The following is a 115,343-nucleotide window of genomic DNA, read 5'->3' as shown; positions in this document are numbered from 1 at the left end:
TATCCTGGCGCAACGCCGGACGAAGTATCAGATAAGGTGACCGACCCAATTGAGAAGTCTATTCAAAACCTCAACGGAGTCAATGTGGTCACATCCAATTCATTTGAAAATGCCTCATCTATTCAAGTCGAGTACGACTATAACAAAGACATGGATGAAGCAAAGAAGGAAATTGAAGATGCGATTAGCAATATCAATTTTCCGGAAAATGCAGAAAAACCAAAAATTGCACGCTTTAGCATCAACGCGATTCCAATCTTAGCACTCAGCGTCTCTGGTGATAAAGAATCACTAGAAGACCTTACACAGAAAGTAGAAAACGACCTTGTTCCTTCTCTTGAAGGATTAAACGGTGTCTCTTCTGTCGAAGCTTCAGGACAGCAAATCAAAGAAGTAGAATTTTCTTTTAAACAAAAGAAATTGAAAGAATACGGTTTAGATGAAGAAACCGTCCAAAACATGATCAAAGGCTCTGATGTCAACGTACCATTAGGTCTATACACATTTGGCAACAAACAAAAATCAGTTGTCGTGGACGGCAATATTTTAAGCGTCAAAGATTTGAAAAACATGCGAATCCCTGTCACACCAAGTGCAAGCGGCGGTGCTGGAAGCGCTGGAGCTGGGGCACCATCCAGCGGCACTGAAAACCCAGGTGCGCAAGGTGCAGAGCAGCAGGCTGGAAATGCTAGTCAGCAGCAAGCAGCAGCTCAGCAGCAAACTGGTGGAGGAGCAGCAAGCGGTCAATCTGTAGAGCTGCCGACGATCAAGCTTTCTGAAATTGCGGATATTAAAGTAGTAAAAGATGCAGAATCGATCTCTAGAACGAATGGAAAAGACAGCATCGGTCTGCAAATTGTCAAAGGCTCTGATGCCAATACCGTGAGTGTGGCAGAAGAAGTGACAAAAGAGCTTGAGAAATTCAAAAAAGACAACAAAGGAATCAAAGTAAGCACGACATATGATCAAGCAGAGCCGATTAAAGAGTCTGTCAGCACAATGCTAAACAAGGCAATCATCGGAGCAATCTTTGCGATCATTATCATTATGTTGTTCCTTCGAGATATCAAATCAACATTAATCTCGGTCATCTCCATTCCGTTATCTCTGTTGATTGCTGTTTTATTATTAAATCAGCTTGATATTACATTAAATATCATGACACTTGGTGCCATGACCGTCGCCATTGGACGTGTGGTCGATGACTCGATTGTGGTCATAGAAAATATCTATCGACGAATGGCGTTAAAGGATGAACCGTTAAAAGGCAAAGCACTCGTCAGAGAAGCCACAAAAGAAATGTTTATCCCGATCATGTCTTCGACAATTGTGACCATTGCGGTATTCTTACCGTTAGCATTAGTAGGTGGAATGATTGGTGAACTATTCATCCCATTTGCCCTAACGATTGTGTTTGCTTTACTTGCTTCACTGCTTGTCGCCATTACGATTGTTCCAATGATGGCACACAGTCTATTTAAAAAGAACCTGTACGGCACAGCGAAAAAGGTAAAAGAGCATAAACCAAGCAAGCTTGCTGGCGGTTATAGACGTGTACTCAATTGGACACTGAACCATAAATGGATCACATCAGGAATTGCCATTCTTATGCTTGTTGGAAGCTTATTCTTAGCACCACTTGTCGGTGTCAGCTTCTTACCACAGCAAGCAGATAAGACGGCGATGGTGACATATACACCTGAACCTGGACAAACGAGAGAACAAGCAATCGATGAAACGAAAAAAGCAGAAGAATACTTGATCAAACGTGACCATGTCAATACTGTTCAATATTCACTAGGTTCTTCAAATGCGCTTACAGCAAGTGTAGGCGGTAACTCGAACGGTGCGTTATTCTTCGTACAATATGATGAAGACACGCCAAACTTTGATAAAGAAAAAGATAAAGTGGTCAAAGCCCTGCAAGACAAAACGTCTAAAGGGGAATGGAAATCACAAGACTTCTCATCTGCTGGCGCAAGCAATACAGTAACGTACTATGTCTACGGTGACAAAGTAAGCGATATTGAAGGCACAGTAAAAGATGTCGAGAACATCTTAAAAGATGAGAAAAACTTAAAAAATGTCAGCACAAGCTTATCTGAGAAATACGATGAATATACGTTTAATGCAGATCAAGAAAAACTGGCGAAGCTGGGTCTAACTGCTTCACAAATCGCTCAAGCGATTGCTCCTCAAAATAGTGAAACAACACTGACGAAAGTCACAGAGGACGGCAAAGAACTTGATGTGAAGCTTCAAACCGAAAAAGACGAATATAAGAGCAAAAAAGATTTAGAAAATAAAAAGATCACAACACCAACAGGACAAGAAGTCCGGATTGGTGATGTCGTAAAAGTAAAAGATGGTACGACAGCAAATACGGTGACAAAACGTGATGGAAAAATCTACGCAGAAGTGTCTGGTGACATGACAACAGACAACGTCTCAAGTGTGACACAGGATGTTCAGAAGAAAGTCGACAAGCTTGATGTGAAGTCTGGCGTAACGATTGACACAGGCGGCGTAAGTGCGGATATTGAGGAATCCTTTACACAGCTTGGACTTGCAATGCTTGCAGCGATTGCCATTGTGTACCTCGTTCTCGTCATCACATTTGGCGGAGGTCTTGCACCATTTGCGATTCTGTTCTCCCTTCCATTTACGATTATTGGCGCACTCGTTGGATTGTTTTTAGCAAAAGAAACCATCAGCTTAAACGCCATGATTGGATTGCTCATGCTGATCGGGATCGTTGTGACAAATGCCATTGTGCTGATTGACCGCGTCATTCATAAAGAAAAAGAAGGTCTTTCAACAAGAGAAGCTTTACTTGAAGCAGGTACAATAAGATTACGTCCAATCTTAATGACTGCACTTGCGACGATCGGTGCACTGCTGCCACTCGCATTAGGATTTGAAGGCGGAAGCCAGATCGTATCAAAAGGACTTGGCGTGACCGTGATCGGCGGTTTAACAAGTTCTACACTTCTCACATTGGTCATCGTCCCAATCGTGTATGAAATTTTAAGCAAGTTCAGACGTAAGAAAAAGTACGCTGAAGAAGAATAAGAGGGAGCCCCGCTCATTGGCGGGGCTTTCAGCGTCTAGACAAACCCTCATTCCTTGTCAGTCCTGTGCTCCGGTGCTCACGAATGTTCAATTCGCTCCGCTCCGGTGCTCGTCCTTCCTAGACTTCAAAGGTTTTCTATCACGCTGAAAAAAGACAAAGGACTAAAATAAAGATCATTTTAGCCCTTTGTCAATAATCTGGAATCCCCGCTCATTAGCGGGGATTTTTTATGTTGAAATCTGACAAACAGCTTTTCTCATGAGCTCTTCAAATGCTTGGAAAAAGGCATCACGATCGACATGGTCAATCACTTGTATTGACTTTCCATCTGGATGTTCTTCTGTACGTCCTTGCTTTGGCGTCTCGGTATAAACGATCGCGCCCACTTCCTTTGAACGGGTAAATGATGAAGAAGCAAGTGTCATCGTTGTCAGCACGTCCCATAGGTAATAGGTCGAATTCGTTTCATGATGAATGAGCGGTGGACAAAAGGCGTAGCACTGACCAATAAAATCAATTCCAATGTGAGAACGAAGGGAAGCCCAGCGCTGACGCACATCAAGTGTAAGCGGAACTTGATTCGTGCTTTCAAGTGCGACCATTTCAATAGGAAAGCGTTCCTTGAAGACAGTGCTAACAGCATAAGGATCCCAAAATGCATTCCATTCTGCTGTCCCATCATGCTCGGGTTCCTCAACATTGCCTTTTTCAAGAAACGTACCGCCCATCCACACCAATTTTTCAATTTTATTAGAGATTGAAGGATCTTCTTCTAAGGCGCGAGCAAGGTCTGTGAGCGGACCTGTAAAGAGGAGCGTGACAGGTTCTGCTGCCTTTTTAACGGTTTCGATTAAATGAAGGTGTGCTGGAAGCTTGGACACTTTTGTATCTACAATGCCTTTCTCGTTTAGAATAGGTAAGGCATCTACATAAAAAGCATGCATGCGCCACTCTTTTGGAAAAGGATTGACGCCTCTAGAATTTGAAGCAGCGATTTCAATTTCATAGGGGCTAAATCGATCAATGATTTTTTGAGACGCACTGAGAGCAGGCTCTAAATAACAATCAGCAGGAATCACAGACGTCCCGATCACTTTCAGATGTTCCATTTGAAGGAGAAGAAATAACGAGACGAGGTCATCAACACCGCCATCATGATTAAAATAGACAGGCTTTTTCATCGCATACCATCCTTTAGAGCGTTTTCTTTTATCTTATCAGAATGCTTTCTTGTTGAGTGAAATGTGACAGGAGATTTCTCATATTAGCTGGTTGTTCTGTTGCCATTTTCAAATCTCATAGTATAATTAAAGGTTGTTAGTGGTGAAAATAGATTGCATAATGAATATAGGATGATGATGAATGAAACGTGCTCGAATTATATACAATCCGACATCTGGGCGTGAACTCTTCAAGAAGAATTTGCCGCAGGTTTTGCAAAAATTTGAACAAGCTGGCTATGAAACATCTTGTCATGCAACTACATGTGCAGGAGATGCGACACAAGCAGCTGAAAAAGCTGCACAGAGAGACTTTGATTTAATTGTAGCAGCAGGTGGAGACGGCACGATCAATGAAGTCGTCAACGGACTAGCACCGCTTGAAAAAAGACCAAAACTAGGAATCATTCCTGTTGGAACAACAAATGACTTCGCAAGAGCACTTGGCATTCCACGAGAAGGTGTTTTAAAAGCGACAGATGCCATTATTGATGGTGTAGCGAAGCCGCTTGATATCGGTAAAGTCAACGGCCATTATTTTATTAATATTGCAGGCGGCGGCCGGTTAACAGAGCTCACTTATGAAGTGCCTAGTAAGCTGAAGACAATGCTTGGACAGCTTGCTTATTATTTAAAAGGCATGGAGATGCTTCCTTCTATCCGCCCGACAGAAGTCGAAATTGAATATGACGGCAAATTGTTTCATGGAGAAATCATGCTGTTTCTTGTTTCACTCACAAATTCAGTAGGCGGCTTTGAAAAGCTAGCGCCAGATTCCATTTTAGATGATGGAATGTTTGACCTGATTATTTTAAAGAAGGTCAATTTAGCAGAAGCCATTCGAGTAGTCAGCCTTGCACTGCGAGGCGAGCATATTCATGATAACAATGTCATCTACGCAAAAGCGAATCGCGTGAAGGTAGATGTAAAAGATAAAATGCAATTAAATTTAGATGGCGAATTCGGCGGCATGCTGCCAGGTGAATTTGAAAACCTGTATCGTCATATAGAATTTATAGTGCCAAAAGCAACAGCTGAAAAAATAGGGTAGAGATTGAACTTGGTTCCTTATGGCGCCAAGTTTTTCTTTGCAAATGAGGTGATAAAATTGGTGAAAATGAAACCGCCTGTTGAAAAGAATGAATACTACAATGTAACCTTCGAAGACTTAACGCACGAAGGTGCAGGTGTAGCGAAAATTGAAGGGTTCCCTGTCTTTGTACCGAATGCCCTTCCTGACGAACAAGGGAAAATCAAAGTCACACGTGTCAAAAAAGGATTTGCTTTTGGACGACTCATGGAGCTGACAAAGGAAAGTCAGCACAGGCAAGATGCGCCATGTCCTATCTACAAGCAGTGCGGAGGCTGTCAAATTCAGCATATGAGCTATGAAGGCCAGCTGCTATTTAAACAGAAACAAGTAAAGGACGTTTTAGAGCGGATCGGCAAGCTTGATATGAGCCGTGTAAAAGTTCATTCTGTACTAGGCATGGAAGACCCTTGGAATTACCGAAACAAAGCACAAGTTCCAGTTGGCGAACGGGAAGGCGGACTTGTTGCAGGATTTTATCAGCAGCGTACCCATGAAATCATCGATATGAAAAAATGTTTGATCCAGCAATCAGAAAATGACGAAGTGGTACAGGCGGTAAAAGACATATGCAATGCGTTTGGCATTAAAGCATATAACGAAGAGCGGCACAAAGGCTGGCTGCGTCATGTCATGGTTCGCTACGGTATTGCAACAGGTGAAATGATGGTTGTGTTTGTCACTAGAACGGCTGACTTTCCGCAAAAGCAGCAGGTGATTGAGCAGATTATAGCACGCGTCCCACATGTTCGGTCAATTGTGCAAAACGTGAATTCAAAGAAAACAAATGTCATTTTCGGAGATGAAACGACCGTTTTGTGGGGTGAAGAATACATTTATGACACGATTGGCGACATCAAATTTGCCATTTCAGCCCGCTCGTTTTATCAAGTGAACCCAGCTCAAACAAAAGTGCTTTACGACAAAGCGCTTGAATATGCAGAGCTGCAAGGTGAAGAAACCGTGATTGATGCGTATTGCGGAATCGGTACGATTTCCTTATTTCTCGCCCAAAAAGCAGGCAGAGTATATGGCGTAGAAATTGTGCCAGAAGCAATTGAAGACGCAAAACGCAACGCTGCCTTAAATGAGATCAACAACGTCGAATTCGCAGTCGGCGAAGCAGAAACCGTCATCCCAAATTGGTATAAAGAAGGCATCAAAGCAGACACCCTCGTCGTCGATCCGCCAAGAAAAGGCTGTGACGAAGCACTGCTTGACACCATTTTAAAGATGAAACCAAACCGAGTTGTGTATGTTTCCTGTAACCCCGGGACGCTTGCTCGTGATTTGCGTATTCTTGAAGAAGGCGGGTATGTGACAGAGGAAGTGCAGCCTGTGGATATGTTTCCGCATACGAGTCATGTGGAGTGTGTGGCAAGTCTTGTGATTAATCATTAATGTATTGAAAGACATCCCGATTTCGAGAAAAACATCGATATCAGGATGATGCATAGGCTTTCTGCTGATAGCATCTATGGTCCAAAGATTAAAGCAGCAGTGTTAGAAAAGCGGTATAAAATAATATCTATGAGTAAATAGCCCCCTGTCCTTTATTGGATGGGGGGCTATTCTTCTATGTTCTTTTGATTTTTTTGATCAATCGCAGAGGATATAATATCAAGTCCGATGTATAAGAAACTAACAAAGAAAGATAAAATCAATACACCATTTCCCCATATAGAAACTTCAATTTTCTCCAAATTTAGTACATATTTAATCGAGAAGTAAATAAGAGCCCACGAAGCAAAAAATTCTAAAATATAAATCATCCATATTGGGACCTTCAACAAAAAAATGATTCCTTTCCCTATAAATAAAACGATAAATGACCAAAAAATCACAATGATGCTAACTAACAACGAGAAGGTAATCAAAGAGAAAAATGAATCATAAGTGATGTATTCACCGAAAAGAAAATTCACTCCCAATGAGACTAGATAAAGCATAACAGTTGGAAGGGCAATAACGAAACTTAGGGAAAAAAATATTAGTAAAATAAGAAGAACGGCAGCAATAGCGCCAGGGGCTTCATCTACAACGTTTTTCTTTCTGAAAAAAGTATAGAGTATGATAGACACTAAAAGGAGTATTAAAAAAGTCAATGAAATCACGTAAGAAAAAGACATGAATACCTCCATAAAAAAGCGCTATTAGAAACTAATAGCACTTATTGTTTATTTAAACAAGATTAATAATGAATTTTGCCAAAGTTTTAGTAACATCTCTAGGAGAGCCTATTTAAGCATTAGTGAACTGTTTTTCTGTCCACTTTTCCCCTTTATCCATTACTTTTGCGATTTGGCAGAATTCTTTCTGATCTAAGCAGCAACTTTTAAGAAAAACCAGTGAAATATTTCTAAAATTCGTATAGGTCTTTTAAGAAAATCACTCTTATTATGCAATACACAAAAATTGTAACAAAAACCATATTAAGAATGAATTGTATCTTAGTACTGTATTTTATATAACGTGATATATTTTGAATAGAGAATATCTAAAGTTGAAAAAGTTAAGTATCAGTTTAACAATTTTTTCTGTGTTATTCGCTGCCGGTTGGTCGCTTGATAAAATCATTACTTCTAATACTTATCATGTAACAGAAAAGGCAATTACAATTTAAAAAGCCCCTGCATAGGGCTTTTTTATTTGAATATCTTTTTTATTAGTTTGCCAGATGCATTACCTGCTGCCCGTCGCATGACACGTTTTCCAGTAGTACCTTTTTGAACGGCGTTTACGTCTTCTCAAATTTTTGATATTTTATAAAGTGCTGATAGCATTTTGTTAATGTTCATTTTATGCTCCTTTTGCATTGAATCCTTACTAAAGTATATAATGATAAAAATTGCTGAAAGATTTTATAGAAGAAACATGCCCTTTAAGGCGCTATGTCATGAGAGGAATTGGATGAAAGATGAGTAAAAATTTCTGGCGTGATTTACCACGGCCATTTTTTATATTAGCACCAATGGAAGAAGTGACAGATGTTGTGTTTCGTCATGTTGTGAGTGAGGCGGCGAGACCTGATGTGTTTTTTACAGAGTTCACGAACAGCGAGAGCTATTGCCATCCGGATGGTATTCAAAGTGTGAAGGGGCGTTTAACCTTTACAGAGGATGAACAGCCGATTGTTGCTCATATTTGGGGAGACAAGCCTGAGAACTTTAGACAAATGAGCATTGGAATGGCGGAGTTAGGATTTCAGGGGCTTGATATTAATATGGGCTGTCCTGTCCCGAATGTCACTCAAAATGGGAAGGGCAGTGGATTGATTCTACGCCCAGATGTTGCGGCAGAGCTGATTCAAGCGGCAAAAGCTGGGGGACTGCCTGTCAGTGTGAAAACAAGACTTGGTTTTACAGAAATCGATGAATGGCGCGATTGGCTTAGACACATTTTGGAGCAAGACATTGTGAACTTATCGATCCATCTTCGTACTAGAAAGGAAATGAGCCAGGTGGATGCGCATTGGGAGCTTATTCCTGAGATTATAAAACTGCGTGATGAAGTAGCACCTGATACTCTTTTGACCATCAATGGTGATATTCCTGATCGTCAAACGGGCTTAAAGCTCGCTGAGCAGTATGGAGTGGACGGAGTGATGATTGGGCGCGGGATTTTCCATAATCCATTTGCCTTTGAAAAAGAACAGAAGGAGCATACGAGTGATGAGCTGCTAGGCCTTTTAAGGTTGCATCTTGATCTACATGATCAATATTCATCACTAGGCTTGCGTCCATTCAAGGCACTGCACCGTTTCTTTAAGATTTATGTGAAAGGATTCAGAGGAGCGAGTTTCCTAAGAAATCAATTAATGAACACATCATCAACAGATGAAGTGCGTGCAATGCTGGATGAATTTGAAGCGAGAAATAAAGAACAATAACGATTGAAAAGAGGAGGAGAAGCCCTTCTCTTTTTTCTATGAATAGGACTATTAAACTAGTCGTCTCAAATGGTAAGATAAGATAGAAATAACAATTGGAGGTATTTTATTTGAAATCATTTTGGGATAAAGACAGAGAAAGTGAAGAGACATTTAAGAAAATCAATGAGAAAGGAATTGCAAAAGCGGAAAAGAAGCTAGGCGTCATCCTGCCTGATACATATAAGAAACTTATTCTTGAACAAAATGGCGGTTATACCTTGCATAATGCTTTTCCAACGGACCAGCCGAATGGATGGGCAGAGGATCATGTGTCATTTGATCATTTAAGAGGAATTGCTAAAAATGAAGGCATTATGGATAGTGATTATTTAATAGAAGAATGGGAATTGCCTGAGGGACTTGTGCTGCTTTGTGGGGATGGTCATACGTGGATTGCATTGGATTACAGAGTAACAAAGGAGCATCCGCCAATTCATTACTTTGATCTAGAATATGAGACGGATTTCAAATTAGCGGATTCGTTTGATGAATTGCTTGCTGGGCATTATACTGCTGAATAACATTGAGCAGTCATCACTTATTTCAGAAAAATATTTTGGTGTTTTTTGAGAGAGACAAAAGTGTCTCTCTTTTTTATGAAGCAAAATGAATTATTTCACCACTTCACCCCAAAACTGTACCTGTTATTTTTAAGTCCTATTATTCAATTGGTTCCTTTTCCACTCACTAAATTTTCTGACGATAATATCTACCACAATGTAAAATGGCAGAAAGCTGGAGTTGTCCACTTTGTTATACAAAGGAAACGGGGTGCTGCTTACATAGATGTTAAACATGGCATTTTGCGCAAGGAGGTTATTCCTCAATGTGGTCATGCTGATAAATTTGATATGTCTCGTTTTCACCAATTGAATGATTTGATCTAAATTCTTCGATTCGCCTGATAAAGAAATGATAAATAAAAGGTCATCCTCACCAAATTCAACGATTCCATCTGTTAAGTCTCGCTTACTTCGTAAAACTTGAGATTTCTTATGCAGTGACCATAACTGTCGTTGTACATCATTGGCCAAATCGAGCTGAGCTGTTCCTGTACCATAAATATAAATATACGGTGCGCGATCAATCAGTTGATTTAATTGATGAAAGTCCAGCTGTTCCATATATTTCCTTGTCTGCTGGATATCTTGATCGAGCAGCTTCATTAAATCTTGTGTTGTTTCTTCAGTATGATTATTCAATTTCACATAAGACTTTAAGTCACTGTAGCCGTCGAAGCCTATTTTCTTGGCAAGCCGATGGATGGATGAGATGGAAGTATGAGCATAATGAGCAAGATCCTGAATTTTCATTGTCTTCATTTCTTCAAGGTGATCGTGAATCGTTTTAATAATGTGCAGATCATTCTTATTTAAATCTTCGAAGTATTCATTTACCAACTTGTCCAATATCATGCGATGTGCCCTCCAACATGAAAATATTTTCTTCCTGTGAAAATATAATCTAATGTTACAACTTGATTTCTAAATACGTCAAACCTATTGGTTTTTGAAAGCGCTCCCTTTACAGTGGTCTTATGGATCAAACAAAGGGGTTATGCTTATGAATGCAATCAAGCGATTTGGTAGTGCTATGGTAGTTCCTGTACTTTTATTCGCGTTTTTTGGTATTGTTGTAGGCCTTGCGACTTTATGTAAGAATCCAGCGATTATGGGGGAAATGGCTGCAGAAGATACGATGTGGTATAAGGTTTGGGCACTGATTGAAAGCGGGGGATGGACGATTTTCAATCATATGGAGCTGGCATTTGTGATTGGCTTGCCCATCTCTCTTGCAAAAAAAGCGCAAGCACGTGCTACGCTCGCAGCTTTGATGATTTATCTTGTGTTTAACAATTATATTCATGCTATTTTGACACTTTGGCCGTCCACTTTTGGTGTTGATTTATCGCAAGGTGTCGAGAATGTAGCGGGTGTAAAAGAAATTGCGGGTATACCTACGCTCGATACAAGTATCATTGGTGCGGTTATGATATCTGGAATCGTGATTTGGATCCATAATCGTTTTTATGATCAAAAGCTGCCTGAAATGCTCGGGATTTTCCAGGGGCTTGTATTTGTTGTCATCATCGGATTCTTTGTGATGATTCCTATTGCTTTTATCGTTGCTTTTGTATGGCCCTATGTTCAGCAAGGGATTCAATCTCTCCAAGGGTTCATGTCACAGTCCGGTTATATTGGTGTATGGCTGTTTCATTTCTTGGAAAGGGTGTTAATTCCAACAGGACTTCACCATTTTATTTATACACCTTTTGAGTTTGGTCCAGCTGCTGTAAATGGGGGGTTAAAACCATATTGGATTGCTCACTTAAATGAATTTGCGACCTCAACTTCCGATTTGAAAGATCTTTATCCATACGGATTTTTACTGCATGGAAATATTAAGATGTTCGGCTGTTTAGGGATAGCTCTAGCGATGTATTTTTCTACCCCGAATGAAAATAGAAAAAAGGTTTTGGCATTGGTGTTACCCGCCACATTAACAGCAATATTTGCCGGAATTACAGAACCACTTGAATTTACATTTCTATTTCTCGCGCCTTATTTATTTGTCATACATGCACTTCTTGGAGCCACCATGGTGACAATCATGAATATGTTTGGTGTTGTCGGAATGATGGGTTCCGGGCTTATTGAGATAGCTGCATTGAACTGGATTCCGCTCTCTTCAAATCATGGAGGGATTTATCTGATCCAAGCCATGATTGGATGTCTATTTACAGCATTGTATTTTGTCATATTTAGATGGATGATTGTGAAATTTGATATTCCATTACCAGGACGAAAACATGAGGAGGAGACGAGGCTATTTACAAAACAAGATTATGAGAGTCATAAAAAAGCTCATGATAAAAAAGAAGCGCCCGTTTATGAGTCTGAGTATGAAGAGAAAGCCGTTTATTTCTTAGAAGGCCTTGGCGGTAAAGAAAACATTAAAGATGTGACAAACTGTGCCACGCGTCTGCGTATTACAGTGTTTGACCCTAGCTTGGTGAAAGATAGGGAATACTTTACAAAAAATAAACGGGCACACGGAATGGCTAAGAGTGGTCAAAGCATTCAAATCATTGTTGGCTTAAGTGTACCGCAAGTGAGAGAGTCGTTTGAGACAAAACTTTCATTAGATTGAAAAAGGAGCTGGATATCATGAAAAAAACATTTAATATTACCATTGCTGGAGGCGGAAGTACATTTACACCAGGGATCATTTTGATGCTGTTAGACTATCTAGAGGAGTTCCCAATTCATACAATTAAACTCTATGATAATGATGAAGCTAGACAAAAAACGATTGCAGATGCATGTGAGATTATGTTAAAAGAACGAGCACCAGAAGTGCGATTACTGGCAAGCACGGACCCAGAAGAAGCCTTTACTCAAGTCGATTTTGTGATGGCACATATCCGTGTCGGCAAATATGCAATGCGTGAATTAGATGAGAAAATTCCATTGAAGCATGGAGTCGTCGGACAGGAAACATGCGGTCCAGGCGGAATAGCTTATGGAATGCGGTCCATTCCAGGTGTATTAGAACTTGTCGATTATATGGAAAAATACTCACCTGAAGCTTGGATGTTAAACTATTCTAACCCTGCAGCGATAGTAGCAGAGGCAACACGTAAGCTAAGACCGAATGCCAAGATTTTAAATATATGTGATATGCCAATTGGAATCGAAGAATTGATTGCAAAGAATTTAGGCTTAACTTCACGTAAAGAACTAGAAGTAGATTACTATGGTTTGAATCATTTTGGCTGGTGGACAGATATTAGAGATAAAGCAGGAAATAGCTTAATGCCTGAGGTGATTAAGCATGTAAGCCAGCATGGTTATGCAACAGATGGAACATCTGAACTAGAACAGCAGAAGAGCTGGAACAGCACGTTAAAAAAGGCTAAAGATATTCAAGCACTTGATCCAAAAACGGTACCGAATACGTATTTGAAATACTATCTATTTCCAGATGAAGAAGTGGTACATTCAAATATAGACTTCACGCGTGCCAATGAAGTGATGGAGGGGCGAGAAGCTTTTGTTTTTAGTGAATGTCAGGCCATCATTGATAAAGGGAGTGCGAAGGAAACAAAGCTAACCATCGATGAACACGCTTCCTATATCGTTGATTTAGCAAGAGCCATTGCTTTTAATAAAAAAGAACGGATGCTGATGATTGTAGAGAACAATGGCGCCATCATGAACTTTGACCCAACAGCCATGGTCGAAATTCCTTGTATCGTTGGCAGCAGCGGTCCAGAAAAATTAGTGGTTGGAGAAATTCCTAGATTTCAAAAAAGTCTCATGGAGCAGCAAGTTGGCGTAGAAAAATTAGTAGTAGAAGCATTTGAAGAAGGTTCCTATCAAAAACTATGGCAGGCCATCACATTATCGAAAACGGTGCCGAGTGCTAAAGTAGCAAAAGATATATTAGACGACTTAATTTTGGCAAATAAAGCTTTTTGGCCAGAGTTAACATAACATGAGAATAAGCAATATGGGCGTTACATCGCTCATATGCTTATTTGTTTTTTCAACCATGTATTCCGCTTTTTTTGTGATGGCGACAAAGCGGTTTTCACTGGGTACTAAAAGACCCCCTCGTCAAAAAGGGGGTCATCATTTCCTTACTCTGCACTCTCCTCAACCTCACGGCTATCCTCTGTTTCACCAATATAAATTGGACCGTTTGCGTGGTCGAGTCGGATTGGCCATTCGTATGGAATTTGAAGTCGTTTAGCAATACCTCTCCAGAATTTTGTAGAATCATATTCGAATTCTTGGAAGTCTTTTAATAAGTCTTTGTAAGACGAGCCATCAAATTGAATGAACATATCTTGAAGGCGCATGAACGCGACATGTCTCACTTCTAATGCTGCCGCAGCTTCCATTTCTTCTTCTGTTGCTTCACCAATGATTGTTCCTGCGGGCGGAAGCATTTCGTATACATTGAATTCCTCTTCTTCTTCGTGTGCTGCATTGTGCTGTTGATCTGACATTTTCTTCACTCCTTCTAGTTTTCATCAAAATTTTATTCGTGCTTACCTTTATTATCGGAAGAAAATGCGGAATGTGGAATGAAAAAAGAAGCAGATCCACAACACTTGCTTTTTCTTCTTGAATCTTTTATGATCAATTACAGATATAAAAGGTCTATAATAGATAGAAAGGAATGTTCCTATGAAATATTCTAAAGCGACCAACTATGCACTTCATACGATGGTGTTTTTAACTCTTGCGCCGAAGGGGAAAGCAATTGGCGTTGAGCCTCTTGCTAAAATGCAAGATCTTTCACCCACCTATTTATCTAAAATTTTAACAAAGCTTGTAAAGGCAGGATTGATTGAATCAACACCTGGTGCAAAAGGTGGTTACGCCATTATGAAACAGAAGGAAGACATTTCGTTTTTAGACGTCATTCAGGCTGTAGAAGGGCAAACGAATTTGTTTCGCTGTTCTTTAGAGCATGATTCTTTCATGCCTCATGATGACTGTTTGATTGAACAGGTCATGCAGGATGTTGAAACAAAAATGCAGGAAACGCTAAGTCAAAAGCGGTTAGTTGATATCGCTAGCCAAATTGAGCAGACAGAAAAAAATCCATTTTTCAACATGTGATTTTTTTGAATAAATTATAGATATTAAGAATCTTTAAAGTCTTGAATAAAAAGGAGAGATTTATATGCTATTAGATTGTGCCATTATTGGAGGCGGGCCAGCCGGATTAAGTGCAGCACTTGTTGTGGGGCGGGGCAGAAAACAGGTCATTGTATTCGATGACGAGATGCCAAGAAATCGAGTGACCCAGGAATCACATGGATTTATTACAAACGATGGAATGACACCGTTTGAGATCAGACAAGCGGGAGAGGCAGATATTCAAAACTACCCTCATATCCAAATAAAGCGAAGCAGAATTGTTGAGATACAAAACAATGAGGACAACTTTACGTTACTGACACAAGAGGGAGAAAGATTCGAAGCGAAGAAAATCATATTGGCAACAGGACTTCAGGATATACTGCCAGAGATTAAGGGAATTCATGACGTGTATGGAAAGACGTTGTTTAGCTGTCCTTTCTGCGATGGCTGGGAGCTAAAGGACAAGCCGCTTGCCCTAATTGCTGAGAATCCACGCGCCTTGCATATGGCTAAACTTCTTTCCAATTGGACAAAGGATTTGATCGTGTTTACGAATGGGCAGCAAGTGTTTGCTGAAGAGGATAAGGCACTGCTATCAGCACATTCTATTCAAGTCATTGATGTAACGATTATGTCAATTCATCATGAGAATGGACAAATGCTCTCTCTACACCTTACGAATGGAGAAACGGTGAAAAGAGAAGGCGGATTTGTCGCAAGTGAATTCAAGCAGTCAGCTCCATTTGCTGAAAAACTAGGCTGTCAAATGACGAAAAATGCCGGCATTGAAACAGATATTCTTGGACGTACAACCGTCAGCGGTGTCTTTGCATGCGGTGACAATTTAGGCGGCCCTGCTCAGCTTGTACTTGCAGCAGCTGCGGGAAGCCAGGCAGGAATGGGCGTCATCCATGAACTTGTGCAAGAGGAATTTCAACAAAAAACATCTCTATGAAAAGAGATGTTCAGCGATGAGCGGTTTTCCGTTTTGCTAAGACGTGAGCTGCCCATTCAAAAAGTGCGTAGATGACAAAGAAGATAAGGATCCAGCTGCTGGCATCGACCCATACATTGGTGATATGAATGATGTTCGCCTAATCAAGTCCAGTCTGTACCCACATGGTGATCAATGCTGTGAGGAACACTTGTAGAAACCATTTTGATTTTTTCAATTGGTCACACCTCCATCTCTTTCCATCATATAAGAAATGACAGTTTATTTCCAATTGTTTTTCCATATGCTCAAGATTAAAATAAGAAATAAAACCAATGGAAGGACATGAGATGAGCGATAAAACCAATAGCTTTTTAAAAAGTCATTTTCCTGATCTTGTCCTCATACCGTCCCTTTTTTATCAATGGCCTTTTGGGCTTCGCTTTGAAGTGGCAGATTGGTCATTAGGAGAAGAATCAGTTGTATTAGAAAAAGCAGGGGATCGTGCTTTGAAAATTGTCAGATATGCTTTTGATCCAGAAGACGATATTCTGTTTGTCACGGATGTCTATACGCAGCATGAACATGAATTAACGAAGACAAAGCTCCTAGTTTATCAGAAATATGTCCGCCAGCAAGTACGCAATCGATTGCGTCACGAGCTTTTGACCTATGTTAGACCAGAACTAGATGAGCCACTGACATTGGAGAGATTTACCTTGACTTGTCGGCTGCAAGATATTCGATTTCGTCCACTTCTACAAGCCATGTGCCGAGAGGATTTCTATGCACCGAATCAAATCATGAACGGGAAGCTTGATTATGAAATTTATCTCATCAATCTCTCGAAACAGATGATTTTCCACTTATATGATGATCGAGGCTGTGATCTCATAGCGTCAGATGCTGAGCGTCTTCGGCCAGTCTATGAGGGCTTACAGCAATGGCTATTAGACTATGATCGTGCTCAGATGGACCGGCTGTTTGCAGCGAAATAAGAAAACCGCACTTTTGACAAGTGCGGTTTTGTTTTATGCTTCTACTTTATTGAAGAACTGTGGTAAATATTCTTTGTGTGCTTCTAGCATCTCATCTAGGATGCTTTTTGCAATCGCATCAGATGGGACGAGCGGGTTGATCGTCATTGCGACAAGTGCTGTGTTGTAATCGCCTGTCACGGCTGCTTCAGCGGCAACACGTTCAAAAGATTTAATTTGAGAAATAAGTCCTTTGACTGCGACAGGCATCTCGCCAACAGCGATTGGTTTAGGACCGTCTTTTGTGATGACGCAGTTGAGTTCAACGGCAGAATCATTTGGAATGTCACTGATGGCACCATTGTTGATGGTGTTCACCGGCTGAATGTCGTGCTTGTCGTTATAAATGGATGCAATCAAGTTACAAGCCGCATCACTGTAGTAAGCACCGCCTCGTTTTTCAAGCTGTGGCGGTTTGATATCAAGATCAGGATCTTTGTAAAGCTCGAACAGGTCATTTTCTAGTGCACGAACGACTTCTGCACGAGTTCCTTCATTCTCTGCTGCTTTCTTTTCTTCAGCCAGCATATCACTTGTTTTGTAGTAGTAGCGGTGATATGGACATGGAATGACGCCAAGCCCTTTTAAGAAATCTGCATTCCACGGAATGGCTTGAATGTTGTTCATCGACATGCTGGAGTTTGGATCTGCCATGTCTTCGATGACTTGATCCATGATGCTTTTGCCATCTAAGAATACATTGAGTCCAAAGACCATATGGTTTAATCCAGCAAAGCTGACTTCGACTCTGCTTGCGTCGACATCAAGTCCTTTGGCGATTCCCATGCGAATACCGATTGGCACGTTGCATAAGCCAACGACTTTGCGATGGTTTGAATAGCGAAGAACGGCTTCTGTGACCATACCAGCTGGGTTGGTGAAATTCACAAGCCATGCGTCTGGGCACAGTTCTTCAATATCTTTGACAATATCAAGAATGACTGGAATGGTGCGAAGTCCTTTGAATAGACCTCCTGGACCATTCGTTTCTTGACCAATGACATCATATTTTAAAGGAATGCGTTCATCCTTCATACGTGCTTCAAGAAGTCCGACACGGAATTGTGTTGTAACGAAATCAGCGCCCGCAAGCGCTTTCCGGCGATCTAATGTTAAATGAACCTCGATTGGAAGTCCTGCTTTTTTCACCATTCGTTTTGCAAGATTTCCGACGATTTCAAGCTTTTCTTTTCCTGCTTCAATATCGACAAGCCAAAGCTCGCTAATCGGAAATTCATCGTATCGTTTAATAAATCCTTCTACAAGCTCTGGTGTATAGCTTGATCCTCCGCCAATTGTGACAACCTTTAATCCTTTTGCCATGTGCTGCACCTCCGAATAATGTAACGCGCAATGTTATAATAGAGAAAAGCCAATTCTTTTGTCTGTACATCTATAGCTTATCGTGAGAGCATCTAGTGCGTAAATGACTTCAGCGTCTTTAGGCAAGGGTGTCTCATTTAGAGATTTGTTACATAAAAGAAACACATTGTGACATGCTGTTGGAGAAAGGGGAAGTCAGATGTTTTCAAGTGAGGTCATTTCCAGCTTTAATGAACTAGAAAGCGCTTTATACCGATACATCATGGAAAACAGTGAAAAGGTCGTGTATATGAGAATTCGGGATTTAGCAGATGCTGCCCATATTTCCACCTCGTCTGTCCTTCGCTTTTGCCGAAAAGTGAATTGTGAAGGCTTTTCAGAGTTTAAAGTGAAACTCAAAATGTATTTAGAATCAGAGCAAACTCCTACTTTAAAAAGCACACAGCACTTTCTATATGAATTTATTGAACGCACACTGAAAGGGGACTTTGAAGGGAAAATTAAGGAGGCAGCAAGGCTCATTGCCGATGCAAAAAATGTGCTGTTTATCGGAACTGGCAGCTCTGGTATTTTGGCACAGTATGGGGCGAGGTATTTTTCGAGTCTTGAGAAATTTTCATTTTACATCAATGATCCGTTTTTCCCGATGAATATGCAGTATTTAGACAATAGTGTCACCATTGTGCTGTCTGTATCAGGGGAGAACCGTATTACGATTGATCATATTTCGAAGTTAAAAAGAGAAGGAAGCAAAATCATTAGTATTACAAACAATCAGCACTGTACGATTTCGCGCATTTCCGATTTAAATATTGCTTATTACGTGACAGACGAACGGGTTCACAGAGCCAATATTACGACACAGACGCCAGTTGTGTATATTTTAGAAGCGATGGCTCGTGACATGTTCGCGATGTTAAAGAAAAAGTAAAAGAGCCGCTGCATGAATCAGCCGCTCTTTTTTTTCTGTCTCATAAAAGCGAGGATGGCAATCCCCGAACAGATGAGCACAAACAAACCGCCTAGCAAATACACAGTCCTCGCTCCGAATGCATCTGCAATCAATCCAACAAAGAAAATAGATAAACCGACAGATACAGAAGAAAGGACGTAATGAGCCGAGTACACCTTTGATAAATCTCGGACGGGCGTTTCCGTTTGAAGAATGGTTTGCTGCGAAACATCTCGAATTTGATAAGCAGGCCCCATCAAAATGCAAAGCAGCAAAGCAAGCCACGGCAGGCTATTCAGTGAAAAGACAATAGTCAGCACTGCATAAATGAATGAACCAGCTGCCATAAAGAGAAGAAGCTGCTTTTGAATCAACCGGCTTATCCACGCAGCCAAGAGCCCGCCTAGAATGGCGCCTGTATAATAAGCGGCGTTGATAAAACCCCACCATTCCTCACTTTCGTTTAAATCATGGGTGACAAAGGCAAGGGTAATCGCCCCGATCCACACAGCGCCCGCCATATTTTCACAAACATCCATAAAGGTCAGAGTGCGAATCGTTTTATTTGTCCAAATAATCGCCCAGCCATCCTTGAAACTGTTCATCTTATTTGCTTTTCGAACCGTGTCTTCTTGCTTGAGAAGAGGAAAAACAGGGATGAAAAACAAATAAGACAACACAATCATGAAACAAGTAATCCACATTAAATAAAAAGGACCAATCAACAGGACGAGCATTCCAGTAAACGAATAACCGGCGATTTGCACCGTTTGATGAAAAATGGAGGCTGTACTGTTCGCTTTCACAAGCTGATTTGCTGGCACAAGCATCGGCATGATGGCCTGTAATAAAGGACTAATGACTCCACCTGTGATGGAAATGAGAATAAGCGCACCAAACAGCCAGACCATATGCTGCTGAAAGAAATGAAATTGGGATGTAAACACGATGAGCATCACAAGACGTAAAAGCGGGACCCATTTCAACAGCCGGCCCGCTTGAAAGTGATCTGCCAAAACAGGAGAGATGAGCCCAGCTAATAGCTGGCATAATGTTCTTATTAGCGGAAATAAAGCCGCATACGCAACAGATTGTGTATCTTGATAGATCACAAACGTGATCGTCATCACAAATAGAATATCACTTAGCATGAGAAGGCTTTTACTGCCTGTATAATACCAAAACTTGTTTCCCATATCCAACCGGCTCCTTTTCAAAAACAAGTTCAGTATAGCATGGTGATGAAGGACCTAGAGGCTTTTCATTGAAAAATACATCTTAAGGATGAGAGGATTGTGATAAGCTAAATGAAAGACATCGCAAGGAAAGGGGTTCAAATCAATGAAAGTACTACCGGCACATGAATTCTTGAATCAGCACAGCATCCCATATGAGATCAAAGCATTTTCTTCCGAAACAGAGAAGGGAGCAGCAAATGTAGCAGCAGCCCTTGGTTTTCGTGAAAGACAAATGATCAAAACATTGATTTTTGAAACAGGGGAAGGGGAGCAGCTGCTTGTGATGGTTGGCGCAGACCAGCATATTAAGTCAGGGAAACTAAAGAAAGCGGCCGGCTCTCGTAATATTAAAATGGCATCACCAGAGAAGGTTCTGGAAGTGACGGGCTACCGAATTGGCTCGATACCGCCATTTTGCTGGCAGCCAGAAGGCTTCCGCACCATCATCGAAGCTTCGTTATTAGAGGAAGAGGTATTAGGCGTTGGAGCAGGCGAATGGGGAAATGAAATCCTCATCACACCAGAACAATTAGTGAAAGCCTCAAAGGCTGTACCGTATGACATTGTTCAACCAGCCGAATAGAAAAAAAGTGCCTGTTTCTTATGCAGGCACTTTTTTAATTTGCAGCAGGCGCCTTAAATGGACCGATATCTTTCATTTGCAGAAAGGCATCCACTGTTCTATTTTCTTCAAGATCATTCGCCCGTTTGCAGATAACAACGGGTCTGACGATTTCTATGCCTTCGATATATACGCGCCCAATCTCTTTCCGCTTGAGACTGCCTTGAACCGCATCACGGGGAACAAGTGTGATCCCATAGCCAGCTTTGATCATTTGAATCGCTTCATGAACACCGCTGAATTGTAAATCAACAGTCGGTTTTTTAATTCCTTTCGAGGTGAAAAGGGAAAAGAGCTTATCTCTTGTGGAGCTGCCTTCTTCACGCATTAAAAAAGGCTCCAGGCTCAGGCGCTCTAGCGGGACGGTTTTTCCGTTTAACGGATGGTCTGCTGGCACAATAAAATCATAGCTTAAATTCGTCAAATGGGAGGTAACGATCTCCTCATGATCCAAATCTTCAATTACAGCGATGGCCACATCTGATTCATATTGAAGCAGGCTGTCTATCACTTGAGCGGAGTTTCCACTTTTTAATTCAATTTCTGTCTGTGGTGAAGACGATTTAAAAGCAGCGAGCCAATCAGGCAGTAAAAAGTTGAGTGGTACGTAGGTAGAAGCGATGCGGAGGCGTCCCTTTTTCCCGTTTTGTAATAGTGTGATCTGATATTCTACTTCCTTTTCAGCCTCGAACACTTGCCGGGCATAAGGATACAGCATCTTTCCCATTTCTGTGAGCGCAATTCCTCGGCCGTTTCGTTTAAAAAGGCGAAAACCGATCTCTCGTTCAATGCTTCTAAGCTGAGCCGTCACAGCTGGCTGTGTCAAAGATAGTGCGTCTGCTGTTTGTGTGACGCTTTTAGTCTCTGCGACCTTTGCAAAAATCCGAAGGGCATGTAAATTCAACTTTGCACCACCTATCAATTATTTTAATGGTTTAATCAAAAACATTCATTAGATTTATTATAAAGCATCCCTTATCGTAAAGATAGCGAAGGGGGAAGGGAAAATGGATCATCGTCAAAAGCAAGTTGTGTCAATATCGCTCATCACAGCATTTGCACTTATTGGGGATTCAATGCTCTATATTGTTCTTCCAGTCTATTGGAAAGAGATTGGTTTATCATCTATTTGGGAGGTCGGGTTACTGCTGTCCATCAACCGATTCATTCGCATTCCGCTAGCGCCTGTCGTTTGGTGGCTCTATCGCTATATCCCAATGAAGACCGGTGTATTAATGGCGATTTTGATCGCGTCAGTGACCACGGCATTATATGGGATGAGTGGTTTTTGGCTGCTGCTGATCTGCCGCTGCGCATGGGGGCTTGCTTGGACGTTACTCCGTATGAGCGGTATGAGGGTTTTGGCTGAAATGGACGAAGGCTCACAAGGACATTTGACGGGTCTTTATAATGGGCTTTACCGGCTTGGCAGTTTATTTGGTATGTTATTTGGCGGGATTTTCGCCAGCTTGTTCGGCTTCCAGTCCATGACGCTTGTCTTTGGTTTACTCACATTGATAGGGTGCGTTTTTTATGTATCTTTGGATGAAATTGAAAAGAGAGAAGGCACGCAGATGTATCATGGCATCAAACAGAAGTGGTTTGCACGAGATGTTGTAAAAGTACTGATAACAGGCATGCTGGTCGCACTTATTATACAAGGTTTATTCGCATCCACGCTGAGTCATGTCATTGAAGCAAAGATCGATCAGGATGAATTTGCTCTATTTGGCTTTGTCATCGGAGCTTCGGCTTTAAGCGGTGTCATTCAAGCAATCAGGTGGGGGTGGGAACCATTTGTCGCACCGAGAACAGGCAAATGGTTTGATCGGCTTGTGATGAAGGAACGAATGCTAAGCTGGATGTTTCTTTCATTTGGAGGGCTCAGTTTTCTTGGGGTCATGCTGAAGGTAAGCGGCTGGTTCCTATTGATGCTGCTTTTGATTCAGCTGCTGGCAACGATTGTAACAACGTTCACCGATACACTTGCCTTTCAAAAAGCCTCTGCTCAAACAGATAAGAACCGCTTTCTCGCAAGCTATTCTTTTGTTCAAGATATGGGTGCTGCTTTAGGGCCTTTGTGCGGATATACGTTGATTCAGTTTTTCGGAACAAACAGTGTCTTTTGGCTGATGCTCATCATAAGCTTAATGCTTGTCAGCATGTGGGCAAGAGGCGGGCAGCTGCATGTTTCTTCTCGTGCAGTGTAAAAAATGAAGCGTTATATAAAAAAACTGCCTCATGCAGCTGATCGCAGAGGCAGTCATATTCTCTTATTCTATGACTGAATCGTAGGCTTTTTGCGTCAGGTGGCTGACAACCTCTTTTAATCCATTTGGTTTATGGAATTCAACAGGTGTGCTTCCTTTTTCGAAGACGATTTGGTCTGCTTCAACGAGCACGACATATCGATTGTTGACCTTCGCAATATGGATCGAGTGGCCAAAGTCCGCGAGAAGTCCTTTGATTTCTGTTTCACCTAGACGCATTTTCATTGTGATATCAGGGGTTTGTTCCACAATGTGAGAAGCTGCTAGTGTGACCTGTTCTGTATCGAGTGTTTCTCTAATTTCTCGTTTTTCACTCGCTTCCCATATTTCAAGATCCTCTTCGAACTGCTTTAATTCTTCACTTTCATCCTGTAATGTTTCAAATACTTGTTCCTGCACCATATTCATGACCTGTGATTTCATGATTTCGGGCATAGATTCCCCGTATTCGACGAATTTCAGAAAGTCCTCAAAATAACGCGCATGTGAGGATTGGTGAATTTTCACTTCAGCTTCCTCTGTCATGCCCTCTTCTGGCATAAACGGATATTGAATCGATTTCATATTTTTTGTTGTAATGGCCATTTCGACTTTTTTGATCAAGGTAGATGTATCAGCGATAGAAGCCACTTTCTGTTCAAAATCGCATTTCATAATAAAGACAAAGGAGTCATCGAAGTACTTTTTAGGGACGGCAGACGCAACTAAAAAAACGCCGCCTCTGACAGCACTTGTATCTAAATACGTGCGAACAAACTGTTCGCTGCATTCATTAAATACTTCTTTTGTATTGGCAAATCTCGTCTGATGAAATAAATTGTAGTTTGGATTTGAATCGAGTTCATGACCGGGTTCGACAATGAATCGGCCAATTTTGGTCGGTACTTGTTCTGATTTAGGGTGTCTGTCCACTTTTCGTTTGACGATTTTTTTTAGCTCACCATCTAAAAAGTCCTTCAGCTCACTTTGTTCAAATTCCTCTTGATCTAATGTTTGATAATGCTTGAACCGTTTATTTGCTTGTTCATCTTTGCCTTCGATTTCTACGACAAAGAATGATAGAAAACGTATCGTAAAATCCATTGATTGGTCACCACTTTTTCTTCTTCGGATATGTTGAGTATAGAAAAAGGAGTGAAAATCGTCAACGAATGGAGAAATATCGTGTCATTATTTCCCGAGAAATGTTTAGTGAAAAACACTTGATAATAATTATCATTCTTGATAGAATGATAAAAGAAAAGAAGGAACCTGCCAGTTCCTTCATCTCAGAAAAACAACTTATTTTGTTTCAAATGTTTCGCAATCAGTTTCAGCATTGCGAGTCACATCAGTCATTGTGTTTTTACCAATTTTAATGGTAGAAGCTGTACAGCTGTTATCAGCCCAAAAACGGCAAGAGTTCACTTCACAAAGTACGTTTTGTGCCATGGGAATTCACCTCCGTGATTCATATTGAGAATGAAGCAAGCTGCCACTTGAATTCATTCCATCTAGTAGTCTCTTTATAAAAAGAGGCTGTTTGTGCTGATGATGCACATGTTTATCATACCATCTACCCTGATAATATACAATTTAAACTTTGAAAGAGCGAGAATACAAATCTCGCTCTTTTTTTATTTGTAAAAATAGTTAAATGCTAGGTGGCACTATCTCTCATTTCGACATATGAATAGAGTAGATTCAAAACCTGATGTCGGACAAAGTCTGAGGGTACATGTACTGATTTTCCGCATAAAGATAAGGTTTTCAATCAAAAATTTTCATAGAGAGATGAGGGGAGAAGATGAAAGCAGTCATTCTCTGCGGAGGAAAGGGAACGAGAATGAGTGAGGTCACACAAGCGCTTCCTAAACCACTTGCTATGATCGGAGATCGGCCTATTCTATGGCATATTATGAAAATCTATCAGTATTACGGAGTAGATGAGTTTATCTTATTGCTTGGATATAAAGGAGAGAAGATCAAAGAATATTTTCTGAACTACGACTGGCGGCATCACAGCATGCAGCTGGATATGGCAACAGGAGAAATGAAGCTTTTAGGAAAGTTAGAGAACTGGAAAATTACCTTTTTAGATACGGGTGAGGAGACGATGACAGGCGGACGGTTAAAGCAGGCACAGGACTACATTGGGGATGAGACATTCATGATGACGTATGGTGATGGACTTGCCAATATCAATATGTTTCATCTGCTGAAGCGTCATCAGGATCTTAGGGCTGCTGCGACTGTCACAGGAATTGAAAAGAAGTCACAGTACGGGACGTTGAAGGTATATAACGGGATGGCACAATCCTTCTCTGAGAAGACAGACAGTATCGGGATGATCAATGGAGGATTTTTTGTGTTGTCTCCAAAGGTATTTGACTATTTGACAGACGATGATCAATGCGTGTTTGAAGCGGAGCCTCTTCAAAATCTGGCGAATGATGGAGAGCTTGCGGTTTATGAGCACCACGGATTTTGGACAGCGATCGATACGTATAAGAACCTGAAGGAAATCAATGGCATGTGGACAAATGGAAAACAACCATGGAAGGTTTGGTGACGGCATGAGCGGATTTTGGAATGGAAAAAACGTATTTGTGACTGGATGTACAGGACTATTGGGAAGCTATCTCGTCAAGGAATTGATTGATCAAGGTGCAAACGTAACTGGACTTGTGCGTGATCAGGTGCCTCGATCGAATTTATATCAAGGCAGTCAATTCGAAAAGATGAATGTGGTGCAAGGTGCATTGGAGGATATGCAAACGATTGAACGTGCGTTAGGAGAATACGAAATTGATACTGTCTTCCATTTGGCGGCGCAGGCCATTGTTGGGGTCGCAAATAGACACCCTGTTTCTACATTTGAAGCCAATATTTTAGGGACATGGAATGTACTGGAGGCTTGTAGAAGACAGCCGCTGATTAAACGAGTCATCGTGGCATCAAGTGACAAAGCATACGGCGATCAAGAGCAGCTTCCATACGATGAAGACATGCCGCTAAATGGGAAACATCCGTATGATGTATCGAAGAGCTGTGCAGATTTAATTTCTCACACGTATTACAACACATATGGTCTTCCGGTTTGTATTACACGCTGCGGCAATTTATACGGGGGCGGGGATTTAAATTTCAACAGAATCATTCCGCAAACCATCCAGCTTGTGTTAGAAGGAGAGGCACCGGAAATTAGAAGTGACGGGACATTTATTCGTGATTACTTCTACATTGAAGATGCGGTCAAGGCTTATTTGCTGCTAGCTGAGAAGATGGAGGAAAAAGGGCTCGCTGGAGAAGCATTTAACTTTAGTAATGAAATTCAGCTGACGGTGCTTGAGCTCGTGGATAAGATTTTAAAGGCAATGGGCAGTGAACTGAAGCCGCGTATTTTAAACCAAGGAACGCATGAGATTAAGCATCAATATTTGTCGGCAGAAAAGGCGAGAAAGCTGCTTGATTGGAAGCCTGACTATTCCATTGATGAAGGTTTAGAGAAGACGATTGAATGGTACCGCGAATTCTTTCAAAAATAGAGGTGTAAGTAGATGAACAGCATATATTGTACGGTTCTATCAAGTGGAAGACTTTATCAAGCCATTGCGTTTTTCTTATCATTGAAGCAAGTAGAAGATGATGCTGTCATCAAGACGTTATGTATGGATGATGCTGCATTTGATCTGCTTCATCAAATGAATTTTCCTCATGTCGATCTTGTTCATGTACGGGAGCTCGAAACGCCGGAGCTGCTGGAGAAAAAAGAGGAACGGGATGCCTCGGAATATTGCTGGACATTAAAGCCGATTTGGATTGAGTGGTTATTTGAACAGGAGCAGGCAGAGGGCGTAACCTATCTTGATGCGGATTTATTTTTTTATGAGAGCCCGAAAGCGATTTTTCAACATCAGCCGGATGCCTCTGTTTTACTCTCGAGAGGGGATATTGTGATTCCGAGCTTCGATCCTGAGGAAGTGAAGATGCTTCAGAAGCTTTTAGGACGATATAACTCAGGCTTCCTGTATTTTAAAGGAGATGAAGCCGGCCGGAAATGCCTCAGCTGGTGGAAAGAAGAATGCTTGAAGGAATGCAAAAATGCGCCGGGAGAAGGCAAGTTTGGCGATCAAGGATATCTGGATCATATGCCGAAGCTGTTTGAAAAAGTGGAAGATATTCAAACAAAAGGCGTGAATATTGGTCATTGGAACTATGGGCAGCATTCTTATCGGGAAGAGAATGGACGTATTTTGCTGGACGATGGGCATCCGCTCATTTGCTATCATTTCAGCGGCTTTCGCATCGTGAGCAAGGATGAGATGCAGCAAATTCATGAAAAAGGGAGAAATGATCTGCCGTTTTTCCAAGAAGCCTATCGAAACGTGCTGCGCCATGTGATTGAATCTGTTGAGAAGGTCGATCCGCTGTTTAACGGCTATGCCAAATTGGAGGGGGATGACGCATGAATGAGAAGCCAAAGGTAAGCGTCATTATTCCAAGCTATAATGCCAAAGAGCGTTTAGAAGGGAGTCTTTTTTCCTTAACGCTTCAGGATACGGATATTCCATTTGAGGTGATTGTCGCTGATAATGGGTCAACGGACGGCACGATGGAAATGCTTGAGAACATTGAGGTGAATTTCCCGTTTAAAAAGGTACGTATTCCTGTCAATCAAGGGATTGCCAAGGGTCGCAATCATGCCATTCGCGAGGCGGAGGGAGACCTGCTGATATTCCATGACAGCGATATGCTGGCAGAGCCGCAATTTATTCAAAAGCATGCGGAGGCACATGCTGTTCATGAGGACCTTGTGATTTGTGGTGTATGCTGGAAGCGGATTTATCGTTATTTTTACGAAGCATTTGATCAGGATCATATCAATCGGTTGAAAAAGCAAGGCTTGTATAAGCGGAAAATGAAAGATAAAACGCCTCTTTTATCAATGAAGGAAGTTGAAAATGGTGGATTTCTAGAGAAAAGCTTCGATTTGCAGTCTGAGTTTATTGATATTCTCAAAGACATTTTGCGCACGTATAACTATGATTTAGGCTCTTATGAGCTGCCGTGGCGATTTTTTATTACGAATAACTCCTCTGTCAAACGTAAGCATGTCATGGCACTCGGGATGTTTGATGAAAATATCGTTCGGTACGGGTTTGAGGATTATGATTTAGGAATTCGTCTGCATCAGCTTGGTCTCTCGTTTGAATTGCGAGAGGATATCATGAGTGTGCATCAGGAGCATCCAAGTAATTTAACGTCATTTGATGACATCAAATATAACATTTTGTATATGTGCGAGAAGTACAACAATATTGATGCCATTGATGTCCATTTGGCTTTCTCTGGTCCATTTTCTCACACCGTCACAAATGACATTGTGAAAGAGGTCCGGCAGCTGCGTGAAAATCCGGCATTCGATGGTCTGCTTTCTTATTTTTTAGAGCTGCTTCATTTGATCACAGAGCGGAATGTAGGCATCAAACGCGATAAAAAAGATCAGCTGACAGCAAAGCATGTCCCTTTGAAAAAGCTGTCAGAAGCAGCGCAGCTTGCACGGCAGGAATATGGCTGCACAGTGCTTGTAGAAGCCATTCAAGGGCTGACGAAAGAGCTATTACGCGTTGATTTGTTTCAAGTGGATGTGTTATAGATGGCGTCTTATCATTTTACAACCATTGTGTCGAATACCCATATTTTTAAGCTTTTGGCGCTGATTCATTCGCTTGAACAAACCGCCCATTCATTCAAGTTGTCGGTTTTATGTGCGGACCCTTTGGCTTACAAGGTGTTAAGTGAATTCCCTCATCCGCACGTTCAATATGAACAGCTTGAAGACATTGAAGATGACACGCTGCGAAAGGCAAAAGATGATCGGACGTTCCATGAGTATTGCTGGACGTTAAAGCCTGCTTTTCTGCTCAAAATCCTTGAGTCCTCAGAAGCGGATTATCTCGCCCATTTGGATACGGATTTGTATTTTTATCATGATCCAGAGGCGGTATTTGCAGAGAATCCGCTCGCTCATTTATTTTTGACGGATCATATGAATTCCAAGCGGTTCTATCACTTTTATGAGTTGTCTGGCCGCTTTAATACTGGATTTGTCGGCTGCCGCAACACAGACGTTGCCAAACAGGCGGTCACACAATGGAAGGAAAACTGTCTTGCACACTGTACAGTAGAAATGGATACAGAAAATAAGACGTATGGAGATCAGCGGTATGTTGAAAGATGGATCGATGATTTTGAAGGGGTCCATGTGGTGACATCTAAAGGAGCCAATGCCGCCATTTGGAATATTGAAAACTACAAGTTTTCAGTTGTGAAAGGGGATATGTATCTCGACGAATGTCCACTCTTGTTCTATCATTTTTCTGCCTTTACGATCATTGATGAGAATACCTTTAATCTTAATTGGTATTACTATATGACAGAACAAAATCTAGTGGATCATCTATATATTCCGTATGCCGATTTGGTTCATCAAAAAATTAAACAGGTGCAAAAGGTCTTTCCAGAATTTCAGCAAGGGTTTATTGCAAAGAAGCACGTTCCTGACACGCATTTTTATGAGATATGAAAAAACCGCTCAATAACTGAGCGGTTTTCTCCTTTTTATGATTCATTCCATTTGGAGATGGTTTGATCGCTAGGTAGTAAGAAGGCCAGGATGCCTAATATCGGTAAAAAGGCGACTCCGATCATGGTAGGCGTTAAACCGAAGGCATCAATGAATGAGCCTAGAGCGACTGATCCAATTGCACCCATACCAAACGCAAGCCCAACCGTTAAACCAGACATTGTGCCAATTTTCCCGGGAAATAGTTCTTGAGCATAAACGACTGTGACAGAGAAGCTTGATGTCAGAATGACCCCAATTAGTCCAAGTAAAACATAAGCAAAAACAGGTCCGGCAAATGGCAGCAGCAGGGCAAGTGGAAAGGATGCCAATAAGGAAATTAAAATCACGGTTTTCTTGCCGAAGCGGTCTGCAAGCGGCCCGCCTAAAAATGTCCCTATTGCACCTAGAATGAGAAATAAGAAAATATAAGTCTGTGATTCTTTAATCGTCAATCCATATTGTTCAATCGCATAAAACGCATAGAAATTCGATATCGCATTCCCATACCAAGAGCGGGCAAAGATGAGAAAGACGATAATGCCAAGTGCTGTGAGTGCTGACTTACGATGAATATCAGATCTTGCAGCTTTTGCTGGAGCCTTTTTCGCTTGAGCTCGAATGGTTTGAAGTCTTCCTGCGTACCATCTTGAAATATAAAGAAGGAAACCGACAGCAATCATTCCAACAATCGTAAACCAAGCCACGCCTGGCTGACCGAGAGGGACGAGCATTAATGCAGCGATCAGCGGAGCAAAGGCTTGACCTGTATTTCCGCCTACTTGATAGATGGACTGTGCAAGTCCTCGTCTTGGACCAGCTGCCATGTTGGCAACACGAGAGCCCTCTGGATGGAAAATTGCAGAGCCGAGTCCGATAAAGACAACGCAAAGCAAAATGGTGGCAAAGGAAGGCGCAAACGCAAGCCCGAATATACCGACAGCACTAGAAAATAAAGCAATCGGGAGTGCATAAGGCATCGGCCGTTTATCTGTATACCACCCAATAGCGGGCTGCATGACGGAGGAGACCATATTTAATGTAAAGGCAATCAGCCCTAATTGTGTAAAGGTCAGCCCCATTGAGCGTTCTAAAATAGGGAACATCGCAGGAATAACGGCTTGCAATGTGTCGTTCAGCATATGGCAAATGCCAATAATCAATAAAATGGGGTAAACCGTTGATCCGGTGACAGAATTTTGAGGTTTATCCTTTGTACGAGCAGCAATAGCCAATGAGACTTCCTCCTTTCATTCAACTGTTTTCTATTTTGCATTCTTCTCATTTTATTCATAAGGTGAACTATAAAACAATAGCAAATTGTCATGATTTAGAAAAAAGAGACACAAGTGCTTGTGTCTCTAAAGGGTTATTGATAAAAAGATGCGATCACAGGCTTCATTTTTTGAATGACGAGTCCGCTTCCGCCGCGGTTTTTCACACCTTCAATCATGCCGACGAGGACGTAATCTTCTTTTTTAGGATTAAATGCAAGTAAAAATCCATTTTCAGAACCGTCTGTTGCCCCTTGTTTGCTCTTCAGCTCTGCCGTTCCTGTTTTAGCGGCAATATCAGCTCCTTCAATTTGTAAGGAGTGAGCTGTACCGTTTGGACTGGTCACGACCTGAGTCAGCGCGTCTTTCACTGTGTTTGCCGAGTCTTCTTTGATGATTTGTTTTGGTGATGCTGTTTTTTCATCTTGAACGACTCGAGGATAGACAAGCTTGCCTCCTGTTGCAAATGGAGAATAGGCATGTACTTGTTCAATCGGTGACATGAGTAATTCGCCTTGGCCATAGGCAGAGTCAGCAAGTAAGATGTCCGATTGAATGCCATCGTTCGATACTTGTGCTGGTTTCATTGTAAATGGCATGTGCAAATCTTCGCCAAACCCAAATGCTTTTACTTTTTTCTCGTAGGTGTCTTTGCCAATTTCCAGTGCTTCCTGTCCGAAGTAAATATTATCTGAGTACACGAGGGCATCAACCATATTTACGTTTTCTTTATCGTGAACCCGTGTAATTCGATAATTGCCCCATGATTGATCCTTTTGCCATTTCAGTCCATGAATGGTGCGTACTTTATTTGGCTTTGTGACACCTGTTTCCAACCCGATGGCTGCTGTAATGGTTTTGAATGTAGACCCTGGTGCATACCGGCTCGCATACCGGGCTTGGAATGGGAGGTCTGGGTTTTCGCTGTATGCCTGATATTGTTTAGGTGTGATCCCGTTTGTCATGAGATTGACATCGTAGGAAGGGGTGCTGACAAGCGCTAATAGATCCCCTGATGATGGATTCATGATGGTGACGGCTCCTTTTTCACCTTTCAGCTGTTCATAGGCTTTTTTCTGTAAAGATGCATCAATGGTCAGCTTCACTGTTTTTCCATCTTGTCGATCTGATTTTTGCAATGTTTCTTCAATGCCTGTTTCATCATGGACGATCAGAATGCTTCCGCCATCTTGTCCGCGCAAGTTTTTGTCAAACGTAAATTCAAGGCCGGTTTTGCCGATGATTTGATCTGCTTTTAATGCCGGATTTCTTTTGATATCATCTGCATTTGCTTTTCCGACATAGCCGGTGAGATGGGCGGCGGCTTCGTTATAAGGATAGTAACGCATTTCCTTCGATTGATAGGTGACGCCTTTTATATCCTTTGGAATCGGCTTCTGTTCTACCATTGATTTGAGCGGGACAAACGTGTCGTCTGTGACCCATACTTGTTTCAGCTGGTTGTCGATTAGTTCTTCATCTATATCAAATGCCTTGCTGATTTTTTTGATATTGCGTTCTTTTTCTTTCCCTGTCCCGAGTTTACCTGGGATGATGCCAAGTGCGTTTCCACCAGTTGTTTCTGCCAGCGTACGCCCTTTTCGGTCTACAATGTTTCCACGGACAGCAGGGTCTGATTTGACTTTGATAGTATCTCCCTTCTCCATTTGCGGGAAGATGAGATTTGGCTTCCAGTCCACTTTCCACTTGTCATCTTCTTCTGAGAGAACGCCCTTGTAAGAAAGCTTGTGCAGCTTGCCAAAAGACGTTTTCATTGTCACATCATAGGAAAATTGATACCCATTTCCTTTGTCCTGTTTTTCGACGTTGAGCTTTGATATGTTCAGATCATAAGCACCAATTCCGTTAAAGATATTGTCATATTTTTCGGCTAGTTGTTTTTTTGAGAAGTCATTGGCTTTCAAAGACGCACTCGTTACCTCATCCACCAGCTTCGTAAAGTCTTTCTTCTCCAATTGTTTCGTAAAGGATTCAGCCGCTTTTAAAGCCTCTTTTTCTTTTGAGAAAAGAGTATCTTTTAAGAAAAAGAGAGCAGCTGCTATCACGATGATGCTAAGAAGAGGAATAATGAATTTTTTCTGTTTCCAAAATGATTTTCTTTGATCCTTATACAATGAAAACACCTCAATTTTTGATTAGATCTTCTATATTTTACAGTGATTGCACATGATTTGTATAGTTTCTCCTATGAAAATAGACCAAGGCATCATGTCATGGTTTTGAAAATGGGAGTAAAATGACAGCTGTTTTTATGAAAGATATCTTCATTTTTTCTTATGATTTAAAGGATTTCTTAAGAGATCATCGAATGTGGAAAATTAGAAAAAATATGACAAGCGCTTTCAATAGGGGGGAATTGTTATCGTTTATAAAAAAGTGAATGTAATTGGACTTATTCTTGGACCGACACTCTTCTTGCTCGTTCTGTTTCTCATACCTGAAGATGAATTGACCTATGCTGCGAGGGTAGTCTTGGGCATTACGGCTTGGACGGCAACATGGTGGGTGACAGAAGCACTGCCCATACCTGCAACATCTTTATTGCCCATCATCCTACTGCCGACACTTGGCGGACTTTCTATGGAACAGACATCAAGGGCTTATGGAGATCCGATCGTTTTTATGTACATGGGAGGATTTATGATTGCTATTGCCATTGAAAAATGGAACTTACATAGAAGAATGGCCTTACACATTTTGAGGGTGATTGGCACAAGAAGTGATCGCATTGTATTAGGTGTCATGATCGCGACTGCTTTTTTATCTATGTGGATTTCGAATGCAGCGACAGCCCTGATGATGCTCCCAGTGGCACTTGCAGTGATTAAAGAGGTCAAGGCTAATGAAATCTTATCTGGTCCATCTCTTGATCGATTCAGTAAAAGCATCTTATTGTCGGTTGCGTATTCAGCGTCAATTGGTGGTCTAGCAACACTTGTCGGATCTGTGCCAAATGCGGTGTTTGCTGCGATGTCAAAAAAACTGCTAGATCGGGAAATTATGTTTTTTGAATGGTTTTTGTTTGGTTTTCCTGTTGCGATGATTCTGCTCATTCTCTTATTTCTGTATTTGACCAAGGTACAGTTCAAGGTAGAGCACACAGGTGAAATGAGTGTAGCGTTCATTCGAAAGGGATTAGAGAATTTAGGAAAAATGAAACAAGAGGAAAAATGGGTGTTTGTTGTTTTTCTCATGACGGCGTTTTTGTGGATTTTTAAGCTCTTTTTGTTTGGAGGGATCACCGTATCTGATACGTCTATCGCCATTTTCGGTGCCATGCTGTTATTTCTCATTCCAGCAACAAATGGAGAGAGAATATTAGAATGGCAGGATATGAAACAGCTGCCGTGGGGGCTTTTGCTTTTGTTTGGAGGTGGGCTTTCGCTCGCTACGGGCTTTGCAGAAACCAATCTAACGGGATGGATTGGCGAAAATCTACAGCATTTAAATGGGCTTTCGTATATCGTGCTGTTGATCATTTTAACGGGAGCGATTTTGTTTATGACTGAAATTATGTCGAATACAGCTGTTGCCAATATGATTATTCCGATTACGGTAGGGCTTGGGCTTGCGATTGGCATGGAGCCATATGGGTTAATGGCTGCGGCTGCTTTGGCTTCTTCATGTGCGTTTATGCTGCCGATCTCCACACCGCCAAACGCCGCTGTCTTTAGTGCGGACGTGCTGAAAATATCTGATATGGTCAGGGCAGGCTTTTGGTTAAATATCATCAGTATTGTGGCGATTGTCCTTGCGGTGTATTTCTGGCTCCCGATTGTGTTTAAAAGCTGAGCGGGTTAAGAAGATGGCTTTGATCGAATCGAGACCGTCGGTGTTTTTGTTTCTTTTGGCTTCGGTGCTGGTGTGGATTTTTTGATGTGAGTGTCCTTTGGCGTGTAATAAGCGTGTTAGATCCAGACATGGTGGACTCAAATTCAGCCAAAAACAGCGTGATTTAAGCAAAAAAAAGAGACCGGGAAACCCCGTGTCTCTTTTCTAATGTGTTTCATTAAGATGACTTTTTCGTCTTGCATAGGTGAAGTAAACAACGACACCAATGGCTACCCAGATAAGGAAGGCTCTCCAAGTCACCCATGAAAGGGTCGTCGCAAGTGTGATACAAATGACCGCACTGATAATCGGAAGAACAGGCACGAATGGTACTTTAAACGCTGCTTTGACATTCGGGTGCTTTTTCCGTAAAACAATGACGGCAATTGAAATCACCGTAAAGGCTGCAAGTGTACCGATACTCACTAAATTCGCAAGCGTCGATAAATTCACAAAACCTACGATACATGCTGCGACAGCACCTGTCAGCCAAGTGTTGGCAACGGGTGTTTGCGATTTTGGATGAACATTTGAGAAAACTTTTGGCATGAGTCCATCGCGGCTCATCGCAAAGGTTAAGCGAACCTGCGCATAGACCAAGGCAATTAAAACCGTTGTGATCCCAATAATGGCACCGGCTGATATGATACCTGCCACACTATGAAGGCCAACGACTTGAAGAGCAAATGCGACAGGGTCACTGACATTCAGTTTCGTATAGTGAACCATGCCGGTTAAGACAAAGGACACACCGATGTATAAAATGGTACAAACACCGAGCGCCCCGATAATGCCGATCGGCATCGCCTTTTGCGGATTTTTGACTTCTTCAGATGCATTGGCGATCGCATCAAATCCGAGATAAGCAAAAAAGACTGTTGCCGCGCCTGCGATCACTCCTTCAAAGCCCATCGGCATAAAGGGTGTCCAGTTTTCAGGTTTGACGTAAGCAAAGCCTGAAATGATAAAGAGAAGGACGATGGCAATTTTGATTAACACAATGATGTTATTCAGCTTCGTGCTTTCTTTGACGCCTCTTGAGACGATAAAGGTGATGAGTAAAATAATAAGTGCGCCTGGAAGGTTAAAGACGGCACCATCAGCGGCTCCAGGTGCAGCTGATAAAGCCTTCGGTATGTGCAGACCGAATCCACTGAGCAGTGATTGAAAATAGGACGACCATCCACTTGCTACAGCAGAGAGCGCAATGACATATTCAAGCATGAGATCCCAGCCCATTAAGAAGGCGAGAAATTCCCCAAGTGTGGCGTAGGAATACGTATAGACGCTTCCTGACACAGGAATGGACGAGGAGAATTCAGCGTAGCAAAAAGCAGCAAGGGCGCATGCGATCGCAGCCAAAATAAAAGATATAATAATCGCAGGTCCCGCATCCTTTGCTGCCGCAACCCCCGTAATCACAAAGATACCAGTCCCGACCACGCAGCCAATGCCAAGCAAGATTAAATCAAACGTATTTAACGATCGGCTAAGCCGCTTCGTTTGACTTTCAAGCATGAGCTGGTCGAGAGACTTTTTTCGAAATAAAGAACTCATGTTGACCTCCTAATGGATAAATCTTTTCGTAAGACGAATGTTAGTATATGCGTAATTGACAATTTAGTCAATTGGTTGAAAAACGCTTTAAATCACTAAAGTGTTAAACATCACAATCGAATTTGTGCATAAAAAGAGACATCCGCTGGCAGGTGGAAGGCGGATGTGGTGACGGGGGGATCTATGTCTGTTCAGCAAATATTTTTTCATTGAACAGCACACTTGGATGAGTGGGGTAATGGGCGGAGGAGGCAAGATGATGTGTCTTGGCTTTTTCCAAATCGCCGAGCTGATAATAACAATAGCAAAGCTGGAGATGTGGATACCACGTTTTATACTGTGTGAGTGTGAAGGCTGTTTCGTTTTCAGGAGCCTTCAGCGCCTGCTCATACCAAAAGATCGCTGCCTGATGTTTATTTTGTATTTTTAGATGATCCCCGATCCGGCAGCAAAATTCTGGACGGGGCTGATCGTATAAGAAAGAACGTAATAATGAGGATAAAGCCGCTTCCTCGAAGCCTACCGCATAATAGCAGTCGGCTAAATATTGGCATGTGCGAATTTCATCCTCAATCCAGCACTGTTTTGTCGCTAAAAATTCATGATAAAAACGAATCGCCCTGACATGCTGCCTGTTATCTCTTAATTCATTGGCAAAGTAAAAGAGATCACGTGGCGTCATGTCCTCTCCTTTTGCGAGCATGTCTTCATAAATTCGCAGGTTGCGCCCAGGCTCACCAGTGGTTGTTTTCTTGCGCTTTTGATGTGTGACGGCTATATCGGCTGGAAAGATGTTGCCATACACTTGAAGAAACTCATGTACGGCCCCGTACCACTGAAAGTTCAAGACACGTTTCACAAGGCGATTTCTTCTATATTTAAAATTCACCCGACCGTCTTGATCAAATCCCACATGATAAAACATTGAGACGGCATCCACCGAAGGATCAAGCGTCTCTTTGAGCTGAAGAAATTTTTGACGGTCTTCTTCTAGTAGAACATCGTCTGCATCAAGCCATAAAATATACTCTTTCGTTGCATGTGAGAAAGCGAAATTGCGGGCTTTTGCAAAGTGCTGAACCCATTCGAAATCAAGTACCTGTGCTGAAAAGGAGTGAGCAATCTCCTTCGTACGATCTGTTGACCCTGTATCAACGATGATCATCTCATCTACAATGTCTTGGACAGAGGAAAGGCAGTCCGCTAACACCTCCTCTTCATTTTTCACAATCATACATAAGCTAATGGTTACCATCTTTAGATCACCTCTTCATAGTGTATCGAGCAGCAAAAGGAAACATTCTTTTCAGCAGCGGGTTTTTTAAAACTAGTTTTCTGCTACCGGCTGATTTAAAATAAAGGGAGAATCTATGTAAGGGCTGATAAAAATGAGTTTATTGAATGTTGAAGGATTATATAAAACATATGGCGAGAAAACGCTGTTTGATCATATTTCTTTTCATATAGAACCAAGGGAACGCATCGGATTGATTGGACCAAACGGAACAGGAAAGTCAACGCTCCTAAAGGTCATTGCAGGACTTGAATCGTTTGAGGAGGGTGACATCACGAAGGCAGGGACACTTGATATCGAATTTCTTGAGCAAGACCCTGAAATGAGCGGGAATGAAACGATTCTTGATTACATTTTTTCTGGAACGGCACCCATGATTCAAACGATGAAGGCATATGAAAAGGCGCTAGCCGATTTAGAGCATGATCCGCAAAATGAAGCAAAACAAGAAGCGCTCATGCGCATGCAAAATCGAATGGATCAGGAAGACGCATGGGATGCGAACCTGTCAGCAAAAACGATTTTGACAAAGCTTGGTGTCAAAGATGTGAGCCGCTCTGTTCATGCATTATCAGGCGGACAGAAAAAGCGTGTCGCGATTGCTAAAAATTTAATTCAGCCCGCGGGATTGCTGATTTTAGACGAGCCAACCAACCATCTCGATAATGCAACGATTGAATGGCTCGAAGGATATTTGAGTCAATACAGCGGTGCTGTCATTCTGGTGACGCATGATCGTTATTTCCTAAACCGTGTGGCCAACCGAATTTATGAATTGAATCAAGGGCAGCTCTATACGTATAAAGGAAATTATGAAGTCTTTTTAGAAAAAAGAGCCGAACGAGAAGCAGAAGCTCAGGTGAAAGAAACGAAGCGTCAAAACTTACTCAGACGAGAACTTGCATGGCTGAGAAGAGGGGCAAAAGCAAGAACGACGAAGCAAAAAGCTCGCATTGGCAGAGCCGAAGAGCTGATGGATCAAAAAGGGCCTGATGCGAAAGGAGAGCTTGATTTCGCTATCGGCTCGCACCGCCTAGGAAAACAAGTCATAGAGGCAGAAGACTTATCAATTTCATTTGCTGGCCAGACCCTTGTGGAGCGGTTTACAGATTTAGTCGTGCCGGGCGACCGGATTGGATTTATCGGGCCGAATGGAGTCGGCAAAACGACTCTTCTTAACTGTCTAGCGGGTAAAATAGAACCGACTACAGGACAATTGACGATTGGACAAACCGTTCGCATTGGCTATTACACGCAGGATCACAAGGAAATGGATGAAGAACTGACCATCATTGAGTACATCAAGGAAACAGCTGAGATCGTCAAGACATCTGATGGCGCCATCGTGACAGCAGAGCAAATGCTAGAACGGTTCCTATTCCCAAGATCCATGCAGCGGACGTTTATTCGCAAGCTGTCAGGGGGAGAACGCCGCAGATTGTATTTATTGAAAGTCTTAATGGAAGAACCAAATGTTCTCTTTTTAGATGAGCCGACGAACGATCTTGATACGGAGACCCTCAGCATTTTAGAGGATTATTTAGAACAGTTTCCTGGCGTTGTTATGACCGTATCGCATGATCGTTATTTCTTAGACCGAGTGGTTCACCGTCTGCTTGTCTTTGAAGGTAATGGCCGCATTTCACACTTCCAAGGTGCTTACAGCGATTACATGGAGCAAGAAAAAGAGGCGAAGCGGACAGAGACAAAGCCTGCTGAGAAACAAGTAGAAGCGGCGCCTAAAAAGAGAAAAAAACTTTCTTATAAAGACCAGCTTGAATGGGACGGAATTGAAGACCGGATTCAGGCATTAGAGGAAAAACACCAGCAGCTTGAAGCAAGCATTGCGGAGGCAGGCAGTGATTTTGGAAAAATTCAAGAGCTGATGGACGAACAAAAAGCCGTTGCTGAAGAACTAGAACAAGCAATGGACCGCTGGACAGAACTATCGCTGATGATTGAGGAATTAGAGAGTCATGACTAAGAAATAAGAAACCTGTAGAGTTGATCTACAGGTTTTTTTGATAAGAGCATTTCGCATAGGCATCATGCTGATGAATGGATTCCTCATTACGACACTCGACTTGAAAGCCCCTGACCCATGGCTGCTCATATAATTCGATGGCCATTAACCTTGTGAGATCTTCTACAAAGCGTGGATTTTCATAAGCCTCTTCTGTCACTTTCTTTTCATCAGGTCTTTTAAGCACAGGATACAGCGGTGCACTCGCATTGGACTCAATGATATGTAAAAGAGCTGCTTTCATGTCGTTAGGGAATGATGCTTGTTCAAACAACTCTACCTGAATGGAAACAGAGCCGCGCTGATTATGTGCACCGTATTCACTAATTTCTTTAGAACAAGGACATAATGTGGTGACTTGTGCATCGCAGCCAATATGACAGGTCCATCCATCCTTTTCATGAAAATGAATGTCATATGTGATTGTCGCATGCATCAAACCCGATTTCCCGGTGACTGGGCTTTGCTTTTCCATGTACCAAGGGAAGGAAACTTGAACCGAGGCAGATGACTGATTCATCTGACGGGCAAGCGCTGCTGTCAATGCTTTTAAGCTATTCACATCAAGCGGCTTTCCGCTTTCGTAAAACGAGTGCAGCTGTTCAGTGAGACGGCTCATATGAATGCCTTTTTCGTGAGCTCTCAGGGAGGTACTCAGTGCAAAGTCAGCAGAAGTTATTTGGTCCTGCGGTGCCGTTTTAGACAAAATTCGTACAGGATAAGACACGCGGCAGATGCCGACTTGTTCAAGATGAAAATAAAAGTCCTGCTCCGTCTTTTGGGTGTCAGTCATGTTCTCTTTTTGAGAAGGCTTCGTTCCAAGGCTTGGCGGTACAGATCCGAATTGTTGGTGTCGTTCTTTTTTGGGTGGAAAAGAAAACATGAGATCCCTCCTTTAAATCGTAATAATTCCTATTTATTTTGCATCAAAACACGAGAAAAATCAAGAGTGAGAACATTTACGTTTACGTTAAGGTTATAAAGGTGTATAATAAATCATGAATTGATGAGCAGGAGGCACTGGCAATGGAATGGATGAAAATTGATCAAGTGGCGAAAAGAAGCGGACTGACCAAACGGACGATACGTTTCTATGAAGAGATTGGTTTATTATCAGCACCAAAGCGGACAGAGGGCGGTGTCAGACTTTACTCAGAGGACGACATGGAAGAACTAGAGAAAGTGATGCAGGCAAAAGAGGTACTTGGATTTTCTTTACAAGAGCTTCAATCGTTTATGGAAATAGGAAAGCAGCTTGAGCTGAATAAAGAAGGTTACTTGCTGTCGCTTGATCCGAAGGAACGATTAGAGAAGCTGTTAGATATTGAGGCGCAGCTGTCTGTACAGCATCAATTGATTACAAAAAAGCTTGAAACGATTCAATCTTTTAAAAAGGATCTTGAAGCGATGAAAGAAAGAGCGGCTCATGCAATTGAGCAATTACAAAAATAAACACCTCTGCGTGTTTATTTTATTTTGTCAACATTTGAAGGAAAGGTTCTGATGGAATGAAGGAAGAAGAAGTGTTGAAACAGCGTACAAGTCTGCTTAGGCAGCCGAAAGCCGTCTGGGCTGTTGCCTTTGCGTGTGTGATTTCATTTATGGGGATAGGACTTGTGGACCCGATCTTGCCAGCCATTGCATCACAATTAGATGCATCTCCAAGTCAGGTCTCTCTTTTATTTACGAGCTACTTACTTGTGACCGGCTTTGTCATGTTTTTTACCGGCTTTATCTCTAGTCGGATTGGTGCGAAATGGACGTTATTAATAGGACTTATTTTTATTATTGTCTTTTCTGCTTTAGGCGGTACCTCTTCAACGATTAATGAATTAATCGGCTTTAGAGGCGGATGGGGCATTGGGAATGCCTTATTTATTTCAACTGCCCTCTCTGTGATTGTCGGTGTGTCTGTTGGAGGAAGTGCGAAGGCCATTATTTTATACGAGGCTGCACTAGGTCTTGGGATTTCGGTTGGACCGCTGCTTGGCGGAGAGCTTGGGACGATCTCTTGGCGCGGGCCATTCTTTGGCGTTGCGGTGTTAATGCTTGTTGCTCTTTTAGCCATTACGTTTATGCTCCCGCCGATGCAAAAACCTCAGAAAAAGGTGAAATTATTCGAGGCTGTCGGGGCGTTAAAATATAAAGGGTTATTAACGATGGCATCTGCGGCTTTCTTATACAATTTTGGTTTCTTTGTGCTTTTAGCCTATTCGCCATTTGTGCTTCATCTGGATGAGCATGGTCTTGGTTATGTCTTTTTTGGATGGGGACTATTTTTGGCAGTGACATCCGTCTTCTCAGCGCCGGTCATTCATCGCAAACTTGGGACATTGACTTCCCTTGTGGTTCTGTTTGCTTCATTTGCTGTGATTTTATTCGGCATTGGGGTATGGACTTCACATGTTGTAGTCGTCATCTGCGGAATTGTTATTGCTGGGGGCATCCTTGGCATGATCAATACAGTGCTCACGACCGCTGTGATGGGATCGGCGCCGGTTGAACGTTCGATTGCTTCATCCTCTTACAGTGCTGTGCGGTTTATTGGGGGCGCGATTGCTCCTTGGATTGCCGGAGTACTTGCTGAATCTTACACAGCAAGCACCCCTTACTATGTAGGGGCGGCTGTCGTTCTGTTAGGCATGATCATCCTGCTTCTTGGCCGGAAGCATTTGGTCAATATTCAAGCAGGTCATTAAATAGAAAAAAGCCTTATATCTTCTGAACAGATATAAGGCTTTTTTGTCGTTATAATACTTTTGTCGTCCAAGATTCGCAATTCCAAGTTTCAGTGGCTACATCTTGATAAAATTCAGGTTCGTGAGAGATCAATAAGACGCTCCCTTTGTATTCTTTTAATGCACGTTTTAGTTCTTCTTTTGCATCGACATCCAAGTGATTGGTCGGCTCATCGAGAACAAGTAAGTTGGTTTCTTCGTTGATCAGCTTACAAAGACGGACCTTTGCTTTTTCTCCACCGCTTAAAACAGACACGCGGCTTTCAATATGCTTTGTCGTTAATCCGCATTTTGCAAGAGCGGCTCTGACTTCATATTGCGTGTAAGAAGGGAAGGTACTCCACACCTCTTCAATACAAGTGTTGCTGTTTTGCTCTTTTACTTCTTGCTCAAAGTAGCCAATATGCAGGAATTCTCCGCGTTCCACCTCACCAGAAATTGGCGTGATTTCTCCAAGAAGACTTCGCAGCAATGTCGTTTTTCCGATACCGTTAGCGCCGTATAACGCAATTTTTTGCCCGCGTTCCATTTTCAGATTCAATGGACGAGAGAGCGGTTCATCATAACCAATGACCAAATCTTTTGTTTCAAAAATCAATTTCCCGGAAGTTCGTGCCGGCTTAAAGTGGAATTCAGGCTTTGGCTTTTCTGCTGCGAGTTCAATCATATCCATTTTATCCAGTTTCTTTTGACGGGACATGGCCATATTTCTTGTGCTGACACGTGCTTTGTTTCTTGCAACAAAATCCTTTAATTCAGCGACTTCCTGCTGCTGCCTTTTATAAGCTGCTTCAAGCTGCTGCTTTTTGACTTCGTACACTTGTTTAAATTGATCATAATCACCAACATAGCGCGTGAGCTCTTGATTTTCAACATGATAAATCAAGTTAATGACGCTGTTTAAAAATGGAATATCATGTGAAATGAGGATAAACGCATTTTCATATTCCTGTAAATAGCGTTTCAGCCACTCAATATGCTGCTCATCCAAATAGTTGGTTGGCTCATCGAGAAGGAGAATTTCTGGCTTCTCTAACAGCAATTTCGCAAGCAATACTTTTGTACGCTGCCCGCCGCTCAGCTCCGTCACATCACGGTCCAGCCCAAGATCCGTTAACCCAAGACCTCTCGCAATTTCTTCGACCTTGGAATCAATGATATAAAAATCATTGTTTGTGAGCGCATCTTGAATGACGCCAACTTCCTCTAACAGCTTTTCCAGCTCATCAGGATCGGCTTCACCCATTTTGCCGTAAATGTCATTCATCGCTGCTTCCATGGAAAATAAATAGTGGAATGCATCCTGAAGCACTTCGCGGATCGTTCTTCCCTTTTCTAGTACAGTATGCTGATCAAGGTAGCCGACACGGACATTTTTTGCCCATTCGACTTTTCCTGCATCTGGCTCCAGCTTGCCAGTAATAATATTCATAAACGTTGACTTTCCTTCACCGTTGGCGCCAATTAAGCCGACATGCTCGCCTTTTAATAAACGGAAGGAGACTTCGTGAAAAATGGCTCTGTCGCCAAAGCCATGGTTTAAATCTTTAACAGATAATATCATTTTTTACACCTCAAATAGATTCAAAACGGCTAGTGCCTCTCATGATTATATCGAACTGTCCGGCTCGATAAAAGCATCAAAAGAAAAATTGCGTTTCAAAGCTGATTTTGAGATACTAAAGGATAGATTGAATGAGGATAAAGGAGATCGACATGATAGAAAATTGGGCATTTTTGAAAGAAGCAAAGCCATTTATTCAGGAAAACTTTCAAGCGGCTGGCTTCGAAAAACCAACAGCTATACAAGAAAAAACAGCAGAGTGGATTACGGAGAAGCGTGATGTGATCGCGGAATCGCCTACGGGAACGGGGAAGACACTGGCGTATGTGTTGCCGCTTTTAAATAAAATCGATGTGAATATCAAACACCCGCAAGTCTTAATCTTGGCACCTTCAAGAGAGCTTGTGATGCAAATTTTTGATGTCGTGCAAGAGTTCAAACAAGGATCAGACATCAAAGCGGTCTCCTTGATTGGTGGAGCGAACATCAAAAAGCAGCAGGAAAAACTAAAGAAACACCCGAACATCGTTGTCGCAACACCTGGCCGTGTACAGGAATTAATCAAAATCAAGAAACTGAAAATGCACGAAGTCAAAACGGTCGTGCTAGATGAAGCAGATCAGCTTCTTGTGCCAGAGCATATGAAAACGATCCAAGCGATCATTAAATCCACATTAAAAGAAAGACAAATCCTCTGTTTTTCTGCGACGTTAAAAGAGGAAACGGTTCAACTGATTAAACAAATGACGTCTGAACCAGAAGTATTGAAAATTGCCAGAAGTGAGGAAGAAGCGCAGAAAGTAGGACACTATTATCTGTTATGTGATCAGCGTGATAAAGTGAAATTACTGCAAAAGCTATCACGGCTTGAGGACATGCAGGCGCTCGTCTTTGTGCGTGATATTACGAATTTAAGCATTTATGCAGAGAAATTAGCGTATCACCATGTCGACCTTGGTGTGCTTCATAGTGAAGCGAAAAAAGCAGAGCGTGCTATCATCTTAAAGGAATTTGAACAGCGTGAATTCCCGCTTCTCCTTGCAACAGATATCGCAGCAAGAGGCATCGACATTGACGATCTGCCGTACGTGATCCATGCCGACCTGCCAAACGAAGAAGGCTATATCCACCGTTCAGGCAGAACCGGGCGCGCAGGAAAAGAAGGGGCTGTCATCAGTCTTGTCACACCTCAAGAGCATGCAATGCTCAAAAAAATGGCGAAAAAGCTGAATCTTACGCTTCTGGAAATTGTTTATAAGCAAGGCCAGCTGCATCTTGCGCCCAAGCAAGCATAAAAAAAGGACCCTTCCACATGGAGGGTCCTTTCTTTTTATGAAATTTTGACAAGCTGTTTTCCGACATTTTCCCCTTTAAATAGTCCAAGGAATGCATCAGGAATGTTGTCAAAGCCTTCAATGATTGTTTCTTTATAAGTCAGTTTGTCTTCTTTAACCCATTGTGCGAGATCTCTTGCAGCCTCTTCAAAACGATCTGAATAGTTGGCAACAATGAAGCCTTGCATCAATGCGCTTGTTTTAATGAGTTTTGTTTGCACACGCGGTCCGATGTCCTCGCTTGCGCTAATGTTATAAGACGAAATTGCGCCGCACACTGGAATACGTGCAAAGCGGTTCAAATGATTCATCACGGCATCAGAAATTTCGCCGCCAACATTGTCAAAATACACATCGACGCCGTTTGGACAGGCCTTTGCTATGGCATCATCTAAATCATTTGTTGTTTTATAATTAATCGTTTCATCAAAGCCTAGTTCTTTTAAATAAGCCAGCTTATCATCAGATCCCGCAATCCCAACGACGTGAGCGCCTTTGATCTTAGCAATTTGTCCCACAACGGAACCAACGGCACCTGCGGCTCCAGAAATGACAACGGTCTCGCCTTCTTTTGGCTGGCCAATCGCAAGAAGTCCGAAATAAGCGGTTTGCCCTGGCATGCCCAAAATTCCTAAATAATAGGACAATGGCGCAATGGATGGATCAATTTTAGTCAGAGATTCAGCTTTGGCTGTAGAATATTCTTGCCAGCCAAGGAATCCAAGAACAAAATCCCCTTTTTCAAATTGAGGCGATTTGGATTCAACGACTTCTCCGACAACACCGCCCTGAATCACTTCATTTAGCTTGAATGGAGGTGTATAGGATTTTGTATCCTGCATTCGTCCTCTCATATAAGGATCTACAGAAACATATTTCGTTTGAATCAAGACTTCGCCATCTTGCGGCACAGGTATATCGACTGTTTCAAAATGAAAAACATCTTTTGTAGGTAATCCTTTTGGACGTTTGGCTAATTGAATTTGCTTTTGTTGACTCATGTCAAATCCTCCCTTTCACTTGCAGCCTAGATTTACATTAACATGATGCTTCTTTTCATTCAAAACATACGGTCTTTTTCAAACACATACAAAAAAGCAGCCGCCATCTCATAGATGAGGACTACTTTTTTGGAAGTCAACAGAGAGGAGCGGCGGCAGACAGCCAAACAGCTGATACGCGTCCGCATCACGTTCTTTTAACAAATATTCGTTCGCATTTTGCATGGAGGCTTTCATCATATCGCGCGTCACAAAAGGAAAAAGGATATTCAAGTATGAGGACAACAGGTCTTGTGGATCTTGTTCAATCGACTCGATATCTCCAATGTTAATGATGATTGAAAAGAGATAATCAATGGAGATGCGAAAGTGCTGTTCAGCAAACAATGTAAGCGGCTTTGCTTTTGCTTCTTCAGGATTCCACTTCTGAAAAAGCTGTTTCACCAAATCACTGACAACCCAAGCATTAAACTGCTGCTCCGCTGAAAAGTAATACATCAGCTCTACCTCATTTCTAGCCTCCAGTATAAGAATTGTACAACAAAACAGCAGGGATGAATACAATATTTCAGAAAATTTAGTCATTTTTTCGGGCTTTTTGTCAAAAATAAGCCAATAGGCACGGTTAGTACACAATGTAAAATGGATGTGCTCAAGGAAGGTTTAATGACAAAAGTGACGGGTAAAAGATTCGTAAGACGCTAAAGGAGGAATATAAAATGAAACCTGTTGTAAGAGAGTATTCAAATGATGAGACACTTCAAAGAGATGTAGAGCAATTAAAAGCACTCGGTGTTGCAAGAGAGGACATTTATGTTCTGTCCCATGACGATGATCGTACAGAGCGTATTGCTGGAAATGCAGATGCTAATACGATAGGTCAAAGAGAAGTTGGACTTAAACATGCTGTTGGGAACATCTTTAGTAAAAAGGGCGATGAGCTCCGAAATAAAATCCATGAAATTGGTTTCTCTAAAGAAGAAGCTGAGAAATTTGAAGAACATTTAGATGAAGGAAAAGTCCTTCTCTTTGTGACAGACCATGAAAAAGTGAAAACTTGGGCATAAACGCCAACTGAAAAAAGCCTCTTACTTTCGTAAGGGGCTTTTTTTCATGCCGATATCTCTGAAGGAGAGAACACATCTTTTTTACTATAATAAGAAAAAACAGCAGATTGGAATAAACAGTAAATCATCTAATTGAAAATGCAGATATACCAAAGAAAATGATAGGAAATGAGAAAAGAATAGTAAAAATTTCACAAAAATCCATTCGGGAAATAATCATTGTATCTTTCGATTTTGTTTCAAAATGTAATAAAAATCTTGTGTAATTTAGTAGATAAATTTCTTAGTTCTATTGGTTTAAGTTGTATTTTTGTGTAGAAATAAGTGTTTTGAGGTCAAAAAACCACGAAAAATACCTGTATTTTCAATTAGAAAATTCATTTTAATGTTTAGGAAATAACTTGTTGACAAAATAATCTAAAAACAATATATTTGGCTTATTCCAGTCATTATGGAAGTAGTTGTTAAATTTCTGATGGGTTTATTCAAGGCACATTCTAGTGAGAGGTGGTGTCATAAAACCAAGGTACAAGCGCTTTTAAGAGAAAAAGCTTGCTTGGAATATTTCTACTAAAACATAAGAAAACGGTCTTTTACAATGGTAGCCGATCTAAACAGTAGATTGACCTTTCTACTATGATCACTTTGCAAGAGATATTCAAAAGGCGTTATGTTCTTGTCCAAGAGAGAAAGCGGTTTCAATAAGGGCTGTGAGTTGATCGAACGGTGAAGGAGGTGAACTCATATGAAAAAAAGAGACAATAAGCTGAGGCGCTGCAGCTCTCAAATGGCTGCATATGAGGATGCATGCTGAAAAAGAAGAGTGAACATGTGGGATGCTTCTCTCCTTTTTCAGAAAACAGATTTTCCTAAAAAATCCATCTTTCATTTTAACATAAGGTTTTTGGCTTGAAAATGACCTTTGCCCGAAAAGCCGATTTTGAATAGAAGGAGGTCCTGTGATGAAAAAAGCTTTATATCATGAAGACAGTGGGTTGTATCTAGAAAAAATGCGTATGGCATTTCAAGAACATTATGAAAAAAGAACAGATATGTGGTCTACTGATCCATCCTTAACAGATGCAGCCGTGATGTCATTAAAGGCATGGCATTCACGGGAAAAGAATGCACTTGCTTCTGTGCTCGATATCGGGTGCGGGAACGGCCGGGCACTTGAACATTTAAGGGGGCTTTCTGCATATGTCGGTATCGACCTGTATGGGCATGAGGAGTGGGAAGGATTACAGAAAAGAGAAACGGTTCCTGTCCATTTTGTTCATCAAGATTTTATGTCCTGGTCGATGGATCAGGGACGCGGGATGCAGTTTGATTTAATTTTAGATCATGGCTGCTTTCATCACCAGCATCCTGATGATCATGAGCGTTATTTAAAACAGGTTTCCTCTTTGCTTCATGAAGGCGGCGTCTTCTCACTTGTTGTATGGGGAGAAGAGTGGAGAACAGGATTAATCGGAGAAGATGGCCGTTTCCACTTTTCATTTTCAGACTCTCAGCTTGGAGAAAGAATTTGTTCATCAGGTCTGGAGCTTGTATCGATTACACCATTAAAAGCAAAGGCCGGCATTAGCCAGCATCATGTCATTGCCGTCAAAATCTAGTACAAAGGTGATCACTCAAAAGCTAGCAGAGGGGTTCATTCTAAGAAAGAGCATGTGCGCATCATGTAGGCGAAAGGCGTTATGAACCAAGATTTCTGCTCCTTTGTACTGGACAAGACCTAGATTGAAACATCGCTAGAAGAGCTGGGAACGAAGACATTCTTGCGAAAATCAGGGTCTGAACGATGAGAGGAATCGCACATCCATATTCTTTTTAGGCATGAGTGCCGCTTGAAATAGGAGCACATATGCTAAGGGAGTGCGGACACATATTCATCACTCCATCACTGCGCTATGAGAGTCGATTTGGGTGCAGCGATGAATAGGGGGGAGACAAATGAACAAGTTTGTAGATGAATTACAATCAATGATTCATCATTTTACCTTTCAAGAAAAAAACTATTTGCTCGTGGGGCCAGTGAACCTGCCGATCTCCATTCAACATGAAGAAGTGCCATTTAAATGGTATGCCTTCGCACCTGTTGAAGGGGAGACAAAACCAACGATCGAATCTATTGTCCAAATGAGTACCGCGCAGCAAACCTTTTCCTCTTGTCTCTTATTTGGCGACTTTGAAAATGAGGTGCCGCCGCTAGTGCGAATTCATAGTGTCTGCCAAACAGGGGATGTGTTTGGGTCACTGAAATGTGACTGCGGTCCACAGCTTGCGTTATCGCTGAAGAAAATCACCGATTACGGTAAAGGCATGCTCGTATATATGGCCAATCAAGAAGGGCGGTCAATTGGGCTGATGGCGAAAGCATTGACGTATAAATTACAGGAAATGAAGCTGGATACTTTTGAAGCCAACCGCCTGATTGGCTGCGGAGATGATGACCGGCATTACGAGGAGGCAGCGGCTGTTCTGCACTATTTAAACAAAGGGAAACCAATGCACCTCCTAACGAACAATCCAGATAAAGTCGATTCCATTGCTGCTTACGGTCTTCCTGTATTGCGATTTGATCATACGGTCGAAGCTTCTCTCTATAATGCAGCCTATTTGAAGGCAAAAGCAGCCTCAGGGCATATGGTCGATGAGAAAAAATTAATTAATCAGTAGATGAGTTTACTTTAAAGAAGGCGGGAGAAAAGCGTGAAACCTGAAATCAATTGGATTCAAATCCCAAGCGGCTATGCAACGATTGGAAGTAATGAAGAAGATATGAAAAAGGCATCAGAATTCTGGAAGGACAAGCTTCTCAATCCAACCTACGGCCGTGAGAAAAAATTTCAAAAATGGCTTTACAAAGAATTTCCATCCTATCAGCCGTATATCAATGAATTTTTTATTTCAGATACGGTCGTCACCAATGAATGGTATCAAAGCTACTGTGATGAAACAGGCCAGGCGTACCCGGAGAGCTTAACGAATCAAGAGCTTGGTGGCGGGAAAGATCATCCGGCTTGGGGCATGGATATCGAGGAAGCCTTCTCGTTCTGCCAGTGGCTGAGCGGGAAACTTGGGATAGACGTGTCGATTCCTACTGAAGAAGAATGGGAATATGCTGCCCGGGGAAATACGAGAAATCAATACCCGTGGGGAGATGAGTTTGATCCTTCTTTATGTAATACGTTCGAATCAAATATTGAAAAAACGACGCCTGTCCGTCAATACAAAAAGGGCAGATCCTTATTTGGTCTTTATGATATGGGGGGCAACGTCGAGGAATGGGTCAACACCAAATATCATGTATACGAAGGCGGCATCGAGGTCGTAGATGATTTAACGGAGACGCTTGGCAGTAATTACTACATTTTAAAAGGCGGCTCCTTTGCAAGAGGCGGAGATTTATGCAGAGTCGCCAGAAGACACGGGAAGCATCCAGATCCCGTTTTCCGATTTACTGGTTTTCGTATAGTGACTCGTCAAAAACAACATATAAAGGTGGGAGTGTAAAATCATGCATAGAGGACCGATTACATCTGTTTTATCAACTCAGCAGGACCAAATTGTTTACACTGGCGGCTATGACCGTTGTATTTATAAGTGGAACCGGGCAACAGGAGAAGGAACGTTTATTGGAAGTCACGAGCATATCATTAACTCTTTATCTCTTTCTGAAAACGGAAAGTATTTAGCGAGTGCATCGTCAGACTACACCATTCAATTGTATGATACAGACACTCATACTCGAATTCGCACCCTGTTTGGTCATGCAGATGATGTAGAAGCCGTCGCCTTTGCCAAACAGGATACCTTACTAGTATCGGTGTCTAGAGATAGAAGGTGCTTAGTGTGGGATATCGAAACAGGAGCTGTTTTAAGAGAATTCCATGGACATAGCAAAGATGTATTAGCTGTATGGATACATGGCGATAAAGCTTATACAACAGGTGATGATGGCTACGTTCTTGTATGGCTGTACGATACAGGAGAAATTGTAGGGGAAATTGGTCCGTTTGATTATGAGCTGGACACAATCAGCGGCAGCAATCAAAAAGAAGTGTTCGCACTTGGCAGAGACGATGGCACCGTCATTATTTATGATGCGGTTACTTTACAGGAGAAAAAAATCATTAAAGCCCATTTACAGGGCGTCAAGCGGGTGAACTTTTCTCCAAGCGGCAATTACTTGCTGACAGCAGGCTATGACCATTTAATTAAGCTGTGGAATTATGAAACAGGGGATTTAGTCGATACGTTGCTGCCTCATAAATATCAGTGGGAGCGTTCGCTTGTCTGGACGGAGGATGAGAAATCCATCCTAGGAGCCAGTTTTGGAAAAACGTATTGTGAATGGTCTATTGAAAAGGGAAAAGTTGTATCAGATGAGATTGAAATGGCGACACCATCTATTAATGATATTGCGCTGACTGATGCGGGAGATATCATCACAGCATCAGATGACGGAAAATTCAGAAAGAACGGGATTGAAATCGCTAAATCGACAGGCGTTTTAACAAATGGAGTGGCTGTCGCACGAGATGGAAGCTATTATGCGTGGGGAGATCATGCAAGTCAGGTGCATATTGTTCATGAATCATTACAGCAAATGGTTTCGTTTGATCTCAACACAGGGCCGGTCAACAGTGTGTATTTCCACGAGGAGGATCGGCAATTCTATATTGGAACTTACGGCGGTTATGTACATGTCATTTCGACAGAACATTTAAAGGAAATTGGCCGTTCCAAAGCACACGATTGTGCTGTTAAAGCATTAAAAGTAGAAGGAGATCATATCATCACAGCCGCGGTAGAAGGAACCATCTGTCTTTTAGATAAGAAGAGCTTGTCTTTAAAAGCGAAATATATCGGAGCGACAGAGCTGTTAAATGATGTATTCATTGATAGTAAAAGAGATCGTATTGCCATTGTCAGCCGTGACAAGAATGTGAGATTGTTTGATTTGCATACAGGAAGAATTTTAGACCAGCATAATGAACACCAGTATTCTATTAAATCTGTCTCTGTCACAGACTCTGGCTATATTGTGAGCGGAGATTATTGGGGCTATGTCGTTGTGTGGAATCCAGAGCTAGATGTCAATACCGGCCCAATTAGAATTGCCAAGAATGGGATTAGTGCCATCAGACAATTAGGCAATGATGTATACGCAAGCTCATATGACGGCGGGATTTATCATATTCGAGAAGATGGCACACATACTGAAGTACTGCGCTTATTTGAACAATTTCCGAAAGAAGTAATCTCTCATTAAGAAAAAGAATGTAAGCGGGGGATTCTCATGATAAGTGTTTGCAAGGAACATATGAAAAAAGGCCTGACTGTACTCAATTGTCCGCATGTGCTCCTCATTAATAAATATGAATTACGCAAATGCTGTTTTTGTAAACAACGAGCATCATATAAACTTTTTTATTCCTTGCCTTACTATGATCGATCTGAAAAGAAACGGATGGAAAAAATATAGCACATGAGAATAGAACTCCTTCATTTCCTGAAGGAGTTCTTTCCCTTGAAAGAGAAGAAAGGAGACTCACATGAAAGACGATGTTTTTTATATGAAGCTGGCGATTGCCAACGCAAAGGCAATGAAAGGGCAAACCTCCCCAAATCCACTTGTCGGTGCAGTCATTGTACTGCAAGGTGAGATTGTTGGGATTGGTGCTCACATGAAGGCGGGCGAACCTCATGCTGAAATTCATGCGCTGCAAATGGCAGGGGAAAAGGCAAAGGGAGCTGACATGTATGTGACGCTTGAACCTTGTTCGCATCATGGGAAAACGGGTCCTTGCACGGAAGCCATTATCAAAAGTGGTGTGAAACGTGTAGTCATTGCGACGCAAGACCCAAATCCGCTTGTCGCAGGTAAGGGGGTTACCATGTTGAAACAAGCAGGGATCGAAGTAGATGAAGGAATATGTAAACAGGAGGCGGATCGCTTAAATGTGCCTTTTTTTCATTTCATTCAATCAGACCTTCCTTACGTCATCTTAAAATCAGCCATTTCGTTAGACGGGAAAATTGCAACATCTCATCTTGAAAGCAAATGGATCACAGGAACAGAAGCGAGGAAAGAAGTGCAGCAATTGCGTCAAGAAGCCGATGCTGTGATAACAGGTGTCGAAACGATTATTCAAGATGATGCAGGTCTTATTGTGAAAGATTCAATGGCGACCCAGCCCATTCGTGTCATTTTAGATTCCACATTAAGGATTCCGCTTCATGCGAAATGTTTAACAGATCATATGGCCGAAACCATTATTTGCACCTCGCACATGTATGATCAGAAAAAGTATGAACAGCTGGTAGATAAAGGGCATCAAGTCTATGTCACAAGCGGAGAGCAGCGGACAAATATTCATGACGTGTTACGAATGCTGAAGGAACGTTCTGTCATGTCAGTTCTCGTTGAAGCAGGAGGAAATGTGAGTGCGTCCTTTTTAGAAGAATCACTAGTCAATGAAGCCGTCATTTATATGGCACCTTTATTAATCGGTGGAAAACATGCACCTACTTTTTTTGAAGGAGAGGGGGTGAAAAAACTAAAAGAAGCGATCCGTCCAGCAGATATTGAATATAGTATGGTTGGAAAAGATATCAAAATGACAATAAAATTCTAATAAATGTAAGACTTTGTGCATCGAGCGCAAGGTCTTTTCAATACTTCTTGATAAAAATAAAAGTGTACATACACCTTTCCAAGGAATGATGAATACGATGGATGGGGGGTGATTCCATGAGAAGATGTAGACAATGCGGAAAGACATATCCAACTCATTCGACAGACCACTACCAAAAAGGAAGCTGGTATGATGCGTATAAGGATGACGGCTGGGAATGTGATAGTTGTAAGAAAGGGAAATCTGGAAAGCCAGGGAAACCAGTGAAAAATCCTTGCTGCGGAAAAGATCCTTGTGTTTGTGTGATTCAAGGTCCGCCAGGCGGGAGAGGAAGAAGAGGCCCAGCAGGTCCAGCAGGTGCAGTGGGTCCAGCGGGTCCAGCAGGCCCAGCAGGCCCGGCAGGAGCAACTGGAGCCACTGGTGTAGGCTTAACGGGCATCGTGGCATTTGATCCAGCGGTAGCCCCAACCTATCCAGTAGGTCAAGTCGTGACATTCGATGGAAGTACGTATGTGGTGAATTCAGCGCCGCCAACAGGTACGCCAGGTACGTCACCAGATTATACATTGTTAGCAGCTGCTGGTGAAACGGGTGCAACCGGAGCAACAGGTACAGGAGCGACCGGTGCGACAGGAGATACAGGTGCGACTGGAGTTACCGGAGCAACCGGAATCACAGGAGCCACAGGAGCAACAGGTACAGGAGCAACCGGTGCAACAGGAGATACAGGTGCGACTGGAGTTACCGGAGCAACCGGGATCACAGGAGCAACAGGTACAGGAGCAACCGGTGCGACAGGAGATACAGGTGCGACTGGAGTTACCGGAGCAACCGGAATCACAGGAGCCACAGGAGCCACAGGAGCAACAGGTACAGGAGCGACCGGTGCAACAGGTGATACGGGAGCGACTGGAGTTACCGGAGCAACCGGGATCACAGGAGCAACAGGTACAGGAGCGACCGGTGCAACAGGAGATACAGGTGCGACTGGAGTTACCGGAGCAACCGGAGATATCGGGGTCACCGGAGCGACCGGAGTAACGGGAGCCACAGGAGATACTGGAGCGACCGGAGTCACAGGAGCGACCGGAGATATCGGGGCCACCGGAGTCACAGGAGCCACAGGAGATACTGGCGCCACCGGAGATACCGGCGCCACCGGAGTCACCGGAGCGACCGGAGTAACGGGAGCCACAGGAGATACTGGCGCCACCGGAGTCACAGGAGCCACAGGAGATACCGGAGTCACCGGAGCGACTGGAGTAACGGGAGCCACAGGAGATATCGGGGCCACCGGAGTCACAGGAGCCACAGGAGATACTGGCGCCACCGGAGTCACCGGAGCGACCGGAGATATCGGCGCGACCGGAGTCACCGGAGCGACCGGAGATATCGGCGCGACCGGAGTCACAGGAGCGACCGGAGATACCGGAGTCACAGGAGCGACCGGAGATACCGGCGCCACCGGAGCGACTGGAGTAACGGGAGCAACAGGAGATACCGGCACCACCGGAGCGACCGGAGTAACGGGAGCCACAGGAGATACTGGCGCGACCGGAGTCACCGGAGCGACCGGAGTAACGGGAGCCACAGGAGATACTGGCGCCACCGGAGTCACCGGAGCCACAGGAGATACCGGAGTCACCGGAGCCACAGGAGATACCGGAGTCACCGGAGCGACCGGAGTAACGGGAGCCACAGGAGATATCGGGGCCACCGGAGTCACAGGAGCCACAGGAGCCACAGGAGATACTGGCGCCACCGGAGTCACAGGAGCGACCGGAGATACCGGCGCCACCGGAGTCACCGGAGCGACTGGAGTAACGGGAGCCACAGGAGATACCGGCGCCACCGGAGTTACAGGAGCAACCGGAGCAACTGGATCGAGTGCGATTATTCCATTTGCATCAGGTACCCCTGCTGTCTTGACTACAATTGCAGGGGGTCTTGTCGGAACTTCTAGTTTGGTCGGCTTTGGTAGCTCTGCAACAGGCGTTAGCATACTAGGTGGTATCATCGACTTAACAGGAGCAGCAGGTACTCTTTTAAATATGGCATTCTCTGTACCAAGGGATGGCACTATTACTTCATTTGCCGGATACTTTAGTACTACGGCAGCATTGGCTTTAGTCGGCACGAGTATTACAGTGACAGCTAGCTTATTTGCTTCACCGACACCAGATAACAGCTTCACTCAAGTAGCGAGTGTCACATTGGCACCACCATTAACGGGGATTTTAACTATTGGTGCTATTTCAAACGGAATCGCTACCGGCCTGAATGTGCCAGTTACAGCAGAAACAAGATTACTGGTTGTTTTCTCTGCGACTGCAACAGGCTTATCTTTAATTAACACTGTAGCAGGCTATGCGAGTGCAGGCTTATCTATCACGTAATTGAAACAGGGATGACTCGATTTGAGTCGTCCTTTTTTGTTTGAATGAATTTTCTCTTAACTTCGTAAGAAAAAATGATATGATTTTCTTAGAGTCTAGTCGATGAATCTACTTGAATTAGGGGTTGTAGCGGTGAGGATGGGCAAAAGGAAAGTCACTTTACAAACGAAAATTTTGGGGTTAATTATCGGGCTTTTGCTTGTTGTCATTGCGTTATTGACCATTTGTTTTGGTTTTCTGCAGACATCAGAAAGGCAGCGGCAAGCTGAACAGCTGGCGGTGCAAACCGCTAGAACAATCTCATATATGCCGCCCATTAAAACATCGGTGGGCACCTCATCAGTGTCTGAGTATGAAGAACAGGCAGTGCTTGAGCAAATGAAGGATCAAGTCAGAGCACATGCCATCTTCATTACCAATCAAAAAGGGAAGGTCCTTTTTCATACGAATCATGAGAATGTAGGAAAAACCATCAGTGTATTTAGAGGAAGAAGTACCCTGCTATTTGGGGGAACCTCCATATCAACGGGTGATTCTAATGGTGAAATCGTTGTCAGAGGCAGTGCCCCGATTATGAAAGAAACAGGCAAGCATGAAGAAATTAATGGCACAGTCACCGTCGAATTTTTAAAAAAGGAAATTGATCAAGCGACAGCCCATCAACTAATCAAGCTTAGCTATATTGCCCTTTTTGTGCTCTTGCCTGGTATATTCGGAGCGATTTTTTTAACAAGAAGTATTCGCAAAGATACATTAGGGCTTGAACCGCACGAAATTGCTTCATTATTTCGAGAAAGAGAAGCGATGCTGCTTGCTATAAAAGAAGGGATTATTGCATTTGACCGCAAAGGCGCGATAACGATGATGAATACATCTGCTGAACACATGCTGCGCGTTTCATCCGAGCTGCCGCTTCATATTGACCAAGTCTTGCCAAAAGCCAATCTCCTTTTCTATTTAAAGGCAGAAACGATTGAACCGAACATCGAAACCGTTGTCAATGATAAAACCTATGTCTTAAATGTGAAAAAAGTGGTGCAGGACAATCGAGTTTTTGGGGGAATTGTGAGCTTCCGAGAGAAAACAGAGCTGACGAAGCTGCTGGATACATTAACAGAGGTCAGCCAATATTCAGAAGACCTGAGGGCACAAACGCATGAATTCTCAAATAAGCTGTACGCCATTTTAGGTTTGCTTGAGCTGAAGCAAGTGGATGAGGCCATCGACTTAATAAAGGAAGAATATACGCTGCAAAACCGCCAGCACGATTTACTCATGAAGCAAATTCGATCTCCTAAAATACAAGCCATCTTACTCGGCAAGTTAGGGAAAGCTTCTGAGAAGAAGGTTCATTTCCACATCGATGAAAATAGTTCATTGGAGCCGCTTCCACCACATTTAAGTCTATCTCACTTTATTACCATCATTGGTAATCTTGTAGATAACGCCTTTGAGGCCGTACTAAATAAGGAGACGCGCGAGGTAAGCCTGTTCATTACAGATATTGGGTTTGATATTATCATAGAAGTATCTGATTCAGGTGATGGAGTAAACGAGGAAGAACTTTCACATATTTTCACAAGAGGCCATTCGTCAAAGGGGGAAGGACGAGGCTACGGGCTAGCGAATGTGAAAGAAGTGTTGGACGAACTTGGGGGCTGGATTGAAGTGACGAACCAAAAAGAAGGCGGTGCCATCTTCACTGCATACATACCGAAAGGCACAAAGGGGGAATAAATGGTGATGAAGGTACTCATTGCGGAGGATGATTTTCGAATCGCAGCCATTCATGAATCTTATATACAACAAATAGAAGGATTTCAAGTCGCCGGAAAGGCAAAGAGTGCAATAGATATGTGGGAGGCGCTCCAAAAGGAACAAGTCGACCTCATCTTGCTTGATGTATATATGCCCGATGAGCTCGGTACAAACCTGTTGCCGCTTTTAAGAGAACACTATCCAGAAATAGATGTAATTATTATCACGGCTGCAACGGAAACGACACTTTTAAGAGATGCACTTCATTACGGAGTGGTTCATTATTTAATCAAACCAGTGACCGCACAAAAGTTTGCGCAAGTTTTAACCGAATATAAAGAGAAGAAAGACATCATCAATTCTAAGGATGAAGTCAATCAAACGATGATTGATTTGTTTTTTGGACAGATGCAAGAAGAGCCAAAAGAAAAGGATGGCAGGGACCTGCCTACAGGGATCAATTCGCTGACTTTGGACAAGGTGAAAACATTGATGGCATCAGAGAATAATGGGATTACAGCGGAAGAACTCGGAGAAAAGATGGGGGCTTCACGCACAACAGCGAGACGGTACGTCGAGTATCTCGTGACAACAGGAGAATGCCGGGCAGAGCTTGCGTACGGAATCATTGGCAGACCAGAACGGAAATATTATCCTGCCATAAAGCAAGCGGAGTCATAAAAGATGAAAAAAGGAATATGCCTTGTCATTATGATCTGTCTTTGTATGACGCTCACCTTTAATGAAAAAAAGGGAGGCGACTCTTTCCTGCAGCACAGCCCATTATATATTGTGGTGTCTGGTGTCCCTGACGGCGGCTTTGACCAAACAGCTCAAGTGATGAAATCAGTGCTCGAGAAAGAAAAGCTGGTGAAGCGGCCGGTGAATATCCTTTATCAAAGAGGCGGAACGGTGGATAAAGGATGGACATATATGATGGAGCGAGATACCAACTATGTTAGTTTGAATTCAAGCTTATTGTTAAGCCGTAATTTGCTTGGCAGCAGTAACATGACAATGAACGATGTCACACCGCTCGCCATTTTGGCAGAAGAGTGGCAGGTCGTCGCAGTCCCAGTGGATTCTCCCTTTTCAAATGGGAAGGAGCTATTAAACACACTAAAGAAGAAACCAGATTCCTTAAAAATTGGATTTGCCCCAGACTTCGGTAATGATGATCAAATCTCGTTCGCACGAGCGGCAGAAATGGCAGGAATTGATCCATACCGCATCCAATTTTTGAAATTTGACAGTGCAGATGATTTATTCCAAGCGCTCATAGATCATGAAGTCGATGCAGCAACTACCACGATTACAGAAGTTCGTCATGATTATGAAAAGAAGAGGCTAAAGCTAGTAGCAACCACAACGAATCAGCGTTTAGCGGGATTTGAAGATGTGCCGACTTGGAAAGAGCAAGGCATCCCGCTCATCTTCTCTCATTGGCGTGGTGTGATGGGCCCAAAGCAAATGAATCAGCATGATATTCGTGAATGGGATCAGCTTCTTCAAAAAATGACACAAACGAAGTCCTGGAAAAAGCAATTAAAGCAAAAGGGCTGGACAAGTCGTTATATGAACAGCAAAGAGGCAAAGATCTTTATGGAGGAGCAATTAAGGCGATATGAGCAGTTTATCCAAGGAGAACAAGCGGTCGAGTGAGACCGCTTTTTTTCATGGAATCCATCAAAATCAAAGTTTGAACAAAATGAACAAAAAGCATTTATCGACCGAAAAAGAATTAAAATTCATAATATTTACTTCAATTTCAACGTCAGATATCATGACAGAAAGGGTTGGAAATGGGATACCAACATTTAATGAAAGCGTATACAACATAAGGGGTGAACAAAGTGTTAGCAATCTTAGGATTTCTTATGATGGTTGTATTTATGGTTTTGATTATGACGAAACGTATGTCTGTTTTAACGGCATTGGTGTTAACACCAATTGCATTTGCTCTTATTGCAGGTTTTCATTTTACTGAAATTTCAGACATGATTGTCAAAGGTGTGCAGCAAGTCGCGCCGACAGCGGTCATGATTATGTTTGCGATTTTGTACTTTGGCATTATGATTGATGCTGGTTTATTTGATCCAATGGTGGCGAAAATTTTAAACATTGTCAAAGGTGATCCATTAAAAATTGTCGTCGGAACAGCTGTCCTGACCATGCTTGTTGCACTTGATGGTGACGGGACAACAACGTACATGATTACAACAACAGCGATGCTTCCGTTATTTACGCTGCTTGGCATCCGTCCGATTATTTTAGCGGGGATTGCCGGAGTTGGCATGGGGATTATGAATACGATTCCATGGGGAGGTGCCACACCTAGAGCGGCGAGTGCACTTGGCGTTGATCCTTCACTTTTATTTGGCCCGATGATTCCAGTCATTGGTGCAGGGGTTTTGAGCATGATTGTGGTGGCATACTTTCTTGGGAAGTCTGAAAGAAAACGTCTTGGTGTCATTGAGCTCGACCAGCCGATTCATGCAAATGAAATGGCAGCGGCACTACAGGATGACATCAAGCGGCCGAAACTTTGGTGGTTTAACTTGACGCTTACGTTGTTATTGGTGCTCCTTCTTGTCTCAGGAAAAGTCAGCTTAACGGTTCTATTTGTTCTTGCTTTCTGTGTGGCGATTATCGTGAACTATCCGAACCTTGAACAGCAGCGTGAACGGATTGCGGCTCATTCAACCAACGTCTTAGCCATTGCTTCCATGATTTTTGCGGCAGGGGTTTTTACAGGCATCTTAACTGGAACGAAAATGGTCGATGAAATGGCGATTTCGATTGTATCTGCCATTCCAGAGCAGCTTGGCGGCTTCATTCCAGTCATTGTTGCGTTAACGAGCGGGATATTTACGTTCTTTATGCCGAATGATGCATACTTTTATGGGGTCCTGCCGATCCTATCAGAAACAGCGGCAGCATACGGTGTTGATAAAATCGAAATCGCGAGAGCTTCTATTATTGGTCAGCCGATTCATATGCTAAGCCCACTTGTTCCATCGACTCATTTACTTGTTGGACTTGTTGGGGTATCACTGGATCAGCATCAGAAGTTTGGCATGAAATGGGCTGTACTTGCAGTCGTCACCATGACGGTCATGTCGATACTTATTGGGGCCATCTCCATTTGGTAAATAAAAGAGTGTCTGCTACTTGAGCAGGCACTTTTTTTAGGTCATATTGCCGAGCAGGCTCGATTCGTTTGCCCTATACAAAGACACTCTTGTTCCTCCAAAAGATATATTTTTGAAAAATACTGACACTTTTACTGTTTTTTTCTTTATAATGCAAATCAACGAAGGGAGAGGATAGCATGTCCAACCGAAAAGGCACGATTCTTTTTACTGCTGTATGCCTCATAGCAGGAAGTTTGTCGATGGTGAGCCCAGCTTCAGCTCATGCAGATACCCCTTATTTTGGAAAGAGTTATGAACAGCCGGCCTCAGTGAAGAAGCTATACCCTGAACCTGACGAGACGTTCGACACCCCTGCCTTTCAGAAAAAAGGAGAAGCCTTTACGACACAAGAAGAGCTTCAAGAATTCTTACGTGATATTGTCCGCAAAAGTCCTTACGCTACGCAGAAACAGATTGGAACATCCATTGAAGGACGGTCCATTTCAGCTCTCTACTTTACAAAGGATCGTCATATCTCTCCACTTTCAAAAAAGCCAACGATCTGGCTTCAAGCACAAATACACGGAAATGAACCAGCCTCCGGTGAATCTGCTCTCGTCATCGCAAAACGATTAGCAGGTGAACAAGGAGAGCGTATACTCAATCATGTGAATATGATCATTGTCCCGAGAATCAATCCTGATGGTTCTTATGCGTTTGACCGCAGGCTTGCAAACGGAACGGATGGAAACCGTGATCATATGACATTAGAATCTCCAGAGCTCACAGCCCTGCATCAAGAATTTAATCGGTATGCACCAGAAGTAGTCATTGATGCCCATGAATACGATGTGGGACAAAAGCAGTTTGATGATATCGGCTCAGCGGGTGCCCTCAAATATCACGATTTACTGATATTATCAGGCAAGAACTTGAATATTCCAGAAAGCATCCGGCTCACGTCAAATGAATTATATGTGAGCGGCGTCCGTGAAACGCTGACAAATCAAGGATTTTCGAATGATTTATATTATACAAGCACAAGAGGAAAGGATGGAAAGATCGATCTCTATGAAGGCGGAACGGATGCACGAATTGGCCGAAATGCCTTGGCGCTCTCGCCAGCGCTATCCTTTCTTGTAGAAAGCAGAGGGATTGGAATTGGAAGAGAGGATTTTACCCGCCGCGTCGCAGCACAAGTCACCACACATGAAAAAATCATTGAAACAACGGTGAAGCATGCTAAGCAGGTGAAGCAGCAAATGGTGACGGAGCGACTGAAGCTAGTGAAAAAAGGACTTCAATCAAATGATGACGATCAAGTGGTTATTCAAGATGATTTCAAAGCGCCTGTGGATGATTCGCTTGAAATGGTGGATATTGAAAAAGGACAGACCATCAATGTCCCTGTACGCTTTCACAGTGCGAGCGATGCTGTTCCTGTCATGTCGAGAGAACGACCGACAGCTTATCTCGTTTTACCTGGGCATGAAGGGGTAGAACGGAAGCTGAAAACTTTAGGGTTAAAAAGTGTCACATTGCCTGTCGGCGTGAAAGTACCGGTACAAGCCTATCAAGTAACAAAACGAGACGAAAAGAGCAAAACAGATATTCAGCTTGAAACAAAACTCACCCAAAAGAAACGTCAGCTGCCAAAAGGGACAAAGGTATATATCACGGCGCAGCCGCAAACGAATTTATTGTCACTTGCCCTTGAACCAGAATCAAAAGACAGCTATATGTCATCTGGGTTTATTGCTTCAAAAGTGGGCGATGAACTGCCAGTGTACCGGTTCTTGCTATCTCAAAAGACGTTAGGCATTAAATAAAAAAAGGGCTAAAATAAACATCATTTTAGCCCTTTGTCTACAATCTAGAAGCGGCACAGTGCGTGCTGCTTTTTTATTTTCGTCCAGCTCGTATTTCATCAGCCATGCCTTCATATGGTGCTTCGGCGATAATGGTTTCGTCATTTACACCTGCATGATGGATATACGTAATGTCCGCAAATTCTGGAACAACATATTTTGGATAGGTTTCGTATTTTTCACGAGATTCTTTCATGAGATCGATATAGTCATTTTGATAGCAAACTGTGATATCTGGACGTTCATGCACCCATTTTGGGAAGAAGATGACGCCATGCATGCGTTTTTCTTCAGGCATAAAGTTCAGAGAGACGTCTGTCCCAGTTGGTTCTGTCCAAGAAACTTTGTAAACGCCTTTTGTCAGCTTCACAATATTCACTTCTTGATCACGGACCCAGCGGCCTCCAACCATTCCGCTATGAATGCGGTAATCAATGGTGTGATCGTTTTTAATGTAAATCTCATATTCCCAGCCATTTTCATACGTATAAATCATATGAAGTCCAACGAATTGATCCATGTTTATTCCTTCTTTCATTAGAATGATGTTATTTCAAACATGTCATGATTTACATGTTTATTTTAAAGTCTATGGTATAATATTGTCAAAGAATAAGCGTTGGAGGCACATTATGAGAGTTTTAAAATATGCCATTCTTGGTTTACTAGATCAGTGTGAGCTGACGGGATATGATATAACCAAACATTTTAAGGATTCCCTTGGACAGTTTTGGAGCGCGAAGCACAGCCAAATTTACCCTGAGCTGAAGCGTCTCACAGAAGAAGGGTTTATTGAATTTGATATTCGTATACAAGGAAAGAAGCTGGAGAAGAAGGTCTATCAAATCACAGAGGCAGGGAAAGCAGAATTGCATCAGTGGTTAAGGACAAAAGACCCGATACCAGAAACAACAAAGGATGAATTCATGCTCAAAACATTTTTCATCTCTTCCATGGACAACAAAGAAGCGGCTGACTTGTTTACACATCAACTGCTAGAGCGCACCAAAAAAATAGACATGCTAGAACAGAAGCTGCACGCTTTAACGGAGGAAGACCCTGCCGCTGAATCGCTTCATTCAGCGCAATTTGGGCATTACTTAGTGCTGACAAGGGCAATTGAAAGAGAAAAAGGCTATGTCCGCTGGCTCGAGCAGACCCTTAAACGGATTGATTCATCCGCGCTCTAAGGACAATGGTCGGATGATATGATAAAAAATGGTTTGAAACCAGTGAATTTATTAATAGAAACCGCTACAATGGATATATTCGTATTAAAGTGAGGCGAGTATGTTTGAGTAATCAAGAAGCGTTGTGGAATGAAGCAGAAGCTTTTATTTCTTTATGCTATGAAGAATTAAGCAAGTCAAATGAAGAGAAAGCAGCACGTCTGCATGAAATAAAACAAGAAATTGACTCTGAAGGGATGTATACTCACACACAAGAGGAATTGGCGCACGGGGCGAAAATGGCGTGGCGCAACAGCAACCGCTGCATTGGCCGTTTGTTTTGGTCAACCCTGCAAGTTCACGACTGCCGGCATGTGAAGACAGAAGAAGAGGTGAAAGAGGCACTCTTTCATCATATTGAGTATGCGACAAATGGTGGGAAAATCAAACCATCCATTACGATCTTTCCTCCAGAAAATCATTCGCAAAAGGAAGTCGTCATTTATAATCATCAGCTCGTTCGTTATGCAGGCTATGAGACGGAGTATGGCATCATCGGCGACGAGGCATCTCTTGAATTAACAACGTTGTGTGAAGCCCATGGCTGGAAAGGGGAAGGCACGCATTTTGATATACTGCCTCTCATGTTTCAGCTAAAGGATCAGCCGCCAGTTCTGTATGAGCTTCCGAAAGAAATCGTCCAAGAAGTCGAGATTACCCATCCTGAATATGAAGGATTTCGTGATTTAGGATTGAAATGGTACGCCGTTCCGATTATTGCTGATATGAAATTAGAGATTGGCGGTATTCATTACAATGCGGCACCGTTTAACGGATGGTATATGGGTACAGAAATTGGCGCACGTAACCTAGCCGATGAAAATCGCTACAATATGTTGAAAAAAGTTGCTTCTATTTTAGGAATGGACACGACAAAGAATGCGTCGCTTTGGAAGGACAAAGCCATTGTTGAGTTGAATGTGGCGGTTCTCCATTCTTACCGAGAAGCAGGGGTGACCATTGTTGATCACCATACAGCAGCACATCAATTCAAACAGTTTGAAAAGCAGGAAGAAAAGGCTGACCGCAAGCTGACTGGGGACTGGACATGGCTGATTCCGCCAGTATCACCAGCTGCTACCCACATCTTCCACAAGCATTACGACAATACCATTGTGAAGCCGAATTATTTTTATCAGGAAAAGCCCTACCATGGGACAGAAAAAGCCTAGCGAGAGCTAGGTTTTTTGATTACCTTATTCGAAAATCCTTATAATGAGCTAACTCAGTGAGCGGCTCCATCTGCATATCTGTGACCTTTGAAAAAGGGCTTCCTTTTCGAACGGTCTTTAAGAAATCAAGCACCTTTTGCTGCTCACCCTCTACCTTTAACTCGACATGACCTTCATCTGTGTTGCGTACCCAGCCTTTCATCCCGCGATTGACGGCTTCTCCTTGAACAAAATAGCGAAAACCGACTCCCTGCACCCGTCCTGCGACAATGGCATGATAATGAATCAATGTCATCTCTCCTTTTTTCTCATCGTACCATAGCATGTAACTGACCTTCACGCATCGACTATGATTTAATTGTCTAACGATGTAAAATAATAGGCATGAGACAACCAAAGGAGATGGTCATCGTGGGACAGAAGAGATATGACATAGTAGGAATCCAAGTAGGACAACCCATCACGACCTATGCGAACGGAAAAGAAATCAAAACAGCCATCAACAAAAAGCGTATTCATGAGCCTGTGTATTTGAGTAAGGTCAATTTTGAGGGAGATGGCCAAGGTGATTTGGTTCATCATGGAGGATATGATAAAGCAGTCTGCGTCTTTCCATATGATCATTATGCTTACTTCGAGCAATTTTTAGGGGTTACATTACAGGAAGCTGCGTTTGGCGAAAATCTGACAGTGCGCAAGCTAGTCGAGACGAAGGTGCGTATTGGCGATGTCTTTCAACTTGGAGAAGCACTTGTTGAAGTGAGCCAGCCAAGACAGCCGTGTGTGAAACTATCTTTTAAGCACGCTAACATGAAGCTTGTCAAGGAAGTACAGCAAACGGGGTATACCGGCTTTTATTTACGGGTGCTGAAAGAAGGCATAGTGCCGCCTGATGGTTCTCTTGTATTAGTAGAAAAAGCGCCCCATCACATTACAGTCCATGAAGTGAACGAAGTCAAATATCGTCAAACAAGTCCAGAGAGGCTGAAAGCCGTTCTTGAAGTAGATGCCTTAGCAGATGTGGTGAGGAAGTCTTTAGAAAAACGAGTTCAGCACATTTAAAAAAAGCCGTACATCTTATACTGATGTACGGCTTTAAGCGTTTATGAGCTAGGTTTCTTTTGCTCAAGAAGATTTGCAAGGAAATATGTTTTTAAGCTTTGAAGCTTTCTTCCTTCATGCTTGGTCACACCAAGCTTCTTTAATTCTTCGACATACCAGCCTTTGCTACCATAATGCATGATAGAAAACTCCTTTCAATTGAAACTGCCTGCATTGTAACATCTCAAAAAAGGACGTGAAAAGTGTGCAGGGGTTAAGAAATGAAAACTGATTCTATCTGCCTATGATCCATGTATATGCTGGAAATAATCATTTATGAATTTGGCGGGTTGAGGGTAACGATGATCATGCCGACCGTCATAATCATGATGACAATACCAAGATAAGTCATCATGGATTGTTTTTTCTTAATACCTACAACCGTTAAGATGATACTTTCTATCAAAAAGATAACTCCTATGATGATGAACCACATATCAAATAAGACCCCTTTCGCATATCTTTGCCTATTTTACCACAGGCATTTTTGTTTAGTCGTGACAGATTCGTGAAAGGGAAACGAAAAAAACCTCTCCAGTGAAGAAGGGGACCTGCTGGCTTACAGCTTCGTTAAAATAATGGGTTCGTCTTTTGTGATCACAATAGTATGTTCAATCTGTGCCACTAGGCTTTTATCTGGTGTTTTAAATGTCCAGCCGTCATCAGTCTGATAAATCGATTCAGCATTTGTTGAAATAAAAGGTTCGAAGGCGATCACTGTGCCATTCTTAAACAAAGCATTATCGAATGGATCATAATAGTTCAAAATATGGTTGGGTGCTTCATGCAGACTTTTCCCGATGCCATGTCCTGTTAGGTTTTTAATGACGGTAAATCCTTGTTCTTTGGCTGTATTGTAGACTGCACGGCCAATTTGATTTTGTCTTTTACCGGCCTTTGCATGCTTTAATCCTTCGAGGAACGCATCCTCTGCACACTGGCATAATGCTTCAAGACGAGCATCACCTGTACCTAATACGAATGAAATGCCGGTATCGGAATAATAGCCGTCCAGCTCTGCTGAGATATCAATATTGATGAGGTCGCCTTCTTGTAAAATGGTTTTTTCACTTGGAATACCGTGTGCAACTTCATCGTTCACGCTGATACAAGTCGTCCCAGGGAAGTCATATTCCTTTTCAGGCGCCGAATTGGCCCCATGCTCTTCTAATATTTTTTTTCCAATCAAATCTAATTCTTTTGTAGACATGCCTGGTTTCGCTTGGCTTTTCATTTCTTCTCTTGCCAAAGCGACAATTCGACCGACTTTTTTTAAGGCTTCTAACTCATGATCATGTTTGACAATCACTGTTCATTCCCGCTTTCTATAACTTCATTCTATTCAATAGCTTACCACATTTTACGCGAAAAGAGTAAAGAGCGGAATGTCAAATGAATGTGGACAAATTGGTATAGATAACTAGATGTGCATATGATATATTTTTTATGAACATCATGAACGTTTGGTCATGATGAAGACAAAGGGGGAGAAGGCAAATGGTGTTTCAGTTTTTTCAAAAGCTAGGCAAATCATTTATGCTTCCAATCGCTGTGCTTCCGGCAGCAGGGATTATTTTGGCTATTGGGCGGGAGGATGTATTCGATATCCCGTTTATTCATGCGGCAGGGAATGCTATTTTTGCAAACTTGGCTTTAATTTTTGCAATGGGTATAGCGATCGGCATTGCAAAGGATGGTAATGGGGCAGCGGCATTATCAGGTGCGATCTCTTATTTTATTTTATCAGCTGGTACAACGTCGATTAACTCAACGAACAATATGGGGGTATTGGGCGGTATTTTATGCGGGCTATTGGCAGGGTATGTGTACAATCGCTTCAAGGATACAAAACTGCCGGAATACTTAGGGTTCTTTAGCGGAAGACGGCTTGTGCCGATTATGACCGCACTTTTCACCATTCTATTAGCAGCCGTTTTCGGATATGTCTGGCCTCCGATTCAAAGCGGGATCAATGGTTTAGGGGAATGGATTTTAAGTCTTGGTGCGACGGGTGCAGGGCTGTTTGGTTTCTTTAACCGATTGCTCATTCCATTAGGGCTTCATCATGTGCTGAATAACTTATTTTGGTTTCAATTCGGGGAATTCAGCGGGGCAACAGGGGATTTAGCGCGATTCTTTAAAGGAGATCCAAGTGCGGGTGTCTTTATGACCGGGTTCTTCCCAGTGATGATGTTCGGTCTGCCAGCGGCATGTCTAGCCATGGTTGTGACCGCAAAGCCTGAAAAGCGAAAAGCTACAGCTGGCTTGATGATTGGGATGGCGCTTACGTCATTTATTACAGGGATCACTGAACCAATTGAATTTTCATTTATGTTTTTATCTCCACTCTTATATGGTGTCCATGCTGTGCTAACAGGTCTTTCGCTCTTTATTGTGAACACCATTGGAATTCATAGCGGCTTCGCCTTTTCAGCAGGAGCGATTGATTACGTTTTAAGCTTTGGCATCGCACAAAAACCACTCATGCTGCTCGGAGTTGGGGTGCTTTATGGCATTGTGTACTTTGTCGTTTTCTATTTCCTCATTAAACTGTTAAAGCTCAAAACACCAGGCAGGGAAGATGATGACATTGAAGATATTGCAGCCGATGATACGAAGACGGCAGGTGCGAGTATGCTTGTAGAGGGACTTGGCGGCAAAGACAATATCACCACGATTGATCATTGTGCCACTCGTCTACGTTTAACAGTAGAAGATACACATTTATTAAATGAAGGCACATTGAAAAAAGCAGGTGCCAAAGGGGTACTGACTTCAGGGAAAACCTCCGTACAAATCATCATTGGAACGAATGTAGAATTTGTCGCAGATGATCTCCGCAAGGAAGTCGATCGAGATTGAAAAAAGCGTTCAGCCAGGTCAAATGGGCTGAACGTTTTTTTGTTTGCGCTGTTCGATCACCAGCACAATACTGATGACAACAAGTAAAAACCAAGAACTGATTTTCCCAAGATGTACGAGAGACCAAGCGTGCTGTTGATTTGGATATTGCCATGCTCCTAAAAAGGTGGTGACATTTTCGGCAATCCAAATGAAGAAACCAATCAGCAGAAATGAGACGACAAGCGGCATTCGAAAGGTAGAAGAGCCAACCTGAAACGAGACGGACGTTTTTCGAAACACGACAACAAGCAGCAATGTCAGCCACCACCTGAGATCATAGAACCAATGATGCGTAAAGAAATTGAGATAAATGCACAAACTGATCCCGATTGAAAAAAACGGATGGGGCCATGAACCCATCTGCACTTGAAGCCGGGACAGTGCCTGATAAATATAGCTTGCTACACTCGCATACATAAACCCGCTATAGAGCGGAACCCCAAAGACCTTCGTATAAGCTTCTTCAGGATAGGACCAAGAACCCATATGTACTTTATACATTTCTAAGCCAATTCCAATGAGGTGAAATAGACAAATCACCTTCAGTTCATTCAATGTCTCCAGCCGAAGCGTCAGCATGAGAATCTGTGCCAGGAGGCAAAGCAGTAGAATGAAATCATACCGGTGAAGAAAAGGAATAGCCACCATCTTTGATAGGGCAAGCGCCGCAAAGATCATGACAGGGAATAGACACGACATCGCCTGTAAGTAAGCAAAATGGAATAATGTTTTCATACAAAGTTAAACCCCTTCTTATTGTCTGAAATGACTTAGACGGTTTTAGCAAGGGAAAAGTTTACCTCAACTAGATATTCATGAACAATTTGTGAATATATATGTGAAAAAGATCACAAATTAGAAATGGCATAGTATAATAAGATCATAAAGAGAATGTGAAATATTTCACATAAATTAAAAGGAGGCATCATCATGTTTACAAAATTCTTACAAACGAATGTATGGGCAGCGGTTATCCTTTTGGCAGCAAGACTTTATATCGGATGGACTTGGCTGACATCTGGTATAGGAAAACTAACAGGCGGATTCGATGCATCAGGATATTTACAATTTGCGATAGCTGAACCTGTTGTCAAAGATGGCCATCTAGTGTATCCGTTCTATGTATGGTTTTTAGAAAATGTCGCTTTGCCGAATGCGGGACTATTCAGTGCCATGGTCATGTGGGGAGAAATCTTAGTAGGTCTAGGATTAATCGTTGGATTGTTCACAACAACCGCAGCCTTTTTCGGAAGCGTGATGAATGTCTCTTTCTTACTAGCTGGTACCGTCTCTGTCAACCCGCTTCTCTTGCTCATTGCCATCGTCATCATGGCAGCGAAAGGGAATGCAGGCAAATTTGGACTTGATTATGTCGCAGGTCCAGTCTTGAAACGAACAATGAAAAGAAAGCCGCATTTAGAAGTGGCTTCATAATAAAGAAAAAGCATCCTCAGCTTCTGCTCAGGATGCTTTTTTATTTAGGAATCGGCTTTCATCAGGTTAATATGCAGGACGGTGAGTTTATGCTGATTTATATCTGGGTCATGGCCGACGATAAATTCAAGCTCATAATCTCCAGTTCGATACACGTATTTTTTCTCTTTTGTCTGAGGGATGGTGCTGACCGAATCCGCTGGTCCAAGTTGTTTCTTTAATAGGGAAGGGGTCATCCCGCCGATATTTGTTTCTTTTTCTACATTTGTACCGAAATAACGGATTTCGTCAATTTTGCCTTTTGCATCATAATGAAAAGCAAATCCCGGATTCCCCATTTCAGCATGATACAAATCAAAGCTGCTGTGACCTGTTTCTGGATATGGATTTCCTAGTTTATGATGAACGTCTTTTTTTGTTTGAACACCAATTTTTAGTCCTTCTGCATAGTACGGCATTTGTCCTTTATGTGCCAGCTCATACACGTTGTTTAATGTGGTTTTCGGACCTTGAGGAACGGATTGTTCTACTGCTGTTTTGGTCATGGCGTGTGCTGAGACCGCAGGGCTGAAACCAATTAGGGCGGACGAAGCGAGTGAAGCAGTCACGACAAAAGCGGTTGTTTTTTTCAAGATAAATCCCTCCTTCTTCTTTCTATACCCGGTGCAATAGCGGTCAAACGTGAAAAGAACCAGCTGATCAGGGATCGGCTGGTTCTTAAAATGAGAAAGTTATTTTGATGAAGAGCTGGATTCATCTTTGGCGGAAGAGGAATCTTCTTCATCCTGTACTTTCTTTGTATAGTCATATTGATTGCGGTCAATCGGTGTAAAGCCTTTAGGCTTGTAGAAACGGAGTAAATCTTCGGTGACGATCTTATCAGATGTCTCCAGCATCTTTTTCACCGTTTCATTTTCTTGTGATGCTTTATCAGTCGGCTCAATTTTCTCGCCTGTTTTGTTGCTGTAATAGTTATTGCCTACTTTTGTGTAGTCCTTAGAGACGAAGTCACCGTTTCTAAATGGCACAAGCTCTTTGAAGTTCTTCGATAAGATATCAGAACCAGACATTAAATAGTTCTTCGTATCATCGCCGAGCAGGTGCAGAAGGGTTGGTGCGATATCGACTTCTCCAGAGTATTTATGAATCTGTCCGCCTTTTACCCCTGGTACATGAATAAAGAGCGGCACACGCATGAGCTGCGCATTTTCATAATCTCCGATTTTTTGTCCTGTCACTTTTTCCATCGCTTCATTGTGATTTTCAGAAATGCCGTAATGGTCTCCGTACATAATGACGACTGTATTGTCATAGAGACCTGATTTTTTCAAGTCGTTGAAGAACTGTTCAATGGCTTCATCTAAATAATGAGCCGATTGGAAATAGTTATTGACGACAGAGTCTCCGAAGTCACCAGGTTCGAAATCGGTATCACCTTCATCCATTCCAAATGGGAAATGGTTCGATAACGTAATGAATTTCGAATAAAACGGCTGCTTCAAGTTTTCGAGCATTGGCATGGATTCTTTGAAGAAAGGTTTATCTTTCAGCCCATAGTTCTTCGTATCTTGCTCATTCATATCGTAGTACTCAGAATCGTAAAATCTGTCATATCCAAACGACTTAAACATTTCATTACGGTTCCAAAAGGTTTTCGTATTGCCGTGGAATTCTGCTGACGTGTATTGATCCTTCTTCAAGATGCCAGGAAGTGCTTGATACGTGTTTTGCGCTTTGTTAATAAAAACAGAGCCCTGTGATAATGGGAATAGCCCAGTATCCATCATAAATTCAGCATCAGACGTCTTTCCTTGTCCTGTTTGATGGAAGAAGTTATCAAAGTAAAACGTTTGGTTGTCGTGTGCCAATGAATTAAGGAATGGCGTCACTTCTTTTCCATTTACTTTGTAATCAATGACAAAGTTTTGCAGAGATTCAAGAGAAATGGTGATCACGTTCATGCCTTTCGCTTTCCCGTAATACGCCGGGTTAGGATCAGCGCTGTTCGCTTTTAAATAGTTCTCTACATCTGTCACGTCATTTGAATTTGCCAGAGCACGCTGGCTGTTTGATTTCACATTTTGAATGGCATCAAACACAGTAAAGTTATAAGCACCTAAATATTTAACTAAATAATTGCGGTCAAACGATCTTGATAAAAGCTCTGGTCGATCAATCTCTGCGGCGACTAAGTTCATCACAAAGATCACAACAGAGGACACAAGGACGAGTCTAAACGATTTTGATTTTTGAACAGGTACAGTAGCTGTACTTGTTTGCTGCTGCTTTTTCATGCGGACTGCGAGTACGATCAAAATGATTGTATCCATAAAGTAAAACATATCAGTCCAACGCATGAGTGAAAATGCACTATCACCTAATTGTCCGCCATTCGTTCCTGCCTGCATCACGGTAGGCAGCGTGATAAAGTCATTGAAGAATCGATAGTACACGATGTTTGCGTATAGTAAAAAAGACATGAAAAAATGAATCACAATGATAGCGGCAGGCTGCCATTTTTTCTTGAACAATAAAGCAAAGCCAAGAAAGAACAAGCTGGAGCTAATAGGATTCACGAAAAGCAAAATATGCTGAAGCACATTTGATATACCAAGTTTAAATTCAATTAAATACGCTGAATACGTTTTGAGCCAAAGTAAGATGGCTGCAATAACAAAGAAGCCGAGGCCTCGTTTTTGAATAAATGTTTTCATAAAAACACTCCTTTTCTCCGATACACGGAAGAGGCGGAACGAAAGAAAACGAACCATTAGAATATACCATGAAATGCTCAAATAGAAAAGTGTTAACCGGAGAAGAGCGTCAGCAGCCTGTCCGAGCAATAAAAGGGAAGAAAACGAAATTATTCGCTCTTCGAAAAACTTTTTATGAAATTCATCCTATTATTAACAGAAAATTCAGCAATTTTCCAGTTGTTATATCAATAAAACGGGTAAAAAGACACAAGTCTAAAGAATTAATTTGGTTTCTACAATGATGATTTAGTGAGTATTTCCAGTGTTTCTTAATGTTTATGCAGGTTAAGTAAAAAAAATGAGAAAAAGAATGGAGGAGGAACATGGATGAAATTTCCTGCGATGAGATATATCAATATATTTTTTTGCTTCATCAACATAATATTTTCGATGTGTTTTGTAAGGGTTTTATTTATTTTAATGAATGAACAAATTATCTAAATATACTTAAGTGAACATTTCGAGACTATAAACTTTTAAATTGGGGTCGATATAGACTTTGACAGGAAATCTTCCATTGAAAGGATTGATAGTATATGACTGTACGAGCAGAGAACCTCGTTCAGAACTGGTTTCCGAGTGAGGACGGAAATGCAGCAGAGCGTAAAGAACTCATCAAATTGATGGAGCAGATTGTTTCAGGGGTCGATCACCTGAAAGATCCGAACCGTGCACACCTAAAGGGTGAAAAGAATCGTGGAGAAGATTTTTACCAAAAGCTCACTGAAACAAGTCAAATTCCGGTGAACGGCCAACAAGCGGAACTTGTGAATGAAGAATTACTGAAGCTTTTACATAACCATCCATACCACACAAAGTATTTCTTCACGAACATTTTGCCAATGGCAAGTACACCAGGAATTCTAGGCATGCTGACGGCCATGCTGGTAAATGGAAACAACCTATGGGATGTTTATGGACCAGCAGGAGCGGAAGCTGAGGTCAGAGTGGTCTCAATGATGTCTAAGCTCATCGGATATGATCCAAGTGTGAGCGGGGGATATACAACATGGGGAGGTCAGGGAGCCATTTTCTCAGGACTACGTTTAGCGATTGCAAAAGTTGCGCCGGAGTCACTGCGAAAAGGTGTCCCGCAAAATCTTTATGCGTTTTGTTCTGATGCTGCACATTACAGCTTATTTAAGTCAATGGAAGCAACAGGACTTGGCACAGACAACTTGATCAGAATTAAGACGAATAAAGATCATTCGATGGATATGGAAGATTTGCGTTGTCAAATGGAACGTGTTGCACAAAATGGCGGAATTCCCGTTTATATTGTCGCAACAACCGGAACAACAGATGCCATTGCAATTGATGATGTAAAAGGGGTACGTGAAACAGCAGAAGCCATTGCTGAGGAGTATGGTCTACAGGTGCCGCATATTCATGCGGATTCAGCGCTTGGCGGATTCTTTGCTTTCTTTAATGAGTATGATGTAGCTGAAAACCCGCTGCAATTCTCAGACGGTGTTCTTCGTATGCTAAAAGAAATCAAAGCGAAATTCCAGCATCTTTCTCTTGCTGACACGATGTGCTTTGACTTTCAAAAGCTCGGCCAAACACCTTACACATCTAGTTTATTCTTAGTGAAAAATGCTGCTGACCTAAAGCGTTTAGATCTGGAAGAACAAGAGACACCATATGTTGGTCATAGAGGCTACGGCGAATACCATACGGGTTATACACTGGAATGCTCAAGAATGGGAAGCTCTATCAGTATGCTGAGTGTGCTGTTAACGTTTGGAATTGAAGGCTACCAGCGCTTGCTCGGTCAATTCCTAGAGGTGAACCTTGCCTTCAGAGAAGCACTCAGTCAAGAAATTCCGCAAGCAGAAGTCGTGAATGATGACAACGTCGGAATGGCTACATTATTTAGAATTTACCTAGACGGCTCACCGCGCTTTCAAGAAGAAATTTCAGGCGAAGCGACTGCAATGGAAATTGAGCGGAACAATGAATTGAACAAAATGCTGTTTGAAAAGCTTGGAGAGAAAAGAGACGAAATGTTCTTTGGCGATACAACGAAGTTTTTACTTGTAAATGCAAAAGAAGGACAAGAATTCTATCTAAGTGTTAGTAAGTTTTTTGTCATCTCACCTTATACGTTACCAGAGCATATCCCACATATCGTATCTTATTTAAAAGATGTGATCGCATCTGTTTGTGGACAATTTGAACATGTACATGCTTAAATCAAATCTGAGAGTGGAGATGTAGGAAAAAATGGCGAAACAAAGGAAATTTGGAGGATACACGATATCCTCTAAAATCATGTCAGTCGTTGTCGTAACATTACTTGCAACCGTTGCACTATTCGTTTTAACATTTTATCTAGTCAGCCAGGATTTATCATCCCAGTTATTAAAGCAATTTGATTATCGATTAACAACAGATATTGATACTGCAAAGAAAGAAATCGATAATTTGGATGGAAACGTTCTTGGCATTAGCGGGAAGGATGATCCCCTTTATGTGGAGGTCAAAAAGAAATTCAAGGAGCTTCAAGAAGATCATACGCTTGAGAACTTATACGTGCTATCTAATAAAGGCGGCAAAGAAAGAATTATTATATTAACTGGGGAAGAAAATGATTTTGATCAAGATTATGCCTTTTCAGATGAGATGAAACAAGCACTTTCTGAAGATAAAATGATCAAAAGTGATATTTACAAAGACTCATTTGGTACACATAAATCAGTCTTTTTGCCAATCAAGGATTCAGGCGGTGAGCTGACAGGGATTTTAGGAATTGATTTAGATGCGTCTGTTGTGCCTGAAACAACGAAGAAGCTGACGATCTATATCACGGTTGCATCTGCTATTGTGCTCATCGGTGGGTTGTTTTTCTCCTTTATCATGGGCAGAAGAATTGCGAAACCAGCACGTTCATTGATGGAATCAGCGAACCGAATTGCTGACGGTGATTTAACTGGAATGGTAGAGGTTGAAAGTAAAGATGAGATCGGTCAACTTGCCGCATCCTTCCAAAAGATGCAGGGGCGGATCAAAGAGCTCATTGCGAAGATCTCAAACTCATCTAGTGAAGTGTCGAAAATGTCCTCACAGCTTCGCACCGTAACGAATGAATCGAGTCAAAGTGCGCAGCAAGTGTCAGAAGCCATGACGAATATGAGTGAAGGAATCAATGATTCTGTCGCAAATATTACGGATTGTACAACATCCGTTGCAGAGATCGATACTCAAATCGAAGGTGTCACAAAAGAAGTCGATGAAATGAAATCTGTTTCATCTGACGTACAAGAGCAGTCAGAATCTGGTCAAAAACTAGTGAATCATGTGCTTGAGCATCTGAATATGTTACATGACAAGATGACCAACTCAAAGCAGGCAGCAGAAGAATTACAATCTCATTCAACGGAGATTGAAAGTGTCATCTCGATTATTACGGACATTTCAGCGCAAACGAATCTGCTTGCACTGAATGCTTCAATTGAAGCGGCACGTGTTGGAGAAGAAGGAAAAGGGTTTGCTGTTGTGGCAGATGAGGTGCGTAAGTTAGCTGAGCAATCAGCGGATGCGGCTAAAACCGTTTCAGACCTCGTCATCGGCACACAGGAAAACAGTCAGCGTGTTCTTGAAAGCGTAGAGGAAAGCAGTAAAGCAGTGGAAGAAGGACGTGAACAAATGGAAGGCACGTCACAAAACTTCGCTGTGATTTACGACGGCGTATCTCAGTTTTCAAGAAGAACGAACAATTTGCTTGCTTCTATTAAGCAAGTAGAGCAAGCATATCAAACGATTTCTACATCGATTGAACAAATTTCGGTTGTATCGGAAGAACACGCCGCCAGCTCTCAAGAAGTAGCGGCAGCAACAGAACAGCAAAGTGCTGGCATGCAGCAAATTTCAAGTGCGATTGAACAGCTCTCTGATATGTCAGAGGACTTAGCACAGATGGTTTCTACCTTCAAAATTGACAATAAATAACGAGAAAGCTGACTCTTGTGAGAGAGTCAGCTTTTTTGCTATGCTTAATCAAATCGTTTCAGACGAAAGGAGAAACGCCATGGATTTTGCGCAGAGATTATCAGAAGAACGGATTAAAAAAGCGATGGATCACGGGGCTTTTGAAGGATTATCTGGCTTTGGGAAACCCCTGCCTAAAGATGATGCTGCTCATGTACCTGAAGAACTCAGAATGGGCTACAGGATGATGAAAAATGCTGGCTTTGCTGGGGAAGAAACAGCACTGAAAAAAGAACTCATGACCGTCAAAGAGCTGCTTCACTCCAGTATAGACGGAGAGGAAAGAAAAAAACTTTCTCTCATATGTGAAGAAAAACAAAAACGCCTGGATGAACTCGCATCTAAGCGTCAAACTTTTGCCCGTCCAGCCTCCTCCTTTTATAAAAACAGGGTCTACGAAAAATTAACGGAGCATAAAAAAAGATGATGACACGCTGCCTCTCCTGAGCACATTGAGGGAGCTTTTTTTATGAAAGCGCTGCATTTTGTTGTTGACTACATGTATATACAAATATAAAATAAGAAACAAACATGTATATACAAGTTTTTTGGTTCTTTTTTCTTATAAAAAACGATCTCGGAGGGGATAGCATGGCTGATTATCAGGCAGCAGCAGATCAGATTGTGAAAGCCATCGGCGGCAAAGAAAATATTGATCAAGCGACACATTGTGTGACAAGGCTGCGCTTTGTACTGAAAGATGAAGGAAAGGTTGACGAGAAAGCACTTGAACAAATAGAAGAAGTGAAGGGATCTTTCTCAGCGAACGGTCAATACCAAGTTGTGATCGGCCAAGGGGTCGTCAATCGGGTATATGCCGAAATGGTGAAACAGACAGGCATTGGGGAAGCCACAAAAGAGGACGTTAAGCGTGCCTCTGATCAAAAATTAAATCCATTGCAGCGTGCTGTGAAAACGCTTGCGGATATCTTTATTCCGATTCTTCCTGCCATCGTCACAGCCGGTTTATTAATGGGGATTAATAATATTTTAACAGCTCCAGATATTTTCTTTGATCAAAAATCGATTGTGGATGTGTATCCGGCATGGGCTGATTTAGCGAATATGATCAACTTGATTGCAGGCACTGCCTTCACATTCCTGCCCGCATTAATCGGCTGGTCAGCAGTGAAGCGGTTTGGAGGAAATCCGCTCTTAGGGATGGTCCTTGGGCTGATGCTTGTACACCCAGACTTATTAAATGCGTGGGGCTATGGAGCGGCTGAAAAATCTGGTGAGATTCCTGTCTGGAATTTGTTTGGACTTGAAGTGCAAAAGGTAGGCTATCAAGGGCAGGTTCTTCCGATACTCGTTGCCTCGTATTTACTAGCGAAGCTCGAATTATTTATCACAAAACGGACACCTGAAAGCATTCAGCTGTTAGTGGTTGCACCGATTACGTTATTAGTCATTGGCTTTTTATCCTTTATCGTCATTGGACCTGTTACATTTGCGATCGGAAACGTTTTAACATCTGGACTTGTGGCTGTATTCCAGCAGTTCGCAGCACTGGGCGGTCTATTATACGGCGGTTTGTATGCTGCGTTAGTCATTACAGGGATGCACCATACGTTCCTCGCTGTCGATATTCAATTGATTAATTCCAAACTGCATGGCACGTTTCTATGGCCGATGCTCGCACTGTCTAATATCGCACAAGGATCAGCCGCACTCGCGATGATGTTTGTTTTAAAAGATGAAAAGCAAAAGGGGCTCTCACTGACATCAAGTATTTCCGCTTACTTAGGAATTACCGAGCCAGCGATGTTTGGCGTCAACCTGCGCTATCGATTCCCATTTATTTTTGCACTCATTAGCTCTGGTTTAGCTGGTATGTTTATCGCCTCTCAAGGGGTGCTGGCAAGCTCAGTTGGTGTTGGAGGCATTCCAGGAATCTTCTCCATTATCCCGAAATATTGGGGCGCATTTGCGATAGGGATGGTCATTGTACTCATCGTCCCGTTCATTGGAACCCTTTTGTATGCAAAGCTAAAAAAGAAGAAAGATATTTCACAAGAACTTAACTAGTGGTGGTGAAGGAAATTGAAACAACAAACAAACGAACCGTGGTGGAAAAAAGCGGTGGTCTATCAAATTTACCCGAAGAGCTTTTTAGATACAACGGGCTCAGGTACAGGCGATATCAATGGTGTGACAAAAAAGCTTGATTATATCAAACAGCTGGGGGCGGATTGTATTTGGCTGACGCCAATGTATGAGTCCCCGCAGCATGACAACGGCTATGATATTAGTGACTATACAAAAATCCATGACATGTACGGCACAATGGCGGATTTTGAACACATGCTGAAAGAAGCCCATGATCGAGGCATACGAGTCATCATGGATTTAGCCGTCAATCATACATCCATTTTCCATGAGTGGTTTCAAGCCTCACGCGAGTCAAAGGATCATCCTTATCGAGATTATTATATTTGGAAGGAGCCTAAAGCAGACGGATCACCGCCGAATGATTGGCAGTCAAAATTTGGCGGTCCAGCCTGGGAGCTAGATGAAGCAACGGGAGAGTATTATCTTCATTTATACGATGTCACACAGGCGGATCTCAATTGGGAAAAGGATGAGGTGCGCAGGCAAGTATATGACATCATGCATTTTTGGTTTGATAAAGGAATTGATGGATTCAGGCTGGATGTCATCAACAACATCTCGAAAGATCAACGCTTCTTAGATGACGCCGGACAGTCTGTGCAAGGAGACGGCCGGATGTATTATACGGATGGCCCAAGAATTCATGAGTTTCTGCATGAAATGAATCAAGAGGTTTTTTCGAAATATGACAGCATGACAGTCGGGGAAATGTCTTCAACGAATATCGCAGACTGCATTCGGTATACAAGACCGGATCGGCAGGAGCTGGATATGACGTTTAATTTCCATCATTTAAAGGTCGATTATCCAAACGGAGAGAAATGGGCCCTCGCACCATTTGATTTTCAGGAATTGAAGTCGATTCTGTCCGAATGGCAGACGAAAATGCATGAGGGCGGCGGCTGGAATGCGCTCTTCTGGTGCAATCATGATCAGCCGCGTATCGTCTCAAGATACGGTGATGATGAAACGTACCATAAGCAATCAGCGAAGATGCTGGCGACTACCATTCATCTCATGCAAGGGACTCCGTATATTTATCAAGGTGAAGAAATTGGCATGAAGAATCCTCGGTTTGAGGACATATCGTCTTACCGCGATATTGAATCACTTAATATGTATGAAGCCATGCTTGAAAAAGGGAAATCAAAGGAAGAAGCACTCGCCATTTTACAGGTCAAGTCAAGAGATAATGCGAGAACACCGATGCAGTGGACCTCAGAAAAGAATGCAGGTTTCTCAAAAGGAACACCTTGGATTGAGCCAGCCAATAACGACATTTCGGTCGAAGCTTCATTAAAAGATAAGACATCTATTTTCTACCACTATCAAGCCCTTTGCAGGCTGCGTAAAGAACTTGACGTGATCACATATGGAAGCTTCACCTTACTCTTAGCAGATGACCCGAAGGTTTTTGCTTATGTGAGAGAAAGTGATGAGGAGAAGCTTCTTGTGATCAATCACTTTTACGCAGGAGAGACGGACTTTACGCTTCCTGATGAGCTTGTGCAGGCTATAGATGAGATGGAGGGGCAAGTGCTGTTATCCAATTATGAGGATGTACCGGCAGATATGAAGGGATTTACGTTGCGTCCATATGAGTCAATCGTTTATCATTTAACCAAACGCTAGAAAATGGGGCGGAGGGAAAATGAAAGAGAATAAGTTTCGAGTGATTTATGATCAGCTCGCAAGACGAATTGAACAAGGTGATTGGCAGGATAAAGGCATTCTGCCATCAGAGCATGAGCTGTCCTTGATGTACGATACGTCCCGTGAGACGGTGAGAAAGGCATTAAATATCCTTGTGCAAAATGGCTATATCCAAAAAATCCGCGGGAAAGGCTCTGTCTTGCTGAATCGTGAGAAAATGCAATTCCCAGTCTCGGGTCTCGTCAGCTTTAAAGAGCTTTCCCAAACACTTGGCCGAATGACCGTTACGACGGTTCACGAATTTGGTTTAATCAAACCGGATCAGTATATTCAGTCTCAGCTGAAAATAAGTGGGCAGGAGGATGTCTGGGAAGTCATCCGCTCTCGCAATATTAGCGGAGAAGAAGTGATTTTAGACAAGGATTACTTTTTGCAAAAGCATGTGTCAGTCTTGTCGAAGGACATATGCGAAGGGTCCATCTACGAGTATATTGAAGGAGAGCTCGGTGTATCAATCAGCTATGCCCAAAAGGAATTTGTGGTAGAGCCATGTACAGAAGAGGACGCCAAGTATCTTGATTTGAACGGGTTTGACCATGTCGTCGTCGTGAAAAATTACGTGTTCTTAGAGGATACAAGTTTATTTCAATACACGGAAAGCCGTCACCGATTAGACCGCTTCAGATTCGTCGATTTTGCAAGAAGAGAAAAAGTGGACAGAGCATAGGCTCTGTCCATTTCAGGTTTTGGGAGAAGGAGAGAGATAGACGACGAATAGATCACCATTTTTAGGAGGAAAGATGATTAGATTAAATAGACCACTAAAATTAAGAGATTTAGAAATATTCAGCGTGATGAAAGATCATCAGATTTTATGTTATGTCATCATTGAAGATACGCGAAAACCGTTTACGGAAGAAGACAGAAAGCTAGAACCATTATGTTATATGGATGAAGAAGATATACAAGCGATTTTGAATGTTTTTCATATTTCCATTATCAATGATGAAAAATTAAGTAAAGAGGATTTAACTCTTGTAGAAGATTATTTTGCTGATTTTGTAAATAATACGAACTTAACGAATTTTATTATAAGAGATTATGTTTTAAAGGATTTATATGATGTCGATGATGAAAATGACATCATGTTCTTTAATAGAATGCTTCGTCATATAGGGTCAGATGATGTGAAAGAATTTGACGACCGCAATTGGATCTATTTATCTCAAGATTGATGTCTTATTCCATAAAAAGTGGACAGAGCATAGGCTCTGTCCTTTTCCTTTAGGATGATACATTTTTTCTTGTACGCTTGCGCTGGTAGTAATAAAGGATACCGCCTGCGGCGAGCATGAGCACGCCAATCAGTACAGCTGTATACATCATCGTGGCTGTATTCGGCAGTGTGCCGCCTTGGAGGCCGGTTCCATCTTGGTTTGGATCTGTACCTGTGCCTCCGCCTGGTGCTGATGTTTCGCCGTCTCCACCAGTTTGATCTGGAGTTGTTCCAGCTGCCCCGCTTTGGTTGAGGACGGTGTATTCGCTGAAGTGCTCAGTTTGACCTGATGCGACTCCGTTTTCAAATGATCCATTACTAGTTTTGGCGTAACGATTTTTCTTGCGATCCACATAATACACACTAGGTTTTTTCGCTTTTTGAGGCTCGTCTAGTGTAAAGGATAGAGTGACCGGGTCTTTAAAGGTCGAAACCTTTTTCTTGTCTTGTTTGATTTGGAAATCATACGTATCCGTTAATGCGTTTTTCACTTTATCCGTCTTTGTCATCCATATATCTGCGCTTTTCTCGGATAAATTCGAGAGCGGCAATGCAAGTCCCACTTTGTCATGATAGATGGTCACGTTTGGATCTTGCTCTCTTTTCTTCAGCTCTGCTATTTGCGCTTTTGATAGAGACAATTGAACGTTTTTCGCTTTGCTTGCTTTGTCTAGATAGAGCAATGCTTTGTTTGTATGCTGCACATATGTTTGGAATTTCTTATCATCTTGAATGTCATAAGCGCCTTTTCCTTTCGCACGAGGAAGGAACACTTCTTTCACCCTGTGATCGATAACAGGCGAAATCTGCCCGTCTGCCTTTTCAATTTGCTCTTTGAAGATTTCATAGTCGACATACCCTAAGTCTTCGCCATGAGAGGCTTCTGTAAAGACGCTGTAGCCGTCGCCGCCTGTGCCGACAAATGCATTTGTGGCTACGCGGTATGTTTTCTCATCATCAATGTCTGTCAGTTGACCTTTTTGGTCTTTCAGTTTCACATCAATCAGTCTGCTGCCAGCTGGTTTACTGAGTGTAAACGTATATTCTATGCCAGCTGCATGAGGGAATGCGCCTCCGCCTTCCTCTATGCCTGACAGCCCCTGTTCGAGTGCTTTTTTAATTTGACTGCCTTTTAAATCTGCGACATAAAGTGTATTTCCGAAAGGCATCACCGTTAAAATATCACCTAAAGTGATATCTCCTTTTTCAATGCTGCCTCGAATACCGCCGCCGTTTGTGATGGCAAGGTCAGCACCGGCAGATTCTTGCGCTTTCTGCAGCATGCCGTCGGCAATAAAGTTCCCAAGATTTGTTTCCTTCGCACGGACGTGCTCGCGTTGTCCGTCTAATAGGACATCTGTATAGCCGACTTTTTCTGTTTTTAAATCTTGAATATCTGCTTTGTACCCATCAAGGATTGCTTTTGCATCTGCATCTTCTTTGACAGAGTCATCAATAGAGATCAGGTCAAAAGAAGATTCTTTTGGCTGTACGACGCCTTTTTTGTCAAAGGCTACGTCTACTTTCCCTAAAAATTGTCCGTAGTCTTTCACCTGAGCGACAATTGTAGGTTCTTTTTTATTGATGACCTTTAATTTTTCAACAAGTGTGTGCGTGTGACCGCCAATGATTAAATCAATACCGTCAACTTTTTGAGCCAGCTCAAGATCACGATTGTAGCCAATGTGTGTTAACGCAATGATTTTATTGATTTTTTCTTCTGTTTGAATGGTGTTGACTGTTTCTTTTGCTTTCTTGTACGCATCTTTAAATTGAATGTTAGGACCGCTGCTGGATGTAATGGCTGTGTCTTCAGTCGTTAAGCCGAATACGGCCACCTTTTCACCATTAACATCAAGCAGGATGTAAGGGTAGATCCCGGCTTCTTTTTTCTCACCAGCTTTAAATGAGGCTGGTTTTTTCACTAAGTCGCTCAATTGTTTTTCCTTCGAGACATCCACGTTTGATGACACGACCGGGAATCGAGGCTTTTCAAATTGATGACGGTTTTTCTGATCGACATCTGATGCATCACCTGTCAGAAATTGACGTAGTACAGAAGGACCTTTGTCAAATTCATGATTACCAAACGTCATGGCATCGTATTTCATTAAGTTCATCAATTTCAGATCGGCAAGTCCTTGCCATTTTGTGAAGTATAGGTCACCAGAGAAGACATCTCCAGCGTCCAATAAAATATTGTTCTTGCTTTCAGCACGGATTTCTTTGATCTTTGTTGCGCGTCTTGCCGCATCATCAAGGTGTGCGTGTGTATCGTTCGTATGCATGACTGTTAAATTCCAGTTGTCTGATGAAGGCGGTTCTGTTGTGCCATCCTCTTTAAAGGCTAGCTTGTACACACCAAGACCATCTGTGCTTGCGTTACGAACAAAGTCTACGCTGCTTGATTTCTCAGCAAACGGTTTGGCTAAAAGAGAAGATTCAAAAGTTACTGTTGCGCCTTTCACCGGTGCAATGGCCCAGTTTTGATCAGCACTTGGGTTGATGGTTTTTTGTTCGATAATATAATCCATCAGCACTTGACGGTTCTCATCTGCTGAGGCAAGCACCACTTTATCTTGGGTCAGATGCGGAAAGCCTCCGCCGCCAGAAGCACGATAGTTATTTGTCACGACTAAAAATTCTTGATTGTCAGAGACTGTTTTCCCGTTGTAAGACAGGTTTTTGATGCGGTTTGCATTGGCGTTGACAAGTGTGCCTGTTGTGCTGTATTTAGCAGGCTGCGTCACATCGACTTGGTATGTCACACCATCTATTACATCAAAGTTATACGAGCGGTATTCCTCGTTTAAAATCGGTTGTTCTTTTGAAACGTTCGGTTTGATCTGATTAAACTGTCCGGCAGACATCTCTAACCAGTCTTTCACTTCACTGCCTCTCAGTTTCACAATCTGCACGGTGTTATCGTAAAGGTAGAGATCGCCGATGTTCTTAATCGCTAAATCTCCTTTTGCGATATTTGTATAATAATTTACACCGTTTCGTCCGCCTGCTTTAAACGGCGCACCTGCAGATAAAATCGGTAAATTTTGATACGCAGTGTCCTTCATTTTTTCTTGTGCATACCATTTTTGGGCATCTGTCACAATTTGAATCGAAGGGTCATCCATCACTTGAGCGAAAAAGCTATTAATGTCTGCTTCTGTTTTGCCAACAGGCTTTCTCACGTAATCAAGTGTGTTTTGATGCGTTGTTTGAATGGCATCTTTTACTGTGCTTTTCTGAGATGATACTCCGGCAACAGATTCGATCTTGCCTGTTCCGTCGGTGACCTTCCAGCTGCTGCCGTCAGGCTCTAGTGTTAAATCAATGACTCCGAGGTAGCTGCCCCAGTTTTTTGACATGACGACTGGGATGCCGTTGATGGTTCCTTTTGAGACATCGAATTTGTCAACGCCGTTATATTCAGCGCTTGGGAATGTGCCATGCTGGTGCCCAGATACAATGGCATTGATGCCTTTTGTTTTCGTGGCAAGGTCAAAGATCATATTTTCTGATCCTTTAGGTGAAGCTGTTTTTTCAATTCCTGTATGGGCAAGAGCGACAATGACATCTGCGCCTTTCGCCTTCATTTCAGGAATGGTTTCATTGGCAGATTCGACGATGTCCTGCACTTGGACTTGTCCATCTAAATGCTTCTTATCCCACGTCATAATTTGTGGTGGAACAAATCCTATGTAACCAACTTTCACAGTTTGTGAGGCTCCGTTTGCATCTTTAAAGGTTTTATCTTGGATCACGTAAGGTGTAAAACGGTGTTCTCCATTTAGCTTTTTGACGTTCGCATTGACAATCGGGAAGTTGGCGCCCGCAATGGTACCGTCAAGGAAAGATAATCCGTAGTTAAATTCATGATTGCCAAGTGTTCCTGCATCGTATTTTAGTTTGTTGAGTGTATGAATAATGGGGTGAACCTTTGTTTGATTGATGATGCTGTCTTTCTCATGTTTGTAAACGTATTCTCCAAGAGGGGTTCCTTGAATCAGGTCTCCGTTATCAACAAGGAGTGTATTTGGATTTTGTGAACGGTGCTTGTCAATCAGCTCGGCTGTTTTTGCCAAGCCAAATTCATTTGTTTCTTTGTCGCTGTAATAATCATAATTCATCATGTTCGCATGAACATCGGTTGTGGCTAAGATGCTGACCTTTACGGCTTTGCCGTTTTCTGTTTCTGCATGAGTAGGTACTGCTGGGAGAATGAGACTAATCATCATAATGGAAGTGAGCAGAATAGACAGGTTTTTCCTTCGTTTAGACCTATGTGTTTGCTTCTTCACCTGATCTCCGCCTTTCTAATTTTTTTGACCACAATACCTATTGTAGAAATGTTTCGTTAACTTTTGTAGTTATTTTTTGCAGATTATTGTAAAGATAACATAAATCATACGAATTACCTTGTTAAGGGAATACGAATGAGTCGAATTGCTTATTTTTATCATAAGGGGTTTTCTGATAGGGATAGGATGTTTCATTTCAACATGCCCGGGTATAGTGTGTAGTGTAAACGATAATCAAGCAGGAGGGTTTCTACATGGGTAAGAAAATTGCAGTTGTATTAACAGATTACTTTGAGGATGTTGAATTCACCGAGCCTGCAAAAGCCTTTAAAGATGCAGGTCATGAAATCACAGTGATTGAAAACGAAAAAGGAAAAACAGTGAAAGGGAAGCAAGGAGATGCAGAAGTGAGAGTGGATGCGTCCATTGATCACGTGAAGCCTGAAGACTTCGATGCACTTCTCATTCCTGGCGGTTTCTCACCAGACATTCTGCGTGCAGATGATCGTTACGTCCAATTCACTAAAACATTTATGGATGAGAAAAAACCAGTATTTGCGATCTGTCACGGACCGCAATTGCTTATTACAGCGAAGACGCTGGAAGGAAGAGGCGCAACTGGCTATACATCCATTCAAGTAGATATGGAAAACGCAGGCGCTAAATTTAAAGACGAAGAAGTTGTCGTTTGTCAGGATCAGCTTGTGACAAGCCGTACACCTGATGACATTCCAGCATTTAACCGTGAATCATTAAAACTGCTTGAGAAATAAACCGCAGTTATGACAGGATAAAAAAAGCCAGCACCTTAAGGGGTGCTGGCTTTTTCTGCGCATGATGTAAGGAAACTGCGTGCAGACCGCAAAGCAGCTTCCTGATGCACCATTATTTTCTTAAGTTTTTTAGCTCGCTTGCGATGGCTTGCATTTCACTTGGGCTGAATGAAGATTTTTTCATCACCATTTGGTGAAGAAATTCGATATCTTCGTACTTGTCTGGACTGAAGTCCTCGGCTTTGATGACTCCAATGTTCAGCATATTTAACTTTTGCGAAATGTCTTCAATCAGCTGATTGACTTCAGCCGCTTTTTGCTCTGACAAGGGCGGCACGTCCTTTCCTGCATATATGTCGAATAATATGTCTATTTTAACAGAAATGCAAAAGAATAAAAGGGCTATTAAGATGACACGGAGATGTTTTTCTCCTTTTTCTCCTGCTTAATCTTATCAATGATTCGTTTGGATTCAAATACGACAACCCCTGATAAACCGATGAGCCCGATTAAGTTTGGAATGGCCATCAGCCCATTGAGCATATCTGCTACACCCCAAACGAAGTCATTTTTAAACACGGCACCGAAAAAGACAGCAATGACAAACACGATGCGATAATACATGACGTACGAATCCTTCGCCAAATATGTAAAGCATTTTTCGCCATAATAGGACCAGCCAATGATGGTGGAATAGGCAAACAAGAGCAGACCGATTGCCACAATGGTTGAGCCAACTGGACCGAGGAAATGAGCAAAGGATAACGAGGTCAGCGCATCACTTTTCACTGTTAAATACATATCTGCCATGACAATGGTAATGCCAGTGATAGAACAAACAATGATTGTATCGATAAACACTTGCGTCATAGATACGAGAGCTTGACGGGCAGGCATATCCGTTTTCGCAGCCGCAGCAGCAATTGGTGCTGACCCAAGACCTGCTTCATTGGAAAATACTCCTCGTGCCACACCCCAGCGAATGACAGTTCCAATTGCACCACCTGCCACGGCTTGACCCGTAAAGGCATCTGAGAAAATAAGACCGACTGCGCCTGGAACGAGATCAGCATTCATGACAAGAATGATCAGACCGCAAATGACGTAGAATAAAGCCATGACTGGTACAAAAATAGATGTGACCCGGCCAATGCTTTTAATTCCGCCTAAAATCACGAGTGCCGTAAAAGCCGTAATGATGATACCTGTTACCCATGTTGGAATTTGAAAAGTAGAATTCATGACTCCTGAGATGGAATTAGACTGTACCAGGTTGCCGATCCCAAAGGCAGCACTGGCGCCGAAAACAGCAAATAGAACGCCTAGCCATTTCTGTTTCAATCCATGCTCTAAATAATACATAGGTCCGCCAGACATTTCGCCTTTTTCGTTTTTGATCCTGTATTTAACTGCAAGAACAGCTTCTGCAAACTTAGTGGCCATTCCGAAAAATGCAGCAAACCACATCCAGAATACCGCACCCGGACCACCCGCTATAACTGCCGAGGCCACACCTACGATATTCCCTGTACCGACAGTTGCAGCAAGAGCCGTCATTAACGCTTGGAAATGAGAAATATCTCCTTCTGACATTTTGTCTTGTTTAGAAAAAGCGAGCTTTAAAGAATAAGGAAGTAATCTAATTTGAATGAAGAGAACGCGAAAGGTGAGGTATATTCCAGTACCAACAATTAAAATCAATAGGGGAGGCCCCCACAAAAAATTGTTCATCGTCGTGACAAACTGCTCAATTATTCCCATCTAATATCCCCCTTTGTTTGTGTAATTCTCCTAAAGTTTCTCCTGTTTTTGTGTAATTTGTCAATGGCGATGAGAGCTTTTCTTGCAAAGTTTCCAAAAGAAAAAGGGCTTGATATGATAGAGAAAAGGTTTTCGAAAAGAACTCTTAGGGAAAAGATAGGAGGAGAATGAAGAATGATTCATGTGTTATTCGTGTGTCTTGGCAATATTTGCAGGTCACCGATGGCAGAGGCCATGTTTAGAAAAAGAGTAGAAGATGAGGGGCTTAGCGAGCACTTTGTGATTGATTCAGCAGGGATTGGCGGCTGGCATCAAGGAAGTCCTCCGCATGAAGGAACGCGAAAACTGCTTGATGAAAAAGGCATCAGCTATGAAGGAATGACTGCAAGACAAATCATGGAGAAGGATATCACCACATACGACTATATCATGGCGATGGATGCAGAAAATGTAGGGGCACTTCGCAGTATAGCCGGCTATGGGAAACATCACTTTATTGGCCGTCTTCTTGATTTTGTAGAAGACGACGATCGAGATGATGTGCCAGATCCTTATTACACTGGGAACTTTGAGGAAGTCCATGAATTAATTGAAACAGGAATTGACCGTTTTTTGACGTATGTAAAGAAAGAGAACCACCTTTAACTGAAAGGAGATCAGACGAGATGGAAGAAAAAAATCAAATCGTGCTCCGAGGAGCTGTCATAGGAGCAGCTTGCGGCGCATTGCTGACTTTATTTCATCGGCCAACGAGAATTGCACTCAAAGACAAATGGAATGACTGCCAGCAAAAGCTGGATGAATACCGCCAGGAGCCAGGCAGAATATCGGCTTGCATGAAAGAAAAAATGGAAGAAACGAAGCAGCTGATGCGAACAGTCTCAGATGATTTGTCATTTTTAAATGAACAGGTCAATCAGTTAAAGGAAACAACCCCAAGGGTATTAGAAATTATTGAAGAAACAAAGGATCACTTTCAATCGAAACAGACAGATTGATCATTGGAGATGAGGCGTATGGGTTTTATTAAAGCGTTAATTGAACGCTTTTTGCTGCATGAAGGACCGGCAAAATCTGCTGAGCTTGCGTATTTCTTTTTGCTTTCATTATTTCCGTTTCTCATCTTCGTGCTGACACTGGTTGGGTATTTGCCGCTGACGTCAAAGGATGTCCTGAGCGTCATTTCTGGTTATGCGCCAGAAGGAGCGCTTTCGATGATTGAATCCATTGCCGATCAGACGCTGAATAATCGTAACGGCGGGTTATTATCGTTCGGGATTATTGCCGCCCTTTGGTCAGCATCTAACGGCATTAATGCCGTCGTCAGAGCTTTTAACCATGCTTACGAAGTTGAGGAGAATCGTTCCTTCATTCTCGTACGTTTAACATCGATTATCTTAACGATCGCGATGGTTTTGACCATTATTTTTGCCTTGATGCTGCCTGTCTTTGGAAAAGAACTTGGTTTATTTGTCGCTAAATTAGTCGGGCAGTCAGATGCCTTTCTCACCGTATGGACTGCGATGAGATGGATCATTAGCCCGCTGATTTTGTTGATTGTTTTTACATCCTTGTACTATTTTGCTCCAAACATTAGGCTGAAATTGAAATTTGTTCTGCCAGGTGCCATTTTTGCATCGATTGGATGGATTTTGGTCAGCATGCTGTTTTCATTTTACGTAGGCGAGTTTGCCAACTACAGTGCGATGTACGGAAGCATTGGGGGAATCATTATTTTAATGATCTGGTTTTATTTAACCGGCATCATGATTATCCTTGGCGGCGAGCTCAATGCGCTTTTACATAAACGTAAAATCGTACCAGGCAAGCTATAAAGAAATCCGGGCATCCTAAAGAAGAACGAACAAGTTCAATCTGAATGGATGGGGGAGAAATCACATATGTCCAAACAATCGAAAAAAGGCGGAAGCAATACGAAACAAAACAAAGGTCATCAGCCTAAGCACAAAACAAGCGGCAGTGCGAACGGGCAAAATGGATATCACTAAATGAAAAAACTCCTCTGCATAGCGCAGGGGAGTTTCTATTTCACGATCGTATATATCGCTTAAGGTTAAAAGCGGCATCAGGCTTTGACTGATAGTGAGGATCGAGCTGGAATCCAGCATTCATCGCTACACGTTCACTTCGAACATGACCTACAGGACAAAAAATTTCAAATCCATCGACTTTTGTAGAAAATATTTCTGTCATATATTTCACGATCGTTGTCACAATACCCTGACCTTGTGCGTCTTGACCAATCCAATAACCAATATTGCCTATTTTCTGATCAAACGTCAGACGGAACACCCCGATAAGTTGATCGTTCAGCTTAATGCCAGCTTCCAACCCTTTTTGTTCATTGTAGGTAGTTTGAGTCGATTGAATAAATGTTCTGACATCCTCTATGCTTTTGCAGTGATGGACCCATGGAAGCCATTCCTCTAAATGAGCCTGATTCTCTTGAATAAGTTTCAATAATGTGTCCGCATCATCAAATTGTAGAGATGTCAAAGTCAATTCATTTGTGATGTCGTATGTAAACAAAGATCGTCCCTCCATTTTAATGACTTTCAACCACTGCTGCCGTTCGCCCAAATCGAACGCAGAAAAACACGAATAATATCACGATGCTGACAAGGTAAAGTAAATTCATTCCTTCAAACGTTTGCACAAAGATTCCACCGAGAACAGGCCCGAGAATACTCCCCGCACTAAACGCCATCCCGCACATCAAATTTCCAGCAGGAAGCAGATGCTTTGGCAATAAGTCGGTCATATAACTGATGCCAAGTGAGAAGGTAGAGCCTACAGCCATTCCGGCAATAAAGAAACAAATCGCAACAGCCAAAACCGATTGAATGAAAATTCCTGCTAGTAGGAAAAAGAAAGACCCGACGAGTGTGACACATAAAATGATGCGGCGCCTGCCAAACCGGTCGCTGAGCATCCCGAGAGGTAGCTGAAAGACAATACTTCCAATGGCAAACGCAGGTAAAATAAACGCCACTGCATCCACTGTTACCCCGCTTCTAAGTGCATACACAGGGAAGTTGCTATTGAGTGTCGTTTCTAAAAAGCCATAGCAAAACGGCATCATAAAGGCGACCCAGCCAAATTGAAAGGCTTTCTTAAAGCGCTTCAAACTGTTTGTCTGCTCTGACGTCTGCACTTCGCCCGTATCTGGATATGTATTTTTCAAAACAAAAACAAGCAGCCAAATACATAAACTAACGGCACCAGAAACAATGAAAGGTAAAGATGGGTTGATTTCAATGAGTGGTGTTAAAAAAGGTCCAGCGGCAAAACCGAGTCCAAAGGATAACCCATACAATGAAATATTTCGCCCGCGATTTCTCGATGACGACGCATAGGTCACCCACGTCTGTGTAGAGAAATGCAGCATATGATCACCAATCCCGATCATGAGCCGCAGGAAGAACCAGACGACATAAGATTCAAAAAACACAAAGCTAAACAAGCTTAAAAAGACAGCAGCGCCCCCAATGACAATTAACGGCTTAAACCCAAACCGGCGAAGCGGCGCTTCCATAAAGGGAGATGCTAGCAGCACGCCAAGATATAAGCCTGTGGCATGCAGACCGTTTAACGTAGGAGAAGTGCCGGCATGTTCAAAAATAATCGAAATGACAGGCAATAATGCTCCCTGCGAAAAACCAGATACAGATACAAGTAAAATTAAAATCATAAAGTGAATTCTCGACATAAGAAGCTCCTTACAAGTTCATATTTTCATCGTACAATGGAACCATAGGGGTTTCAATAGAAAGGTGGAAAAGGAATGAAACTGATATACGAAACGGACCGGTGGATTGCGGGAACAGATGAAAAGCAGCTGTATATCTCAGGAAAAGAAGAAATGGGGTACAGGCCATCTCAATTGTTCACCTCAGCTATTGCAGGCTGCTTTGGAGAAATGCTCATTCATGTATGCCGGAAAAAGCGAATATCCTGTGAAGGGCTGTCGATCACACATGAAACGACAAGAGCAGGAGCTGTAAACAAAATCTCCCGTATTCATTTACATATCATTTTTGAACACATCAATACATCTAAAGAACAAATAGATAAAGTCATCACAATTGCTTTGAAGCATTGTTCGATGGTGCAGTCTGTGAAAGGAAGTATTGAGGTCACCTTCTCACACGAACGAATCTAAATGTATATGATGCCGGCACTCACGAAAGAATAACAATCAGACATATGTAAAGGAGAATGGCTGTATGAATCGTTTGTTTCTTGTGATTGTCGCAATTGGTGTGCCGCTATCGGTCATTGGCAGTTTTCTTCATTTCCCGCAGGTCATCATGTTTGCCGTGTATTGTATCGCCATTATTGGTCTTGCTAGTTTTATGGGAAGAGCCACAGAAAGTCTTGCCATCATAGCGGGCCCAAGAATTGGCGGGCTTTTAAACGCCACATTTGGAAATGCGGTAGAGTTAATTATTTCATTTTTTGCATTAAAGCAAGGACTGACAGCTATTGTACTTGCTTCATTAACTGGATCAGTTATCGGAAACTTACTGCTTGTGGCGGGGCTGTCTTTTTTCGTTGGCGGATTAAAATATAAGCGCCAAGTGTTCAATGTCCACGATGCAAGGCACAACTCGGGCTTGCTCATGTTTGCCATTATTGTGGCGTTTGTCATTCCAGAAGTGTTTTCGGTGGAGATGGCTGAGGATAAACAATTTGTTTTAAGCATTGGAATTAGCATTGTGATGATTTTGCTTTATGTCGCAGCGCTCTATTTCAAACTGGTCAGCCACCGCGGAGTCTATGTTGCCAAGCTGGAGAGCATGGACGGGGAAGCGGAGACGGAAGAAGAAACACCTGAATGGTCTGGTAAGTTTGCCACTGTGATTTTGCTGCTTGCGACGATTGCCGTTGCGTACATTTCAGAGCGCCTCGTCCATACATTTGATACGGTGGGAGAACAATTTGGCTGGAGTGAGCTGTTTATCGGAGTCATTATTGTGGCCATCGTCGGAAATGCCGCAGAACATGCCTCAGCTGTCATCATGGCGTATAAAAACAAAATGGATGTCGCGGTGGAAATTGCTTTTGGCTCAACGCTTCAGGTTGCCATGATGGTCGCGCCAATCCTTGTCATCAGCTCTCTTTTTTTCAATAAGCAGATGCCGCTCATTTTCTCTTTACCAGAGCTCATTGCGATGGCATCCGCTGTGTTACTCACGGTCATTTTATCAAATGATGGTGATACAAACTGGTTTGAAGGCGCCACATTACTTGCTGCCTATTTCATTATGGCGATTGGATTTTTCCTTTTATAATCTTTTGTGGATAAGGGACGTCTTTGCGGAAAATACTATGGAAAAATGAATGAGAAAGAGTGATGATATGAAAAAGATGCCCCGCATCATGTTTGTTGTTCTCTTATCCTTAAGTTTTCTATACAGCTTTCCAGCGGAGGCGGCGAAGCCATTTAAGGTGCCATCGTCTGTCGCTAGTATCTCAAAGGAGAATACGTATCCGAACGCGTCACAGGATCAGCCCCTGCTCCAGCCGAGCGAGCTGACAGCTGAATTGTTCAAAACAACGAATGTACCGATTGAAAATACCCATTTGATCAAAATGCTGAATGAATCCAGCATTTCAGGGACGCCATTAGCGGTTGGATACCGCGCGACCATTTTCCTTGGAAGATGGGCACTGAGCTACGATTCAAACGAAACGGTTGCCAACTGGGAATACAAAAAAGTGAATATGAACCATATTGATAACAGAGGCGGCAACAAAACTGCCATTGGAAAATACGTTCAAAAGCAGCAAGTGAAAGTGAGCGGCGGGCTCACAGCAAAGGTGCCAAACCCGGAAGATGTGAAAACATTGATGATGCAAAAAGCCATTCAAAAAACAAAGCTGCCCCTCGCTTTTGACACAGTGATTGGCGCAGGAACAAAACGAGATCAGTCGTACCATGTATCTCCGAAAAAAGCAGCTTCGCTTCATGCCTATGCACCAGCGATTAACGAAAAAGGAAAGGTGACATACGGAGAAGTGTACCTTGTGCTCAAAGGAAATAAACGCAAACTCGTCGTAAAAAACGTGACCTCACAAGGAATCGGCGCTTGGATTCCTGTTCAGGATCACCTGACGTTTGGGTTTCAAGGGATGAATTAACATAGTAAAACCCCCTCTTTCACTATAGAAGAGGGGGTTTAATTTGTCGTAAAGTTATTAATGTCAGGCGTGATATAAAACTCTATGATGGCCGAGAAAAATAATAGTATAGTTACTAGCACAAGCCCTGTACAAGTAATTTTACATATATTTTTAAAATTTATTTTCTTCTTTTTATCAAACAATAAAAGGATGGCCTCTTTCAGAAGGATAAAACCAATACCACCAGAAATCATAATAGCCATCAATTCGCTTATACCATGAGGTAAGATGAGAAGTAATGATTGTAAAGGATGCATTAAATACGGAATCGAAATTTTAAAAGCTCCACCAATCATTAATCCATTGATAAACAATATGTATACACTAGATAAACCAAAAGTAACCATTCCAACTATCATCATGATACATATAGATAAATTTTGAAAGAAATAATCAAAAAAATGACGTTGATCATTTATTCTAACAATATCCTCTGAATAATCTCCGTTTGTCATATAAAATCCCATGACCATTCCAATTGTTATGAAGAAAATAGAAGGTAAAATAAGCACTTTTAAAGCATGGTAAAAATCTTTTAAGTAACTCTTAATTGCTTTACTCATCAGTAAACAGCTCTTTTAAATTTTCTGTCGTCACGTTTGTTAATTGCTGATTCCGAAGAAGATATGTAGAGTGACTGAGCTCTTCAACAAAATCTAAAGTATGTGATGAAAAAAGCACACTTCCAAATTGAAGAAATTCTTTTAGCTTCTGAACTAATTTAATACAACTAGATGGATCTAGCCCATTAAAGGGTTCATCTAAAATAAGTAATCGAGGTTTTAATAAAAGAGCAAGTGAAATAGCTAATTTCATTTTCATTCCTTTAGAATAGTCTCTAATTAATTTGTTGGACAGGTAGTCAAGTTCAAAGAATGAAAGCATAGTATTGATTTCTGTTGAGTCTAACTTTTTGTTGTAGAGTCTAGAAACAAAATTGATATACTCGGATGCAGTTAAGTATTCATATACAAGAGAATCATCAGGTACAAAGAAAAGGTGACTTGAATAATGACGATCCTTAGGTTGCTTATCTAAAAAGCGGATAACGCCATCATCAGTTAATCGTATGCCACAAATGATCTCAAATAGAGTCGTTTTTCCTGCGCCGTTTTTTCCTATAATACCAACAGAATCATGTGGCTTAACATGAAGAGACAAATCATGGAGAATGGATTTGTTGTTAATTTGGACATGAATATTATCTAACTTTAACATTTTACTTCCCCTTTTTACTTACTTAAATTAAGAAATTGTATCTTAAGACTAGAGATTTTCAAAATAATAAAAATAAATATCAAATAAATCAATGTAGAGATAATAAAAGCAAGGTAATGCTGTTTATCAAATATGATTAGCATCAGTCCTTCCAGCAAAAAACAAAATAGAATTAGCAAATTCGCAGTCATTTTTGCTTTGCTTGAAGGAAGATTACTTACAAAATTTCTTTTAAATTCTGGATAACTAATGCTTGATAAGAAATAAATACAATTGAATAAGATCATTTGTGTTATTGCCATAACACAAATGAAAATAAAGAAAGGGAAAGACATTTGAAATATGATTGCAGCTATTGTAAAAAGGATAATGAACAGCGTGATATTAATTGAACTAGAGAGAATAATGTGACTTCGTACGATGAATTTGGGATGAATCCCAGTCAATTTCAGAAGTTGAAAACGTGCACCATGAAAATCGATGCTTGCGAGAAAGCAATATGTATCTGATAACATTTTAACAATGGCAGCTGACAGAATGATAAAAACTAAACTCTCATTAGCATTCATAAATGTTGGTATTCTATAATAAAGCAAATATAAAATAAGTATGATAGAAAATAGCGAGCTAAATAAAGGCAAGTATGTCATAATAATTTCTTGTTTTCTTTGTCTTTTGATGTAAGCAATCATTAACTGGATGAGAGACAGCTCCTTTCTTTCATGAAAGGAAAGGTGAGAAATCATTGTTTTAACCTTTCTTTTTTTTGAATTTTCACCAATGAAATGTGCTCTTACCCCATTAGAAAAAGAAGTTCGAATCAATAACATAACGATGATTAATAATGAAATTTGTAAAAAAATGATGAATTTATCTTGGAAAATTGTTGGTAAAACCGCAAAAGGCATTTGGGATATCCAGTTGAAAAACCAATTAAGCATTGAATGAGATTGGAAATCTATTTTGTTGGATAAAAAAATAACAGCTAATATAGACAAAACAAAAATTCTCAGAATTGAAAAAAACAATTGGTATGCTGTCGCAATATAACGGTACCCAATGACAGATAAGTAGAAAACCGCAAATTTCATTATATAAAGAAAGCATACAGAGTTAAGTGTAAATACAATGCCTAAAAAAACCGAACCTATTTGTGAATAATGATATAAAAAAATTGTTGGAATAAGAATTGAAGAGATTAAAACCTCTTTCAAAAATGTGGTTTCAAAATATTTTGCTAGTAACAACTCGTGAAAAGAAAGTGGTGATACAATTAATAATTTCAGGTCATTTTTTGTAGATGTTTTATAAACAGTATTTGTAATGGATTGCTGAATTCCTGTTAATAAAAAAGTAATGATGAAAAAAGTTGATATGTAAAAGATCTCGTTATGTGAAAATAAATGATTGGTATATAATTGAGTCATTATAGTGGTAAAAACTGCGCTGAATAAAAGAATGACGGATAGAGCGACATAAACAAATAAGTCATTCTTTATTTTTAATTTTGGAAGTCGATAGTAAAAAAAAGATTTTTGTCTAAAATAAATATATGTTAGTACATTTCTCATTAGAAAAATGAATCTCCTTTATCTAAAAATATGAGTTATATCACTTCCGAAAAATATAATACATACCTCAATGATTACGAAAATTATCGCAATAGCAATTAATTTTTTTATTTTCATGTTGATTAGTACATGAAAGCCACATATTAACAACATATATCTCCAGATATTAAAGGGATTTATGATAAAGATGGCAAGGGCTGTTAGAAAATGATCGTACTGAGATATATTGGTGTTATCTAAAAATGGAAAGAATAAAAGGCTGATGGCAAAAAAGATTTTTGGCATTTGACTAAATCCATAAATTGAAATGGTCGTTTTGAAACTGATTTCTCTATCTAACATAAAAGTATTTAATAACAAATAGATGGTAAAAGAAGTAATGAAAAAAGTCATTAATGAAAAAAAACTCATACCTAAAGCTATTAAATATAACCACTTGCTTTCCACATGTTCAAAGCGTTCAAAAATGACTTGAATATAAAGTAAGGGTATTAAAGCAGAAAATAATAATGGAAGAGCTATGTTAGGTTTTTTATTAAGAGAGTACATCAATTCTAATGGCTGATAAAAAATCTTGAAAAATCTCATAACGTAAGAACAACCTTTCATTAAAAGAGGAGAGAATCCTCTCCTCTTTGTTAAATCTAGTATACTACCAGTTTATTGCCTGTTTTGTTCCCCACTTTGCGACAGCACCTCTAATAAGTGGGTAAGCAATTGCTCCCCAGCCATACGTAGCACCAGCAAGTCCTATTATCGTTAGAATTCCTAAACCATTATTTACAGCATTAACTATTTCCGTTGCTGTTCCAATAGTTAAAAAAAATTTCGTGGCTACTTCAAATATCAACGTCTACACCCCCTTTCATGACTTTTTGTCCTTTTTGTTTCTTACCTCACTTCTATAAAAGTCAATAACATTAAATAATAACCAAGCAAGGAAAAGGAAATAGATAATTTTTGTAAAGTGAGAGAAGTTGTTAAAGATAAACCCCATAGTAATAAATGGTATGATCATAAATCCAAAATACTGTTTCCACCATATTTTAAAAATAATAACACCACCTAACTTTTATATATAAAATTATGTATTATTTCTCGTAATCACTATAATAGAACTAGACAAAGGAGTAGTAAACCTTTTTTGTTAAATTTTACACAAAAATAGAATATTTAACTTTACTCTATTAAGATACGTTTTTCCTAATTTGAATATAAAGTTTTGCTTTCAAAAGATATTATGAGTTTTAAATAAAAAAGCCATAACATAAGTTTATTTAAATAAACTTATGTTATGGAAAAATTTCCTTTTATTCCCCTAAATCCACATTATGATAAACCTGCTGCACATCTTCAAGCTCTTCTAATACATCGATTAGTTTCTCGAATTGTTCTTTAGATTCATCATCTAATGTCACTTCATTTTGAGGAAGCATTGTGATTTCAGCGACAGTAAATTCTTCGACGCCGGCTTGTTTGAATGCTTCTTGTACTTGATGGAATTGATCTGGTTCAGCGTATACAATCACTGTTTCATCTTCTTCCATGATGTCACGTACATCAACGTCTGCTTCCATTAAAAGCTCAAGCGTTTCTTCTTCACTTTTTCCTTCGACACCGATGACAGCTGTTTGGTCAAACATGTAGGCAACAGAGCCGCTTACGCCCATGTTTCCACCGTTTTTCCCGAATGCCGCACGAACATCTGACGCTGTGCGGTTCACGTTATTGGTAAGGGCATCAACGATCACCATTGATCCGTTTGGACCAAATCCTTCGTAGCGCAGCTCATCGAAATTCTCTTCCGCACCGCCTTTGGCTTTTTCAATGGCACGGTCTACAATGTGTTTTGGGACACTATATGTTTTTGCACGTTCTAGGACAAAACGAAGTGCTTGGTTTGATTCTGGGTTTGGCTCACCTTGTTTGGCAGCCACATAGATTTCACGCCCGAATTTTGCGTAAATACGACTTGTACTGGCATCCTTTGATGCTTTCTTTTCTTTAATGTTGTTCCACTTACGACCCATCTTATTCACTCTCTTTCACTTAGAAAATACACAGTATGAGGGTCCCCATGCTGCATGAAATCATTCTGTTTTCTATTATACATGAATCAGTCAAGAGGATAGAAGTAAGAGGGCTGAAATGAAGAGATTTCTTAGCTGATGTGTCCAAGCTGTTCAAGCGTTTCATGCTGCTTGTGAGATCTCGTCAGCTCGTCGCACCGAATGAACCTGCCATCTAATAACGTGAAAAGAGCCATGACATCAATTAAACCCCGGTCCCCGCTTGCGAGTTCCACATGTACAGTGTAACGAAAACACCCTTGCTGCGTATCTTCATCAAATAACACATCATGAAAAGCGGGGATCTCAAGCTGTTTTGTCAATCCTTTTAATGTGGATAGATGCTTTTTAAACTCATCAAGTGTCGAAACCTTTCCATCAGTCACTTGCTGATAATCAGGTGAAAAATAAGCCTCCACTTTTTCTATATTGAATTTGATTAATACCTCTTCATACATCTCTTTAATAAATGATATCGCTTCTTTTTTTGTCATGAATCAACATCCTCTCTTTATGTTAACCAGTTAACTATAATCCATTATAATTAACTGGTTAACAAAAAACAATCAAAAAAATAACCCCATCATAAATGAGGTTATTTTGCAGGCTGGGGATAAACGAGATCTTCAAGCAATTTGACATCATGCTGATGAAGTTGTTTGATCATTTCTTTTCGGACAGCGAGGGCAGCATCGAAGTATTTTTCGTCTTCGACCATTCCTTTCACTGTGATCTCAATCCCGCGGTTCAGCTTGTTCAGGCCCATAATGCCATGGACTTGAAACGGTTCAATGGCATGTTGAAATTCATCTTTTTTGAGAAAATCATGATGCATCTGATTTAAATTGTCACAGGCCGTTTCGAGTGCTTGAAAGGCTGTATCTGGGTTTTGATTCGCACTAATTAATACAGACTCCGTAATCCGCATGTAGTGCATGTTATAGTTTTGAATTTGCCGGATGTCTCCGTTAGAGATGGTTAACAGCTTGCCGCTCCATTCTCTAATTTGCAGAGAGCGGAGACCAATCTCTTCAATCGTTCCATTAAAGAGGTTATTCACTGTCACATAATCCCCTTTATGAATCTGACGTTCATAGATCAGAAAAATGCCTGCTAAAATATCGCGAATCAGTGTCTGGGCGCCAAAACCGATGACGATCCCAGCAACACCAGCACCTGCAAGGATTTTTCCGAAATCATGAAAGAAGAGAGAAATGACATACATTACAAAGCAAATTGAAGCGGTGTATTTTGTAACAGATTTGACCAAGCTCTCGATCGTTTTTTTCTTCTTGTCCTCTATAAACTCCGTTCGTTTAAAGAAAATTTGAAGCGCTTTGTTAATCATAAAGACGGCAAGCCAAAGAACGAGTCCCACAAGGAGAATTTCAATGTATTTGTTCTTGACTATTGTCAGAAAAGTATCGTCCATCTATCGGTTACCCCCTGGCTGTACGAGAAGTAAAATCAACATCTTGATAATAGCTGTTTTTCACAAGAACATTCGGACCGAGGCATTGTACGCTTGGACAATGGCAATTCAGCTCTTTTGCTAATTTTGTGTCCATCCAGCGTGAATAAGCAGATTGCAATGTATCAGTAGCAATGTTTCCAAGCGGCGGTGTATCGCCAAAGTCTGTCACAATAATATTCCCATCAAAAATATTCACATTCAAACGTGAGCGGCCGTCAGGGTCATTTCGTACCGTGACATGTTTCTCCTGACGCAATCGCTTGAGGAGGCGCTGATCTTCTTCATCTGTGCTGCAAGAATAAAATGGCAGGGTGCCAAACAGCATCCATGTGTCTTGATCACGAATATCAAGCAGCTGATGAATCGCATCACGCATTTGCGGAAGCGACAATGATTCAAGGGCGCTGGCAAAATCACTTGGGTACATTGGGTGAACTTCGTGGCGCTGGCATTTCATTTCCTCCACGATTTGCCGGTGGATGTGTTCAATATATGGAAGCGTGCGCTTATTCAGCATGGTTTCAGCAGATACGGTAACACCTGCTTTGACAAGTGCCCGGCTATTTTCAATCATGCGGTTAAATAATTTCTCGCGCTGCTCAAAGGTTGGTTTTCTGTCCATCATCGCAAAACCGACCGTTGCAAACTCTTCGACAGTTCCCCAGTTATGTGAGATGTGAAGGACATCTAAGTATGGAATAATTTCTTCATATCGCGCCAAATCAAGTGTTAAGTTTGAATTGATCTGTGTACGGACGCCGCGTTCATGGGCATACTTTAATAAAGGGACGACATATTCCCGCACAGATTTGAGAGAAAGCATAGGCTCTCCGCCTGTAATACTGATTGAGCGCAGGAGCGGAACTTCATCTAAACGGCGAAGTAACAAATCAAGCGGCAGTGCATGTGGGTCTTTCGGCTGCAAAGTATAGCCAACCGCACAGTGCTCACATCTCATGTTACACAACGTCGTTGTTGTAAATTCGATATTTGTCAGCTTCATCTCTCCGTAATCCTGCACATCGAGATAGGCTTCCCAAGGGTCGTATGCAGGTGTAATCGGACGAAGTGCTGTTTTTTGGTTCATGGTATCTATCTCCTTTTCATTCGGGCAAACGTAGACCCGCCAACAGTTAATTTTAAGCCCCATCACCGTTATACGCAAGTGGGGCATCATTGATTTACAAGGGGAAAAAAGATAAGCTAGAAACAAATGCTAAAGGGAGTGTATCTATGGGCAAGGCAGCAGACAGCAAAGAGCAGCAGGTTGATTATTTAAAGAACCGATTAGATATGTTTATGAATGTGATTGATTCATTAGATCCTGAATCAACAGATGTTGAGGATATAGACAGACTGATCCAGATGATTGACGACCTAGAAGCGAAATATGAACGGTTTAAAAGCGATTGGAAGGAAGAATAGCTCGCGCAGTGCGGGCTTTTTTCTTTAATTTGGCAGGTGAATCAGTGTATGAGTCTCGGTCTTATTCTGCACAATAGAAGAAAAACCGGGAAGTGACGTAAATGAAAAAATACATGCTCATCTGTTTATGTGCGCTTTTTGTATCCATGCCTCTCTCAGAAGCGGAAGCCGTGTCTAATAAGCCCGTCCATTGGGGATTTGCGAAAAGCAAAGAACACAAGCCAGCAGATGCGGGTAAAGAATTGAACGTCCTTTTAAAAAAGTATGATGCCTTTTATTTAGGAAACACGAAAAAGAAAGAGATTTATTTTACCTTCGACAATGGCTATGAAAATGGGTACACGCCGAAGATCTTAGATGTGCTGAAAAAACATCAAGTACCAGGCACCTTTTTTGTGACAGGGCACTTTGTAAAGGATCAGCCTGAGCTCGTCAAACGTATGGCAGAGGAAGGTCATATCATTGGCAACCACTCCTATCACCATCCAGATTTAACAACAAAGAGTACGAAAGAAATCAAAGAAGAGCTGGACCGTGTCAATGAAGCCGTGTACAAAATCACTGGAAAACAAGACAACCTCTATCTTCGTCCGCCGCGCGGTGTATTCAGTGAAAGAGTGCTGAAGGAAACAAAAGAGCTCGGCTACCAAACCGTTTTCTGGTCAGTAGCGTTTGTGGACTGGCATATTCATCATCAAAAAGGAAAACAGTATGCCTACGATCAAATGATGAAGCAGGCGCACCCAGGTGCCATTTACTTACTTCATACCGTCTCAAGAGACAATGCAGAGGCATTGGATGATGCCATCACGGCCCTGAAAAAACAAGGTTATTCCTTTAAAAGCCTAGACGATCTCATGCTTGAAAAAGTATGGCATCTCCCTCATCTATAGAAAAAAGCTTGCAGAAGACCTGCGAGCTTTTTCTTTATCCTTCTCTTATTTTACACTGAAACAAAATCGGATGATGGCGCGTGAAAGAGTCAATCAAGCCCTCACCGAAAATCGTGATACTTTGCTCCCAAGGATGTCCTAGCAAGCCCCAATGCATCTCCTTTGATAAAAAGAAATCATAATCCCCGTTAGGAAGCACAGGCACTGTCCATTCTCCAAATACATCTTTTTCAAATGAGCCGTATGGTGTGATCCAGTAGCATTCGTGCTGCCAATCGAGTGCCAGCATATATTCGTCTGTTCTCATATGCTCCTGAAAAGCAAGTAATGCTTTCTCTTCAAGGTCTTCCTCCGCATGTAGAAGGGAAGGGTCCTCAAAATAAACAGAGATATCATATGTAATATAAGGAGATGGTACGTGGAATGAGGGAAAACGAGAGATGCTTGGATTAAATTTGAAATCTCGATAGAACGTCTTCCATACCAGCTTTAGTTCTTGATGAGTCAATGGAATCCAGTTTTCCACCTTAACCGCCCCCAAGCTATTCTCTCAACAAATTATTTGAAAATGCGGAACCACCCTTTATGCTTAAACCACAAAAGCATACCCGAGACGAGCAGACCCATGAAAATCAGCACCCCAAAATAGCCATACTTCCAGTGTAATTCAGGCATGTTATCAAAGTTCATTCCGTACACCCCAACAATAAAGGTCAGTGGGATAAAAATGGTCGACACAATGGTCAATGTCATCATGATCGCATTCATTCGATTGGAATTCAGCGTCTGATAGCTGTCTCGTAAATCGGCCGTCATATCACGGTTTGACTCGACGATCTCGGTTAGTTTCAAAAGGTGATCATAAATATCATTGAAATATGCTTGCCGGTTCGTATCGCTTCTCATCGTATTTGTGTTGACAATACGATATAAAAGGTCCCTCATCGGGATAATCGTTCTTCGCAGCTTGAGCAAATCGGATCGAATTCCGAATACTTCGTTCATCAGCGTTCCATATGTTTTATGACCTTCTTCATCCTCAATTTCATTCAGCCTGTCCTCAATTTGATAAATGATTGGGAAATAATCATCGGTAAGCTGATCAATCAGCATATAAGCAATATGCTCAGGTCCGCTATTTCGGGTTTTGTCAGATTCTTTGAGCTTTCGAATGACACGATCAATGTATGGCGCTTCCTTCAAATGAAAGGTCACGATATAATTGTCACCGACAAACAGATCGATTTCCTCAGATCGAAGCGTCTTTTGATTCAGGGCATGAAGCACGAAAAATAAATATCCTTCATAAAAATCAAGCTTCGGCCGCTGTAAATAATGGAAGCAATCCTCAATCGCAAGCGGATGGAACTGAAAGTATTCCTTCAAAAGCGCTGCTTCCTTTTCCGTTGGCGCATGGAAATCAATCCAGTACCAGGCGATATCGGGGCTTGAAAGCTGCTGTAATGTTGCATGTTCAATCAAGTCGCCGTTTTTTGTCACTGCAATTTTTTTCAGCATGTGCACCCCTCCAGACTTGCATTATATCATGAAGCAGCACCGGTGAACTTATACGTGTTCTGCATAAAAAAGCCGATCTCATTACTGAGATCGGTCCAATGTGCGTGTATGATTGATGGGTAAAACCGAGAATTAAGGACGACGGAAGTTGACGAAACCACCGTTACGGTCGAACCAGCCTCTAAACGCCCAGTTGATGTAGCCGCCGTCACCTTTGTTTGTGAAAGATCCATTTTCAAATACCCAAACTCCGTAAGTAATGCTTCCGTATTTCACAGTAGCAAACGTTTTGACTCCGTTGAAACGAGTCTCATAACCTTGGCTTAAGTTAAATACCATGACATTGTATTTTGAGCCCGCAGCATAGAAAGCAGACTCCATTAGTCCTTTGACAAAGCCTTCACGGTTTGTGTTAGCATTTGCAGCATTGATTAATGCATTAGCTATACCAAGTACGTCAAAGTTAATATTAACGTTTCCTGCGGTTGTAGATGCTTTACTTTCAACAGCTTTGTTTAAAACAGTTTGCTGAACAGTAGTTGAAACTGGAGTAGTTTTTTGTTCAGCAGCGTCAGCGAATACTGGTAGTGTCGAAGAAACAGCAGTGGCAAGGGCAACAGAAAGAATGGTTTTTTTCATTGGTCGGATCTCCTTTGTTTTTAAATTTTGGGTCTTTCTTTTCGTAAAAAGTGAAACTAGGTGAAGCCGGTTATCAATGAGGTAAAATATGGTCCTGCAAGATAAAACAAATGATTGCCTAATCAGCTAATTCCTTTGTTCACCTCCTTGATATGTCATAATTATACAAATGTTTTCGGAATAGAAGATATCACCCAGAGGTTCTATTTCTAATTTAAGGTAAATGATCCTAAAATATTGAAGGATGCTGTCGTATTTTAGCTGAATTCGACTAAAAATGTTTCTTCATCCAAAAGGAAAATGACCGTAAATAAGGAAGATATAACTGATAAATTCTTGTACTCTTTATGTTTAAAAGTATTCAATATGGAGAATCATTCATGCAAAGTGAAACAATCGCATCTGCGTGTTTGCAGAAAGGAAGAGTAAAACATGTGGGAAAAAGAGCTGGTGGTGGAGCCGCCGTATCATTTCGATCAAGTGCTCAGACGCTTATCAAGTGATCCATTAAAAGCAGTCGATTTGAATAAACGAGAAATCAAAGTACCAATTAGGTTAGAACAAAAACCATACGTTGTCGTCGTTCAAGCCACCGGAACAAAAGAAGCGCCCACGTTTCGGGTGCAAGGAAAAGGTCCTGAGGAACCTCTCATATGTGAGGTGAAGCGGATATTTGGCATGAAGCATCAATTACACGCTGTGCATGAGCATTTTTCTCAAACGAATTTAGCGTCCATATTTGAGCGTCATGTCGGGACACCGCTCATGCTGGATTTTCATTTATATCATTGTTTGATGAAATGCATCATTCATCAGCAGCTCAATCTGGCGTTTGCTTATGAGCTCACGAAACGGTTTGTTCATACGTACGGCGAGCAAATAGAAGGCGTTTGGTTTGATCCTTTACCGGAAACCATCGCCTCACTTGAAACAGAGGATTTGAGAAAGCTCCAATTTAGTCAGCGGAAAGCGGAATATGTCATTGATGTATCGAAGCGAATTGTGAGCGGCTCTCTTTGTTTAGAAGAATTACACGATTTAACTGATCTGGAGGTGGAAGAACGTCTTCTTCCGATTAGAGGAATTGGCCCTTGGACAGTTCAAAATGTGCTCATGAATGGGCTTGGAAGACCAAATCTCTTTCCGATGGCAGATATCGGTATTCAAAACGCCATCAAGCGGCACTTTGACCTGCCTGAAAAGCCGACAAAAGAAGAAATGGCAGCATTAAGCAAGGAGTGGACCCCGTATTTAAGCTACGCTTCTTTATATTTATGGAGAAGCATTGAGACAGATAAATAAATGAAAGGGATTTTCTCTCTTTGTCCAAGTCATGATATACTAATGAGATGGAATAAAATGAAGACAACCTATCAAGGGTTCAGATAGAACGGAGAGAATGAAGTGAAGGAAAAACAGCAAGGTGCCCTTTTACAAAAGGGACAGCAGTTCCCGCTTACCATTAAACGCCTTGGCATTAATGGGGAAGGGGTCGGTTATTTTAAAAAGCAAGTGGTCTTTGTCCCGGGTGCGCTTCCAGGCGAAGAAGTGGTTGTGGAAGCAACGAATGTCCAAGCAAAATATGCAGAAGGTACGGTTAGAAAAGTCCGAAAGCGCTCCGAGCATCGAGTGAAACCGCCATGCCCAGTATACGAGCAGTGCGGAGGCTGTCAGCTACAGCATTTGGCATACGAGCAGCAGCTAAAGGAAAAACGAGATATTGTCATTCAATCAATAGAACGACATACGAAGCTATCAGTTGAAAAACTAGATATTCGACCAACGATCGGTATGGAAGATCCGTGGCACTACCGGAACAAAAGCCAGTTCCAAGTAGGGCGTTCTCACAGCGGTGACATCATTGCTGGGCTTTATGGACTGAACTCTCATAAGCTTGTACCGATCAAGGAATGTATCGTGCAGCATCCAAATACGAACAAAACAACGGGCGTTGTCCGCAAAATCTTAGAGAAATTCGGTGTATCGGTCTACAATGAACGGACAAGAAAAGGCGACGTACGCTCAATTGTCGTGCGTGTCGGCTTTGAAACAGGGGAAGTACAAGTCGTCCTTGTCACATCGAAACCTGAATTTCCAAAGAAAAAAGAAATCGCCGAAGCCATTCAAAAACGTCTGCCAGAAGTGACGTCCATTATGCACAATGTCAACGGTGAAAAAACGTCGGTCATCTTTGGCCATAAGACATCTCACCTAGCTGGCAACATGGTCATTCAAGAATTTTTAGGAGACGTCTCCTTTGAACTGAGTGCACGTGCTTTCTTCCAATTGAATCCGAAGCAAACGCTAAAGCTTTACGACGAAGCGAAAAAAGCGGCCAAACTGACTGGCAAAGAAAAGGTTGTCGATGCGTATTGCGGCGTTGGAACGATTGGGATGTGGCTTTCAGATGGTGCCAAAGAAGTACGAGGAATGGATGTCATCAAAGAATCGATTGATGATGCCAAGAAAAATGCCAAAAAACACGGCATGAAAAACGCGACCTATGTGACAGGAACAGCGGAACATTGGCTGCCAAAATGGGTCAAAGAAGGCTTCCGTCCTGACGTCATCGTCGTGGACCCGCCAAGAACAGGCTGCGAGCGCACCTTCTTAGACACTGTCAAACAAGTCAAACCAAAACGTCTTGTCTACGTCTCTTGCAACCCATCCACACTAGCAAAAGACCTTGAATACATGTCAAAAGACTACAAAATCGAATACATGCAGCCAGTGGATATGTTTCCGCAAACGGCGCATGTGGAGACAGTTGTATCAATGGTTAGAGTATAAAAAGTGAAGTGAATAAAGACTGTCCGTGATTTGAATACTGGTGTCTAGCTGGTAGGATGATCACGGATTTTTTTATACTGATCCATAGGTGTCGATCAGAGTAAACCATATAAAGGAGATAGAGGAGGATGAAAATGAGTCAATTCGATATTCTAACAAAATACATACCGCTGCTTCAGGAAGATCATATTGGAGAATGGGTAATCGATCAAGAAAATGATGGCACAGCTGAACATCCGATTCAGATGCCCTTTGTGAATTATTCCGAAACGGTTCGTCACTTGATCGAAGATGTTTATACCTTTGCAAAACAACATCAAGAGCTGGAGCTTACCCGCTACAGAGAGATCCTCAAAGAAAATGGGATTGAAGGTGGACCGAACGATATGGAGAATGTGGACATTTCAAATTTAAATGCGCAGTGTGTGCTTGCTCTCATGATGGGGGTTGTAAGAGCCGAACGGTTTAGCGAGGGTGCCATATTCAATTTCTTTAAAAGTGGAGATATTGTAAAGTGCCTGAAAAGATTGGATTGTTTGGGGTAAATGAATAAATTCAAGGGGTGATGGCATGTGCTCCGCTCTTATCAGAAAGCATTCTTTTAAAAGTGAATCGAAAACCTTCGTTTTAGGCACTATTTGAAAATAGTGCTTTTTTGTTTCTACTGAAGCGAATCGACATTTTTAAATTCTTCAGTTGACTTTCCCCTTTACTGAAAGGTTTATACTTTGATCAGATCAACAAAACGGAGGAGATGCAGGATGTTCAAGATCGGCGATTTTTCTATGTTAAGTAAAGTGCCTGTTAAAACCTTAAGATATTATGACCAAATTGATTTATTAAAGCCTAAGCAGATTGATCAAGATTCGGGATACCGATATTACTCAGCTGAGCAGCTGCTTGAGGTCAATCGAATTTTTCTGTACAAGGAATTGGGCTTTACGTTAAAGCAAATGGCTCAGCTTCTTCGGGAAGATATTTCGGTAGAGCAGATTCAGGGCATGTTTCTGCTGAAAGAAAGTGAGATTCAGCAATTGATCGAGAGAGAACAACAGAAATTAGCGCGTATTAAGGAGCGGATGCACCTCATTAAACGAGAGGGGTGTGTTGAAAAAGAACAGGAGGTCATTATCAAATCTGTTGAAAGCAAAAGCATCATGTCTTTTCAATCCAACGGAACTGTTGACGAAATTCCTTCATTCTTTCAAACGTTTCATCATTTATTACTTAAAAATCAACAAGAATCGATCTCGGGACCACAAGTGGTGCTGTGGAGGGAATCAATGGAAAAAGAAAGTGAGTTCGAATTTGAGGTGGGGTATTCCGTCAAATCGTTAAGGGGCACTCTTCCTCAAGGAATCAAGATACGTACGTTACCTGCAGAAGAAACCATGGCGACACTGTTATTTCATTCACATTCTCCATCCGCACAAACTGCTTGTATTGACCTGGCGACATGGATCGAAAATAATGGATACCGCGTGAAAGAAGACCAGCCGGGCCGAGAGATTTATTACCCTTTGTCTGAAAATGAAGAAGGCAGACTCATTGAAATTCAAATTCCTATTAAAGATGAGATCAAATCGTAAACTTTGCCCAAAGGAGAAACGTCACGATGAAAAATAAAACCGTTGTCTATTTACTTGCATTAGCAGCCTTTTTAATTGGAACGATCGAATATATCATTACAGGCATTATCCAGATGGTCGCAGATGATTTACATGTCACGACGTCTGCTGCTGGATTATTGGTCACGTCTTTAGCGCTCTCAGCAGCAATCGGCGCACCGATTGTCATTGCACTCACAATCAATATGGACCGCAGAAAAATATTATCATGGATGCTGATCATTTTTATTTTAAGTAATTTCATCACAAGTGTCAGCCATTCGTTTGAAATGGTGATGATGACAAGGATTTTACAAGGAATCAGTGGGGGGACTGCTATTGTAGTGGCAATGGCTGTTGCGACTCGTCTTGTAGAACGTGAAAAAAGAGGAACAGCCATTGGCATCATTTTAATGGGATTAAGCAGCTCCTTGGTTTTAGGTGTTCCAATCGGGACATTTCTAAGCAGTATGATCGGATGGAAAGCATTATTCGCAACCATTGGATTGATCACGCTTATTCCGCTGATTGTTGTGTATAGGCGAATTCCGTCTATGAAAGAACAAGAACCGGTGACACTTGGTATGCAATTATCGATTTTAAAAGATAAGCGAATATTACTTGCGGTGGCAGTGACGCTATTCTATGTAGGTGGATATTCCACGTTATTTACCTATTTAACGCCCTTCCTGCAAGCATCAGCAAACCTTAGTATCACAGAAATCAGTGGCATTTTATTACTAGCTGGAATATGCAGCTTTTTGGGCTCCAGCCTTGGAGGGATTGCAGCAGATAAAAAGGGCCCAATATTCACGATTTTCTCTGGAATCATTCTGCAAATCATCATGCTCATGCTGCTAGCATTTGTCACAGGGAATCTCGTGGTCATGGTGGCTGTCATCATGATATGGATGATCGCTACATGGAGCACATCACCAGCTCAGCAGCTATATCTTGTAACACTTGTACCAAAATCTCCTGATATCGCATTAAGTGTCAATACATCATTTATTCAATTCGGATTTGCCTTAGGCTCTGGTGTAGGAGGGATTGTGTTAAGCGAAACATCTATATTAAACCTAAGCTGGATCAGTGCTGGAACCGTTTTTCTCGCTTTACTCATGACCATTCTAATGGTGGCGTTTGACCGATTTTCTCAGCGTAAGAGTTTAAAGGTGATCGAGCAAGGAAGCTAACTTAAATTCAATTTTGTATAGAAGGAACTACTTATTTCGGGTAGTTCCTTTTTGATTTGAAGAATGAACCAGTGAAGTTGTTTATTTGCTACAATAGGAGTCAATATCCAAAGAATGAAGGCATCAACAAATTTCTTTTAAAAACGATGAATGTCTAACAAAAGAACTGCTAGACGAGGAGAGAAAATAGAATGCAAATAAGTGAGGATATCATCAATCGAAAAGGCGCTCGAAAGGGGACTGATATCCCTCGTGACGTCTGGACCCTTTTGAATCAGGGAGAGATCGAAAGTGTGAATTTAACTGAATGGCTGGCTGTCAATCATATGACGCTAATACAGCATGTTTTGCCGTCCGTTGGTTTAGACCATTATATAGACGATATTTCATCTGAGATCACTAAACAAAAAGCTGAATCAGGAATGAAAGCAATTCGTCTCATCGGTCAATTGTTAGATGAAGTGCTACACGAAGAGAATGAGGAAAAACAAGCGGAAGTACTACAGGCATTTGCTCACCACGTATCTGATAGCGTTCGCTGTTGGGCTGCTTATATGAACAAACAACACTTATCAACTCTGGAAGAGAAACTTGCGTACATTCAGCCATTTGCAGCTGATCATCATTTTGGTGTACGAGAAATTGCGTGGATGTCAGTGAGAGAAAGCCTCAGTCATCAGCTTGATCAAAGTATAGAATATTTAACAGAATGGGCAAAAAGCGGGGATGAAAATATTCGCCGGTTCTCTGTAGAGTCGATCCGTCCTAGAGGGGTATGGACAAAGCATATTGAGTTATTAAAACAAGAGCCAGAGAGGGTGCTGCCTATTCTAAATTTACTCAAATCCGATCCATCAACATATGTTCAAGATTCTGTAGGAAACTGGCTCAATGACGCTAGTAAAACACAACCAAATTGGGTAACAAACCTGTGCGACCAGTGGTCAAAGGATTCTGATACAAAAGCAACTAGCAGAATTGTTAAGAAAGCCAAGAGAACGATTGTGAAGGGGAATTTGTGAATAAGAATATGAATTGAAATTTCTTTATAATACAAAATTCATATTATTTCTGCTGACTAACTCTAAAAATAATATTCATTTATAAAGAAAACAATATACAGAGAGAGTGAATAGTACCATTGATGAATCAAGATACTTTTGCTGAATGGTTAAGAACTTATGCAAATATAAAACCATACTCTATAGGAAGATACTCTAAAGCTATTGGTACAATATCATTAGAATTAAGAGATTATGGATTACAGAGTTTTAATTTATTTACTTTAACTGATACTGCCTTTATCGATGCAATTCTTGATAATTCTGAGTTTAAAAAGAAGAATGAAAAAGGACATAGGATGTATAGTGTAGCTTTAAATCATTTTAAAAAATACCTAATAGGAAATTCTGCTGATATCAGTAGTGTTGATATTGAGGATAAGCCAAAAAATAGGCCTAAACATAGGTTAGTGAATAATAAAAAGGTATGGCGTAGAAATCCTAAATATGCAAGTGGAGCTATAGCCGATGCAAACTATTTATGTGAGTTTGACAATCAACACAAGCATTTTATTTCTAAGTTTAATGGAGAGAATTATGTAGAGGCTCACCACTTAATACCAATGCAATATCAAGACCAATTTGATAAAAGTTTAGACATCCATGCTAATATTGTTTCAATTTGTTTAGTCTGTCATAAAAAAATCCATTATGGACGATTTGAGGACAAGAAAGAAATATTAGATAAGCTATTTAACAGTAGGATACAAAGACTTATTAAAGGTGGAATAGATATAGAAATTTCACAGTTATACTCTTACTATCAGGATTAAGAAATCTAAGGAAATTATTTCTGGCTTAATTATTCCTACAGCAAAATAGGATGCTAACAGACAAAATTTAATTAATGTCAAAAATCACCCAACATATCATTTAAAGAATGAATTTCAATTGCTCTGCACAAAATAAAGCTTTACATGTTCTATCATCATCATATAAGATATGGAGAAATTAAAAGCGAAGAAAAGGACATGAGCCATTTTTACTGGTTACCAGAGAGGGAAGTCACGCTGAAATCTTCCTAACGCAGAAAAGTGTCTTACCACCTTTGAGCTGTATTGGGGAAATCATAGTATCCAATATCGTCTACGCCACGTTACGGCACCAGAGCCATAAAGCGAATACGCGTTATGGGAATTTGGGTGGAACCACGGATCACACATTCGTCCCTCTATGAGGGATGGGTGTGTTTTTTTGTTCACTCCTATATCATCATTGCTTTGAAAAGGACATGAGCAGCTTTTATCGGTTACTAGAGAGGGAAGTCACGCTGAAATCTTCCCAACGCAGAAAAGTTGTCTTACCACCTTTGAGCTGTATTGGGAAAAATTGAAGTATCCAATACCGACTATGCCACGTTACGGCACCAGAGCCATAAAGCGAAAATGCGTTATGGGAATTTGGGTGGAACCACGGATTACACATTCGTCCCTTTATGAGGGATGGGTGTGTTTTTTTATATCAAAAAATGAAAGGTGTGTCAGTCATGAAAGAAAACATGGTGAAGATTCAATTTCCAGATGGAAAGATAAAGGAGTTTTCTGCAGGTACGACTGTCGCAGGTGTTGCCTCCCATATTAGCCCGAGTTTAAGGAAAAAAGCAGTGGCAGGAAAGATCAATGATCAATTGGTCGATTTAAGTCACCAGCTGGACAGCGATGCTGGGCTGTCTATTGTCACACTCGATTCAAAAGAAGGGCTTGAAGTGCTGCGCCATACATCTGCACACGTATTAGCCCAAGCGGTGAAAAGGTT

The 115,343-nt window shown here is 41.7% G+C and carries 105 protein-coding genes, 1 pseudogene and 2 other annotated features (2 of these 108 only partly in view); of the genes and pseudogenes, 64 read left to right on the top strand and 42 right to left on the bottom strand.

The features are described from left to right. On the top strand, positions 1 to 3,072 hold the 3' portion of the coding sequence (locus C6Y06_RS15940) for an efflux RND transporter permease subunit (protein ID WP_106037202.1). The gene continues 153 nt to the left of window position 1, outside the view; 3,072 of the gene's 3,225 nt are visible here — the last part of the coding sequence; its start codon lies off the left edge, out of view; it ends in the stop codon at positions 3,070 to 3,072. Positions 3,073 to 3,300: 228 nt separating this feature from the next. Here the strand turns inward: C6Y06_RS15940 and C6Y06_RS15935 are convergent, their stop codons facing one another. Continuing rightward, a complete protein-coding gene (locus C6Y06_RS15935; RefSeq protein ID WP_106031374.1) occupies positions 3,301 to 4,254 on the bottom strand; it encodes a nucleoside hydrolase in 954 nt (317 codons plus the stop codon). A 181-nt stretch (positions 4,255 to 4,435) separates the two neighbouring features. On the opposite strand from C6Y06_RS15935, the gene C6Y06_RS15930 reads away from it, so the two are divergent. Continuing rightward, positions 4,436 to 5,344 (top strand): diacylglycerol kinase, encoded by a 909-nt coding sequence (locus C6Y06_RS15930; RefSeq protein ID WP_034664632.1) that lies wholly within the window; start codon positions 4,436 to 4,438, stop codon positions 5,342 to 5,344. A gap of 60 nt (positions 5,345 to 5,404) precedes the next feature. Beyond that, the gene (rlmD, locus tag C6Y06_RS15925; protein WP_106037246.1) at positions 5,405 to 6,784 is read left to right on the top strand and encodes a 23S rRNA (uracil(1939)-C(5))-methyltransferase RlmD; all 1,380 of its coding nucleotides are present in this window, start codon (positions 5,405 to 5,407) and stop codon (positions 6,782 to 6,784) included. Between the two features lie 167 nt (positions 6,785 to 6,951). Here rlmD (C6Y06_RS15925) and C6Y06_RS15920 read toward each other — a convergent pair whose 3' ends face one another. Further along, complete coding sequence (locus C6Y06_RS15920) at positions 6,952 to 7,512, bottom strand: hypothetical protein (RefSeq protein ID WP_106037201.1); 561 nt, start codon at positions 7,510 to 7,512, stop codon at positions 6,952 to 6,954. Between the two features lie 788 nt (positions 7,513 to 8,300). On the opposite strand from C6Y06_RS15920, the gene C6Y06_RS15915 reads away from it, so the two are divergent. Together C6Y06_RS15915 and C6Y06_RS15910 are read left to right on the top strand one after the other, a co-directional pair. Then, the gene (locus tag C6Y06_RS15915) at positions 8,301 to 9,272 is read left to right on the top strand and encodes a tRNA dihydrouridine synthase (protein WP_060595718.1); all 972 of its coding nucleotides are present in this window, start codon (positions 8,301 to 8,303) and stop codon (positions 9,270 to 9,272) included. A gap of 110 nt (positions 9,273 to 9,382) precedes the next feature. Continuing rightward, positions 9,383 to 9,832, top strand: a pseudogene (locus C6Y06_RS15910) (SMI1/KNR4 family protein); the annotation flags it as partial. A gap of 132 nt (positions 9,833 to 9,964) precedes the next feature. Here the strand turns inward: C6Y06_RS15910 and C6Y06_RS15905 are convergent. After that, entirely contained in the window at positions 9,965 to 10,729 is a 765-nt protein-coding gene (locus C6Y06_RS15905) for a MurR/RpiR family transcriptional regulator (protein WP_060595719.1), read from the bottom strand. A gap of 148 nt (positions 10,730 to 10,877) precedes the next feature. Here C6Y06_RS15905 and C6Y06_RS15900 point away from each other — a divergent pair, with 148 nt between their 5' ends. Both C6Y06_RS15900 and C6Y06_RS15895 read left to right on the top strand, forming a co-directional pair. Further along, the gene (locus C6Y06_RS15900) at positions 10,878 to 12,464 is read left to right on the top strand and encodes an alpha-glucoside-specific PTS transporter subunit IIBC (RefSeq protein ID WP_106037200.1); all 1,587 of its coding nucleotides are present in this window, start codon (positions 10,878 to 10,880) and stop codon (positions 12,462 to 12,464) included. Between the two features lie 17 nt (positions 12,465 to 12,481). Continuing rightward, on the top strand, positions 12,482 to 13,810 hold the full coding sequence (locus tag C6Y06_RS15895) for a 6-phospho-alpha-glucosidase (protein ID WP_106037199.1): 1,329 nt from the start codon (positions 12,482 to 12,484) through the stop codon (positions 13,808 to 13,810). Between the two features lie 146 nt (positions 13,811 to 13,956). Here the strand turns inward: C6Y06_RS15895 and C6Y06_RS15890 are convergent, their stop codons facing one another. Beyond that, positions 13,957 to 14,328 (bottom strand): hypothetical protein, encoded by a 372-nt coding sequence (locus tag C6Y06_RS15890; RefSeq protein ID WP_106037198.1) that lies wholly within the window; start codon positions 14,326 to 14,328, stop codon positions 13,957 to 13,959. Positions 14,329 to 14,509: 181 nt separating this feature from the next. On the opposite strand from C6Y06_RS15890, the gene C6Y06_RS15885 reads away from it, so the two are divergent. The 3 genes from C6Y06_RS15885 to C6Y06_RS15875 all read left to right on the top strand — a co-directional run bounded on the left by C6Y06_RS15885 (position 14,510) and on the right by C6Y06_RS15875 (position 16,903). Beyond that, positions 14,510 to 14,947 carry an Rrf2 family transcriptional regulator gene (locus C6Y06_RS15885; RefSeq protein WP_034664606.1) on the top strand — a complete coding sequence of 146 codons (438 nt, stop codon included), beginning with the start codon at positions 14,510 to 14,512 and terminating at the stop codon, positions 14,945 to 14,947. Positions 14,948 to 15,011: 64 nt separating this feature from the next. Next, positions 15,012 to 15,926, top strand: coding sequence for an NAD(P)/FAD-dependent oxidoreductase (locus C6Y06_RS15880; RefSeq protein WP_106037197.1), 915 nt, complete (start codon positions 15,012 to 15,014; stop codon positions 15,924 to 15,926). Positions 15,927 to 16,255: 329 nt separating this feature from the next. Beyond that, complete coding sequence (locus C6Y06_RS15875) at positions 16,256 to 16,903, top strand: DUF3885 domain-containing protein (protein ID WP_106037245.1); 648 nt, start codon at positions 16,256 to 16,258, stop codon at positions 16,901 to 16,903. 33 nt (positions 16,904 to 16,936) lie between these two features. Here C6Y06_RS15875 and C6Y06_RS15870 read toward each other — a convergent pair whose 3' ends face one another. Beyond that, positions 16,937 to 18,265: a 6-phospho-beta-glucosidase gene (locus tag C6Y06_RS15870; RefSeq protein WP_034664592.1), complete on the bottom strand. Its 1,329-nt coding sequence runs from the start codon at positions 18,263 to 18,265 to the stop codon at positions 16,937 to 16,939. A gap of 199 nt (positions 18,266 to 18,464) precedes the next feature. On the opposite strand from C6Y06_RS15870, the gene C6Y06_RS15865 reads away from it, so the two are divergent. Next, positions 18,465 to 19,196 (top strand): MurR/RpiR family transcriptional regulator, encoded by a 732-nt coding sequence (locus C6Y06_RS15865; RefSeq protein WP_060595724.1) that lies wholly within the window; start codon positions 18,465 to 18,467, stop codon positions 19,194 to 19,196. Positions 19,197 to 19,213: 17 nt separating this feature from the next. Here the strand turns inward: C6Y06_RS15865 and C6Y06_RS15860 are convergent, their stop codons facing one another. Further along, positions 19,214 to 20,413, bottom strand: coding sequence for an MFS transporter (locus tag C6Y06_RS15860; protein WP_106037196.1), 1,200 nt, complete (start codon positions 20,411 to 20,413; stop codon positions 19,214 to 19,216). Between the two features lie 145 nt (positions 20,414 to 20,558). Between C6Y06_RS15860 and C6Y06_RS15855 the strand changes: the two genes are divergently transcribed. Further along, positions 20,559 to 21,038: an aminoacyl-tRNA deacylase gene (locus C6Y06_RS15855; RefSeq protein WP_060595726.1), complete on the top strand. Its 480-nt coding sequence runs from the start codon at positions 20,559 to 20,561 to the stop codon at positions 21,036 to 21,038. A gap of 34 nt (positions 21,039 to 21,072) precedes the next feature. Here the strand turns inward: C6Y06_RS15855 and C6Y06_RS15850 are convergent, their stop codons facing one another. Then, the gene (locus C6Y06_RS15850; protein ID WP_034664581.1) at positions 21,073 to 21,981 is read right to left on the bottom strand and encodes a LysR family transcriptional regulator; all 909 of its coding nucleotides are present in this window, start codon (positions 21,979 to 21,981) and stop codon (positions 21,073 to 21,075) included. A 103-nt stretch (positions 21,982 to 22,084) separates the two neighbouring features. On the opposite strand from C6Y06_RS15850, the gene C6Y06_RS15845 reads away from it, so the two are divergent. Then, a complete protein-coding gene (locus C6Y06_RS15845; RefSeq protein WP_106037195.1) occupies positions 22,085 to 23,287 on the top strand; it encodes an MFS transporter in 1,203 nt (400 codons plus the stop codon). A gap of 63 nt (positions 23,288 to 23,350) precedes the next feature. Here C6Y06_RS15845 and C6Y06_RS15840 read toward each other — a convergent pair whose 3' ends face one another. Further along, positions 23,351 to 24,430 (bottom strand): DUF3900 domain-containing protein, encoded by a 1,080-nt coding sequence (locus tag C6Y06_RS15840; protein ID WP_106037194.1) that lies wholly within the window; start codon positions 24,428 to 24,430, stop codon positions 23,351 to 23,353. A 198-nt stretch (positions 24,431 to 24,628) separates the two neighbouring features. Next, entirely contained in the window at positions 24,629 to 24,778 is a 150-nt protein-coding gene (locus C6Y06_RS15835) for a DUF1540 domain-containing protein (RefSeq protein ID WP_003213883.1), read from the bottom strand. Between the two features lie 355 nt (positions 24,779 to 25,133). Here C6Y06_RS15835 and rfbF point away from each other — a divergent pair, with 355 nt between their 5' ends. Genes rfbF through C6Y06_RS15810 form a run of 5 tightly spaced genes read left to right on the top strand, consistent with a single transcriptional unit; the run spans position 25,134 to position 29,915 of the window. Continuing rightward, entirely contained in the window at positions 25,134 to 25,898 is a 765-nt protein-coding gene (gene rfbF / locus C6Y06_RS15830) for a glucose-1-phosphate cytidylyltransferase (RefSeq protein WP_106037193.1), read from the top strand. A 4-nt stretch (positions 25,899 to 25,902) separates the two neighbouring features. Beyond that, entirely contained in the window at positions 25,903 to 26,874 is a 972-nt protein-coding gene (locus tag C6Y06_RS15825) for a GDP-mannose 4,6-dehydratase (protein WP_041816148.1), read from the top strand. A gap of 12 nt (positions 26,875 to 26,886) precedes the next feature. Then, entirely contained in the window at positions 26,887 to 27,798 is a 912-nt protein-coding gene (locus C6Y06_RS15820; RefSeq protein WP_060595731.1) for a putative nucleotide-diphospho-sugar transferase, read from the top strand. Further along, complete coding sequence (locus C6Y06_RS15815) at positions 27,795 to 28,985, top strand: glycosyltransferase family 2 protein (RefSeq protein ID WP_060595732.1); 1,191 nt, start codon at positions 27,795 to 27,797, stop codon at positions 28,983 to 28,985. Before C6Y06_RS15820 ends, C6Y06_RS15815 begins: the two co-directional genes overlap by 4 nt. After that, a complete protein-coding gene (locus C6Y06_RS15810) occupies positions 28,986 to 29,915 on the top strand; it encodes a putative nucleotide-diphospho-sugar transferase (protein WP_106037192.1) in 930 nt (309 codons plus the stop codon). It begins immediately after the preceding gene. A gap of 35 nt (positions 29,916 to 29,950) precedes the next feature. Here C6Y06_RS15810 and C6Y06_RS15805 read toward each other — a convergent pair whose 3' ends face one another. Both C6Y06_RS15805 and pbp4 read right to left on the bottom strand, forming a co-directional pair. After that, on the bottom strand, positions 29,951 to 31,189 hold the full coding sequence (locus C6Y06_RS15805; protein WP_034664564.1) for an MFS transporter: 1,239 nt from the start codon (positions 31,187 to 31,189) through the stop codon (positions 29,951 to 29,953). A gap of 134 nt (positions 31,190 to 31,323) precedes the next feature. Continuing rightward, entirely contained in the window at positions 31,324 to 33,363 is a 2,040-nt protein-coding gene (gene pbp4 / locus C6Y06_RS15800) for a penicillin-binding protein PBP4(5) (RefSeq protein WP_106037191.1), read from the bottom strand. Between the two features lie 262 nt (positions 33,364 to 33,625). Here pbp4 and C6Y06_RS15795 point away from each other — a divergent pair, with 262 nt between their 5' ends. Further along, positions 33,626 to 35,041, top strand: a complete 1,416-nt coding sequence (locus C6Y06_RS15795; protein ID WP_060595735.1) for an SLC13 family permease — start codon at positions 33,626 to 33,628, stop codon at positions 35,039 to 35,041. Positions 35,042 to 35,245: 204 nt separating this feature from the next. Here C6Y06_RS15795 and bcaP read toward each other — a convergent pair whose 3' ends face one another. Both bcaP and C6Y06_RS15785 read right to left on the bottom strand, forming a co-directional pair. Next, entirely contained in the window at positions 35,246 to 36,637 is a 1,392-nt protein-coding gene (gene bcaP / locus C6Y06_RS15790) for a branched-chain amino acid transporter BcaP (protein ID WP_060595736.1), read from the bottom strand. Between the two features lie 181 nt (positions 36,638 to 36,818). Continuing rightward, positions 36,819 to 37,892, bottom strand: a complete 1,074-nt coding sequence (locus tag C6Y06_RS15785; protein ID WP_060595737.1) for a tetratricopeptide repeat-containing glycosyltransferase family 2 protein — start codon at positions 37,890 to 37,892, stop codon at positions 36,819 to 36,821. A 133-nt stretch (positions 37,893 to 38,025) separates the two neighbouring features. Between C6Y06_RS15785 and C6Y06_RS15780 the strand changes: the two genes are divergently transcribed. Beyond that, positions 38,026 to 39,915: an ABC-F family ATP-binding cassette domain-containing protein gene (locus C6Y06_RS15780; RefSeq protein WP_060595738.1), complete on the top strand. Its 1,890-nt coding sequence runs from the start codon at positions 38,026 to 38,028 to the stop codon at positions 39,913 to 39,915. Positions 39,916 to 39,940: 25 nt separating this feature from the next. Here the strand turns inward: C6Y06_RS15780 and folE2 are convergent, their stop codons facing one another. Beyond that, the gene (gene folE2 / locus C6Y06_RS15775) at positions 39,941 to 40,837 is read right to left on the bottom strand and encodes a GTP cyclohydrolase FolE2 (RefSeq protein ID WP_066031185.1); all 897 of its coding nucleotides are present in this window, start codon (positions 40,835 to 40,837) and stop codon (positions 39,941 to 39,943) included. Between the two features lie 143 nt (positions 40,838 to 40,980). On the opposite strand from folE2, the gene C6Y06_RS15770 reads away from it, so the two are divergent. Next, positions 40,981 to 41,406, top strand: a complete 426-nt coding sequence (locus C6Y06_RS15770; RefSeq protein ID WP_060595739.1) for a MerR family transcriptional regulator — start codon at positions 40,981 to 40,983, stop codon at positions 41,404 to 41,406. A 56-nt stretch (positions 41,407 to 41,462) separates the two neighbouring features. Further along, positions 41,463 to 42,653, top strand: a complete 1,191-nt coding sequence (locus C6Y06_RS15765; RefSeq protein ID WP_066031184.1) for an MFS transporter — start codon at positions 41,463 to 41,465, stop codon at positions 42,651 to 42,653. A 49-nt stretch (positions 42,654 to 42,702) separates the two neighbouring features. On the opposite strand, the gene C6Y06_RS15760 is transcribed toward C6Y06_RS15765, so the two are convergent. Beyond that, a complete protein-coding gene (locus C6Y06_RS15760) occupies positions 42,703 to 44,256 on the bottom strand; it encodes an ABC-F family ATP-binding cassette domain-containing protein (RefSeq protein WP_066031183.1) in 1,554 nt (517 codons plus the stop codon). Between the two features lie 152 nt (positions 44,257 to 44,408). Between C6Y06_RS15760 and C6Y06_RS15755 the strand changes: the two genes are divergently transcribed. Next, a complete protein-coding gene (locus tag C6Y06_RS15755; RefSeq protein ID WP_106037190.1) occupies positions 44,409 to 45,551 on the top strand; it encodes a DEAD/DEAH box helicase in 1,143 nt (380 codons plus the stop codon). A 35-nt stretch (positions 45,552 to 45,586) separates the two neighbouring features. Here C6Y06_RS15755 and C6Y06_RS15750 read toward each other — a convergent pair whose 3' ends face one another. Beyond that, positions 45,587 to 46,591 (bottom strand): NADP-dependent oxidoreductase, encoded by a 1,005-nt coding sequence (locus C6Y06_RS15750; RefSeq protein WP_060595742.1) that lies wholly within the window; start codon positions 46,589 to 46,591, stop codon positions 45,587 to 45,589. A gap of 108 nt (positions 46,592 to 46,699) precedes the next feature. Continuing rightward, positions 46,700 to 47,089, bottom strand: a complete 390-nt coding sequence (locus tag C6Y06_RS15745) for a YfmB family protein (RefSeq protein ID WP_060595743.1) — start codon at positions 47,087 to 47,089, stop codon at positions 46,700 to 46,702. 221 nt (positions 47,090 to 47,310) lie between these two features. On the opposite strand from C6Y06_RS15745, the gene C6Y06_RS15740 reads away from it, so the two are divergent. The 12 genes from C6Y06_RS15740 to C6Y06_RS15685 all read left to right on the top strand — a co-directional run bounded on the left by C6Y06_RS15740 (position 47,311) and on the right by C6Y06_RS15685 (position 63,422). After that, a complete protein-coding gene (locus C6Y06_RS15740; protein WP_060595744.1) occupies positions 47,311 to 47,658 on the top strand; it encodes a YflT domain-containing protein in 348 nt (115 codons plus the stop codon). A gap of 962 nt (positions 47,659 to 48,620) precedes the next feature. Further along, positions 48,621 to 49,277 (top strand): class I SAM-dependent methyltransferase, encoded by a 657-nt coding sequence (locus tag C6Y06_RS15735; protein ID WP_106037189.1) that lies wholly within the window; start codon positions 48,621 to 48,623, stop codon positions 49,275 to 49,277. A 337-nt stretch (positions 49,278 to 49,614) separates the two neighbouring features. Further along, positions 49,615 to 50,340: a GTP cyclohydrolase II gene (locus C6Y06_RS15730; RefSeq protein ID WP_066031179.1), complete on the top strand. Its 726-nt coding sequence runs from the start codon at positions 49,615 to 49,617 to the stop codon at positions 50,338 to 50,340. Between the two features lie 33 nt (positions 50,341 to 50,373). After that, positions 50,374 to 51,177 (top strand): formylglycine-generating enzyme family protein, encoded by an 804-nt coding sequence (locus C6Y06_RS15725; protein WP_106031354.1) that lies wholly within the window; start codon positions 50,374 to 50,376, stop codon positions 51,175 to 51,177. Positions 51,178 to 51,181: 4 nt separating this feature from the next. Then, positions 51,182 to 52,939, top strand: a complete 1,758-nt coding sequence (locus tag C6Y06_RS15720; protein ID WP_060595747.1) for a WD40 repeat domain-containing protein — start codon at positions 51,182 to 51,184, stop codon at positions 52,937 to 52,939. A gap of 283 nt (positions 52,940 to 53,222) precedes the next feature. Continuing rightward, the gene (gene ribD, locus C6Y06_RS15715; protein WP_106037188.1) at positions 53,223 to 54,305 is read left to right on the top strand and encodes a bifunctional diaminohydroxyphosphoribosylaminopyrimidine deaminase/5-amino-6-(5-phosphoribosylamino)uracil reductase RibD; all 1,083 of its coding nucleotides are present in this window, start codon (positions 53,223 to 53,225) and stop codon (positions 54,303 to 54,305) included. Positions 54,306 to 54,421: 116 nt separating this feature from the next. Then, positions 54,422 to 56,701: an exosporium glycoprotein BclB-related protein gene (locus tag C6Y06_RS20110; protein ID WP_189288378.1), complete on the top strand. Its 2,280-nt coding sequence runs from the start codon at positions 54,422 to 54,424 to the stop codon at positions 56,699 to 56,701. A 138-nt stretch (positions 56,702 to 56,839) separates the two neighbouring features. Continuing rightward, on the top strand, positions 56,840 to 58,438 hold the full coding sequence (locus C6Y06_RS15705) for a sensor histidine kinase (protein ID WP_106037187.1): 1,599 nt from the start codon (positions 56,840 to 56,842) through the stop codon (positions 58,436 to 58,438). A gap of 3 nt (positions 58,439 to 58,441) precedes the next feature. Next, on the top strand, positions 58,442 to 59,140 hold the full coding sequence (locus C6Y06_RS15700) for a response regulator (RefSeq protein ID WP_189288376.1): 699 nt from the start codon (positions 58,442 to 58,444) through the stop codon (positions 59,138 to 59,140). A 3-nt stretch (positions 59,141 to 59,143) separates the two neighbouring features. Next, entirely contained in the window at positions 59,144 to 60,121 is a 978-nt protein-coding gene (locus C6Y06_RS15695; RefSeq protein WP_060595754.1) for a tripartite tricarboxylate transporter substrate-binding protein, read from the top strand. Positions 60,122 to 60,312: 191 nt separating this feature from the next. Further along, positions 60,313 to 61,611 carry an Mg(2+)/citrate complex secondary transporter CitM gene (gene citM / locus C6Y06_RS15690; protein WP_060595755.1) on the top strand — a complete coding sequence of 433 codons (1,299 nt, stop codon included), beginning with the start codon at positions 60,313 to 60,315 and terminating at the stop codon, positions 61,609 to 61,611. Positions 61,612 to 61,790: 179 nt separating this feature from the next. Further along, entirely contained in the window at positions 61,791 to 63,422 is a 1,632-nt protein-coding gene (locus tag C6Y06_RS15685) for a M14 family metallopeptidase (protein ID WP_106037185.1), read from the top strand. A gap of 73 nt (positions 63,423 to 63,495) precedes the next feature. On the opposite strand, the gene C6Y06_RS15680 is transcribed toward C6Y06_RS15685, so the two are convergent. Beyond that, positions 63,496 to 63,981: a phenolic acid decarboxylase gene (locus C6Y06_RS15680; protein WP_106037184.1), complete on the bottom strand. Its 486-nt coding sequence runs from the start codon at positions 63,979 to 63,981 to the stop codon at positions 63,496 to 63,498. 112 nt (positions 63,982 to 64,093) lie between these two features. Here C6Y06_RS15680 and C6Y06_RS15675 point away from each other — a divergent pair, with 112 nt between their 5' ends. Together C6Y06_RS15675 and C6Y06_RS15670 are read left to right on the top strand one after the other, a co-directional pair. Then, complete coding sequence (locus tag C6Y06_RS15675) at positions 64,094 to 64,651, top strand: PadR family transcriptional regulator (RefSeq protein WP_034665213.1); 558 nt, start codon at positions 64,094 to 64,096, stop codon at positions 64,649 to 64,651. Positions 64,652 to 64,755: 104 nt separating this feature from the next. Continuing rightward, positions 64,756 to 65,862 (top strand): nitric oxide synthase oxygenase, encoded by a 1,107-nt coding sequence (locus tag C6Y06_RS15670; protein ID WP_066031173.1) that lies wholly within the window; start codon positions 64,756 to 64,758, stop codon positions 65,860 to 65,862. A gap of 19 nt (positions 65,863 to 65,881) precedes the next feature. Here C6Y06_RS15670 and C6Y06_RS15665 read toward each other — a convergent pair whose 3' ends face one another. Then, complete coding sequence (locus C6Y06_RS15665; RefSeq protein WP_034665208.1) at positions 65,882 to 66,151, bottom strand: acylphosphatase; 270 nt, start codon at positions 66,149 to 66,151, stop codon at positions 65,882 to 65,884. A 122-nt stretch (positions 66,152 to 66,273) separates the two neighbouring features. Here C6Y06_RS15665 and C6Y06_RS15660 point away from each other — a divergent pair, with 122 nt between their 5' ends. Beyond that, on the top strand, positions 66,274 to 66,924 hold the full coding sequence (locus C6Y06_RS15660; protein WP_060595758.1) for an MOSC domain-containing protein: 651 nt from the start codon (positions 66,274 to 66,276) through the stop codon (positions 66,922 to 66,924). A 41-nt stretch (positions 66,925 to 66,965) separates the two neighbouring features. Here C6Y06_RS15660 and C6Y06_RS15655 read toward each other — a convergent pair whose 3' ends face one another. The 3 genes from C6Y06_RS15655 to map form a co-directional block, all read right to left on the bottom strand. Next, a complete protein-coding gene (locus tag C6Y06_RS15655) occupies positions 66,966 to 67,103 on the bottom strand; it encodes a YflJ family protein (protein ID WP_003214303.1) in 138 nt (45 codons plus the stop codon). Positions 67,104 to 67,237: 134 nt separating this feature from the next. Continuing rightward, a complete protein-coding gene (locus C6Y06_RS20350) occupies positions 67,238 to 67,399 on the bottom strand; it encodes a hypothetical protein (protein ID WP_003214360.1) in 162 nt (53 codons plus the stop codon). A 123-nt stretch (positions 67,400 to 67,522) separates the two neighbouring features. After that, complete coding sequence (gene map / locus C6Y06_RS15650) at positions 67,523 to 68,272, bottom strand: type I methionyl aminopeptidase (protein WP_044139748.1); 750 nt, start codon at positions 68,270 to 68,272, stop codon at positions 67,523 to 67,525. A gap of 191 nt (positions 68,273 to 68,463) precedes the next feature. Here map and nagE point away from each other — a divergent pair, with 191 nt between their 5' ends. After that, positions 68,464 to 69,825 (top strand): N-acetylglucosamine-specific PTS transporter subunit IIBC, encoded by a 1,362-nt coding sequence (gene nagE / locus C6Y06_RS15645; protein ID WP_223250510.1) that lies wholly within the window; start codon positions 68,464 to 68,466, stop codon positions 69,823 to 69,825. A gap of 18 nt (positions 69,826 to 69,843) precedes the next feature. On the opposite strand, the gene C6Y06_RS15640 is transcribed toward nagE, so the two are convergent. After that, positions 69,844 to 70,602 carry a DUF817 domain-containing protein gene (locus C6Y06_RS15640; RefSeq protein WP_060595761.1) on the bottom strand — a complete coding sequence of 253 codons (759 nt, stop codon included), beginning with the start codon at positions 70,600 to 70,602 and terminating at the stop codon, positions 69,844 to 69,846. A gap of 195 nt (positions 70,603 to 70,797) precedes the next feature. On the opposite strand from C6Y06_RS15640, the gene C6Y06_RS15635 reads away from it, so the two are divergent. After that, positions 70,798 to 71,301, top strand: a complete 504-nt coding sequence (locus C6Y06_RS15635) for a DoxX family protein (RefSeq protein WP_034665187.1) — start codon at positions 70,798 to 70,800, stop codon at positions 71,299 to 71,301. 44 nt (positions 71,302 to 71,345) lie between these two features. Here the strand turns inward: C6Y06_RS15635 and C6Y06_RS15630 are convergent, their stop codons facing one another. Together C6Y06_RS15630 and ltaS are read right to left on the bottom strand one after the other, a co-directional pair. After that, the gene (locus tag C6Y06_RS15630) at positions 71,346 to 71,933 is read right to left on the bottom strand and encodes a YjgB family protein (protein ID WP_060595763.1); all 588 of its coding nucleotides are present in this window, start codon (positions 71,931 to 71,933) and stop codon (positions 71,346 to 71,348) included. 99 nt (positions 71,934 to 72,032) lie between these two features. Then, complete coding sequence (ltaS, locus tag C6Y06_RS15625) at positions 72,033 to 74,015, bottom strand: lipoteichoic acid synthase (protein WP_034665184.1); 1,983 nt, start codon at positions 74,013 to 74,015, stop codon at positions 72,033 to 72,035. A 578-nt stretch (positions 74,016 to 74,593) separates the two neighbouring features. On the opposite strand from ltaS, the gene C6Y06_RS15615 reads away from it, so the two are divergent. The 7 genes from C6Y06_RS15615 (at position 74,594) to C6Y06_RS15585 (ending at position 83,047) form a co-directional block, all read left to right on the top strand. Then, complete coding sequence (locus C6Y06_RS15615) at positions 74,594 to 76,252, top strand: pyridoxal phosphate-dependent decarboxylase family protein (protein WP_060595765.1); 1,659 nt, start codon at positions 74,594 to 74,596, stop codon at positions 76,250 to 76,252. A gap of 31 nt (positions 76,253 to 76,283) precedes the next feature. After that, entirely contained in the window at positions 76,284 to 78,008 is a 1,725-nt protein-coding gene (locus tag C6Y06_RS15610; protein WP_034665174.1) for a methyl-accepting chemotaxis protein, read from the top strand. Positions 78,009 to 78,087: 79 nt separating this feature from the next. Continuing rightward, entirely contained in the window at positions 78,088 to 78,474 is a 387-nt protein-coding gene (locus C6Y06_RS15605; RefSeq protein ID WP_060595766.1) for a DnaJ family domain-containing protein, read from the top strand. 164 nt (positions 78,475 to 78,638) lie between these two features. Next, entirely contained in the window at positions 78,639 to 80,075 is a 1,437-nt protein-coding gene (gene treP / locus C6Y06_RS15600) for a PTS system trehalose-specific EIIBC component (protein WP_106037182.1), read from the top strand. 15 nt (positions 80,076 to 80,090) lie between these two features. Beyond that, on the top strand, positions 80,091 to 81,791 hold the full coding sequence (treC, locus tag C6Y06_RS15595) for an alpha,alpha-phosphotrehalase (protein ID WP_106037181.1): 1,701 nt from the start codon (positions 80,091 to 80,093) through the stop codon (positions 81,789 to 81,791). 19 nt (positions 81,792 to 81,810) lie between these two features. Further along, positions 81,811 to 82,539, top strand: a complete 729-nt coding sequence (gene treR, locus C6Y06_RS15590; protein ID WP_034665163.1) for a trehalose operon repressor — start codon at positions 81,811 to 81,813, stop codon at positions 82,537 to 82,539. Positions 82,540 to 82,612: 73 nt separating this feature from the next. Then, positions 82,613 to 83,047, top strand: a complete 435-nt coding sequence (locus tag C6Y06_RS15585; protein ID WP_034665160.1) for a hypothetical protein — start codon at positions 82,613 to 82,615, stop codon at positions 83,045 to 83,047. Positions 83,048 to 83,096: 49 nt separating this feature from the next. On the opposite strand, the gene C6Y06_RS15580 is transcribed toward C6Y06_RS15585, so the two are convergent. Then, the gene (locus tag C6Y06_RS15580; protein ID WP_106037180.1) at positions 83,097 to 87,386 is read right to left on the bottom strand and encodes a multifunctional 2',3'-cyclic-nucleotide 2'-phosphodiesterase/3'-nucleotidase/5'-nucleotidase; all 4,290 of its coding nucleotides are present in this window, start codon (positions 87,384 to 87,386) and stop codon (positions 83,097 to 83,099) included. Positions 87,387 to 87,640: 254 nt separating this feature from the next. On the opposite strand from C6Y06_RS15580, the gene C6Y06_RS15575 reads away from it, so the two are divergent. Next, positions 87,641 to 88,159 (top strand): type 1 glutamine amidotransferase domain-containing protein, encoded by a 519-nt coding sequence (locus tag C6Y06_RS15575; RefSeq protein ID WP_060595771.1) that lies wholly within the window; start codon positions 87,641 to 87,643, stop codon positions 88,157 to 88,159. Between the two features lie 112 nt (positions 88,160 to 88,271). Here the strand turns inward: C6Y06_RS15575 and C6Y06_RS15570 are convergent, their stop codons facing one another. Together C6Y06_RS15570 and C6Y06_RS15565 are read right to left on the bottom strand one after the other, a co-directional pair. Continuing rightward, positions 88,272 to 88,487: a DUF1128 domain-containing protein gene (locus C6Y06_RS15570; protein ID WP_003214000.1), complete on the bottom strand. Its 216-nt coding sequence runs from the start codon at positions 88,485 to 88,487 to the stop codon at positions 88,272 to 88,274. A gap of 77 nt (positions 88,488 to 88,564) precedes the next feature. Further along, entirely contained in the window at positions 88,565 to 89,920 is a 1,356-nt protein-coding gene (locus tag C6Y06_RS15565; protein WP_060595772.1) for an alanine/glycine:cation symporter family protein, read from the bottom strand. A gap of 174 nt (positions 89,921 to 90,094) precedes the next feature. Between C6Y06_RS15565 and C6Y06_RS15555 the strand changes: the two genes are divergently transcribed. Genes C6Y06_RS15555 through C6Y06_RS15545 form a run of 3 tightly spaced genes read left to right on the top strand, consistent with a single transcriptional unit; the run spans position 90,095 to position 91,755 of the window. After that, positions 90,095 to 90,565 (top strand): low molecular weight protein-tyrosine-phosphatase, encoded by a 471-nt coding sequence (locus C6Y06_RS15555; RefSeq protein ID WP_034665148.1) that lies wholly within the window; start codon positions 90,095 to 90,097, stop codon positions 90,563 to 90,565. Between the two features lie 20 nt (positions 90,566 to 90,585). Continuing rightward, entirely contained in the window at positions 90,586 to 90,918 is a 333-nt protein-coding gene (locus C6Y06_RS15550; protein WP_060595773.1) for a YtxH domain-containing protein, read from the top strand. Between the two features lie 18 nt (positions 90,919 to 90,936). After that, positions 90,937 to 91,755, top strand: coding sequence for a YihY/virulence factor BrkB family protein (locus C6Y06_RS15545; protein ID WP_034665141.1), 819 nt, complete (start codon positions 90,937 to 90,939; stop codon positions 91,753 to 91,755). 214 nt (positions 91,756 to 91,969) lie between these two features. On the opposite strand, the gene C6Y06_RS15540 is transcribed toward C6Y06_RS15545, so the two are convergent. After that, complete coding sequence (locus tag C6Y06_RS15540; RefSeq protein WP_060595774.1) at positions 91,970 to 92,470, bottom strand: GNAT family N-acetyltransferase; 501 nt, start codon at positions 92,468 to 92,470, stop codon at positions 91,970 to 91,972. Between the two features lie 16 nt (positions 92,471 to 92,486). Further along, positions 92,487 to 93,650 carry an MFS transporter gene (locus C6Y06_RS15535; RefSeq protein WP_003218010.1) on the bottom strand — a complete coding sequence of 388 codons (1,164 nt, stop codon included), beginning with the start codon at positions 93,648 to 93,650 and terminating at the stop codon, positions 92,487 to 92,489. Between the two features lie 75 nt (positions 93,651 to 93,725). Here C6Y06_RS15535 and C6Y06_RS15530 point away from each other — a divergent pair, with 75 nt between their 5' ends. The 3 genes from C6Y06_RS15530 to C6Y06_RS15520 all read left to right on the top strand — a co-directional run bounded on the left by C6Y06_RS15530 (position 93,726) and on the right by C6Y06_RS15520 (position 96,085). Further along, a complete protein-coding gene (locus tag C6Y06_RS15530) occupies positions 93,726 to 94,103 on the top strand; it encodes an OsmC family protein (protein ID WP_106037179.1) in 378 nt (125 codons plus the stop codon). A 64-nt stretch (positions 94,104 to 94,167) separates the two neighbouring features. Then, the gene (gene cax, locus C6Y06_RS15525; RefSeq protein WP_060595776.1) at positions 94,168 to 95,235 is read left to right on the top strand and encodes a calcium/proton exchanger; all 1,068 of its coding nucleotides are present in this window, start codon (positions 94,168 to 94,170) and stop codon (positions 95,233 to 95,235) included. A 67-nt stretch (positions 95,236 to 95,302) separates the two neighbouring features. Beyond that, complete coding sequence (locus C6Y06_RS15520; RefSeq protein WP_060595777.1) at positions 95,303 to 96,085, top strand: YfkD famly protein; 783 nt, start codon at positions 95,303 to 95,305, stop codon at positions 96,083 to 96,085. Positions 96,086 to 96,123: 38 nt separating this feature from the next. Here the strand turns inward: C6Y06_RS15520 and C6Y06_RS15515 are convergent, their stop codons facing one another. The 9 genes from C6Y06_RS15515 to yfkAB all read right to left on the bottom strand — a co-directional run bounded on the left by C6Y06_RS15515 (position 96,124) and on the right by yfkAB (position 103,546). Continuing rightward, a complete protein-coding gene (locus C6Y06_RS15515) occupies positions 96,124 to 96,690 on the bottom strand; it encodes a stage II sporulation protein M (protein ID WP_060595778.1) in 567 nt (188 codons plus the stop codon). Then, positions 96,683 to 97,345 (bottom strand): ATP-binding cassette domain-containing protein, encoded by a 663-nt coding sequence (locus tag C6Y06_RS15510; protein WP_060595779.1) that lies wholly within the window; start codon positions 97,343 to 97,345, stop codon positions 96,683 to 96,685. The genes C6Y06_RS15515 and C6Y06_RS15510 overlap by 8 nt, the downstream gene beginning before the upstream one ends. Before the next feature lie 14 nt (positions 97,346 to 97,359). Further along, positions 97,360 to 98,916, bottom strand: a complete 1,557-nt coding sequence (locus tag C6Y06_RS15505) for a hypothetical protein (RefSeq protein WP_106037178.1) — start codon at positions 98,914 to 98,916, stop codon at positions 97,360 to 97,362. Between the two features lie 18 nt (positions 98,917 to 98,934). After that, positions 98,935 to 99,504: a YIP1 family protein gene (locus C6Y06_RS15500; RefSeq protein ID WP_159049986.1), complete on the bottom strand. Its 570-nt coding sequence runs from the start codon at positions 99,502 to 99,504 to the stop codon at positions 98,935 to 98,937. A gap of 64 nt (positions 99,505 to 99,568) precedes the next feature. Further along, complete coding sequence (locus C6Y06_RS15495; RefSeq protein ID WP_024425263.1) at positions 99,569 to 99,766, bottom strand: hypothetical protein; 198 nt, start codon at positions 99,764 to 99,766, stop codon at positions 99,569 to 99,571. Between the two features lie 460 nt (positions 99,767 to 100,226). After that, a complete protein-coding gene (locus tag C6Y06_RS15490) occupies positions 100,227 to 100,946 on the bottom strand; it encodes a YebC/PmpR family DNA-binding transcriptional regulator (protein ID WP_012009270.1) in 720 nt (239 codons plus the stop codon). 131 nt (positions 100,947 to 101,077) lie between these two features. After that, on the bottom strand, positions 101,078 to 101,479 hold the full coding sequence (locus C6Y06_RS15485; protein WP_060595781.1) for a nuclear transport factor 2 family protein: 402 nt from the start codon (positions 101,477 to 101,479) through the stop codon (positions 101,078 to 101,080). Positions 101,480 to 101,580: 101 nt separating this feature from the next. Continuing rightward, complete coding sequence (locus C6Y06_RS15480; protein ID WP_060595782.1) at positions 101,581 to 102,417, bottom strand: mechanosensitive ion channel family protein; 837 nt, start codon at positions 102,415 to 102,417, stop codon at positions 101,581 to 101,583. Between the two features lie 7 nt (positions 102,418 to 102,424). Beyond that, positions 102,425 to 103,546, bottom strand: coding sequence for a radical SAM/CxCxxxxC motif protein YfkAB (gene yfkAB, locus C6Y06_RS15475; RefSeq protein ID WP_106037177.1), 1,122 nt, complete (start codon positions 103,544 to 103,546; stop codon positions 102,425 to 102,427). 146 nt (positions 103,547 to 103,692) lie between these two features. On the opposite strand from yfkAB, the gene C6Y06_RS15470 reads away from it, so the two are divergent. Both C6Y06_RS15470 and pdaA read left to right on the top strand, forming a co-directional pair. Continuing rightward, positions 103,693 to 103,884 carry an SE1561 family protein gene (locus tag C6Y06_RS15470; RefSeq protein WP_044139757.1) on the top strand — a complete coding sequence of 64 codons (192 nt, stop codon included), beginning with the start codon at positions 103,693 to 103,695 and terminating at the stop codon, positions 103,882 to 103,884. A gap of 101 nt (positions 103,885 to 103,985) precedes the next feature. Then, a complete protein-coding gene (pdaA, locus tag C6Y06_RS15465) occupies positions 103,986 to 104,777 on the top strand; it encodes a delta-lactam-biosynthetic de-N-acetylase (protein WP_106037176.1) in 792 nt (263 codons plus the stop codon). Between the two features lie 34 nt (positions 104,778 to 104,811). On the opposite strand, the gene C6Y06_RS15460 is transcribed toward pdaA, so the two are convergent. The 3 genes from C6Y06_RS15460 to C6Y06_RS15450 all read right to left on the bottom strand — a co-directional run bounded on the left by C6Y06_RS15460 (position 104,812) and on the right by C6Y06_RS15450 (position 106,934). Then, entirely contained in the window at positions 104,812 to 105,303 is a 492-nt protein-coding gene (locus C6Y06_RS15460) for a DUF2716 domain-containing protein (RefSeq protein WP_106031332.1), read from the bottom strand. Between the two features lie 32 nt (positions 105,304 to 105,335). Beyond that, complete coding sequence (corA, locus tag C6Y06_RS15455; RefSeq protein ID WP_060595785.1) at positions 105,336 to 106,295, bottom strand: magnesium/cobalt transporter CorA; 960 nt, start codon at positions 106,293 to 106,295, stop codon at positions 105,336 to 105,338. A gap of 132 nt (positions 106,296 to 106,427) precedes the next feature. Next, a complete protein-coding gene (locus C6Y06_RS15450) occupies positions 106,428 to 106,934 on the bottom strand; it encodes a hypothetical protein (RefSeq protein ID WP_060595786.1) in 507 nt (168 codons plus the stop codon). Positions 106,935 to 107,366: 432 nt separating this feature from the next. On the opposite strand from C6Y06_RS15450, the gene C6Y06_RS15445 reads away from it, so the two are divergent. The 8 genes from C6Y06_RS15445 to thrS all read left to right on the top strand — a co-directional run. Further along, positions 107,367 to 108,236 (top strand): DNA-3-methyladenine glycosylase family protein, encoded by an 870-nt coding sequence (locus C6Y06_RS15445; RefSeq protein ID WP_060595787.1) that lies wholly within the window; start codon positions 107,367 to 107,369, stop codon positions 108,234 to 108,236. 102 nt (positions 108,237 to 108,338) lie between these two features. Next, complete coding sequence (rlmD, locus tag C6Y06_RS15440; RefSeq protein WP_060595788.1) at positions 108,339 to 109,724, top strand: 23S rRNA (uracil(1939)-C(5))-methyltransferase RlmD; 1,386 nt, start codon at positions 108,339 to 108,341, stop codon at positions 109,722 to 109,724. Between the two features lie 134 nt (positions 109,725 to 109,858). Beyond that, a complete protein-coding gene (locus tag C6Y06_RS15435; protein ID WP_060595789.1) occupies positions 109,859 to 110,269 on the top strand; it encodes a DUF6508 domain-containing protein in 411 nt (136 codons plus the stop codon). 216 nt (positions 110,270 to 110,485) lie between these two features. Continuing rightward, the gene (locus C6Y06_RS15430; RefSeq protein WP_060595790.1) at positions 110,486 to 111,313 is read left to right on the top strand and encodes a MerR family transcriptional regulator; all 828 of its coding nucleotides are present in this window, start codon (positions 110,486 to 110,488) and stop codon (positions 111,311 to 111,313) included. A 26-nt stretch (positions 111,314 to 111,339) separates the two neighbouring features. Further along, positions 111,340 to 112,527, top strand: coding sequence for an MFS transporter (locus tag C6Y06_RS15425; protein WP_060595791.1), 1,188 nt, complete (start codon positions 111,340 to 111,342; stop codon positions 112,525 to 112,527). 191 nt (positions 112,528 to 112,718) lie between these two features. Beyond that, complete coding sequence (locus C6Y06_RS15420) at positions 112,719 to 113,549, top strand: DNA alkylation repair protein (RefSeq protein ID WP_106037175.1); 831 nt, start codon at positions 112,719 to 112,721, stop codon at positions 113,547 to 113,549. A 119-nt stretch (positions 113,550 to 113,668) separates the two neighbouring features. Further along, positions 113,669 to 114,361 (top strand): HNH endonuclease, encoded by a 693-nt coding sequence (locus C6Y06_RS15415; RefSeq protein ID WP_106037174.1) that lies wholly within the window; start codon positions 113,669 to 113,671, stop codon positions 114,359 to 114,361. Positions 114,362 to 114,539: 178 nt separating this feature from the next. Further along, positions 114,540 to 114,762 (top strand) — a binding site (T-box leader). A gap of 37 nt (positions 114,763 to 114,799) precedes the next feature. Further along, positions 114,800 to 115,024, top strand: a binding site (T-box leader). 50 nt (positions 115,025 to 115,074) lie between these two features. Further along, positions 115,075 to 115,343: the 5' portion of a threonine--tRNA ligase gene (gene thrS, locus C6Y06_RS15410; RefSeq protein WP_106037243.1), read on the top strand. The gene runs 1,654 nt beyond the window's last position; 269 of the gene's 1,923 nt are visible here — the first part of the coding sequence; it begins with the start codon at positions 115,075 to 115,077; its stop codon lies beyond the right edge, outside the window.

The sequence above is a fragment of the Bacillus sp. MZGC1 genome (assembly GCF_002998605.1).
GTDB lineage: Bacteria > Bacillota > Bacilli > Bacillales > Bacillaceae > Bacillus.
Note: the sequence above shows the minus strand (reverse complement) of the source record. Positions and strands in the feature narration are given on the sequence as shown.

Excerpts from the sequence above, each read along its gene's own strand:
- C6Y06_RS15935 (WP_106031374.1), bottom strand. The coding sequence starts at position 4,254 with ATGAAAAAGCCTGTCTATTTTAATCATGATGGCGGTGTTGATGACCTC.
- C6Y06_RS15930 (WP_034664632.1), top strand. The coding sequence starts at position 4,436 with ATGAAACGTGCTCGAATTATATACAATCCGACATCTGGGCGTGAACTC.
- C6Y06_RS15920 (WP_106037201.1), bottom strand. The coding sequence starts at position 7,512 with ATGTCTTTTTCTTACGTGATTTCATTGACTTTTTTAATACTCCTTTTA.
- C6Y06_RS15915 (WP_060595718.1), top strand. The coding sequence starts at position 8,301 with ATGAGTAAAAATTTCTGGCGTGATTTACCACGGCCATTTTTTATATTA.
- C6Y06_RS15905 (WP_060595719.1), bottom strand. The coding sequence starts at position 10,729 with ATGATATTGGACAAGTTGGTAAATGAATACTTCGAAGATTTAAATAAG.
- C6Y06_RS15900 (WP_106037200.1), top strand. The coding sequence starts at position 10,878 with ATGAATGCAATCAAGCGATTTGGTAGTGCTATGGTAGTTCCTGTACTT.
- C6Y06_RS15895 (WP_106037199.1), top strand. The coding sequence starts at position 12,482 with ATGAAAAAAACATTTAATATTACCATTGCTGGAGGCGGAAGTACATTT.
- C6Y06_RS15890 (WP_106037198.1), bottom strand. The coding sequence starts at position 14,328 with ATGTCAGATCAACAGCACAATGCAGCACACGAAGAAGAAGAGGAATTC.
- C6Y06_RS15885 (WP_034664606.1), top strand. The coding sequence starts at position 14,510 with ATGAAATATTCTAAAGCGACCAACTATGCACTTCATACGATGGTGTTT.
- C6Y06_RS15880 (WP_106037197.1), top strand. The coding sequence starts at position 15,012 with ATGCTATTAGATTGTGCCATTATTGGAGGCGGGCCAGCCGGATTAAGT.
- C6Y06_RS15875 (WP_106037245.1), top strand. The coding sequence starts at position 16,256 with ATGAGCGATAAAACCAATAGCTTTTTAAAAAGTCATTTTCCTGATCTT.
- C6Y06_RS15870 (WP_034664592.1), bottom strand. The coding sequence starts at position 18,265 with ATGGCAAAAGGATTAAAGGTTGTCACAATTGGCGGAGGATCAAGCTAT.
- C6Y06_RS15865 (WP_060595724.1), top strand. The coding sequence starts at position 18,465 with ATGTTTTCAAGTGAGGTCATTTCCAGCTTTAATGAACTAGAAAGCGCT.
- C6Y06_RS15860 (WP_106037196.1), bottom strand. The coding sequence starts at position 20,413 with ATGGGAAACAAGTTTTGGTATTATACAGGCAGTAAAAGCCTTCTCATG.
- C6Y06_RS15855 (WP_060595726.1), top strand. The coding sequence starts at position 20,559 with ATGAAAGTACTACCGGCACATGAATTCTTGAATCAGCACAGCATCCCA.
- C6Y06_RS15845 (WP_106037195.1), top strand. The coding sequence starts at position 22,085 with ATGGATCATCGTCAAAAGCAAGTTGTGTCAATATCGCTCATCACAGCA.
- C6Y06_RS15840 (WP_106037194.1), bottom strand. The coding sequence starts at position 24,430 with ATGGATTTTACGATACGTTTTCTATCATTCTTTGTCGTAGAAATCGAA.
- C6Y06_RS15835 (WP_003213883.1), bottom strand. The coding sequence starts at position 24,778 with ATGGCACAAAACGTACTTTGTGAAGTGAACTCTTGCCGTTTTTGGGCT.
- rfbF (WP_106037193.1), top strand. The coding sequence starts at position 25,134 with ATGAAAGCAGTCATTCTCTGCGGAGGAAAGGGAACGAGAATGAGTGAG.
- C6Y06_RS15825 (WP_041816148.1), top strand. The coding sequence starts at position 25,903 with ATGAGCGGATTTTGGAATGGAAAAAACGTATTTGTGACTGGATGTACA.
- C6Y06_RS15820 (WP_060595731.1), top strand. The coding sequence starts at position 26,887 with ATGAACAGCATATATTGTACGGTTCTATCAAGTGGAAGACTTTATCAA.
- C6Y06_RS15815 (WP_060595732.1), top strand. The coding sequence starts at position 27,795 with ATGAATGAGAAGCCAAAGGTAAGCGTCATTATTCCAAGCTATAATGCC.
- C6Y06_RS15810 (WP_106037192.1), top strand. The coding sequence starts at position 28,986 with ATGGCGTCTTATCATTTTACAACCATTGTGTCGAATACCCATATTTTT.
- bcaP (WP_060595736.1), bottom strand. The coding sequence starts at position 36,637 with ATGAGTTCTTTATTTCGAAAAAAGTCTCTCGACCAGCTCATGCTTGAA.
- C6Y06_RS15785 (WP_060595737.1), bottom strand. The coding sequence starts at position 37,892 with ATGGTAACCATTAGCTTATGTATGATTGTGAAAAATGAAGAGGAGGTG.
- C6Y06_RS15780 (WP_060595738.1), top strand. The coding sequence starts at position 38,026 with ATGAGTTTATTGAATGTTGAAGGATTATATAAAACATATGGCGAGAAA.
- folE2 (WP_066031185.1), bottom strand. The coding sequence starts at position 40,837 with ATGTTTTCTTTTCCACCCAAAAAAGAACGACACCAACAATTCGGATCT.
- C6Y06_RS15770 (WP_060595739.1), top strand. The coding sequence starts at position 40,981 with ATGGAATGGATGAAAATTGATCAAGTGGCGAAAAGAAGCGGACTGACC.
- C6Y06_RS15765 (WP_066031184.1), top strand. The coding sequence starts at position 41,463 with ATGAAGGAAGAAGAAGTGTTGAAACAGCGTACAAGTCTGCTTAGGCAG.
- C6Y06_RS15760 (WP_066031183.1), bottom strand. The coding sequence starts at position 44,256 with ATGATATTATCTGTTAAAGATTTAAACCATGGCTTTGGCGACAGAGCC.
- C6Y06_RS15755 (WP_106037190.1), top strand. The coding sequence starts at position 44,409 with ATGATAGAAAATTGGGCATTTTTGAAAGAAGCAAAGCCATTTATTCAG.
- C6Y06_RS15750 (WP_060595742.1), bottom strand. The coding sequence starts at position 46,591 with ATGAGTCAACAAAAGCAAATTCAATTAGCCAAACGTCCAAAAGGATTA.
- C6Y06_RS15745 (WP_060595743.1), bottom strand. The coding sequence starts at position 47,089 with ATGTATTACTTTTCAGCGGAGCAGCAGTTTAATGCTTGGGTTGTCAGT.
- C6Y06_RS15740 (WP_060595744.1), top strand. The coding sequence starts at position 47,311 with ATGAAACCTGTTGTAAGAGAGTATTCAAATGATGAGACACTTCAAAGA.
- C6Y06_RS15735 (WP_106037189.1), top strand. The coding sequence starts at position 48,621 with ATGAAAAAAGCTTTATATCATGAAGACAGTGGGTTGTATCTAGAAAAA.
- C6Y06_RS15730 (WP_066031179.1), top strand. The coding sequence starts at position 49,615 with ATGAACAAGTTTGTAGATGAATTACAATCAATGATTCATCATTTTACC.
- C6Y06_RS15720 (WP_060595747.1), top strand. The coding sequence starts at position 51,182 with ATGCATAGAGGACCGATTACATCTGTTTTATCAACTCAGCAGGACCAA.
- ribD (WP_106037188.1), top strand. The coding sequence starts at position 53,223 with ATGAAAGACGATGTTTTTTATATGAAGCTGGCGATTGCCAACGCAAAG.
- C6Y06_RS20110 (WP_189288378.1), top strand. The coding sequence starts at position 54,422 with ATGAGAAGATGTAGACAATGCGGAAAGACATATCCAACTCATTCGACA.
- C6Y06_RS15705 (WP_106037187.1), top strand. The coding sequence starts at position 56,840 with ATGGGCAAAAGGAAAGTCACTTTACAAACGAAAATTTTGGGGTTAATT.
- C6Y06_RS15695 (WP_060595754.1), top strand. The coding sequence starts at position 59,144 with ATGAAAAAAGGAATATGCCTTGTCATTATGATCTGTCTTTGTATGACG.
- C6Y06_RS15685 (WP_106037185.1), top strand. The coding sequence starts at position 61,791 with ATGTCCAACCGAAAAGGCACGATTCTTTTTACTGCTGTATGCCTCATA.
- C6Y06_RS15680 (WP_106037184.1), bottom strand. The coding sequence starts at position 63,981 with ATGGATCAATTCGTTGGACTTCATATGATTTATACGTATGAAAATGGC.
- C6Y06_RS15675 (WP_034665213.1), top strand. The coding sequence starts at position 64,094 with ATGAGAGTTTTAAAATATGCCATTCTTGGTTTACTAGATCAGTGTGAG.
- C6Y06_RS15655 (WP_003214303.1), bottom strand. The coding sequence starts at position 67,103 with ATGCATTATGGTAGCAAAGGCTGGTATGTCGAAGAATTAAAGAAGCTT.
- C6Y06_RS20350 (WP_003214360.1), bottom strand. The coding sequence starts at position 67,399 with ATGTGGTTCATCATCATAGGAGTTATCTTTTTGATAGAAAGTATCATC.
- C6Y06_RS15640 (WP_060595761.1), bottom strand. The coding sequence starts at position 70,602 with ATGAAAACATTATTCCATTTTGCTTACTTACAGGCGATGTCGTGTCTA.
- C6Y06_RS15635 (WP_034665187.1), top strand. The coding sequence starts at position 70,798 with ATGTTTACAAAATTCTTACAAACGAATGTATGGGCAGCGGTTATCCTT.
- ltaS (WP_034665184.1), bottom strand. The coding sequence starts at position 74,015 with ATGAAAACATTTATTCAAAAACGAGGCCTCGGCTTCTTTGTTATTGCA.
- C6Y06_RS15615 (WP_060595765.1), top strand. The coding sequence starts at position 74,594 with ATGACTGTACGAGCAGAGAACCTCGTTCAGAACTGGTTTCCGAGTGAG.
- C6Y06_RS15610 (WP_034665174.1), top strand. The coding sequence starts at position 76,284 with ATGGCGAAACAAAGGAAATTTGGAGGATACACGATATCCTCTAAAATC.
- C6Y06_RS15605 (WP_060595766.1), top strand. The coding sequence starts at position 78,088 with ATGGATTTTGCGCAGAGATTATCAGAAGAACGGATTAAAAAAGCGATG.
- treP (WP_106037182.1), top strand. The coding sequence starts at position 78,639 with ATGGCTGATTATCAGGCAGCAGCAGATCAGATTGTGAAAGCCATCGGC.
- treR (WP_034665163.1), top strand. The coding sequence starts at position 81,811 with ATGAAAGAGAATAAGTTTCGAGTGATTTATGATCAGCTCGCAAGACGA.
- C6Y06_RS15585 (WP_034665160.1), top strand. The coding sequence starts at position 82,613 with ATGATTAGATTAAATAGACCACTAAAATTAAGAGATTTAGAAATATTC.
- C6Y06_RS15575 (WP_060595771.1), top strand. The coding sequence starts at position 87,641 with ATGGGTAAGAAAATTGCAGTTGTATTAACAGATTACTTTGAGGATGTT.
- C6Y06_RS15565 (WP_060595772.1), bottom strand. The coding sequence starts at position 89,920 with ATGGGAATAATTGAGCAGTTTGTCACGACGATGAACAATTTTTTGTGG.
- C6Y06_RS15555 (WP_034665148.1), top strand. The coding sequence starts at position 90,095 with ATGATTCATGTGTTATTCGTGTGTCTTGGCAATATTTGCAGGTCACCG.
- C6Y06_RS15550 (WP_060595773.1), top strand. The coding sequence starts at position 90,586 with ATGGAAGAAAAAAATCAAATCGTGCTCCGAGGAGCTGTCATAGGAGCA.
- C6Y06_RS15545 (WP_034665141.1), top strand. The coding sequence starts at position 90,937 with ATGGGTTTTATTAAAGCGTTAATTGAACGCTTTTTGCTGCATGAAGGA.
- C6Y06_RS15535 (WP_003218010.1), bottom strand. The coding sequence starts at position 93,650 with ATGTCGAGAATTCACTTTATGATTTTAATTTTACTTGTATCTGTATCT.
- C6Y06_RS15530 (WP_106037179.1), top strand. The coding sequence starts at position 93,726 with ATGAAACTGATATACGAAACGGACCGGTGGATTGCGGGAACAGATGAA.
- cax (WP_060595776.1), top strand. The coding sequence starts at position 94,168 with ATGAATCGTTTGTTTCTTGTGATTGTCGCAATTGGTGTGCCGCTATCG.
- C6Y06_RS15520 (WP_060595777.1), top strand. The coding sequence starts at position 95,303 with ATGAAAAAGATGCCCCGCATCATGTTTGTTGTTCTCTTATCCTTAAGT.
- C6Y06_RS15515 (WP_060595778.1), bottom strand. The coding sequence starts at position 96,690 with ATGAGTAAAGCAATTAAGAGTTACTTAAAAGATTTTTACCATGCTTTA.
- C6Y06_RS15510 (WP_060595779.1), bottom strand. The coding sequence starts at position 97,345 with ATGTTAAAGTTAGATAATATTCATGTCCAAATTAACAACAAATCCATT.
- C6Y06_RS15505 (WP_106037178.1), bottom strand. The coding sequence starts at position 98,916 with ATGAGAAATGTACTAACATATATTTATTTTAGACAAAAATCTTTTTTT.
- C6Y06_RS15500 (WP_159049986.1), bottom strand. The coding sequence starts at position 99,504 with ATGAGATTTTTCAAGATTTTTTATCAGCCATTAGAATTGATGTACTCT.
- C6Y06_RS15490 (WP_012009270.1), bottom strand. The coding sequence starts at position 100,946 with ATGGGTCGTAAGTGGAACAACATTAAAGAAAAGAAAGCATCAAAGGAT.
- C6Y06_RS15485 (WP_060595781.1), bottom strand. The coding sequence starts at position 101,479 with ATGACAAAAAAAGAAGCGATATCATTTATTAAAGAGATGTATGAAGAG.
- C6Y06_RS15480 (WP_060595782.1), bottom strand. The coding sequence starts at position 102,417 with ATGGACGATACTTTTCTGACAATAGTCAAGAACAAATACATTGAAATT.
- yfkAB (WP_106037177.1), bottom strand. The coding sequence starts at position 103,546 with ATGAACCAAAAAACAGCACTTCGTCCGATTACACCTGCATACGACCCT.
- C6Y06_RS15470 (WP_044139757.1), top strand. The coding sequence starts at position 103,693 with ATGGGCAAGGCAGCAGACAGCAAAGAGCAGCAGGTTGATTATTTAAAG.
- pdaA (WP_106037176.1), top strand. The coding sequence starts at position 103,986 with ATGAAAAAATACATGCTCATCTGTTTATGTGCGCTTTTTGTATCCATG.
- corA (WP_060595785.1), bottom strand. The coding sequence starts at position 106,295 with ATGCTGAAAAAAATTGCAGTGACAAAAAACGGCGACTTGATTGAACAT.
- C6Y06_RS15450 (WP_060595786.1), bottom strand. The coding sequence starts at position 106,934 with ATGAAAAAAACCATTCTTTCTGTTGCCCTTGCCACTGCTGTTTCTTCG.
- C6Y06_RS15445 (WP_060595787.1), top strand. The coding sequence starts at position 107,367 with ATGTGGGAAAAAGAGCTGGTGGTGGAGCCGCCGTATCATTTCGATCAA.
- C6Y06_RS15435 (WP_060595789.1), top strand. The coding sequence starts at position 109,859 with ATGAGTCAATTCGATATTCTAACAAAATACATACCGCTGCTTCAGGAA.
- C6Y06_RS15430 (WP_060595790.1), top strand. The coding sequence starts at position 110,486 with ATGTTCAAGATCGGCGATTTTTCTATGTTAAGTAAAGTGCCTGTTAAA.
- C6Y06_RS15425 (WP_060595791.1), top strand. The coding sequence starts at position 111,340 with ATGAAAAATAAAACCGTTGTCTATTTACTTGCATTAGCAGCCTTTTTA.
- C6Y06_RS15420 (WP_106037175.1), top strand. The coding sequence starts at position 112,719 with ATGCAAATAAGTGAGGATATCATCAATCGAAAAGGCGCTCGAAAGGGG.